Annotated in this window: 99 protein-coding genes, 2 tRNA genes and 2 pseudogenes (1 of these 103 running past the window's edge); 41 read left to right on the top strand and 62 right to left on the bottom strand. The window is 50.6% G+C overall.

Translation table 11 applies throughout. The features are described 5' to 3' along the window. Positions 1-759, bottom strand: partial view of a Glu/Leu/Phe/Val family dehydrogenase gene (locus ACYVB1_RS22375; protein WP_460926041.1) — the 5' portion only. The gene continues 342 nt to the left of window position 1, outside the view; 759 of the gene's 1,101 nt are visible here — the first part of the coding sequence; it begins with the start codon at positions 757-759; its stop codon lies off the left edge, out of view. 153 nt (positions 760-912) lie between these two features. Here ACYVB1_RS22375 and ACYVB1_RS22370 point away from each other — a divergent pair, with 153 nt between their 5' ends. Both ACYVB1_RS22370 and ACYVB1_RS22365 read left to right on the top strand, forming a co-directional pair. Continuing rightward, a complete protein-coding gene (locus ACYVB1_RS22370) occupies positions 913-2,697 on the top strand; it encodes an ABC transporter ATP-binding protein (protein ID WP_460926040.1) in 1,785 nt (594 codons plus the stop codon). 134 nt (positions 2,698-2,831) lie between these two features. Then, positions 2,832-3,245 carry a hypothetical protein gene (locus ACYVB1_RS22365; protein WP_460926039.1) on the top strand — a complete coding sequence of 138 codons (414 nt, stop codon included), beginning with the start codon at positions 2,832-2,834 and terminating at the stop codon, positions 3,243-3,245. Between the two features lie 86 nt (positions 3,246-3,331). Here ACYVB1_RS22365 and ACYVB1_RS22360 read toward each other — a convergent pair whose 3' ends face one another. The 5 genes from ACYVB1_RS22360 to ACYVB1_RS22340 form a co-directional block, all read right to left on the bottom strand. Beyond that, a complete protein-coding gene (locus tag ACYVB1_RS22360; RefSeq protein WP_460926038.1) occupies positions 3,332-3,958 on the bottom strand; it encodes a TetR/AcrR family transcriptional regulator in 627 nt (208 codons plus the stop codon). A 93-nt stretch (positions 3,959-4,051) separates the two neighbouring features. Beyond that, positions 4,052-4,573: a GyrI-like domain-containing protein gene (locus tag ACYVB1_RS22355; protein WP_460926037.1), complete on the bottom strand. Its 522-nt coding sequence runs from the start codon at positions 4,571-4,573 to the stop codon at positions 4,052-4,054. After that, positions 4,570-6,339, bottom strand: a complete 1,770-nt coding sequence (locus ACYVB1_RS22350) for an ABC transporter ATP-binding protein (protein ID WP_460926036.1) — start codon at positions 6,337-6,339, stop codon at positions 4,570-4,572. Before ACYVB1_RS22350 ends, ACYVB1_RS22355 begins: the two co-directional genes overlap by 4 nt. A gap of 340 nt (positions 6,340-6,679) precedes the next feature. After that, complete coding sequence (gene truA / locus ACYVB1_RS22345; RefSeq protein ID WP_460926035.1) at positions 6,680-7,438, bottom strand: tRNA pseudouridine(38-40) synthase TruA; 759 nt, start codon at positions 7,436-7,438, stop codon at positions 6,680-6,682. A gap of 74 nt (positions 7,439-7,512) precedes the next feature. Further along, on the bottom strand, positions 7,513-8,073 hold the full coding sequence (locus ACYVB1_RS22340; protein ID WP_460926034.1) for a GAF domain-containing protein: 561 nt from the start codon (positions 8,071-8,073) through the stop codon (positions 7,513-7,515). 283 nt (positions 8,074-8,356) lie between these two features. Here ACYVB1_RS22340 and ACYVB1_RS22335 point away from each other — a divergent pair, with 283 nt between their 5' ends. Further along, positions 8,357-8,857, top strand: a complete 501-nt coding sequence (locus ACYVB1_RS22335; protein ID WP_460926033.1) for a DUF4293 domain-containing protein — start codon at positions 8,357-8,359, stop codon at positions 8,855-8,857. A 199-nt stretch (positions 8,858-9,056) separates the two neighbouring features. On the opposite strand, the gene ACYVB1_RS22330 is transcribed toward ACYVB1_RS22335, so the two are convergent. The 7 genes from ACYVB1_RS22330 to ACYVB1_RS22300 form a co-directional block, all read right to left on the bottom strand. Further along, the gene (locus ACYVB1_RS22330; protein ID WP_460926032.1) at positions 9,057-9,851 is read right to left on the bottom strand and encodes a DUF4476 domain-containing protein; all 795 of its coding nucleotides are present in this window, start codon (positions 9,849-9,851) and stop codon (positions 9,057-9,059) included. A gap of 57 nt (positions 9,852-9,908) precedes the next feature. Beyond that, positions 9,909-10,607, bottom strand: coding sequence for an outer membrane beta-barrel protein (locus ACYVB1_RS22325; RefSeq protein ID WP_460926031.1), 699 nt, complete (start codon positions 10,605-10,607; stop codon positions 9,909-9,911). Between the two features lie 279 nt (positions 10,608-10,886). Beyond that, complete coding sequence (locus tag ACYVB1_RS22320) at positions 10,887-12,056, bottom strand: AIR synthase related protein (RefSeq protein ID WP_460926030.1); 1,170 nt, start codon at positions 12,054-12,056, stop codon at positions 10,887-10,889. 148 nt (positions 12,057-12,204) lie between these two features. After that, on the bottom strand, positions 12,205-14,154 hold the full coding sequence (locus tag ACYVB1_RS22315) for an OmpA family protein (RefSeq protein WP_460926029.1): 1,950 nt from the start codon (positions 14,152-14,154) through the stop codon (positions 12,205-12,207). 28 nt (positions 14,155-14,182) lie between these two features. Beyond that, positions 14,183-14,665: a hypothetical protein gene (locus tag ACYVB1_RS22310; RefSeq protein WP_460926028.1), complete on the bottom strand. Its 483-nt coding sequence runs from the start codon at positions 14,663-14,665 to the stop codon at positions 14,183-14,185. 109 nt (positions 14,666-14,774) lie between these two features. Further along, positions 14,775-15,560, bottom strand: a complete 786-nt coding sequence (locus ACYVB1_RS22305) for a (Fe-S)-binding protein (RefSeq protein ID WP_460926082.1) — start codon at positions 15,558-15,560, stop codon at positions 14,775-14,777. A gap of 153 nt (positions 15,561-15,713) precedes the next feature. Further along, positions 15,714-17,087 (bottom strand): 4Fe-4S dicluster domain-containing protein, encoded by a 1,374-nt coding sequence (locus tag ACYVB1_RS22300; RefSeq protein WP_460926027.1) that lies wholly within the window; start codon positions 17,085-17,087, stop codon positions 15,714-15,716. 169 nt (positions 17,088-17,256) lie between these two features. Here ACYVB1_RS22300 and ACYVB1_RS22295 point away from each other — a divergent pair. The 5 genes from ACYVB1_RS22295 to ACYVB1_RS22275 all read left to right on the top strand — a co-directional run bounded on the left by ACYVB1_RS22295 (position 17,257) and on the right by ACYVB1_RS22275 (position 26,200). After that, positions 17,257-17,329: transfer RNA gene (locus ACYVB1_RS22295), tRNA-Phe, on the top strand. A 980-nt stretch (positions 17,330-18,309) separates the two neighbouring features. Beyond that, positions 18,310-19,830 (top strand): type I restriction-modification system subunit M, encoded by a 1,521-nt coding sequence (locus tag ACYVB1_RS22290; protein ID WP_460926026.1) that lies wholly within the window; start codon positions 18,310-18,312, stop codon positions 19,828-19,830. Beyond that, entirely contained in the window at positions 19,827-21,008 is a 1,182-nt protein-coding gene (locus ACYVB1_RS22285; RefSeq protein ID WP_460926025.1) for a restriction endonuclease subunit S, read from the top strand. Before ACYVB1_RS22290 ends, ACYVB1_RS22285 begins: the two co-directional genes overlap by 4 nt. After that, positions 21,008-24,340 (top strand): DEAD/DEAH box helicase family protein, encoded by a 3,333-nt coding sequence (locus ACYVB1_RS22280; RefSeq protein WP_460926024.1) that lies wholly within the window; start codon positions 21,008-21,010, stop codon positions 24,338-24,340. The genes ACYVB1_RS22285 and ACYVB1_RS22280 overlap by 1 nt, the downstream gene beginning before the upstream one ends. A gap of 105 nt (positions 24,341-24,445) precedes the next feature. After that, entirely contained in the window at positions 24,446-26,200 is a 1,755-nt protein-coding gene (locus tag ACYVB1_RS22275; protein ID WP_460926023.1) for a hypothetical protein, read from the top strand. Positions 26,201-26,897: 697 nt separating this feature from the next. On the opposite strand, the gene ACYVB1_RS22270 is transcribed toward ACYVB1_RS22275, so the two are convergent. After that, positions 26,898-27,110, bottom strand: coding sequence for a type IX secretion system membrane protein PorP/SprF (locus tag ACYVB1_RS22270; RefSeq protein ID WP_460926081.1), 213 nt, complete (start codon positions 27,108-27,110; stop codon positions 26,898-26,900). Between the two features lie 400 nt (positions 27,111-27,510). On the opposite strand from ACYVB1_RS22270, the gene ACYVB1_RS22265 reads away from it, so the two are divergent. From ACYVB1_RS22265 to ACYVB1_RS22235, 7 genes are all read left to right on the top strand, one after another. Next, a complete protein-coding gene (locus ACYVB1_RS22265) occupies positions 27,511-31,878 on the top strand; it encodes an Ig-like domain-containing protein (protein WP_460926022.1) in 4,368 nt (1,455 codons plus the stop codon). Positions 31,879-32,678: 800 nt separating this feature from the next. Further along, positions 32,679-32,849, top strand: coding sequence for a hypothetical protein (locus ACYVB1_RS22260; protein WP_460926021.1), 171 nt, complete (start codon positions 32,679-32,681; stop codon positions 32,847-32,849). A 758-nt stretch (positions 32,850-33,607) separates the two neighbouring features. After that, a complete protein-coding gene (locus ACYVB1_RS22255) occupies positions 33,608-34,483 on the top strand; it encodes a ParA family protein (RefSeq protein WP_460926020.1) in 876 nt (291 codons plus the stop codon). Positions 34,484-35,123: 640 nt separating this feature from the next. Then, positions 35,124-35,816: an SOS response-associated peptidase gene (locus tag ACYVB1_RS22250; RefSeq protein WP_460926019.1), complete on the top strand. Its 693-nt coding sequence runs from the start codon at positions 35,124-35,126 to the stop codon at positions 35,814-35,816. A gap of 74 nt (positions 35,817-35,890) precedes the next feature. After that, on the top strand, positions 35,891-36,355 hold the full coding sequence (locus ACYVB1_RS22245; protein WP_460926018.1) for a LexA family protein: 465 nt from the start codon (positions 35,891-35,893) through the stop codon (positions 36,353-36,355). Continuing rightward, a complete protein-coding gene (locus ACYVB1_RS22240) occupies positions 36,352-37,620 on the top strand; it encodes a Y-family DNA polymerase (protein ID WP_460926017.1) in 1,269 nt (422 codons plus the stop codon). Before ACYVB1_RS22245 ends, ACYVB1_RS22240 begins: the two co-directional genes overlap by 4 nt. Before the next feature lie 128 nt (positions 37,621-37,748). Further along, positions 37,749-38,243: an SH3 domain-containing protein gene (locus tag ACYVB1_RS22235; RefSeq protein WP_460926016.1), complete on the top strand. Its 495-nt coding sequence runs from the start codon at positions 37,749-37,751 to the stop codon at positions 38,241-38,243. 8 nt (positions 38,244-38,251) lie between these two features. Here ACYVB1_RS22235 and ACYVB1_RS22230 read toward each other — a convergent pair whose 3' ends face one another. Further along, positions 38,252-39,328 carry a tyrosine-type recombinase/integrase gene (locus tag ACYVB1_RS22230; protein WP_460926015.1) on the bottom strand — a complete coding sequence of 359 codons (1,077 nt, stop codon included), beginning with the start codon at positions 39,326-39,328 and terminating at the stop codon, positions 38,252-38,254. A 114-nt stretch (positions 39,329-39,442) separates the two neighbouring features. Between ACYVB1_RS22230 and ACYVB1_RS22225 the strand changes: the two genes are divergently transcribed. The 3 genes from ACYVB1_RS22225 (at position 39,443) to ACYVB1_RS22215 (ending at position 42,839) form a co-directional block, all read left to right on the top strand. Then, a tRNA-Phe gene (locus ACYVB1_RS22225) sits at positions 39,443-39,515 on the top strand. A 401-nt stretch (positions 39,516-39,916) separates the two neighbouring features. Then, positions 39,917-41,527 (top strand): vitamin K epoxide reductase family protein, encoded by a 1,611-nt coding sequence (locus ACYVB1_RS22220; RefSeq protein WP_460926014.1) that lies wholly within the window; start codon positions 39,917-39,919, stop codon positions 41,525-41,527. Beyond that, positions 41,511-42,839 carry an amylo-alpha-1,6-glucosidase gene (locus tag ACYVB1_RS22215; protein ID WP_460926013.1) on the top strand — a complete coding sequence of 443 codons (1,329 nt, stop codon included), beginning with the start codon at positions 41,511-41,513 and terminating at the stop codon, positions 42,837-42,839. Before ACYVB1_RS22220 ends, ACYVB1_RS22215 begins: the two co-directional genes overlap by 17 nt. A 31-nt stretch (positions 42,840-42,870) precedes the next feature. Here ACYVB1_RS22215 and ACYVB1_RS22210 read toward each other — a convergent pair whose 3' ends face one another. Next, a complete protein-coding gene (locus ACYVB1_RS22210) occupies positions 42,871-43,881 on the bottom strand; it encodes a potassium channel family protein (protein WP_460926012.1) in 1,011 nt (336 codons plus the stop codon). 210 nt (positions 43,882-44,091) lie between these two features. Between ACYVB1_RS22210 and ACYVB1_RS22205 the strand changes: the two genes are divergently transcribed. Continuing rightward, a complete protein-coding gene (locus tag ACYVB1_RS22205; RefSeq protein ID WP_460926011.1) occupies positions 44,092-44,412 on the top strand; it encodes a four-helix bundle copper-binding protein in 321 nt (106 codons plus the stop codon). An 86-nt stretch (positions 44,413-44,498) separates the two neighbouring features. Here ACYVB1_RS22205 and ACYVB1_RS22200 read toward each other — a convergent pair whose 3' ends face one another. The 3 genes from ACYVB1_RS22200 to ACYVB1_RS22190 all read right to left on the bottom strand — a co-directional run bounded on the left by ACYVB1_RS22200 (position 44,499) and on the right by ACYVB1_RS22190 (position 48,601). Then, a complete protein-coding gene (locus tag ACYVB1_RS22200; RefSeq protein WP_460926010.1) occupies positions 44,499-45,872 on the bottom strand; it encodes a hypothetical protein in 1,374 nt (457 codons plus the stop codon). Positions 45,873-45,941: 69 nt separating this feature from the next. Beyond that, positions 45,942-46,388, bottom strand: coding sequence for a hypothetical protein (locus ACYVB1_RS22195; RefSeq protein ID WP_460926009.1), 447 nt, complete (start codon positions 46,386-46,388; stop codon positions 45,942-45,944). Positions 46,389-46,459: 71 nt separating this feature from the next. Further along, entirely contained in the window at positions 46,460-48,601 is a 2,142-nt protein-coding gene (locus tag ACYVB1_RS22190) for a copper-translocating P-type ATPase (protein ID WP_460926080.1), read from the bottom strand. Between the two features lie 289 nt (positions 48,602-48,890). Here ACYVB1_RS22190 and ACYVB1_RS22185 point away from each other — a divergent pair, with 289 nt between their 5' ends. After that, positions 48,891-49,520, top strand: coding sequence for a DUF2911 domain-containing protein (locus tag ACYVB1_RS22185; protein ID WP_460926008.1), 630 nt, complete (start codon positions 48,891-48,893; stop codon positions 49,518-49,520). Positions 49,521-49,665: 145 nt separating this feature from the next. On the opposite strand, the gene ACYVB1_RS22180 is transcribed toward ACYVB1_RS22185, so the two are convergent. After that, a complete protein-coding gene (locus ACYVB1_RS22180; RefSeq protein WP_460926007.1) occupies positions 49,666-50,085 on the bottom strand; it encodes a YybH family protein in 420 nt (139 codons plus the stop codon). A 447-nt stretch (positions 50,086-50,532) separates the two neighbouring features. Here ACYVB1_RS22180 and ACYVB1_RS22175 point away from each other — a divergent pair, with 447 nt between their 5' ends. Continuing rightward, positions 50,533-51,039, top strand: coding sequence for a TlpA family protein disulfide reductase (locus ACYVB1_RS22175; protein ID WP_460926006.1), 507 nt, complete (start codon positions 50,533-50,535; stop codon positions 51,037-51,039). On the opposite strand, the gene ACYVB1_RS22170 is transcribed toward ACYVB1_RS22175, so the two are convergent. Continuing rightward, complete coding sequence (locus ACYVB1_RS22170) at positions 51,036-52,142, bottom strand: tetratricopeptide repeat protein (RefSeq protein WP_460926005.1); 1,107 nt, start codon at positions 52,140-52,142, stop codon at positions 51,036-51,038. The genes ACYVB1_RS22175 and ACYVB1_RS22170 overlap by 4 nt on opposite strands. A 183-nt stretch (positions 52,143-52,325) precedes the next feature. Between ACYVB1_RS22170 and ACYVB1_RS22165 the strand changes: the two genes are divergently transcribed. Genes ACYVB1_RS22165 through ACYVB1_RS22155 form a run of 3 tightly spaced genes read left to right on the top strand, consistent with a single transcriptional unit; the run spans position 52,326 to position 54,101 of the window. Then, positions 52,326-52,706, top strand: coding sequence for a phage holin family protein (locus tag ACYVB1_RS22165; RefSeq protein WP_460926004.1), 381 nt, complete (start codon positions 52,326-52,328; stop codon positions 52,704-52,706). Then, the gene (locus tag ACYVB1_RS22160) at positions 52,703-53,347 is read left to right on the top strand and encodes a hypothetical protein (RefSeq protein WP_460926003.1); all 645 of its coding nucleotides are present in this window, start codon (positions 52,703-52,705) and stop codon (positions 53,345-53,347) included. The genes ACYVB1_RS22165 and ACYVB1_RS22160 overlap by 4 nt, the downstream gene beginning before the upstream one ends. Continuing rightward, complete coding sequence (locus tag ACYVB1_RS22155) at positions 53,337-54,101, top strand: phosphoglycerol geranylgeranyltransferase (RefSeq protein WP_460926002.1); 765 nt, start codon at positions 53,337-53,339, stop codon at positions 54,099-54,101. Before ACYVB1_RS22160 ends, ACYVB1_RS22155 begins: the two co-directional genes overlap by 11 nt. On the opposite strand, the gene ACYVB1_RS22150 is transcribed toward ACYVB1_RS22155, so the two are convergent. The 7 genes from ACYVB1_RS22150 to panC form a co-directional block, all read right to left on the bottom strand. Further along, positions 54,084-55,010 carry an AraC family transcriptional regulator gene (locus tag ACYVB1_RS22150; RefSeq protein ID WP_460926001.1) on the bottom strand — a complete coding sequence of 309 codons (927 nt, stop codon included), beginning with the start codon at positions 55,008-55,010 and terminating at the stop codon, positions 54,084-54,086. The two genes, ACYVB1_RS22155 and ACYVB1_RS22150, sit on opposite strands and share 18 nt — an antisense overlap. 159 nt (positions 55,011-55,169) lie before the next feature. Continuing rightward, positions 55,170-56,309, bottom strand: coding sequence for an acyl-CoA dehydrogenase (locus ACYVB1_RS22145; RefSeq protein ID WP_460926000.1), 1,140 nt, complete (start codon positions 56,307-56,309; stop codon positions 55,170-55,172). 219 nt (positions 56,310-56,528) lie between these two features. Next, a complete protein-coding gene (locus ACYVB1_RS22140; protein ID WP_460925999.1) occupies positions 56,529-57,209 on the bottom strand; it encodes a zinc metallopeptidase in 681 nt (226 codons plus the stop codon). Positions 57,210-57,227: 18 nt separating this feature from the next. Beyond that, positions 57,228-57,713 carry a D-glycero-beta-D-manno-heptose 1-phosphate adenylyltransferase gene (rfaE2, locus tag ACYVB1_RS22135; protein ID WP_460925998.1) on the bottom strand — a complete coding sequence of 162 codons (486 nt, stop codon included), beginning with the start codon at positions 57,711-57,713 and terminating at the stop codon, positions 57,228-57,230. Beyond that, complete coding sequence (locus ACYVB1_RS22130) at positions 57,697-58,743, bottom strand: lysylphosphatidylglycerol synthase transmembrane domain-containing protein (RefSeq protein ID WP_460925997.1); 1,047 nt, start codon at positions 58,741-58,743, stop codon at positions 57,697-57,699. Before ACYVB1_RS22130 ends, rfaE2 begins: the two co-directional genes overlap by 17 nt. A 9-nt stretch (positions 58,744-58,752) precedes the next feature. Then, positions 58,753-59,100, bottom strand: coding sequence for an aspartate 1-decarboxylase (gene panD, locus ACYVB1_RS22125; protein WP_377482034.1), 348 nt, complete (start codon positions 59,098-59,100; stop codon positions 58,753-58,755). Positions 59,101-59,196: 96 nt separating this feature from the next. Next, positions 59,197-60,069 (bottom strand): pantoate--beta-alanine ligase, encoded by an 873-nt coding sequence (gene panC, locus ACYVB1_RS22120; RefSeq protein WP_460925996.1) that lies wholly within the window; start codon positions 60,067-60,069, stop codon positions 59,197-59,199. Positions 60,070-60,190: 121 nt separating this feature from the next. Here panC and ACYVB1_RS22115 point away from each other — a divergent pair, with 121 nt between their 5' ends. Both ACYVB1_RS22115 and glmS read left to right on the top strand, forming a co-directional pair. Then, complete coding sequence (locus ACYVB1_RS22115; RefSeq protein WP_460925995.1) at positions 60,191-61,003, top strand: glycogen/starch synthase; 813 nt, start codon at positions 60,191-60,193, stop codon at positions 61,001-61,003. Between the two features lie 136 nt (positions 61,004-61,139). Next, positions 61,140-62,975 (top strand): glutamine--fructose-6-phosphate transaminase (isomerizing), encoded by a 1,836-nt coding sequence (glmS, locus tag ACYVB1_RS22110; RefSeq protein ID WP_460925994.1) that lies wholly within the window; start codon positions 61,140-61,142, stop codon positions 62,973-62,975. Positions 62,976-63,145: 170 nt separating this feature from the next. Here the strand turns inward: glmS and ACYVB1_RS22105 are convergent, their stop codons facing one another. Further along, positions 63,146-63,823, bottom strand: a complete 678-nt coding sequence (locus ACYVB1_RS22105) for a 3-hydroxyacyl-CoA dehydrogenase family protein (RefSeq protein ID WP_460925993.1) — start codon at positions 63,821-63,823, stop codon at positions 63,146-63,148. A gap of 51 nt (positions 63,824-63,874) precedes the next feature. Here ACYVB1_RS22105 and ACYVB1_RS22100 point away from each other — a divergent pair, with 51 nt between their 5' ends. Beyond that, positions 63,875-64,255 carry a RidA family protein gene (locus ACYVB1_RS22100; protein ID WP_460925992.1) on the top strand — a complete coding sequence of 127 codons (381 nt, stop codon included), beginning with the start codon at positions 63,875-63,877 and terminating at the stop codon, positions 64,253-64,255. A 145-nt stretch (positions 64,256-64,400) separates the two neighbouring features. On the opposite strand, the gene ACYVB1_RS22095 is transcribed toward ACYVB1_RS22100, so the two are convergent. Continuing rightward, positions 64,401-65,426 (bottom strand): YihY/virulence factor BrkB family protein, encoded by a 1,026-nt coding sequence (locus tag ACYVB1_RS22095; protein ID WP_460925991.1) that lies wholly within the window; start codon positions 65,424-65,426, stop codon positions 64,401-64,403. Positions 65,427-65,610: 184 nt separating this feature from the next. Between ACYVB1_RS22095 and gltX the strand changes: the two genes are divergently transcribed. From gltX to ACYVB1_RS22080, 3 genes are all read left to right on the top strand, one after another. Then, positions 65,611-67,152: a glutamate--tRNA ligase gene (gene gltX / locus ACYVB1_RS22090; protein ID WP_460925990.1), complete on the top strand. Its 1,542-nt coding sequence runs from the start codon at positions 65,611-65,613 to the stop codon at positions 67,150-67,152. Positions 67,153-67,282: 130 nt separating this feature from the next. Continuing rightward, the gene (locus tag ACYVB1_RS22085) at positions 67,283-67,651 is read left to right on the top strand and encodes a hypothetical protein (protein ID WP_460925989.1); all 369 of its coding nucleotides are present in this window, start codon (positions 67,283-67,285) and stop codon (positions 67,649-67,651) included. Between the two features lie 39 nt (positions 67,652-67,690). Further along, positions 67,691-68,458 (top strand): TIGR00266 family protein, encoded by a 768-nt coding sequence (locus tag ACYVB1_RS22080; protein WP_460925988.1) that lies wholly within the window; start codon positions 67,691-67,693, stop codon positions 68,456-68,458. 241 nt (positions 68,459-68,699) lie between these two features. On the opposite strand, the gene ACYVB1_RS22075 is transcribed toward ACYVB1_RS22080, so the two are convergent. The 3 genes and pseudogenes from ACYVB1_RS22075 to lptB form a co-directional block, all read right to left on the bottom strand. Next, positions 68,700-70,220 carry a GH3 auxin-responsive promoter family protein gene (locus ACYVB1_RS22075; RefSeq protein ID WP_460925987.1) on the bottom strand — a complete coding sequence of 507 codons (1,521 nt, stop codon included), beginning with the start codon at positions 70,218-70,220 and terminating at the stop codon, positions 68,700-68,702. Between the two features lie 37 nt (positions 70,221-70,257). Continuing rightward, positions 70,258-70,533, bottom strand: a pseudogene (locus ACYVB1_RS22070) (four helix bundle protein); the annotation flags it as partial. Positions 70,534-70,680: 147 nt separating this feature from the next. Further along, positions 70,681-71,412, bottom strand: a complete 732-nt coding sequence (gene lptB / locus ACYVB1_RS22065) for an LPS export ABC transporter ATP-binding protein (protein ID WP_460926079.1) — start codon at positions 71,410-71,412, stop codon at positions 70,681-70,683. Between the two features lie 193 nt (positions 71,413-71,605). Between lptB and ACYVB1_RS22060 the strand changes: the two genes are divergently transcribed. After that, positions 71,606-72,427 (top strand): glycoside hydrolase family 25 protein, encoded by an 822-nt coding sequence (locus tag ACYVB1_RS22060; RefSeq protein WP_460925986.1) that lies wholly within the window; start codon positions 71,606-71,608, stop codon positions 72,425-72,427. A gap of 112 nt (positions 72,428-72,539) precedes the next feature. Here ACYVB1_RS22060 and recJ read toward each other — a convergent pair whose 3' ends face one another. The 11 genes from recJ to ACYVB1_RS22005 all read right to left on the bottom strand — a co-directional run bounded on the left by recJ (position 72,540) and on the right by ACYVB1_RS22005 (position 85,737). Next, a complete protein-coding gene (gene recJ / locus ACYVB1_RS22055; protein ID WP_460925985.1) occupies positions 72,540-74,246 on the bottom strand; it encodes a single-stranded-DNA-specific exonuclease RecJ in 1,707 nt (568 codons plus the stop codon). Between the two features lie 263 nt (positions 74,247-74,509). After that, a complete protein-coding gene (locus ACYVB1_RS22050; protein WP_460925984.1) occupies positions 74,510-76,327 on the bottom strand; it encodes a tetratricopeptide repeat protein in 1,818 nt (605 codons plus the stop codon). Positions 76,328-76,607: 280 nt separating this feature from the next. Continuing rightward, positions 76,608-78,719: a peptidylprolyl isomerase gene (locus tag ACYVB1_RS22045; protein ID WP_460925983.1), complete on the bottom strand. Its 2,112-nt coding sequence runs from the start codon at positions 78,717-78,719 to the stop codon at positions 76,608-76,610. A 75-nt stretch (positions 78,720-78,794) separates the two neighbouring features. After that, complete coding sequence (locus ACYVB1_RS22040; RefSeq protein ID WP_460925982.1) at positions 78,795-80,096, bottom strand: hemolysin family protein; 1,302 nt, start codon at positions 80,094-80,096, stop codon at positions 78,795-78,797. A 23-nt stretch (positions 80,097-80,119) separates the two neighbouring features. Continuing rightward, positions 80,120-80,293, bottom strand: coding sequence for a hypothetical protein (locus ACYVB1_RS22035; RefSeq protein ID WP_460925981.1), 174 nt, complete (start codon positions 80,291-80,293; stop codon positions 80,120-80,122). Then, positions 80,293-80,829, bottom strand: coding sequence for an LPS export ABC transporter periplasmic protein LptC (lptC, locus tag ACYVB1_RS22030; protein ID WP_460925980.1), 537 nt, complete (start codon positions 80,827-80,829; stop codon positions 80,293-80,295). Before lptC ends, ACYVB1_RS22035 begins: the two co-directional genes overlap by 1 nt. Positions 80,830-80,971: 142 nt before the next feature. Further along, complete coding sequence (locus ACYVB1_RS22025; RefSeq protein ID WP_460925979.1) at positions 80,972-82,249, bottom strand: hypothetical protein; 1,278 nt, start codon at positions 82,247-82,249, stop codon at positions 80,972-80,974. Beyond that, a complete protein-coding gene (locus tag ACYVB1_RS22020) occupies positions 82,242-82,961 on the bottom strand; it encodes a type III pantothenate kinase (RefSeq protein WP_460925978.1) in 720 nt (239 codons plus the stop codon). Before ACYVB1_RS22020 ends, ACYVB1_RS22025 begins: the two co-directional genes overlap by 8 nt. A 4-nt stretch (positions 82,962-82,965) precedes the next feature. Further along, complete coding sequence (locus tag ACYVB1_RS22015) at positions 82,966-84,660, bottom strand: pseudouridine synthase (RefSeq protein WP_460925977.1); 1,695 nt, start codon at positions 84,658-84,660, stop codon at positions 82,966-82,968. Positions 84,661-84,756: 96 nt separating this feature from the next. Next, positions 84,757-85,323 carry an SMC-Scp complex subunit ScpB gene (scpB, locus tag ACYVB1_RS22010; RefSeq protein WP_460925976.1) on the bottom strand — a complete coding sequence of 189 codons (567 nt, stop codon included), beginning with the start codon at positions 85,321-85,323 and terminating at the stop codon, positions 84,757-84,759. 24 nt (positions 85,324-85,347) lie between these two features. After that, positions 85,348-85,737 carry a TraR/DksA family transcriptional regulator gene (locus ACYVB1_RS22005; RefSeq protein ID WP_460925975.1) on the bottom strand — a complete coding sequence of 130 codons (390 nt, stop codon included), beginning with the start codon at positions 85,735-85,737 and terminating at the stop codon, positions 85,348-85,350. Positions 85,738-86,109: 372 nt separating this feature from the next. Here ACYVB1_RS22005 and ACYVB1_RS22000 point away from each other — a divergent pair, with 372 nt between their 5' ends. Continuing rightward, a complete protein-coding gene (locus ACYVB1_RS22000; protein WP_460925974.1) occupies positions 86,110-86,715 on the top strand; it encodes a DUF3575 domain-containing protein in 606 nt (201 codons plus the stop codon). Positions 86,716-86,880: 165 nt separating this feature from the next. On the opposite strand, the gene ribH is transcribed toward ACYVB1_RS22000, so the two are convergent. From ribH to pdhA, 3 genes are all read right to left on the bottom strand, one after another. Then, a complete protein-coding gene (ribH, locus tag ACYVB1_RS21995; RefSeq protein WP_460925973.1) occupies positions 86,881-87,357 on the bottom strand; it encodes a 6,7-dimethyl-8-ribityllumazine synthase in 477 nt (158 codons plus the stop codon). Between the two features lie 202 nt (positions 87,358-87,559). Next, entirely contained in the window at positions 87,560-88,273 is a 714-nt protein-coding gene (locus ACYVB1_RS21990; protein ID WP_460925972.1) for a tetratricopeptide repeat protein, read from the bottom strand. Between the two features lie 118 nt (positions 88,274-88,391). Continuing rightward, complete coding sequence (gene pdhA / locus ACYVB1_RS21985; RefSeq protein ID WP_460925971.1) at positions 88,392-89,438, bottom strand: pyruvate dehydrogenase (acetyl-transferring) E1 component subunit alpha; 1,047 nt, start codon at positions 89,436-89,438, stop codon at positions 88,392-88,394. 138 nt (positions 89,439-89,576) lie between these two features. Here pdhA and recF point away from each other — a divergent pair, with 138 nt between their 5' ends. The 5 genes from recF (at position 89,577) to ACYVB1_RS21960 (ending at position 94,230) form a co-directional block, all read left to right on the top strand. Next, entirely contained in the window at positions 89,577-90,683 is a 1,107-nt protein-coding gene (gene recF / locus ACYVB1_RS21980; RefSeq protein ID WP_460925970.1) for a DNA replication/repair protein RecF, read from the top strand. 44 nt (positions 90,684-90,727) lie between these two features. Continuing rightward, positions 90,728-91,681 (top strand): COG2958 family protein, encoded by a 954-nt coding sequence (locus tag ACYVB1_RS21975; protein ID WP_460925969.1) that lies wholly within the window; start codon positions 90,728-90,730, stop codon positions 91,679-91,681. 30 nt (positions 91,682-91,711) lie between these two features. Further along, positions 91,712-92,035, top strand: coding sequence for a DciA family protein (locus tag ACYVB1_RS21970; protein ID WP_460925968.1), 324 nt, complete (start codon positions 91,712-91,714; stop codon positions 92,033-92,035). A gap of 66 nt (positions 92,036-92,101) precedes the next feature. Continuing rightward, on the top strand, positions 92,102-92,656 hold the full coding sequence (locus ACYVB1_RS21965) for an acyl-CoA thioesterase (RefSeq protein ID WP_460925967.1): 555 nt from the start codon (positions 92,102-92,104) through the stop codon (positions 92,654-92,656). Between the two features lie 191 nt (positions 92,657-92,847). After that, positions 92,848-94,230 carry a M20/M25/M40 family metallo-hydrolase gene (locus ACYVB1_RS21960; RefSeq protein ID WP_460925966.1) on the top strand — a complete coding sequence of 461 codons (1,383 nt, stop codon included), beginning with the start codon at positions 92,848-92,850 and terminating at the stop codon, positions 94,228-94,230. A gap of 74 nt (positions 94,231-94,304) precedes the next feature. On the opposite strand, the gene ACYVB1_RS21955 is transcribed toward ACYVB1_RS21960, so the two are convergent. From ACYVB1_RS21955 to ACYVB1_RS21940, 4 genes are all read right to left on the bottom strand, one after another. Then, positions 94,305-94,571 (bottom strand): hypothetical protein, encoded by a 267-nt coding sequence (locus tag ACYVB1_RS21955; RefSeq protein ID WP_460925965.1) that lies wholly within the window; start codon positions 94,569-94,571, stop codon positions 94,305-94,307. A gap of 135 nt (positions 94,572-94,706) precedes the next feature. Continuing rightward, positions 94,707-95,429 carry a head GIN domain-containing protein gene (locus ACYVB1_RS21950; protein ID WP_460925964.1) on the bottom strand — a complete coding sequence of 241 codons (723 nt, stop codon included), beginning with the start codon at positions 95,427-95,429 and terminating at the stop codon, positions 94,707-94,709. Positions 95,430-95,643: 214 nt separating this feature from the next. Then, positions 95,644-96,021, bottom strand: coding sequence for a hypothetical protein (locus ACYVB1_RS21945; RefSeq protein WP_460925963.1), 378 nt, complete (start codon positions 96,019-96,021; stop codon positions 95,644-95,646). A gap of 3 nt (positions 96,022-96,024) precedes the next feature. Continuing rightward, positions 96,025-96,207: a zinc-ribbon domain-containing protein gene (locus tag ACYVB1_RS21940; RefSeq protein ID WP_460925962.1), complete on the bottom strand. Its 183-nt coding sequence runs from the start codon at positions 96,205-96,207 to the stop codon at positions 96,025-96,027. A 171-nt stretch (positions 96,208-96,378) separates the two neighbouring features. Between ACYVB1_RS21940 and ACYVB1_RS21935 the strand changes: the two genes are divergently transcribed. Genes ACYVB1_RS21935 through ACYVB1_RS21925 form a run of 3 tightly spaced genes read left to right on the top strand, consistent with a single transcriptional unit; the run spans position 96,379 to position 100,194 of the window. Continuing rightward, positions 96,379-97,197 carry an N-formylglutamate amidohydrolase gene (locus ACYVB1_RS21935; RefSeq protein ID WP_460925961.1) on the top strand — a complete coding sequence of 273 codons (819 nt, stop codon included), beginning with the start codon at positions 96,379-96,381 and terminating at the stop codon, positions 97,195-97,197. 51 nt (positions 97,198-97,248) lie between these two features. Next, a complete protein-coding gene (locus ACYVB1_RS21930; RefSeq protein ID WP_460925960.1) occupies positions 97,249-99,096 on the top strand; it encodes a flavohemoglobin expression-modulating QEGLA motif protein in 1,848 nt (615 codons plus the stop codon). 48 nt (positions 99,097-99,144) lie between these two features. Then, positions 99,145-100,194, top strand: coding sequence for a glutathione synthetase (locus tag ACYVB1_RS21925; RefSeq protein ID WP_460925959.1), 1,050 nt, complete (start codon positions 99,145-99,147; stop codon positions 100,192-100,194). Between the two features lie 830 nt (positions 100,195-101,024). On the opposite strand, the gene ACYVB1_RS21920 is transcribed toward ACYVB1_RS21925, so the two are convergent. Genes ACYVB1_RS21920 through ACYVB1_RS21910 form a run of 3 tightly spaced genes read right to left on the bottom strand, consistent with a single transcriptional unit; the run spans position 101,025 to position 102,878 of the window. After that, the gene (locus tag ACYVB1_RS21920) at positions 101,025-101,483 is read right to left on the bottom strand and encodes a hypothetical protein (protein ID WP_460925958.1); all 459 of its coding nucleotides are present in this window, start codon (positions 101,481-101,483) and stop codon (positions 101,025-101,027) included. Positions 101,484-101,506: 23 nt separating this feature from the next. Next, positions 101,507-102,028 carry a hypothetical protein gene (locus ACYVB1_RS21915; RefSeq protein ID WP_460925957.1) on the bottom strand — a complete coding sequence of 174 codons (522 nt, stop codon included), beginning with the start codon at positions 102,026-102,028 and terminating at the stop codon, positions 101,507-101,509. Positions 102,029-102,047: 19 nt separating this feature from the next. Further along, positions 102,048-102,878 carry an energy transducer TonB gene (locus ACYVB1_RS21910; protein ID WP_460925956.1) on the bottom strand — a complete coding sequence of 277 codons (831 nt, stop codon included), beginning with the start codon at positions 102,876-102,878 and terminating at the stop codon, positions 102,048-102,050. Positions 102,879-103,062: 184 nt separating this feature from the next. On the opposite strand from ACYVB1_RS21910, the pseudogene ACYVB1_RS21905 reads away from it, so the two are divergent. Then, a pseudogene (locus ACYVB1_RS21905) lies at positions 103,063-104,919 on the top strand (ABC transporter ATP-binding protein). A gap of 73 nt (positions 104,920-104,992) precedes the next feature. On the opposite strand, the gene ACYVB1_RS21900 reads toward ACYVB1_RS21905, so the two are convergent. From ACYVB1_RS21900 to ACYVB1_RS21865, 8 genes are all read right to left on the bottom strand, one after another. Then, positions 104,993-105,772 (bottom strand): DUF2490 domain-containing protein, encoded by a 780-nt coding sequence (locus ACYVB1_RS21900; RefSeq protein WP_460925955.1) that lies wholly within the window; start codon positions 105,770-105,772, stop codon positions 104,993-104,995. 208 nt (positions 105,773-105,980) lie between these two features. After that, positions 105,981-107,759 carry an SLC13 family permease gene (locus ACYVB1_RS21895; protein ID WP_460925954.1) on the bottom strand — a complete coding sequence of 593 codons (1,779 nt, stop codon included), beginning with the start codon at positions 107,757-107,759 and terminating at the stop codon, positions 105,981-105,983. A 184-nt stretch (positions 107,760-107,943) separates the two neighbouring features. Further along, positions 107,944-108,213, bottom strand: a complete 270-nt coding sequence (locus ACYVB1_RS21890) for a hypothetical protein (protein WP_460925953.1) — start codon at positions 108,211-108,213, stop codon at positions 107,944-107,946. Positions 108,214-108,554: 341 nt separating this feature from the next. Then, the gene (locus ACYVB1_RS21885) at positions 108,555-108,950 is read right to left on the bottom strand and encodes a fasciclin domain-containing protein (protein ID WP_460925952.1); all 396 of its coding nucleotides are present in this window, start codon (positions 108,948-108,950) and stop codon (positions 108,555-108,557) included. 189 nt (positions 108,951-109,139) lie between these two features. Further along, positions 109,140-109,769 carry a rhomboid family intramembrane serine protease gene (locus tag ACYVB1_RS21880; protein WP_460925951.1) on the bottom strand — a complete coding sequence of 210 codons (630 nt, stop codon included), beginning with the start codon at positions 109,767-109,769 and terminating at the stop codon, positions 109,140-109,142. Between the two features lie 97 nt (positions 109,770-109,866). Further along, on the bottom strand, positions 109,867-110,841 hold the full coding sequence (locus ACYVB1_RS21875) for a polyprenyl synthetase family protein (protein ID WP_460925950.1): 975 nt from the start codon (positions 110,839-110,841) through the stop codon (positions 109,867-109,869). Positions 110,842-110,851: 10 nt separating this feature from the next. Next, positions 110,852-113,122 (bottom strand): ribonuclease R, encoded by a 2,271-nt coding sequence (rnr, locus tag ACYVB1_RS21870; protein ID WP_460925949.1) that lies wholly within the window; start codon positions 113,120-113,122, stop codon positions 110,852-110,854. 227 nt (positions 113,123-113,349) lie between these two features. After that, on the bottom strand, positions 113,350-115,176 hold the full coding sequence (locus ACYVB1_RS21865) for an ABC transporter ATP-binding protein (RefSeq protein WP_460925948.1): 1,827 nt from the start codon (positions 115,174-115,176) through the stop codon (positions 113,350-113,352). Positions 115,177-115,343 lie beyond the last annotated feature (167 nt).

The raw sequence follows: 115,343 nt of genomic DNA, 5'->3' as shown, positions 1-115,343 counted from the left end.
ACCACCTAACGCACAGGGTGAGTAAATGTCTATATCAAGGTCATATACCTCCTCCATGCTCACCACCTTGGTGCCATACTTCTTCGACACCTCCCGCACGCGGTCTTCGTAGATATCCGTAATAACGATATCGGCATTCTCTTTCGACAGCAGCTCTACCAGGTATGCCCCCACATGGCCAACGCCCTGCACCGCTATTTTTTTGCCTTCGAGTGCATCTGAGCCAAAAGCTTTCTTTGCAGCAGCTTTCATACCCATATAAGTGCCGTAAGCTGTTACCGGAGACGGATCGCCACTGCCACCCATTGCCTCAGGCAGGCCAGTCACATGCTCTGTTTCCATCCGGATGTATTCCATATCTTTGGTGGTCATGCCCACATCCTCGGCAGTAATATAAGCGCCGTTCAGGTTTTTAACGAAACGGCCGAACTTGCGAAGCAAAGCTTCGTTTTTGTCTTTTTTAGCGTCACCGATAATCACTGCTTTTCCGCCGCCCAGGTTAAGGCCGGAAATGGCGGCTTTGTAGGTCATCCCCCGCGAAAGTCGCAGCACATCATCCAACGCCTCTGCCTCAGAAGCGTAAGACCACATGCGCGTGCCGCCCAGGGCAGGGCCAAGCACCGTGTTGTGGATTCCAATAATGGCCTTCAAGCCAGTATCTTTGTCGTGACAGAAAACAACTTTCTCGTGGTTGTGTTCTGTAATCAGGTCAAAGACTGACTTGTCTTTCTTCAGCTCAACTTCTTTTAATTCGACCATTTATAGAGTTTGATTATGGGTTGTTCTATCTTTGCGAGTGAGGCACCTGGTACCCCCTCCCCCTTTCGCGCTGCGAAATTAATTCTTTTTTTTTGTATTTCAATTTGTACTTTGTCAGACTACGTAAAAGCCCAAAGGCTTTAAATATATACTGTGAAATCCTTACGTTACCTTAATAAATATTTACTCCGGTATAAGTACAGGCTCCTGCTGGGCATTGTATTTACCATCATTTCAAACTTTTTCCAGATTTTACCTGCCCAGGTGGTGCGCCACGCTTTTAACCTGATCAGGGAGGGCATTAACCTGTACGGCATGTACGAGGGCCTGGGCCAGCAGGAACTGGTATATGATATTTTCGCTAACAGCATTCTCATGTACGGAGTGATTATCCTGGTCATGGCCCTGCTGCGCGGTGTTTTCCTGTTTTTTGTGCGGCAAACCATCATCGTGATGAGCCGCCTGATAGAGAATGACCTGAAGAACGACATCTACGCACACTACCAGAGCCTGCCGCTCAGCTTTTACCGCAAAAACAACACAGGAGACCTGATGTCGCGCATCTCTGAAGACGTAAGCCGTGTGCGAATGTACCTTGGCCCGGCCATTATGTACGGTGTCAACCTAATTATATTATTCGTGATGGTGATTCCGTACATGCTGTCTGTGAACGTGAAACTGACGGTGTATACCCTAATCCCACTGCCTATCCTGGCTATCAGCATTTATTACGTCAACAACATTATCCAGCGCAAGTCAGACGAGATTCAGAAGAGCCTTTCGGGCATTACTACTTTTGTGCAGGAGGCATTCTCCGGCATCCGGGTACTGAAGTCTTTTGTGCGCGAAGAGGACTCGCACAATAACTTCACCACAGCCAGCAACAAATACCGGGACAAATCACTGGAGCTGAACTTCGTGAACTCGCTGTTCTTCCCGCTCGTCCTGTTCCTGGTGGGCCTCAGCACTATTATTACCGTGTATATCGGAGGGCAGGAGGTTATCAACGGCAGCATCACCACCGGTAACATTGCGGAGTTCATCATTTATGTGAACATGCTCACGTGGCCGGTTACCTCCCTCGGCTGGACCGCCAGCCTGGTGCAGCGGGCGGCGGCATCGCAGCAGCGCATCAACGAGTTCCTCAACACCAAAAACGACATTGTTTCCCGTAAAAACATCAGCAAGCCCATTAAAGGAGACATTGTGTTCGAGAATGTGGACTTTATTTACCCTGACACCAACATCCACGCGCTGAAGCGGGTGTCGTTCGGCATCAACCATGGCGAGACGCTGGCCATCATCGGCAACACCGGCTCCGGCAAGAGCACCATTGCCAACCTGCTGCCGCGTATGTATGATGTGACCGGTGGCCGCATCCTGATTGACGGCATCGATGTGCGCGACTATAACATCAGGAGCCTCCGCAGCCAGTTCGGTTACGTGCCGCAGGATGTGTTCCTTTTCTCCGACACCATCAGCAACAACATTGGCTTTGGCCTTCCGGAAATCACGGAAGAGCAGATGGTGCAGTCTGCAAAAGATGCCGACGTGTATGAGAACATCGTGCGCTTCCCGGAAAAGTTTGAAACGAAGCTGGGTGAGCGGGGAATTACCTTATCAGGAGGCCAGAAGCAGCGGGTGTCTATTGCGCGGGCACTGGTACGCGAGCCAAGCATCCTCATCCTCGACGATTCCCTCTCAGCAGTAGACACTAAAACAGAGAACGCGATCCTCAACAGCCTGCGCCGCATCATGCACAACCGCACGAGCATCATTATCTCACACCGGGTTTCGTCGGTAAAGCTGGCCGATAGTATCCTGGTAATGGAAGATGGGGAAATCGTGCAGCACGGCACGCATGAGCAGCTGATAAACGAGGAAGGCCTCTACAAGGTGCTGTATGAGCGCCAGCTGCAATCAGAAGACACGGAATAGGTTAGCCATTTTTTTACAGCCGTTTACCCTTGCACGGGTAGCTTAGGCTATTGAAAACACTTTGAGGGATTTTTTTGGGACAGAATCTGTTATATCCACGTATAGCATTTTAAAAAACTAAAAACCCTTTACTTATGGCTGTTGACTTACAACAAATCGGCAAAAGATTCCGGTTTTACACCAACCTGAAAGAACTGGAGATGGAGCAGTTAAAATCCATGACCGGCAGTGATGAGACAACACTCTCAAACATAATATGCGGCAAGAATTACGCATTAGATGAGTTGGTAGCCATTGTAAAGCATTTCGAAGACCTGAACCCCCAGTGGCTCATCTATGGTGAAGGCAGTATGTTTAAGCCAATGAGCGAAGACGGCACCTGTCAGGATGGCCAGAAAGGCTGCCTGAAGAAAGACAAGGCCGCTTACCTGGGGCAGATGAAAAATATGCTGCTGGAGCTTGATGCCGCAGAAGTAGCCAAAGGGCACCACGCCGATGTCGAGGCGCTGAAAGCAAAACTAGACGAATTCAAGGCGACACAGCCTTAAATTGCTTATTTGTTAATTGTTGATTGTTAAAAATTTGGTTAGAGGAAGTACTTGACGGCTACCAAACATACCCCGGCAATCAACAATTAACACCCGGCAATTTCCTTATCCCTGCTGATGCCGTTGAGGATGAGGGCTACGGTAAACAGAACATCCCGCTCTATTTTCTGAAAGTCAATGGAAGGCAGCTTGTGGTAGTCAGCCCGCTGGAACTCTTCAAACTGGATGAGGTCTTTTACCACCATAATGGAGTACCCCACGCGCTCCGCCTCGCATGGCAGAAACATCCCGTTGCTGATGCCTTCTTTTATCACGGTAGCGTAGTAGTTTGATTCTTTGCCCCTCGACTCCCGGAACAGTTCCTGGAAAGTAACCCGGGTCTCGATCAGCACCCTGATAGATATGGTGTGCTGCGTCACTATCTCCTGGTAGTAGCGTAAGGAGGAGCGCATGTATAGCAGCAGCCGCTCGCGCGGATTAGGCTCATGCTCGGCAATACGCTTGATGCGCGACAGGCTGTCCCGCCACTCCTGCGAAAAAGCCTCTATGAACAACAGCTCCTTACTTTTATAATAGTAATACAGCGAAGGCTTTTTCATGCCGATAGACTCGGCAATATCGTCGAGCGTGGCTTTGCTGTAGCCCAACCTGCCAAACACTGCTTTTGCTGATTGCAGTATCTGTTCTTTTTTAGCCTCTGCTTTCTTGCCCAAAGTACATTTTGCTATTGTTGCCGGAGTAATAGCCGCACGGTTATTCTCTTTCTCTCAAAGATATACCTTTTCCACTACTTGCAAACTTAAATATTAGGGCCTTACCGGCACCTCTACCACGCCTCTGTCTTCTTCCGGAAACCACTCCACGAAGAAATCCTCCAGTTTCAGGTTCTCTTCCCGGGCATAGTCAAAAACAGCCGCATAAAGCTTCTTGGGCGCCACTACTACACTTGCACTCACTTCTGCATGGATTACCTTCCTGCCTCCCGGCACAGTACGCAGCTCATAGCCTGCGGGCAAGGTTATATTAGTTGTGTCTGGCACAAAGATGCCAACAAACGCTCTCAGGCTATCGCCACTTTTATCCGGGTCGTTGTAGTAGATATTACCCAGCATGCCCTCCAGCTCCTTTTTCTCCAGCACTTCGGCTGCTCTCTGGAACGCTTTGCCCAGCGCCTCATCTTCTATAGACCCAACATAAGGTTGACCTGCCACATATTTGGTTTCGGAGGTGATAACAGAAACTTCCGGTGCCGTAAAACCACCGATATACGTGTATAGCACCAGCATGATAATGGCAAAACCGGCCATTATGTAGAAGAATTTTTTCATAGGTCAATCATGTTCTTGTACTGCATCTTGTGGAGCTGCGCATAGTAGCCGTTCAGCTCCAGCAACTCTTCGTGTGTGCCCATCTCTTTTAGTTCCCCTCTATCCAGCACAATTATTTTATCTGCTTTCTGAATAGTAGACAGGCGGTGCGCGATAACAATGGAGGTACGCCCATGCATCAACTGGTCAATCGCGTACTGTATCAGCTCCTCTGTCTCTGAGTCTACGCTGGAGGTGGCTTCGTCCAGGATAATAACCTCCGGGCTGTACACCATGGCCCGCACAAACGAGATCAGCTGGCGCTGCCCTACCGACAAGGTGGCGCCGCGCTCCATGACCTGGTAATCAAGCCCGCCGGGCAGGCGCTCTATGAATTTACGCGCGCCCACCAAATCGGCGGCTTCCCAGATTTGCTCTTCGGTGATAGCTTTGTTCCCCAGGGTGATGTTATCGGCTATGGATCCGGAGAAAAGGAACACATCCTGCAGCACCACACCAATATGGTGGCGCAGCACACTCAGGTCATACTCCTGCAGGTCATGCCCATCTATGATGATGTTTCCTTTGTTGATGTCGTAGAAGCGGTTCAGCAGGTTAATAACCGAGGTTTTGCCGGCACCGGTGGCGCCCACAAAAGCCACTGTCTGTCCGGCTTTCACTTCGAAGGATAAATCGCGCAGCACCCAGTCTTCGTCCTTATAGGCAAACCACACGTTCTGAAATTTCACATTGCCTCGTATTTTCTCCGGTGCATAGCTTCCGTTGTCCGGAATCATCTCTTTGCTGTCCAGCAGGCGCATGAGGCGCTCTGTGCTCACCACGCCCAACTGCAGGGTGTTGAAGCGGTCTGCGATCATCCGGATCGGGCGGAAAAACATCTGGATGTACAGGATAAAAGCCATCAGGGTGCCGAGCGACGTTTCATCCTCTATTACGCCATGGGCACCATACCACACCAGCAGTCCCAGGCCGGCCGCTCCGATAATCTCCGCCACCGGAAAGTAGATAGAGTAGTACAGTACAGAGCGGATGTTGGCGCGGGTATGCTCCTTGTTTATCTCCCTGAATTTCTCCATCTCACGCTCTTCATTGTTGAAGATCTGCACGATGCTCATGCCGGTGATATGCTCCTGCACAAAAGAGTTCAGCTTGGCCACCGCCGTGCGCACCTCCTGGAAGGTGCCTTTTATCTTTTCTTTAAAGATATAGGTGCTGATGATCATGATTGGGAATGTGGAGAGACTCACCAGCGTCAGCTCCCAGTCAATGTAAAACATAAAGCCCACGATAAACACCAGCTGCAGAATGTCGCCGATCATGGCGGCCAGCCCTTCGCTGAACACGTCTGAGAGGGTCTCCACATCCGACACGTTGCGGGTAACAAGCGTGCCGATAGGGGTTCTGTCGAAGAACTTCAGGCGCAGGTCCAGTATGTGGCGGTAGAGCTTGATGCGTATGTCGCGCACCACGTTTTGCCCCAGCCAGCCGGCAAAATAGGTGTGCAGGTACTGCACAATGGCATGCACCACCAACAGCACGCCCAGTATCACGAACATGCGGTTCAGGCCTTCCCAATCGTTGTTCAGGATCTCGTTGTCCACCGTGTACTGAATCAGGAAAGGGCGCAGTGCCGCCAGGATAGCGGAGGCAAAAGTCAGGAAAACAATAAAGTAAAAAGTCCTCAGGTAAGGCGTCACAAACTTGAACAGCCGCTTCAGCACGTCAGCGTCTAATACTACACCACTGTTTTTAGATTTATCTTCCAAGGTAATTTAAAAATCGCTAGAGGTTAGGAATCAGAAGGCGCAGCCGGGGCCGTGCTTTCTTTTAACCATTTGTAAAGTTAATGGTTTTGAATCAGGATTTTCAGGATTTGTATGATGTACGCCTATGCTATACTACCGCCCCCCCGAAGATTTACGTAATCAAAGCAGCAGGCGGATCTCTCTTTCTGAGGCATATTCACCGGGACTCACAGCATCTTCCAGACCTGTGAGGGCCTTGTGTATTACGCAGCAGGAGCTGTTGGCAAAGACACTTGCAGGAGTTGCGCACACTGCGAGGTCCTTGGAGCAGGCTCGCCGGGAGCAGCCCCCTCTCCTGCTTTCAGGTGAGGGCTGGAGTGAGGTTAAATACCTCCGGGTACTCCACTTTTGCCAGGTAAAGGCCTTCTGCCGGTGCTGCTCCGCTTGACTGGCTGCGGTCCTGGCTGGCCACCACCTGCTCAAATTGCGCCACTGTCAGCTTGCCGCGGCCTACATCCACCAGCGTGCCGACAACAAGACGCACCATGCCCCGCAGAAAACGGTTGGCGCGGATGGTGAACACCAGTTCCTCCCCCTGCTGCTGCCATACAGCTTCATACATGTCACAGCGGTAGTGTTTGGTGTCGCCTTTCACTTTGCTGAAGGTGGTAAAGTCTTCGTACCTCAATAGCACAGCAGCCGCCTCGTTCATCTTCTCCACATCCAGCTGACGGCTGTGGTGGTAGGCATAGAAGCGCTTGAAAGGGTTCCTGGTGAGGGTAATGTAATAACGATAGGTGCGGGCAAAGGCGTCGAAGCGGGCATGGGCGTCGTCCGGCACGCGGTACATTTGCTTTGCCACCACATCGTCTGGCAGCAAACGGTTAAAGCGGTACACTGCCTGCTGCGTATCCAGCTCCTGCTCCACATCGAAGTGCACAAACTGCTGGCTGGCATGTACGCCTGTATCGGTGCGGCCGCTCCCGGTAGAGCTAATGGATTGTCGCAGTACTTTGCTCAGGCAATCGTCCAGCACCTCCTGCACTGAAAGCGCATTCGGCTGCACCTGCCATCCGTGGAACCGGGTGCCGTCGTAGGCTATCTCTAAAAAATAACGCATGGAGCAAAGGTATAAAATAAAACCCGCAGGCACATGAGCCAACGGGTTATGCATTATTCCGGGTAAGCCTGGTATTACTGCTTTTCTATGTCTTCGGGACTTGCTTTACGCTTCAGGTAGCGCTGCTCGATTTCTTCCATCACAATGGAGGCCAGATGAACCAGTGTTTTCTGGTCGCTCTCCGAAAACTCCCTTGGTTCTTTATCAACCAGGCAAAAGGTACCAATATTAAAGCCGTCTGCCGTGGTTAGCGGTGCACCGGCGTAAAAGCGCAGACCAAAATTGCCTGATACGAGCGGGTTCGCCAGCAGGCAAGGTTCATTTATAGCATCCTGAAAAACGGTTGGCTCGCTGTTCAGAACTGCTAAGGAGCATAAGCTCTCTCCCCGTGGCACACTCTTCACACCTTCCATGCCTATATTTGCCTTAAACCACACCCGGTCGGCATCCACTAACGAAATAAGCGCGATGGGCACCTTAAACATGTGTGCAGCCATGGCTGCTATATGGTTGAAGGCTCCCTCCTTTGGCGTATCTAATATTTCATACTCTCTTAGCTTTTGTAGTCTTTCTTCTTCATTATCTGGTATGATGTTGATACCGATAAATGTGTTGTTGATCTTTCTGTCCTTCACGCGCTGTTATTTTATATAAAGGTAGCCCCTGCTAACCTAAAACTCAATTGATAATAATTTTCTGCTCAATATGGTTCCTGCGTTTCACGTGAAATGCAGGAACACCTAACCTCCTTTTCCCTCCTCCTGCCCCTATCATGTAGCCCGTACAATTCAGGAAGTGTGCTAAATCGCTTACTTACATGGTGTTGTCTATCTCCTCACTTAGCCGTGTGCATCTAATTTTTGTTTTACGGGTCTTTGTCTAATTTTGCATCTCTTTACAGATTAAAATATCCCCTTTATGATACAAAGAATTCAAACCGTGTTTTTGTTTCTGCTGATTGTAGCAGTCGTGTCAATGTTGTTTCTGCCGCTCTGGTCTAAAACGGATGCCGTAACAGGAGAAACTGTTGTGCTTACTGCCTGGAGCCTTAAATCAGTTATGCTGAATGCAGAAGGCAACCCAACCGGGCCCGGAACGCTGCCGCAGCAAGGCACCCTCGGCATTGGCCTGCTGGCGATTGCGGCAGCCGTGATTGCTGCCTATGAAATATTCCAGTACAGAAGCCGCCTGAACCAGATGAAACTGGGCCTGCTGAACACGCTTGTGCTGGCAGCCTTACTGGGCACTACGTTCTACTACGCCACTTATGTGGGCGCCGAAATGGTAGAGGCCGACAGCAATGGCACCTACCACGCTGGTTTTTACATGCCCGTGGTTGCACTTTTGTTCAATGCCTTGGCAAACCGCTTCATTAAACGCGATGAAGACCTGGTAAGGTCTGTAGACAGACTCAGGTAAATTAGGAAGTTATTCTAAGTTAAAAAGTTAGAGATTTAGAAAGTTGAAAAGAGAGAAGCCGCTTCCGGACATTGCGTCTGGGAGCGGCTTCTCACTTTTCAACTCTTTAGCTCAGTGAGCTATAGCAAGACTATATACAGGCAAAGAAAGCCCCTCTATCAATCCATCTGAACTTTCTAACTTAGAACAACTTTCTAACTTACCTACGGCTGTTGTTGTAGCGCTCCAGCTCCTGCACATTGCTGTCGAAGCGGAAGACATCATAGACGTAATAAAAGTGCTCACGGTCGCAGAGGTAGTCGTAGGCGAACTTGGCGAATTCTACCTGGTTAGACTCATACTCGAACTGCTGTAGCAGGCGCCTCAGGTCTTCTGCCATAATGCTGCCGCTGCGTACTGCCTCCCGGGCAATGGTCATTTTGGTATTGTCGAATTGCCGGCTGTTCATGGCCTGTATCACCCGGTCCAGTTCCTGTGCCGTTAGCAGGTTGCGGCAGCTGTTGTCATAGTCATCATAGCGTGGCGGAGTTGGCTCCCTTCTGTTACGCCCGTAATCGTCGTAACGCGGTGTTTCCTGCTCATACCTGTTATCGCGCCCGTAGTCGTCATAGCGGTCGGGGAAGCGGGGCACGGGCGGAGCCGGGGTAACGACTACGGGCGGTGGCACTACCCTGATTTCCCTGAGCAGGCGCAGGTAAGCCTTCCTGCCTTTTGTACGCACACCGTAGTTGGCCTCTACCCCATTTGGCACCAGCACGCGCTGCCCCGCCTGGTACACGCCCTGCCGGCTCCTGACCCTGACTTCCACATAATGCCTGCCCGGCTGCAGGTGGTTGATGCGCACAAAGTTTGTGGGCGTGTGGTTAATCGTTTTGCCGTTTAGTTTGATATAGAATACCTCCCCTCTTTCGGCGGTGAAGGTAAGAACAGAAGCTTGTGCCAGCACCGGCAATACCAGCAGCACAAGCAGGAACGGAAGTAGAAGCTTTTTCATCAGAAGTATAGGTTTTAGCTCATACTTTTGATAAACCAAGTTTTGTGCCAGAAAAAACTACTTCAGCTTGTAGTTTACGCCAAGCGCTAAGGACTTTATGATTTGGTGAGACAAAGGGGCACCCTGATTCCAGTCATAAAAGGAGTTTTCTCCCGTCATATTCGTTTTAAAGAAGTGGTATTCCAGGTATCCTGCGAAACGCCTGCTTATCTTGTAGTTAAACCCAACACCGGCAGTGGCAAATACATCCATACCAGAGTCTTTCGTCTCTGAAATTATGATACCATGTTCCGTAACAACTGACTTGGTTTTTCCGAAGGCTGGCATTAGAGATGCTGTTCCGTAAACAGGGAAGCGTTTAAAGGCATTAAACAGAACTAATTGCCCTGACACTGGAAATGCCACAGCGTTTGTGCGTGATCGGGCGCTCCAGGGGATCGGATTATCAAATGTTCCTCTATTCCCTTCATTTTCATGCCTGTCGCCTCCATAGCCAATACCTACCTGTACCCTCAACCTCTCAGTTAAATTATAGCCAAGGGCCAGTGAGATTGGCTGAAAGTAGCCTGACCTTATTGCTCCTGTGCCTTTTTTATCTTCATAATAAATGTGGTACTGAATAGTTGTTAGCCCAACCCCCACATAAAGCTTACCTGCGTCTGGATTGGCTTCGCCAGGTTGCTGGGCCACAGCAACTAAGGATGAGAAAAACAAAAGGAGAAATATTATAGACGTTCTCATTTTGAATATTTTCATTACCAGTATGCTACCTAAACGGGGGGGGTAAAATTTTGCTTTTTCACTCGTATATGATTTTAGTTTTTGTCATAGCTTAAGATTGATATAAGAAACACTACATAAAAGGTATTTTCATGTCCCTTTGCAACATAAGGTAATGCCTAATAAGCCTAATGTATAAACTATTACATGCCTTTCATCAGCAAATACAGGAATTCTGTAACATCACCATACAAAAAATAAAGAGCCACAGGCAAAACACCTGTGGCTCTCATGTAGTCTTTATCACCCGAACAACTACCCTTCATAGTAGAACTCGCCGTACTTGCTTTTGATAGTTAGTTCGTTGCTGTCGCTTTTCTTTACGCGGCCAATGATTTTCGCCTCCACGCCAAACGCTTTGGAAATATCTATCAGATCCTTCGCATGGGCCTCCGGCAGGTAAATCTCCAGGCGGTGGCCCATGTTAAAGACCTTGTACATCTCTTTCCAGTCGGTGTGGCTCTGCTCCTGTATTATGCGGAACAGCGGCGGTACCGGGAACAGGTTATCCTTCACAATGTGTACCTTGTCGGTGAAGTGCAGCACCTTGGTTTGCGCCCCGCCACTGCAGTGCACCATGCCGTGTATGTGCTGCCGGTGCTCCTTCAGTATCTCCATCACAATGGGCGCATAGGTGCGTGTGGGCGACAGCACCAGCTTACCCATTTCCAGGCCTGTTTCTTTGTTCACATCCGTCAGCCTATAGTTGCCTGAGTATACCAGGTCTACCGGAAGCTCCGGATCGTAGCTTTCAGGGTAGGAGGCTGAAAGGTATTTATGGAACACGTCGTGCCGGGCAGAGGTGAGGCCGTTGCTGCCCATGCCGCCGTTGTACTCGTCTTCGTAAGTAGCCTGCCCGTAGGAGGCAAAGCCCACGATGACGTCTCCGGCCTGGATGTTGTCGTTTGAGATGACCTCATCGCGGCGCATGCGGGCCGTCACGGTGCTGTCTACGATGATGGTGCGCACCAGGTCGCCTACGTCGGCTGTTTCGCCGCCGGTGCTGTAGATGCCCACGCCATTGTCGCGCAGCATTTGCAGTACCTCTTCTGTACCGTTGATGATGGCTGCAATCACCTCCCCTGGGATCAGGTTCTTGTTTCTCCCGATGGTGGAGGACAGCAGGATGTTATCGGTGGCGCCCACGCAAAGCAGGTCGTCTGTGTTCATGACCACGGCATCCTGGGCAATGCCTTTCCACACGCTCAGGTCGGCGGTTTCTTTCCAGTACATGTAAGCCAGCGAAGACTTGGTGCCCGCGCCGTCGGCATGCATGATGGCGCAATACTCTGGGTCGCCGGTGAGTATATCAGGGATGATTTTGCAGAATGCCTTCGGGAAAAGTCCTTTGTCGATGTTCTTGATGGCGTTGTGCACGTCTTCTTTAGAGGCAGAAACGCCACGGCGTAGGTATCTATTTTCCATAGCTCAGGGTAATTTTTACAAATTTAAGAAAGGCTTTGGTATTAGCGGCAGCGGAAAGTATAAATTCAGAAGATAGCGGCAGCGGCTTAAATAAAACGAGCAGCAGAGGCAAAGTACCCCTGCTGCTCGTTTTGTAGCGCTACACTGATTATTCCTGTATACGTACCACTTTAAATTCTGTACGGCGGTTGCGCTGGTGTTCTTCCTCTGTTGTGGCGTTTCTTACCACAGGACGGCTTTCGCCGTAGCCCCTGGCTGTGATGCGTGAGCGGTCTATCCCCTGTGAAATGATGTACTCCACGGCAGACTCAGCACGCCGCTGCGACAGGTCCTGGTTATAGGCTTCGCTACCGCGCTCATCGGTGTGGGAGCTTAGTTCAATAGAAATACCCGGATTGTCTTTCAGTATCTGCACCAGCTTGTCCAGCTCCCGGGCTGCATCCGGCCGGATGTTCGCCTTGTCAAAATCATAGAAGATGTTCTCCAGCACAATGGCCTTCTCCCGCACGATTTCGTTCAGCACCAGGGTAGCTGTCAGCCGCACCTCGTTGCCTTCCTCTGACAGCTCCTCCTGCGGCGGTGTTTTACCCACTGTCGTTATCTGCTCACGGGCAGTAAAGAAGCCGGGCTTCTCCGCCACCAGGTAATAAGTGGAAGCAGAGTCGAGCGGGAACGTGAACTGTCCGTTCGCATCTGTCGTGGTGGTACTTAGCCTTTGGCCGCCTGCATCCTGCAGCACTACAGTATTATTGGGCACTGCCGTACGCTGATTGGTGCCTTCGCGCCGCTGGTACAGCGTACCATCCACAAAGAAGTTAACCTGCTTTCGGCCACTTTTCACAAAGCGATACAGGTCATCGCCTCCTTTGCCGCCTTCGCGGTTAGAGGAGAAAAAGCCTGTGTTGCCCTTGCCTATGTAAATGCCGAAATCATCGCCTGGTGAGTTGATAGGCTGCCCCATGTTTACCGGTTTTCCGTTTTCGATGCGGAACAGGTCCAGGTTACCTAAACCAGGCAGTCCGTCTGAGGCGATGTATATAGTCCCGTCAGGCCCTACAGACACAAAGCTTTCATTACCTGCCGTGTTTATTTCCGGGCCCAGGTTCTCTGGTTTAGAGAAGCGACCGTTGTCGTCGATAGTGGTTTTATAGATATCGTTTCCGCCAAATCCCCCTCTGCGGCTCGAGGAGAAGTAAAGTGTTCTGCCATCCGGGGAAAAAGCAGGAGAAGAATCCCAGGCTTGTGGATCGTTTATGCTAAGCAGTTGCGGGTCCGTCCAGGCGCCGGAGCGGTAGTTCGAGATAAACAGGTCTACGTTCTGGCGGCCTTTCTTCGTACCCTCATTGCCCCGGGCAAATATCATGGTGCGCCCTTCGTTGGTAAAGGTAGCCAGGGCATCATGAATTCCCTCTGCGTTGATGTTCTCGTAAGGGCGCACAGCACCGCCCATCTCGGCAGCAGAATCCGTTAGCGTGGTAGCATACAAGTTCAGGAAGCCTTCGCCGTTCCCCATATATTCTTTCCCCGGTCCACGTGTGGAGGAGAAAACCAGCTCATTACCCAATAAGTAAGGAGCAAATTCTGAGGCCTCTGTATTCAGCGCCTCCAGGTTGTTTACTTTATAAGGTGTTGCTAGGCGAAGGATGTTGCTCAGAGAGCTCAGGGTTTCAACTTCGCGGGCTGCCAGGGCCTTAAGCTGCGGGCTGGTGCCTACGCGCACATAATCCTGCAGCTGCCGCAGCGCCTCCTCATACTGCCCGTTCGCTTTCAGGGCCAGGCCATAATAGTAATAGGCATCCTCCCGCCGGAAATTAGCATCCAAAGCCGCTTTGTAATAAGGCATGGCCTGCGCAATGCGGTTGGACAGGCGGTAGGCCTCCGCTATTTTATAATTTACCTCTCCAGGGTTGTTGGCATTTGCCAGTGCCTGTTTGTAAAACTCAATAGCACGCTCATACTGCTCCCGCTCAAAACGATTGTCGCCTCTGCTAAGGTACTGGCTAGCGCCGCAGCCGCCTAGCACCAGCAGGAGCAAAACGAGTATACTGGTAAGTTTAAGTTGATGCGCGATGGATTTAAAATTCAGCGTTTGATGCATGAACAAGTATGGTTAGGGTTTAGCCGGATCAGAAATACCGGGAAAGCCAGCTGTTACCGGCCGGCCGTGGCCATGCCTCCTGCAGCTCTCCGTAATTATTTACTAAAGTATCAAAGTACAGTGTATTCTTGCTAATCTCGCCGGCCGACACCTTCTTTTTCAGCTCCTGCATCCCTACCATTTCTACCTCTCCCTCTTTCAGAAACGCCAGTTGCGTTCGGTCGAAAAAAGATACCTGGAATTGCTGCTCCAGATTCCGCACAAAATTTACAGACTTGTCGATGGAGCAACCGCTGGCAGCAGCGGCTGTTTCGTTATTGGCCAGCACTAGAAACTGGTTGTGCAGCAGCTCCGCCGAGGCCTGTAAGCCTGTGCCATGGCTGCTCCACTCTTCTGCAAAACGCTGCAGCATCGGATTTATTTTATCCTGCTCTGCCTCCGTTAAGGGCCTGTTTGCCTGGTAAATCCAGAGGCGCGCATGGGGCGGCAGTTCGTTAAACGGAATGTACATGTTTATTAATGATTGTTGTTTGTTGATTGTTTTGAATGCCTGTGTTGTTTAATTGTCAACAGTAAAAAAGGAACAAAGATTTAACAATTAAACAATCCAGCAATCAACATTATTTACTAAGCCCCTCTGCCTGTGCTATCAGTTCAGCGATGTCGAAAACTTGTACGTTTTCTTCCTGATCCTTGTTCTTTACGCCATCGTTCATCATCACCATACAAAAAGGACAGGCCGTGGCAATCACACTGTTCCCGGCTGTGCCTAAGGTAGCCAGAGCTTCTTCTGTTCTTTCGATGTTCACGTCTTTTCTGCCCGGCTCCGGTTCTTTAAACATCTGGGCACCACCGGCACCGCAGCAAAGCCCATTTGCCCGTACACGCTTCATCTCTACAAGGTCGGCATCGAGCACGGCCAGCACTTCGCGCGGGGCCTCATAAATATCGTTAGCACGGCCAAGGTAGCAGGAGTCGTGGTACGTAATACGGCGGCCTTTAAAGCTTCCGCCCTCTTTTACGCGCACTTTGCCCTCGTTAATCAGTTGCTGCAGAAACGTGGAGTGGTGAATGACCTCATAGTTACCTCCCAAATCCGGATATTCATTCTTCATGGTGTTGAAGCAGTGTGGACAGGCGGTCACGATCTTCTTTACATTATAGGCATTCATCACCTCGATGTTTGTCAGGGCCTGCATCTGGAACAGGAATTCATTGCCGGCACGCTTGGCGGGCTCGCCGGTGCAGCTTTCTTCAGTGCCCAGCACAGCGTATTTTACACCAATATGCTCCAGAATCTGTACAAAGGCACGTGTCACTCTTTTGTAACGGTCATCGAAAGAACCCGCACAGCCTACCCAAAACAGGATTTCCGGCTCTTCGCCATTGGCAGCCATCTCGGCCATGGTAGGCACTTTCACTAATCTTTTATTTTCTTCCATCTGAAGGATAATCTATCTACTGGTTGGCAGCTACAGCTGCTTTGTTTATTATTTGTTGCGGACTGTTTGACTATTCAATGGATGTATGTGCACACCTGACCTCCATTTATCAAGCAATTAATTCTTGCTAGGCACGTAAAGATCTTCAGCCCAGTTAAAGCGGTCGGCTGGAGAGAAAGCCCATGGCGCACCGTTGTTCTCGATATTGGTGAACATGGTGTTAAGCGAAGCCGGCGCGGCAGACTCTTCCAGCACCAGGTAACGGCGCAGATCCATGATAACGGACAACTGGTCGATGTTAACAGGGCAGGACTCCACGCAGGCGTTGCAGGTAGTGCAGGCCCACAGCTCTTCAGGGGTAATATAACCGCGCAACAGCGTCTTCTCCTCTGTTACCTCCACCCGCTCTTCGCCTAGTTCCTTGTAGTGGTTTGGTGCAAAAATAGCCGGGTGCTCTCCTTTTTCCTCCATCCGGTCGCGGGTATCCATGACAATCTTTCGCGGAGACAGCAACTTACCCGTAATGTTGGCAGGGCAAACAGAGGTGCAACGGCCGCACTCGGTACAGGTATAAGAGTCCATCAATTGCTTCCAGGTCAGGTCTTCTACATCCTTGGCACCGAAGCGCTGTATGATTGGGTTGCCTTCTGCATCCATCTCAGGGGCCGGCGGTTGGTAGCTTGGGTCCAGCATGGCTTTGATCTCATGCGTAATAGCAGGGTTTGTGGTAAACTTCCCTTTCGGCTTCAGGTTTGAGTAGTATACATTCGGGAAAGCCATGATGATGTGGAAGTGCTTGGAGCTAGGCAGGTAGTTCATAAAAGCCAGGATACCCACAATATGGAACCACCAGCCTACTTTTGCAATCACATATAACTGATCCGGGTTATCCCCGAAAAGGTTCACGAAAAACTGGCTGATGGGGTAATAGCCCACTACCTCGCCACCCGCCAGCAGCACGCGCTTCATGTCCGCAATATTGAAGACGAACAAGGCCAGCATCAGCACAATCTCAGTAATCAGGATGATGTTAGCGTCTAATTTTGGCCAGGCACGCAACTCTACCCCATTCCACAGCCGTGGCACTTTAGTTACATTACGCCGCCACAGGAACATGACGCAGGCAATGATCACGAGCGCCGCCAGTATCTCGTTCAGGGCCATCAGACCACTGTACAGCGGGCCCACAAAACCCAGCACACGGTGCGTACCGAAGATACCATCAATGAGAATCTCCAGTACCTCCACGTTGATGACAATGAAGCCAACATACACAAACAGGTGCAGCACGGCAGGCAGCACGCGCTTAAACATTTTCTGTTGCCCAAAGGCTACCAGCAGGGTCTTGTTAATTCGCTCTGACGGGTTATCGTCTAGCGTTGTGTCCCGGCCCATCAACACATTTTTCCGGATTTTGCGGATCTGCCATACAAACAGGCCAATGCCTATGGCAGCCACAATCAAGAAGATAATATTTTCTATTCCTATCACGGCAGACTATTCGTTATACATACTAATCTATAGCTAAAGATAGCAGAATACTGAGAATAATGTACGGGGGATACATTTTTTAAAATATTTTTCGCCAGAATATTTGCTACTTAAAAGTTCCTTACTACTTTTGCATACCCTTACGGAACAAGGGGACACAACAAGAGCTGGTGATGTAGCTCAGTTGGTAGAGCAAAGGACTGAAAATCCTTGTGTCGGTGGTTCGATTCCACTCATCACCACAAAAACCTCTGTCAGAAATGGCAGAGGTTTTTTGTTTATGGGTCCTGGGTGAGGGCTTTAACAGCGTCAGAGACGGGTTTTTATAATCACTTCCGCCCTCCATCCGAAAGCGGCCGGCAGACCTTCTGCCAATGCCATAACGCAGCATCTGTTCCGTCCGTTGTCTCATCTGCTGTCTCACTTTGGGTGCATCAACCTTATAGGGATGTGCACGCTGAGATATTTACCCAAGACGGACCTCTAGTGGAAACATTGGACCTCAGCTGGGTGCGTTAGGAGTCGCAATACACACCCGCATCCTTCTCAAATAACAACCTGTCTGCATTTCCATTTGTTGGCTCCTGTGCCTGATCACGGACAATGTAACGCCCACTCCTGACGCGGTGGCAACATCATAGCATCCCCACCTCTAAGGCAGGAATTATGGACGTGGTGACACTCACAAGCGTAGCCCCTCTTCAATCGTTTGACAGCACCACCGAGCCGCCTCGCCCGCATTATGTAGAGTTTGTTTCTATCGACGACAAAACGCCGTAGCGGGAATCCATATGCCCTCACTGGCTTCAAAGGACCAAAATATGGCGACTAACGACGACAGGGTATTTTGATGCCCTCCGGTGTTGTAGATTACCTCTATCGACGAAAGATTGCCAAAATTGTGGAAGCCCAACCGCCCATACACGCTACAAACGCAGATCGCCTCTCAAATTCATCCCAAATTCTGGCGTTTTGTCGTCAATAGATTTGGCGTCAAACCTCTGCATCACCTCTACAAGTGGACACATTTTCATTACCGACACTATATATATTATAAACCTCTACAGAACAGGGTCTACAACCATCGCCATAGCCCTACCTGCAAGCAACACTACTGGAAACGGTGCAGCATTACAGACACTGGGGTAGCACTTTGACCATTGGGTTTTGAACATTGGAAATATTTACGTAATTATATACTCGACAATGTGTAAACATTCAGTTGTCACTTGACTACCTTCGTGGAAACAATTTACCTAACATGATTACCGGAGAACTGAAGAGCAAGATTGACCGGGTCTGGGACGCCTTTGCAACAGGTGGCCTGTCCAACCCCATCACCGTAATAGAGCAAATGACCTACCTGCTGTTTATCCGCAGGCTGGACGAGATACATACTCAGCGCGAGCAGAAGGCCGCGTTCATGAAGCAGGAGATCGAGAACCCGATCTATCGCCCGGAGGAGCAGGAGCTGCGCTGGAGTTACTTTAAGAATGCTGACCCGGAGGTGATGTTCCGCCTCTTCACTAAGGAGCAGGGCGTGTTCGATTTCCTCAAGAACATGGGCGCACAGGACGGCACCTTCTCCAACTATATGAAGGGCGCCACCTTTATGATCCCAACCCCTCGCCTGCTAGCCCAGGTGGTGGACATGCTGAGCGAGATCGACATGGACGACCGCGACACTAAGGGCGATGTGTATGAGTATCTGCTGAGCAAGATCTCCAGCGCGGGCCGTAACGGGCAGTTCCGTACCCCGCGCCATATTATTAAGATGATGGTGCAGCTGGTGAAGCCCACCCCGGAGGACATTATCTGTGATCCGAGTGCCGGCACGTGCGGTTTCTTGGTGGCTGCCGGGGAGTACCTGCGCGAGGAGTACGCCACAGAGCTCCTGAAGCCGGAGGTGCAGCAGCATTTCCAGTCACAGGCGCTGATGGGCACCGAGTTTGATCCGACCATGCTCCGCATCGGGGCCATGAACCTGATGCTGCACGGTATGGAGAACCCAAACCTGGTGCAGGTGGATGCCCTAAGTGAAGCCAACACCGGATTTAAGGACCGCGCCTCGATGGTACTCGCCAACCCTCCCTTCAAGGGATCACTCGACCGGGAATCGGTGGACCCGCTGCTCCTCAACATCGTGGACAGCAAGAAGACGGAGCTTCTATTTTTGGGCCTCATCCTGAAGGGACTGCAACTGGGTGGCCGTGCTGCCGTGATCGTACCGGACGGCGTGGTGACAAACACTAATAATGCATTCCTAACTGTCCGCAAGGCATTAGTTGACCAGCACAAGCTCACAGGTGTGGTATCTATGCCTTCAGGGGTGTTCAGACCCTATGCCGGAGTAAGCACATCCATCCTTCTGTTTACCAAGACCGACAGTGGCGGCACTGACAAAGTGTGGTTCTACGACATGCAGGCTGACGGACTTAGCTTGGATGACAAACGAATCCCTGTGGCTGAGAACGACATCCCGGACATACTTACCCGCTGGAGCAACTCGGAGGCCGAGGCAGCACGTGCCCGTACCGACAAGAGCTTCTATGTACCGGTGGACGAGATCCGCGCGAACAAGTATGATCTGAGTATCAACCGCTACAAAGAGGTGGTACACGAACAGAAGGACTATGATACCCCGGAGATCATCATTGCACAAATCGAAGCGCTTGACGAAGAACGCCGTCAACTATTAGGGGAGCTTAAGGAAATGGTTTCACTTGACATATTTACAGCATGATGTGGGACAAATCACGACTTGGCACTCTAGTTGAACCACCTATTTCGGGTGAGTGGGGAAACGGGGAAGGTACCACGAAAGTCATTCGCACCACCAACTTCACAAATAGTGGCCGTCTTGATCTTTCAAATGTTGTGCAGCGCAACATCGACACCAAAAAGATCCAGCAGAAGCGGCTCCTATATGGGGACATGATAATCGAGAAATCTGGAGGAAGCCCTACGCAACCCGTAGGCCGAGTAGTATTTTTCGATGCGACAGATGACACCTACTTATGCAACAACTTTACAAGTGTGCTACGTGCTAAATCTGCTATGAACCCAAGATACTTGTTCTGGCACCTGTTCTATGCGCACCAATCTGGCCAGACTCTCCGGTTTCAGAATAAGACTACGGGTATCATTAACCTGCAATTGAAGAGATATCTTGAGGAAACCCAAATATCGACTCCCCCAATAGAGATCCAGAATCACATCGCCGACACTCTTGACAAGGCGGATGCTCTCCGTCGCAAGGACCAAGAGTTGCTGCTGAAGTATGACAATCTCACCCAGAGCATCTTCTACGACATGTTCGGTGACCCTGTGCGGAATGAGAAGGAGTGGGATGTACTAACTATAAGAGAATTGGTTCGAGAGGTTAAGTACGGCACCAGCTCTCCTGCTTCGACAGTTGGCGAGTATCCATACCTCCGGATGAACAACATTACTTATAGTGGTGAACTTGACTTGAATGACCTCAAACGTATTGATGCAAATCCTGCTGAATATGTCAAATATGGTGTTCAAAGGGACGACATACTTTTCAACCGAACCAACAGCAAGGAGCTTGTCGGAAAGACTACCGTTGTCGATACGGACCAAAACATGATTGCTGCTGGGTACCTGATTCGGGTACGTTGCAACAACCTTGCAAACCCACACTTTATATCCGCTTTCTTAAACTGCAAAGAGGGCAAGGGTATCCTGCGCAATATGTGCAAGAGCATCGTGGGCATGGCTAATATCAACGCCCAAGAACTTCAAAATATCCGGCTCATCACCCCTCCAAAAGAATTGCAGGATGAATTTGCGCAACGCATTCTCTCCTTGAAGGCGATAAAACAACTGGCGGTTACCAACGTCTCCTATTCGCACTCTTTATTCAACTCGCAATTGCAACGCTACTTCCATAACTGATGACCACAAACTTCTCGTATCTGACCGACTCCTGGGCGCACCTAGCCCCTACCCTCCAGCAGGCGGAACAACAAGTCTACACGGCGGCGCCCTATGCGGCAGTGCTGTGTCGCAAGTCCCTTGAGGAGTGGATGAGATGGCTGTACGAGAACGACCTGGACCTGGAGCTGCCCTACGAAACCACGCTCAACTCCATGCTGCACCAGCCAGCAATGCGGGAGCTGCTGGCTCCAGAATTGTTCCGCCAGGTAAACCTGGTGCGCAAGCTGGGCAATGACGCAGCGCACGGCGCCCTGACGGTAAAGCAAGAGGAAGCCCTGCATGTGCTCCAGATCATGCACGGGTTCACGGGCTGGGTGGTGCGGGGCTACAGTCCTGAGCGGGTGAGCATTCCCGCATTCGACATCAGCCTCGTGCCTACGGAGGCTCCAGCGGCACTCAAGTACAAAGAGCGCATCCAGCAGATAGAGGCCGCCCTGAAGGAGGCCCAGGACCTGACCCGCACCCAGCAGTCGGAGCTGGACCGCATCAAGGCGATCAAAGAGTCACACGTGAAACTCCCGCCACCGTATGACCCGAACGAGGCGGTGACACGGGAGCTATACATTAACCTGCTCCTGCACGAGGCCGGTTGGGACCCCCACGGCCCGAATGTGGCAGAGTACCCGGTAAAGGGAATGCCCACGGGGAACGGGCTCAACAACGGCTCCGGCAAGGTAGACTATGTACTGTGGGGCGACGACGGGAGGCCCCTCGCCGTGGTGGAGGCCAAACGTACCAGCAAGGATGCCAAGGTGGGGCAGAACCAGGCGAAACTATACGCCGACTGCTTGGAGCAAATGCATGGCCAGCGCCCCGTGCTGTTTTATACCAACGGCTTTGAGACCTGGCTATGGGACGACCAGGAGTACCCTCCTCGCAGGGTGCACGGGTTCTACAAGAAAGACGAGCTGGAGCGGCTTATCCAGCGCCGGAGCACACGCTCTCCCCTGCTGGAGGCCCCCGTAGACGCTGACATCGCTGGGAGGTATTACCAGATCGAGGCCATCCGCAGCGTGGGCAAGGTGCTCGAGAACCGAGGCCGTGAGGCCCTGCTGGTGATGGCTACCGGCACCGGCAAGACGCGCACCGCAGCGGCCTTGGTGGACCTGCTGAGCAAGTGCGGCTGGGCGAAGCGCGTGCTGTTCCTGGCAGACCGCAACTCGCTCATCTACCAGGCGCATGGCGCCTTCACCAAGCTCCTGCCCAACCAGCCAGCCGTGGACCTGACCAAGACCAAGGAGCACGCTCAGGCCAGGGTGGTGTTCTGCACCTACCAAACCATGATCAACCTCATCGACCAGAGCTATGAGCAGAAGCAGCGCACCTTCGGGGTGGGCCACTTCGACGTGATTATCTTTGACGAGATACACCGCTCAGTCTACAATAAGTATAAGGCCATCTTCGAGTACTTCGACGGCTACCGCATCGGCCTTACCGCCACCCCTAAGAGCGAAGGTGACCGTGACACCTACCACCTCTTCAAGCTGGAGCCCAACGTGCCCACCTTTGCCTATGAGTTGGAGCAGGCCGTAGAGGATGGGTTCCTGGTGCCGCCGCTGAGCGTGTCGGTGCCGCTGAAGTTCCACCGCGAGGGAATCAAATATGCCGACCTCTCCCCACAGGAGAAACTCCAGTACGAGGAGAAGTTCGCAGACCCGCTGACGGGGGAGTTCCCCGACGAGGTCGGCAGCGGCGCCCTAAACACCTGGCTCTTCAACGAGAACACCGTGGATCGGGTAATTGCCTATCTCATGGAGCACGGCGTGAAAGTGGCCGGAGGAGACCGCATTGGCAAGACCATCGTCTTCGCCCGCAGTCACCGTCATGCCAAGTTCATTGAGGAGCGCTTCAACAACCAATACCCGCAGTACAAGGGTGACTACTGCCAAGTGATCGACAACTACGAGACCTACGCCTATGACCGCCTCAAGAAGTTCAAGGAGAAGGAGGGCGCACCGCACATCGCCGTGTCGGTGGACATGCTCGACACCGGCATTGACGTGCCGGAGGTGGTGAACCTGATCTTCTACAAGCCCGTGCGCTCCAGCGCCAAGTTCTGGCAGATGATCGGCAGGGGCACGCGCCTATGTGAAAACTTGTTTGCACATGAGCAGCACAAGGAGCACTTCCTGATCTTCGACTTCTGCGAGAACTTCGAGTTCTTCGGGCAGAAGCCCGAGGGCCTCGACAGCCGCCAGGGCAAATCGCTGACCCAGCGCCTGTTCAACCAGCGCCTCAAGCTCATCTTCCACCTGCAGAAGTATCCCGAGCACGCGGCCTATGCCGACGAGCTGCGCCAGTACCTGCACAGGCAGGTAACGCAGCTCAACGACGAGAGTTTCCTGGTGCGGCAGCAGTGGCGAGAGGTGGAGAAATACCGCGACCTGCACCAGTTCAACGCCCTCAACGAACTGGAGGTGAAGGAGCTGGCGGACCACATTGGTCCTCTGGTGTTTGAAGTGGAGGAGGACGAGAAGGCCAAGCGCTTTGACCAGCTCTGCTACACCATGGAGCTGGAGCTTCTGCTGAACGGCTCCATCGCCACACACCTGGTGCAGGAGACGCAGGGCCAGGCCGACGCCCTCACCAAGCGAGGCAACGTGCCACAGGTGGCAGTTAAGCTGGAGTTTATCCGTCAGGTGCAGGGTCAGGCCTACTGGGCCGACGTGACACTCTACAAGCTGGAGAGCCTGCGCAAGGACCTCCGCAACCTGATGCGATACATTCAGGGGCAGGCCGCTCCTATTGTCTACACAGACCTGGATGATGAGGTGCTGGTTGTGACCGAACCCAAACCGGTGGTGGTGACCGGCCTTAACCTGGAGGCTTACCGCAAGCGCGTGGCCCAGTACCTGATAGAGCGCAAGCACCACCTGGTAATCCATAAGCTGCGCACGAACCAGCCGGTAACGCCTGAAGAGCTGCAGGAGCTGGAGAATATGCTTTTCGACCAAGGCGAGGTGGGCACCAGGGAACAATTCGAGAAGGCCTACGGCAAACAGCCACTAGGCCGGTTCATCCGCTCTATTGTAGGATTGGATATTACCTCCGCCCGCGAGGTATTCAGCAAGTTCATCAACAACCCCTCCATGAACCCGCAGCAGATCCGCTTCATGGACATGATCATCCAGTACCTGTGCACCAACGGATGCATCGAGATCGGCAAACTGTTTGAGGCCCCCTTCACAGAAGTATCCTCCAAGGGGCTGCTGGGTGTATTCTCGCCGGACGAGGCCAACGAGGTGGTCTCGCTGCTGGAGCAGGTGAACCAGTACGCGGAGGTGGGTTAGCCAGTGTCATCCCATCTATAAGGGAATTTTGCAGCCCCTCTTGCAGATGACACGAATACGTGGTAGCTTTTGCCCGTTTTGCCACAACCGAACATTTGCTAAACAATGGCCAACAAGCCCAGCAGCATTGCCTTGCGTTCTATAAGGGACCGACTCGATAAGTTTCTTGACTCTACGCTTAATAATAATGTGCAGGTCGTTCTACCGAAGAACCTCGCACGATCATTCCTCATCGAGCACACTCCTCCAGGAATCGATGAAGCCCGATGGTTGAGCATGGCGTACTATATTGTCCAAACGATTCTGCTGATGAGCCGCGATAAGCGTTTTAAGAGCCATAATCGTTCATTGCGAGGCTATGTCCCCTTATCTTCCACCATCCTTAAGGGGTTGGGCGGGGCAAAATACAAGGTGGCGGTGGACCATCTTATCGAAATTGGTGTTATCGAGCGGGATGGTGTATTCAGCAAGGTGAGGCACGAAAACATGGGGTACAGACTGTGCCGCCAGTATTGGTCGCAAAGGTTCAAATACAGAACCATTCCTGATGCAGAAGTCCGCAAGACCATTGTTCAGCACCGGAAGCAGCAACTGGAGATTATGAAACCGCGATTGCGCGAGTTGGCTCATGTGGTACGTTGGCTCACTGATGGTAAACTGCGCCTCGACAAGGAGAAGGCTCTGGAGTATATTGAGGATTATAAGGTATTCTGGGACTTCCGGATGAAGAAGCTCCATCTTCAAGGGGAGTCGCTCGAGAATGCTCGCATTGACGCTAAGCATCGGTTCAATTGGGCAGCCTGCTCGATTGAACAATGGGAGTCGGATACCCACTTGTCGGTAGACGATAAGGGAGGACGCTTGTATTCCCCGCTCACTTCTATATTGAGTCCGCTTCGGCACTTTCTTACCTACGACGGCAAATCGCTGGTGAGCTTCGACCTCAAGAACAGTCAACCGCTCCACCTGGTACTCCTGATGAGGCCAGAGTTCTGGTCATCAAACAGTAGAGACAAGTGGACCCTGAAGAAACTCAACGGAGAACTCTGGAAACACCTACAACAGCAGGGACACATGTCTCCGACGTCCTCCCTCTCCCCCATTATCTTGCAGAAGACAACACCACTCACTGATAATGAATCAGTTGTAGAATCCCACTTTGCACGCTTAGTTCTCACCGGTAAACTCTACGAGTTTATTTCCGAGCACTTCCGAGGGAAATACACAAGCGCTGAAGGAGTCGACCGCTTCGACACCCGTACGAAGGCCAAGAAACAGGTGCTTCGTCTCATGTATTTTAACCCACTGAAGTTTCATTCTCCGTCACACGACACCTTCAGGGAGTTCCGGCAGCGGTTCCCTCTGGAGGCGCAGGTCCTTCAGTTGTTAAAGAGCCGTGATTACCGTGATCTACCAGTGCTACTCCAGAAATTGGAGGCACAGATTCTCCTACACGAAGTGTGCAAAGAGATATATGAGCTGGATCGGAACATTCCACTATTCACGGTGCATGACTCCATCATTACTACAACAGATCATGCGGAAACGGTTAAGGGAATCCTGCTTGCCACGTACCAAAATCTGCTTGGTGCCGCTCCACAATTGGAACACAAGGAGCTACAACCTTCGATCGCCTACAATGAACTATGGGACTACTCGCTCGGAAAGCTCCGTGAGGAATTCAGCATGCCTGAGCCACAGGCCGAATTCATTCTCGCTGGCATGAAGTTTCGCATGCCCAATGGCAAACCCACCCAACCATCAGTCCCACAGGAGTTCCCTCTTCTCCAGGATGTATCGGTTGATGTTGGCAGCGTTGACAACCCTTTCGGTGAGCCAAAACGAAAATTACGCAAGTAATTGTTGTACTCAGCAGGAGTTCACAAGTCTGCACTTAAACCCTGTCGCTGTTTACACTTCGAGACTTCGTGGAGGAAACAGCGATGTGCGCGAGAGCGAGACGAGGCTCTCCTACAGCATATATTTTTAACACTTGTTTGGTTGCATGAATCTGCTCCGCCGTCAAATACATTAGATGGCTAACGTCAAAACTTACAAAGGAACGAACGATTTATACGGTGAGTAGTCCCACCCTTTAGAGAGAGCACGGCCGGATGCGACGCCCGTATTCGCACATGCAGAGGGTACCCTAAAACCCTCCCCCGGTTCGGTTGCTTTGCCCTCTACCCCGGGTCTCTACCACAGGAGCAGGGAACGCGCATGCAGGAATTAGGTGTTCTTCACCGTCAGTTACTGTCGCATAAGTTTAAACTTCGCAAGGTTAAACCTCGCAATGTTACACGACAGCAACATCGCATGCCGCTGCTTCACAATACCCTACGCAGCCACCTTGTCTCATCAGTGAGCTGCCACCTGCCACGCCTCGCTTTAGAAGTGTACCATTTACCGGTGCATGCCTCACTGGTGAACCACCTAGCCACAATATGTATGCGTGCAAAGATTGGACAACACGAGAAGGTACATATCAATCCCCTTTTTGCTAGTAGATCAGCCGGAACAGCATCTATCAGAAATCGGAAGGACTGATCACCTTACCTCAGTTGTTGAGCAGGATGCCTAGCACCACCTCATGGCTCCCCTGTGTCGCTCTCCCGAACTCGGACCCCGAGATATCATAGGCGTAGCCCAACTGCCATAGGTTGTTAATGTTCAACCCTCCGAGCAGTATTACGCAGTCGTGCTTCCTGTAGGAGGCGCCGGCCCACATCTTGTCCAAGCAGAGCACCTTGAGGTTAAGATCCGCCGCCAGAGGGGGCCGGCTTAACGCGTTTCACCATTACCATAGGCAGCAGGAGTAGTTTGGTTGAGAGCACGACCTTGTGTCCCCCTTTCAAGATGTGGTGCATCCGGGAGCGGTTCATGTCTTGTCGCGTGCCTTTGGCTCGTCTTAGAAGCCATATTCTATCAAGAATAGTACTGAACAAGAGGCCTGAATCCGGGTTGTGTAAATTGAATATCAGGCGTGTCATATATAATATTTACATTATATTTACCGTGCAAACACCGGACTTCCAAACCCGACATGTGCATAAGGATTTCTACTGGTTCGCAAGTACTTATGCACTAGTTAATCTGTCGGACCCGGAGTCGGCGCACAATTCAACCAAACAACTTACTTCGAGTGTATGATCAAACGCTCTACAAACACAATGAAAACAAACATACTAGGTCGAGGGCTTCTGCTGGTACTATTAGTCGGTCTACTTGTACACCCACTACTGGCGCAAGTGCCGGTTAGAAAGGTGTGGGACAAAACGTTCGGGGGGAGTCACTCTGATGCATTAAGCGCAATAGCTGTCCCATCAAGCGGAGGATATCTTCTTGGAGGTACCTCAAGCTCAGGAGTTAGCGGTGATAAAACAGACGCCACGAGGGGCAGCCATGCCTATTATGACTATTGGGTATTGAGGCTGAGTGCAAATGGCAGGACGGCTTGGGACAAGACCCTTGGCGGAGGAGAGATAGACCAGCTAACATGCATGTTGACTCTGGCAGACGGTGGCTTTCTTTTAGGCGGATGGTCGTGGTCCAACAACGATGGAGACAAGACAGAGGCTTCAGAAGGGCATACAGATTACTGGCTCATTAAGCTTAATCCTGACGGCAGCAAGGCTTGGGACAAGGCTCTCGGGGGAAACAACTATGATTACCTGCGTTCAATCATACAAACATCTGACGGCGGATATCTTCTTGGAGGTGGATCAACCTCAGATATAAGCGGTGATAAAACTGCGGGTAATACTGGGTTCGACAACTATTGGATCGTAAAACTCAACGCTGATGGCAGTAAGGCTTGGGACAAGACCTTTGGAAGAGCAGAATACAACTATTTTGCATCCATGGTAGCAACGCAGGATGGGGGCTATCTGGTAGGTGGATGGACGACATCAGTGCTTGGTAACGAACCTGCTGAAGGGGCTAAGGGAGGAATAGATTACTGGGTGGTGAAGCTGAACCATGATGGTAGCAAAGCGTGGGATAAGGTGATTGGCGGAAACGGAGACGACTACTTGTCTTCCCTGGCCATAACGGCAGACGGAGGATTTCTACTAGCCGGAAGTTCCACCTCTGGCGCTAGCGGAGATAAGACAGAAGATCCTGTAGGTGGTTTTGACTATTGGGTGGTAAAACTCAACGCCAACGGACAGAAGGTATGGGAGAAAACTGTCGGAGGAAGCAGTAACGACTACTTAACTTCTCTTGCCGTAGCTCCTAGCGGTGGAATCATCCTTTCGGGAGGATCTCAATCCGGTATTGGAGGCGATAAAACAGAGGCCTCCAGAGGAGAAAGTGACTACTGGATTGTCATGCTTGATGCTAACGGTAACATAAATTGGGATAAAGCACTTGGCGGAAGTGGTTATGACCAACCGCACGCCTTGGCTGTAATTAGAGATGGCGAGTACATAGTAGGGGGTTCATCCAGTTCTGGCGCTGGGGGTGACAAAACAGAGGCTTCTAGAGGGGAATCTGATTATTGGGTGGTGCGATTAAGTACGAACGCGACGCCACCTCTCATCATGAGACAGCCAGTAGCGCAAACGATTATCGGTGGGCAAAGCACGAACTTCACTGTGGCAGCTGACGGCACAGGCTTAACCTACCAATGGCAGGTAAGTAGGGACGGCGGTATCACCTTCAACAATATTACGAACGGCCTAAGCTACGGTGGAGCTACAACGGCAACCTTAGCCATCACTAAGGCTCCTGTCTCTATGAACGGCTTGCGGTATCGGGTACAAATAAGCAATGGAGGCGTTTCCACCTCCCAAACCGCTATGCTATCCGTTGAAGCGCCCGCTTTCGATAACACACGCGTATGGCAGTCAATTGGCCTTGTGGGCAGAACTGACAGTACTTCTCTGGCTTTGGATGCGGCAGGCACTCCTTACCTTGCCTACGGAAACCCGGACAGAGAGTCTAGAGCCACCCTTATGAAGTACAACGGGCGCAACTGGGTATCTGTTGGAGAGGCCGGCAAAACAGGGTATGTATCGTTGGCCATTGGAGCCAATGGCACGCCTCATGTAGCTTACGAGCATCGTGAGCGGAACTACAGGGCGACAGTGATGAAGTCAAACGGTGCTGATTGGGAAGCAGTTGGCACGGAAGGTTTCTCTGGCCCATCAGGTCAAGTTTCTGTAGCACTTGATGCGAACAACCTGCCTTATGTTGCACATACCGGAGACAAGGTCACGGTAATGCGGTACAGCGGCACCCTTTGGGAATTAGTAGGTACAGCAGGCTTGTCCTCTGAAGGGGCGGATTATACGCGCATAGCGCTGGATGCCGAGGGTACCCCCTACGTGGCCTTCAGGGACTTTGCGAATAGCTTCAAGGCGACCGTGATGCGATTCACCGGAGAAAGATGGGTGCCTGTAGGTCCGCCCGGCTTCTCAGCCGGTGAGGCCACTGACCTTTCCCTAGCCGTTGATGCGAACGGCACGCCTTATTTAGCTTATTCCGACCGAGGCAATGGTGCCAAAGCCACGGTTATGCGCTTCAATGGTGACCGTTGGGAGCCAGTGGGCACAGAGGCTTTCACAGCAGAGCAGGTCAGATCCATGTCCTTGGCGCTGGATGCAAGTGGAACCCCGTATCTGTCCTTCATGGACTGGACTCACGGCACCAGAATCACAGTGGTCCGGTTTAACGGTATAGCCTGGACGCCCGTTGGAGTCGAAGGCTTTTCAACATGGCCGGCAAACTCCACTTCAGTGGCCTTGGATCCCACTGGTGTTCCTTATGTAGCTTACCGCGAGGGCGGCCAAGCCGTGGTAATGAAATTTGCGTCCAATGCGGTTCCAAGCTCCATCAGTTTGTCCAGTTCTGTTTTGAATGAGAACGTCCCGGCAAATACTGTGGTGGGCATTTTGACCACTGCAGACTCTGATGCAACAGATACGCACACCTACACGCTGGTCGACGGGGAAGGAGCTGCTGATAACGCCACTTTCACCATTGACGGCGACCAGCTAAGGATAAAAGTTTCGCCAAACTACGAGGACAAGAGTTCCTACAGCGTTCGCGTCAGAACGAGCGACGGAAAGGCCAATGGACACCTAGAGAAAGCCTTTGTCATTCATGTCGTCGACCTAGATGAGGTGAAACCTGCTATCACCCTGTCCACTCCGGCTTCCCCTCACGTGAACGCACCCTTTATAGTGACCTTCGCATTTAGTGAGGCAGTGACAGACTTTATCATGGGCGATATTACGGTGGTGAACGGCGCGGCCTCCGAATTCACGGCCGTGAGCGCCACCTCCTACAGGGCCAAGATCACGCCAGCCGCCCAGGGGCAGGTGCGCGTGAGCGTATCGACGAACGTGGCGCAGGACGCAGCCGGCAACGGCAACACCGCCTCCTCCGAGCTCATTAGAACCTACGACAGCGCTGCTCCTGTGGGCTACGGGGTGGCCTTCGTTCAGACGGTGGTCAACTACGGCAACGAACGTGATGTGTCTGCAAGGGTGACAGGCGCCGAGGTGGGCGCCTCCTACAGCTACACCGTCACTAGCTCAGGGGGCGGCACGGCGGTGACGGGAAGCGGAACCGTAGCTGCCTCTTCCTTTGACATCACCGGCCTCAATCTCTCCGGCCTGGGCAACGGGCAGCTGACCCTGACACTGAGGCTGACGGATCCTGCGGCCAACGCAGGCGCCGCAGCCACGGCCCAGGTGATGAAGCACAGCCGTAACATCAACTCCTATACCAGACCGGTAAGCGTGAGGGTGCCCTTCCGCACGGCCTTCAGCCAGCTGGTGCTCCCCTCCACCGTGGAGGTAGCCTACTCGGACGACACCAGGGGCACAGTGCAGGTAACCTGGCAGCAAGGAGCCTACAACAGCGCGGTGGCCGGAAGCTACGAGCTCAGCGGAACCCTAACCCCTGCCGAGGGCACCACCAACCTCCAGAACATCACGGCCACTGCCACGGTGGTAGTGGAGGCCAGCAGGGCGGCCACGGCCATCTCCCTGAGCCGAAGTGAGGTGGACGAGAACAATGCGGTGGGCGCCGTAATCGGCACGCTCTCCAGCACAGATCCGGACCAGGGCGACACCCACACCTACACGTTGGTTCCCGGTGAGGGCGCTACTGACAACGCCTCCTTCTCGATCGAGGGAGACCAGCTAAAGGCGGCAAGGGCGTTTGACTTTGAGGCGCAGCAGAGCCTGAGCGTCCGCATCCGCACCACCGACAGCGGCGGGGCTTCCTTTGAGGCGACCAAGGTCATCACGGTAAACGACCTGCAGGACTCTGTGACCGGCATCGCAGAGGAGGAGAACCAGATGCTCCAGATCTTCCCGAACCCGACCAGCCGCTACCTGATGGTCAGCTTTAACAAGGTGATAGATGCCGTAAGGCTGGTGGATAGCCGCGGAGCCACCGTACTGATGAAGGAGGGGCGCTTGATACAGGTGCAGCTAGACATTGCTCCGCTTGCGCCGGGCGTGTACGTGGCCGTGATCTACTCACAAGGCAAGGTATATACTAAACGTATCGTGGTGATAAGGTAACAAACCGGCCACGGCTCTTGCCTAAGCGCTTGTATTAAATATTCCAAGAGGTGAGATCATATGGTCTCACCTCTTTTGTTTCTACCGTATTGCCTGCACAGCTATTCCATGTAGAAGTAGCTCTTAGGACTTGCCACTCAATTTAAGGGTTGGCATCATCTCAGCCTCCACCTGCACCGATGTTACGTAGATATAGCATACTTGTATTCACGCTTGAGTGCCCTAGCAACTGGATTTCACTCCAAAGAGCCCATCTTCTGAGCCGTAGGAAGACCGCAGAGAGAATCCGGCGCTTGTTCATGTACAGAGGTGCACATCATCTATGGGAGGAACTCTAGAAACACAGGTACCAATCAATCAACCTAACTTCTATGTTATGTCTTACAACAACGGCGATCGCGGTGTTCAATAATTTGCACCTTGTAAAATGCATACGTTCGCGCACGCGGAGGATACCCTACAAACCCTCCCCCGGTTCAGTTTGCTTTACCCTCCCCCCGGGCCCCTACCATAGGAGCAGAGAACGCGCCTGCAGGAATCGAATGATCTTCACCGGCAGTTACCGTCGTACAAGTTTAAACTTCGCAAGGTTAAATCTCACAGTGTTACACGACAGCAACATCGCATACCGCTGTTTCACAATGCCCTACGCAGTCATCTTATCACATCAGTGAGACGCCACCTGCCACGCCTGTGCCTTAGCAATGTACCACTTACCGGTGCATGTCTCACTGGTGAGACACTCCATCCATCAGCACATACGTTGAAATCATATATTCGTAGCTCACAGAAAAGATATCATGTGCGGACGCTATACGATCATTACTAAGCAGAAGGAGTGTAAGGGCTCCGTACGGGCTGCCAGGATGCTAGAGCAGGCGCAGGCCGACAATCACTTCAACGCGGCTCCCATCCAACTACTGCAGGTGATCACGAATGAAGATCCGGAGCATCAGCAATTCTTCTCCTAGAGCTGACACAGCACTGTGCAAAAGAGAGAAGAGCATGTTCACGAGAGACGAGTGTTTCTACCAAGGCTAATTCTAAGCAATCCCCGCCCAGAGCCAATTGAACCAGCTGTTTAATATAGATGGCTATCACCAACCGGAATCAAGATTCTGGCCCAGCAGCTCATGTCTATTCACCCTTATGGGTGTGCTCCTCTGACACGCCCCCTAACCAATCGACCTAGCAAACACCCGCCTGAACAGCTCGTCAGCAGCAACTCGAACATCCAACATGCTATCAAATGTACCCGTTACGCATTGCTCATGCCAGCGATGGCCCCACCCTCCTACAGGAAAGTATCCTGCCCGGTGTACATACCGAACTTACTCCTCACTCGCCGACTCAGGATCCAGTGTATGCATTCCTCTGCAGGGGACCTTAAGTACCTTCCCCGGGCTAGCCGGTTTTCCCCTCTCTTCTCCAGATTAACCTGGACAGTTACCACAATCTCCCTTGATAAAATCGCTCCAACACCCGTCCAACGACGAATCAGGGGCGCCTTCGGCATACGCTGCGTGCTTCGATGGTGGTCCATAATCTGAGCCTAGAACGTTCAATCCTTGCATTAAAAACGATTACATATTATATTCAAACGATTGATTACCAACATTTTGTAGAGCAAAAAAACACGTGTAGAACTCTGAGCCAGCCATACCGGCCAGCATCGAATTGTTGTAGAAATCACTTGATCATTTTGTAGAACATTAACCAATCCACATATATGAGTATTATCATTAGCAGCACAAGCGGCAAAGGGGGCGTGGGGAGAACCACCACTACCGTCAACCTTGGGGCCGCATTAGTTGAGCTAGACTACAAAGTCCTGCTCATCGATTCAGACCACCTTGCAAACATGTCATGGCACTTCGGCATCGGGCCTAATTCGCACCTCAGCGATCTGCTCACGGGTAAGATCAGGGTCCGTGATGCCGTTATTCCCCTGGTGGAGGGGCTGGACTTGATTCCTTCAGGGGGCAAGGATCTTCTCTCACTCAGAGAGACTCTGGCCTCTAGCCGGGATCCAAAACGAGCGCTCGGTGATGCCCTCTGCGTAGAGCCGCTAGCGTATGATTACATCCTCATTAATACCTGCTCGTCATATGATATCCTGATAGAGAACGCCTTGTTCGCATCAGCCTATTATATCATAAGTATGCAACCGGATGTCTACACATTGTACTCTACAAGCACCTTATTCTGTATTGCTGATAACATTGGTAAGGAAACAGGGCTGAGATGCCTTGGCACGCTATTCACCCAGTACAACGTGAATCAGATTGGCAACATTTATAAAGAAGTTTACAACCACTGCCAAAATCTTGATGCCTTCAATACCTTCGATGTTGATATCCGCTCGTGTGTCGCCATTGCCGAAGCTGTGCAGTACAGAAAAACCGTGTTAGACCATGCCCCCAACTCCTACGGGGCCAAGGATTATAGGAAATTGGCCAAAGAGATCATGGCGCGTCTCGCAGAACGTGACACAACTGACATGACCATTAGCCTCCCTACGGTTCTTGCAGACAAGATCAGACAACGTGGTGAGGAACACATGCTGGGGGATATTCTTTCAGCCTACTACAGAAAAATCGGCTGACTGCCTTAGACGCGCTCCCCATGGCACATCACGAGAATTGTATCTCTCTAACAAGCGGTGTGTCATAGGCTTCCTTGTTTGTTGGCAACAGTAACAGAGTGTCTCTCATTGGTGATATACTCTGTTACTAGCCATGCACCCGCAGCCATAAGTCTTAGATCAACCTACAACCACATTTATGTGCGGGCGCCAGGCACCACTCTCCATCAGTTACTCCTCGCCAAATACATGTGCTGTATAATACAGGCGTACATTCTCGCGTAGGGGGTACCCTGCAAGACCTCCCCCCTGGTCAGCTCTACTCCGTCCTACCCCCGGTACTTTGGCATCAGGGTTCGTGAATGCTCCTGCAGGAAAAGGAACGTAACCGTCGTAAACGACACCGATGTCACAGGAATGTGAAAAGTTTAAACCGCTCAGAGTTAAACCTAACGAGGTTGCTCAACACAATCCATCACATTCTACTGATTCATAAACTGTTAAAACAGCACCCTGTATCGCTGGTGATACAGGGTGCTGTTGAGCATACATTCCACGAAGTGTACCCCCAAGCGGTGCATGTATCACTGGTGATACACCCTCTCATTTGGGCGTGCATCCACTCAAAGCGCACGCTCGTATTGTAACTAAAACGACAATTATGTGCGGACGCTACTCCATTGTCACGAAAAACAAAGAATCGAAGGGTTCAGTGCGTGCCACCCGGCTCCTGAAACAGGCAGAGGCGGAGGACCGTTTCAACGTCGCTCCCTCGCAGCAGCTGCCAGTCATAACGAATGAGGACCCGGAGCGGCTGCAGTTTTTTTCCTGGGGCCTATTGCCGCACTGGGCGAAAGAGAAGAACTTCAAGCACAAGACAATCAATGCGCGGGCAGAGACTCTGACGGAGAAGCCCATGTTCAAGCAGCTGGTCAACCGGAGGCGCTGTCTGGTGCCCGCCGATAGCTTCTATGAATGGCGCACCTCCTCCGCAGGCAAGATGCCGTACCGCTTCCTGCTGAAGGACGAGGGGCTCTTCTGCTTTGCCGGGCTCTGGGACGAGTGGGCAGACCGGGAGACGGGGGAGGTGAATCTCTCCTACACCCTTATTACCACCGAGCCGAACGAGCTGATGCGCCCCATCCACGACCGTATGCCAGTGCTGCTGCACCCGGAGGAAGAGGAACTGTGGCTGTCGGACGCACGCGCAGACGAGCACCTACTCTCCCTGCTGAACCCTTACCCAAGCGAGGAAATGAAGTCTTACCCAGTGTCCAAACTGGTGAACTCCCCAGCCAATGACACACCTAAGGTACTGGAGCCGGCACCTGAGCAGGGGGATTTGTTCAACTAACACCAATAGTATTACTAATTATTTTAGCATATAATATAGCCGTTTCTTAATTTGGTGCCGTAAAAGAAGGCACTATGAAAGAGACGAGCATCATCCCCCTGCACCCTATGCCCTGGCCCCGCGCGTTTCGCCTGGAGCTGGAGAGCATTATTTCCATCCCACTGTTTGTGTCTAGTGTCAGAGCAGGCTTTCCCAGTCCCGCTGACGACTATGTGGCCGGGCGCATCGACCTGAACGCCTACATCACTTCCAACCCCACCTCCACGTTCCTGGTGAAGGTGGAGGGAGACAGCATGATTGGCGCCCATATCGCTCCGGGAGATATGGCCGTGATAGACAAATCCCGCAAGGCAAAGAGCGGTGACATTGTGCTGGCCTATGTCAACGGGGAGTTCACCATCAAGCGGCTGGAGCTAAAAGCGGACGGAGCTTACCTGAAGGCGGAGAATCCTAACTACACGTCCATCCATATCACAGAGGCCGACGCTGGGCGCGTGTGGGGCGTTGTGGTGGGAACGGTAAGGTCTTTCGGTACATGACCTCGCTCTTCGCCATCGTTGACTGCAACAACTTCTACGCCTCCTGCGAGCGCGTATTCAACCCTTCCCTTGAGGGAAAGCCCGTGGTGGTGCTCTCCAACAATGACGGCTGCATCATAGCCAGAAGCAATGAGGCGAAGGCGCTGGGTCTGCAGATGGGCCAGCCGGTGTTTGAGGTGAAGGAGCTTGTGGAGCGGCACCAGGTACAGGTTTTCTCATCCAACTACGAACTCTATGGTGACATGTCAGCCCGGGTGGTGGAGACACTTTCCCAGTTCACACCGCACCTTGAGGTCTACTCCATCGACGAGAGCTTCCTGGATCTGGGCGATTTCTACAACATAGACCTGAACAACTATGCCCGCCAGATAAAGGACACGGTGAGGCAGTGGCTGGGAATGCCTGTGGCCGTCGGTGTCGCCCCTACCAAAACGCTGGCCAAGGTGGCCAACAGAATCTCGAAGAAATCAACGAAAGCCGACGGCGTGCTGGTGCTCACCGACGAGCGGCACATAGAGGAGGCGCTCCGGCGGACGGAGGCAGGAGACGTGTGGGGCATCGGCCACCGCTATTCCAGAAAGCTCGCCGGCTTCGGCGTGCACACGGCCTGGGACCTGCGGAACTGCACGGACTCCTTTGCCAAGAAGCACCTGACGGTGGTAGGGCTACGTACGGTGCGGGAACTGCGTGGGGAGGCGTGTGTAGAACTGGAGCTCATGCCACCTGCAAAAAAGAACATCTGCACCTCCCGCTCTTTCGGAATTGCCATTACAGAACTGGATGAGATCTCCGAGGCACTCACCACCCACGTCGTCCGTTGCGCTACAAAACTGCGGAAGCAGCGGAGCAAGGCGGGAGCTATGACGGTGTTTGCCATGACCAGCCGCTTCGGCGCGGAGGGAGAGACCTACTCCAACTGCCGCACCGTCTGCTTTGACACGCCCACCGACTCTGAACCAGAGCTCATCCGTCACGCCCTGAAGGCGCTGCGGCAGATTTACCGCCCTGGCTTCCGCTACCGCAAAACAGGTCTATTGCTCCTGGACATCGTGCCCAACTCGAGTGTGCAACTGAGCCTACTGGACACAGTGGACCGGGAGAAGCACGCACACCTTATGCAGACGCTCGACTCCTTAAGGGAGCGCTATGGCCATAGTTCCATCAAGTATGCTGCGCAAGGTACAGAGCAGCGGTGGAAGCTGCGGCAGGAGAACATCTCCCCCTGCTACACGACACGGCTGGAGGATGTGATTAAGGCACGGTGACTGTCGATGTCTTAAGGCTCTACCCTAATACCACCACTCCCAACACCATTTAAAGCCGGCAATTGATTATTTATATTGTAAATATATATATAATGCTATATTTGTTGAATACTAATTCACTGGGATTAATGAAGAAAACCATAGTATTCATCGCTCTTTCTGTAGCATCCTGCAGTTTCGGATATGCTCAAACCACAAACAATGGAATTATAATCCAGAACAACATCATCGTTAATCCATCACCAAGCACCCTGCCTGTATACACGCCTGAATACGACCATCTCAAGGATCCCAAAACACAGCAAATGCTTTGGAATATAGAGCTGGACCGACCAAAGTACTACCCTCCCAGCGGATTAGATGACCTTTTAAGCAGATCTGCTGATTATGATGCATTTGATAACTACATGAAATACGCTACCGCCCCCACATACTACTGCAAGAGCAATCTAAACCTGCGTGGAGGAGGCGGAACAGACTTCCCGATCGTGGCCCAACTACAGAAGAGCGAGAAGGTACTAGTCATTTCATCAGACGGTGACTGGTGGCAAGTGTATTACCCCCATCTGAACAAGAAGGGTTACATCAAGAGAACACTACTATCAGCACTGTGGGTCCCGTAAGAGACATATCATAACTCAGGCATTACATTGCTTTCCACCTGCACGGTGCCAATGCTGCGGAGGTATGTCAAACTCGTGTTCAAGCTGGAGTGTCCTAACAACTGCTGCAAAAGCTTGAGATTCTGTGTCCGCTCGAATACATTCACTGAGGCAGCGTGGCGGAAGCTGTAAAGGGTTTGGTTCTGCTGGATAAGGGCGAGCTCCAGCATCTTCTTTCTCGCCCTGGACCACATGGTGTTGAAGTAGCACTCGTTGTAAGGCTGACGGTAACCTGTGAAAATATTCCGCTCCCCCTCCAGTGCCCCAATCCCCCTCCTCAGGAGCTCCTCCCGCACGTACTCCGGCACCGGTAGACTTCTCAACCGGCCACTTTTGTTCTCGTACCCGTCGAGGGTGTATCGCGTAAAGTCTTCATTGAAGTGTTGCCGCTTAAGAAGCCGTATCTCCTGGTGAGGCCGCATCATCGTCCCGTACATGAGCAGGGCGCAGAGGTACAGGTTGGGGTAGTGTTCTTGCAGGAAGCTGAGCACCTCCGTCAGTTGCCCTCCTGTGTAAGCCTTGTGCAGGACCGCCTTACTCTTCCGACGGGATGTCTTTGCAACCGGGTTACGTTCCAAGAAACCTGTGTTCTGAAGTCGTAGGAAGGCCGCAGAGAGCGTTCGTCGCTTATTCATGTAGTAAGTGCCCGAGCTGCTGAAACGCTGTAGGAAAGTCTCAATATGACTCGATTCGACCTGTTTGGCAGTAAGTGTCATTAGCCCCTGCTCCTGAAGGAAGGCGGAGAACTCCTCACACACTTTTTTGATGTCCCTGCGGTAGGTGTTGCTGAAGGACGAGGGGATGGTAGCTGCCACCTCCCCCAGCAGTTGAAGGACTCCCAGCTCAACAGGCTTGTCAGGCTTCGCCTCCTCCTGATCCGGCGTCCATCCCCGCTTCAGTGCGGCATAGAGTTCACGCGCTAGTCTCCTCAGTTCCCTCTCCCTTGCAGGAAGTGACTTGCAGCGGTTGGGATTGCAGTTGATGCCTAGCATAGCCCCGTTGTAGAAACGGAGTCGTTTTCCCTCCAGGTACACGGACACGAACACTCTTGCGTCGAGTCGGTCCGGATTGTAAATTTGTGGTTCAGTAAACATGTGAAACAGCGTGTTGCTGTCTCATCTGCTGTCTCACTTACGGAACAAGGGGACACAACAAGAGCTGGTGATGTAGCTCAGTTGGTAGAGCAAAGGACTGAAAATCCTTGTGTCGGTGGTTCGATTCCACTCATCACCACGAAAACCTCTCCTTCAACGGAGAGGTTTTTTTGTTTCCGGCCTGCTGAAATTAGGTTTTGGCAGTACCAGCCAGCAAAGGAACAGATGCAAGGCTACTGTGAACAATGAGAGCGCAACCGCCCCGGCAGACCTCTTGCCACTCCCCTTACATCCACCATTGTCTCACCTGTTGTCTCACTGTTCAACTACTTAGCACTGCCCCCCTCAAGGAAAGCGAAGCCCCTTAGAATTATGCAGGGTAGGGCTTGGCGCTTCATCCTTTTTACTCTATAGCCCGCTTTGCACAGCTGCTCCCTTCAGGAAATGCCCTTCAAGCCAGCGAACACTGCTGCTGCTGTACCTTGTGCCTTACTACCTCGTATAGCTGATTTAGAGTTCATACATTGAAATTCGATGGCAATGGAAAAGAATGAGCATCAGCATACAAGCGAGAATGGCAAACACGGCGGCTCTATGGGCATGCGCGGTGTGACCCGGCCCATGGCCGAGAAGCAGATAAGGGAGCATAACAAGAAGATGCACGAAGACGGGCAGGAACAGCATAAAAGAGGTGATTACCAGCACGAAGAGCCTCAGCATGGAAAGCACGGCGGCCATGACATGGGCATGTCGGAGGACATGCGACAGAAGATGCTGCACATGCACCACATGCAGACGCTGTGGGTGTACTGGATGATTATTATCTTGGGTGCCTGGGTGCTGCTCTCGCCGCTCACTTTCGACTACGGCATTGGTGTAGTGGAACCATCGGGCGGCAGAAGCGTGTGGCTTTCGCTGGATCAGCGCATTGCTTTCATGAAGTGGAGCGACATCATCAGCGGAGCTCTGCTTATCTTCTTCGGGTGGCGCGGCCTTACGCCTAACCGCCCCGTCAGCCTGTGGATTTGCTGCTTTATTGGTATCTGGCTCACCATGGCCCCCATCCTCTTCTGGTCTCCTACGGCAGTAGCCTACCTCAACGACACCATGGTGGGGGCGCTCCTTATCGGCCTCACCATCCTGATACCGGGCATGCCCAACATGATCATGTACATGAAGATGGGACCGGACACGCCGCCGGGCTGGAGCTACAACCCCTCCAGCTGGTCCCAGCGCTGGATTATGATGGTGCTGGGTTTCATAGGGTGGCTCGTGTCGCGTTACCTGACTGCTTTCCAGCTAGGGTACATCGACTCTGTCTGGGACCCTTTCTTTGGGCAGCAGAGCGAGCAGGTGCTTAACTCGGCCATGTCGCACTCCATGCCCATTTCGGATGCGGGGCTGGGTGCCATTGCCTACACCTTTGAATTTTTGATGGGCTGGATGGGCGCCCCTACCCGCTGGCGCACGATGCCCTGGATGGTAGCGGTATTTGGCATCCTGGTCATCCCGCTGGGGCTGGTGCACATCTTCCTGGTCATCAGCCAGCCGGTGATAGTAGGCGCCTGGTGCACCTTCTGTTTGCTGGCCGCTATTATCATGCTGCCCATGATTCCGCTGGAGGTGGATGAGGTGATTGCGATGGGGCAGTTTATGAAAAAGAAAATGAACCAGGGCAAGAGCTTCTGGAAAATATTCTGGAAAGGCGGCAACGTTGAGAGTGATGAAAAAGACGAAGCCCCTGACATGATGAAGTTCCCGCAGAAGCCGGGGCCGGTGTACAGAGCCTCCATCTGGGGAATGAGCTTCCCGTGGACCTTAACTGTGGCGACACTGCTGGGCGTGGCCCTGGTGGCAGCGCCTAGCGTATTCGGTGTGGGCATGCAGGAAACAGTAGCCGATATTTTCCACCTGAGCGGTTCGCTTATCGTGGTGGTGGCTGTGATAAGCATGGGAGAGCCGCTGCGTATCTGCCGTTACCTGAACATACTGCTGGGGCTGGCAGTGGCGGTGGCACCCTGGTTTCTCGGTAACAGCCCGATTGGTTTGAGTATAACGGGTGTGGTGCTGGGCCTGGCAGTGGCAGGGCTGGCTTTACCACGGGGCCCTAAAACGCAGCGTTATGCAGGATGGGATGAGTACATCAAGTAAAGAAGTGCGGCGCGATGAGGAGGTAGTGCTCTCTGATGGGGAGATAAAAGCGCAGGCGCGGGATGTGCTCTACAGGAACATGGTTAGCGGCCGTAAGGCAGGATTTGACTACCATTTCACGAAGCCTTCCCCAGGTACTTACCCCTTCCAGTACTTCTGGGACACCTGCTTCCACATCTTCACCCTCACCGCCATGGGAGAGGTAGAAATGGCGAAGAAGCACATGTGCAGCCTCTTCGAGATGCAGCGCCCTGACGGCTTCGTGGGCCACATGAACTACTGGAAACGCCTGTGGCCAGCCCGTGTCACCGACCTGCTGCAGCTCAGGCCCCGCGACGTGCTGCGGCTCGACAAGCCTCACATGTCTGCCCTGGTGCAGCCTCCGATTGCGGCGCAGGCCGTGCTTCGGATTTACCAGCACGGCCAGGACCTTTCCTTTGTGGGGGAGCTGCTTCCAAAGCTCAAGAAGTACTACCGGTGGCTGGCCGAGAACAGAGACTTTGAGGGGGAGGGCCTCCTTTCCATCATCACCCCCTTCGAGTCCGGCATGGACTGGAAGGCCAGCTACGACCCTTTGCTCAGATACGACCGTGGCAAGGCCGGTCCGCTGCTGTTCTGGAAAGTGCTGCAGGTAGACGCGCATAATTTCCTGAAGAATTATAACCTGCCCCGCATCTACAAAAGCAACAAGTTTGTGGTGAAGGATGCTGCCTTCAATACCATTTATGCGCAGAACCTGGAGGCAATGGCAGACTTGTGCCAACTGGCAGGAGATGCAGACGAGCAGTATTTCCAGGACCAGGCAAGGCAGACGGCGGACAGCATATTCCGTTATATGTATGATGAACAGGATGCTGCTTTCTATGACCTGTACGGGCACCACTTCAACAAGCTGAAGGTCCGCACAGGCACCATCTTCTTTCCTGTGGTACTCAGGAGTGTGCCAAACGAGGTGTGCAGGCAAGTGCTGGAAAGGCACCTGTTGCACAAGGACGGCTTCCACGTGCCTTATCCTGTTCCCTCCCTCGCCGTGGACGAACCAGCCTTCAACCCGGACGAGTCGCTTTATATCTGGCGCGGTCCTACCTGGGTCGTGTTTAACTGGTTTATGCAGGGGTACCTGCTGGAAAAAGGTTACCAACAGGAAGCACAGGAACTGCTGCTCAGTGTGAAGCGGCTGATTACCAAGAGCGGCTTCAGGGAGTACTATAACCCCTTCACAGGCGAGGGCCACGGAGCCAGGGAGTTTACCTGGTCCGGATTGGTCGTGGACATGATCAACAGGCAGCGGGAGGCAGAAGATGGTTCCTGACAGAGATGATTCCTGCGGGTAGGTGCGCTGCTTATGAACTGTAAACCTCCTGCCATGACCAGCCATCCATTTCGAGCAAAGCCGTTAGTAGCTTCCGCCGCTCTTGCAATTTCTGGTCAAACACGTGTGCTGCCTTGTGCTCCTGCAGTGGTATTCCTTGTTGGTGCAGTTCCAGGAGTTCAGGCTCTGGCGCGCTTCCTTCGGGTGAAGCGGTTTTCAAATAGCTACCCTTTACCATTTCCAGAAAAGCATCTAACGTGGTCTGGAGCATATTCACCTTGAGTGCATCTACACCTGCGCCCTCCGACATGGCTTGCTTGAAAAGCTGATGTGTCTCATCCAGCATCACGATGGCCGGGGCAATGGAGAGCATAGAATTGTTGTTATGAAAAAAGTGGATTACAGGGTAGGAATGGTGGTTGAGAGTATGCTGCATCAGCATCTGACATAAATCAGAGGCATTGTCGAAAAAGGAGGGAAATCCTTTCCCGTTCCAGCTATGCGCCAGGATCTGCTGCGGGGTTCTGCCCATGCTGCTGATGTAGAGGGCAAGCTTGCTTTGCAGGTTAACGGCTGACAGCACCGGTACAAAATACGTGATGGAGGCGGTAATGAAGACCAAGCCCGAGAATGCAGCCACACTCGTGACAATGCGCCAGATTGTGTTCGAGGCAATGTAGTCACCCACGCCTAAGGTGGAAAGCGTAAACCCGGCATAGTAGAGTTTCTCCAAAGCACTTGCACTGCGCATGGTTTTACTGTTCACAACAGAGTCAGCGTCACTTAACAGCATCAGGAACAGGCCTGACCAAAGCCCAACAATCCAAACAAGGAGGATAGAGACAAGGATAGATGGCCCGGCATACTCCAGCAGCCTGGACCTCCCGTTTTTCCCTGAAGCTGAGAAGAAGGCACCCCATACAAACCTGGATACCGCATTCGTTATTTTCCCGCCACCATTAGAGGAGAATGTGGTTTTGATAATATCCAGAGCGATAACCGCAAAAAGAAAAATACCCAAGCATAAATAAAATACTTTCATAAGATTGATGTATGGACATAGGATCTGTCTGCTAAACGAATTCGCGACTGATGGGTTAAGCGGGCTAATTACGACTCTAACAAAGCAGCGGCTGATACTGCTTGGCCGAACGTATTCAGTAAATTATGTAACGATTACCAAGGATTATATAAAACACCGGCGTGCTGTTCAGGTATAACAGTAACATGTAAAATTCTAAATCCAAAAACTATGAACAAGGACTTGATAAGAACACTGGCGGAATGTGCAGCTGCCTGTAACCACTGCGCCATTTCCTGCTTAAAGGAAGACAACATCAAGATGATGGTAGATTGTATCCGGTTGGACCTGGACTGCGCCGCCATTTGCAAAACCGCACTGGATTATGTTTCCCGTGACTCCCGTTATGCAGGGGAAATTCTGCAGCAATGCGCCAAGATCTGCAGAGACTGCGGACAAGAGTGTGACAAGCACGAAACAGAACATTGCAAAATGTGCGCGGAGGCTTGCTTTAAATGCGCAGAGGCTTGTGAGCAGCAGATGAACGCGTAACTTTATTATGTATTCTGTAGAACAAGAGAGGGCTTTGAAAGTCACAGGCCTCTCTTGTTTAAGCTCCTCCGTGCTTTTTTTCGGTTCTACGGCACCATGATAGTAGGGAACACACGCAGGTAAACCTGCGCACTAACAGGCAACTCACCATAATAAGGATGTAGTTCGCTGCCGCCCCTGAACACGCTTGCCTGCGCACCCAGGTGCAGGTTTACAGTGCCCAGTTGCGCCAACTGCCTGTTTGCCCCAACCGTCAGTGCCTGTATGCCAAAGAGAGCATCGTGCCCGAACATGTCTTCCTCGAAACCCAGTTCCGCTGCTGACTTTTGCAGCCACTCATAGCGCCCGTAAATGGCAAACTTATCTTGCTGCAGGTTCGACTCCAGCAACACCGAATGCTCTTTATGGTGTGCATCAACATAATTGTAGCCCCAGTTCAGGGTTGTGGTCAGGAAGCGGTTACTCCCTCCTAACTGCTTTCCGTAGAGGACAGAGGCAGTGGAACGGTACACATCCTCCTCCGGCTCGCCCACCTCCGGGCTCTTAACGTAGGCAGTTGACGCCTGCAAACTCCAGCTTGGACCTGGGTTATACGTCAGGCGTACTGCGCGAGAGTCGAAGCGGGGCTTATCGAAGTCATAGCGCTCCTCGTCCGGCTCACGACCTGTAAAGGAAGAACCTTCCAGCTTAAAATTGCGGTAACGGACTCCCAGCGTGGCCACCCCAAAGGTAATATGCGTAGCATCCTGCCAATGGTGGCCCAGCGGTGAATCAGGATTGTTGAGCGCTGAGGGGCGGTGCATGAACGCCACGTTGCTTAAGGCTGGCTCGCCGGGATAGCCTAGGTAAACAAACACATCCGCCTCTTCGGAAATCATGTGCGTGTACCCTATGGATAATTCGCTGAAGAGGTCGTGCGGGTGCTGGCGGTCTATCAACGGAGACCCCTCGAAGGTTTCGCCGGTCTGAAAGAGCAACGGGTAGCCGTTGCCGCCTACCGTCAGCGGGTCCAGAGATATCATACCACTGACGCGGAAAAGCCCCCTATCGCCGACAAACCGCTGCCCCATCAGCATGAGCCAATTGGGAGCATCGAACTGGCTGTCGCCCCGGTTGCCGGCCTCAAACACGTCCTGGTTGTTGTAGCGCAGAAACAGGTTGTAGTGCAGCATAAACATCCAGTCGCCACGGTGGTACATGTTGCCGTACATCGGTGACTCATCCGGAAGCCAACCTGTGCCGGAGGCATTACGGTTCATGGGCAGGTTACGGGAGAAGGCATGGGACATTGGCATCTGCATGTCTCCGTGCTGCATGCCCATATGCTGCATGTGCTCCTGATGCCCCATTTGATGCGTTGTATCCTGGGCCTGTTGCTGGTGGCCCTGGTGCTGTGCTGTGGCTGGCAGAGCCAAAGCGGTGATGACCAGGCAGTATAGTAGACCTTTTAATTTTTTCATAGCGTATTTAAAACGGTGGCTGTACGTGTGAGGATGTCTGTTCTATAGTTTAGGAGGGTAAGCAGGAAACTACCTCCTGTTTGTGTTCATGTTGCGCATCATCTGCTGCATACAAGCTTCGTCCATCATGCCATTCTCATGCATCCGCTGCATCATGTTCTGCATCATGCCGCTGTTGCGCATCATCATGCGCGACATCATGTTGCAGGCAGCCGTATCTGTTTCGCACCGGGCCATCATCTGCTGCATCATGCCCTCCGGGTTCTGGTTCATCATCATGCCGTCAGAGCCCATCATTCCTTCCATGTGTTGCCCGTTTCCCATCATGCCGCCAGCCGGAGCATCACGCATCATGGCCGTCATTTCCGTACGGTATGACTCGTTGTTCAGGATGGTGGAGTACAGCTCCCTGCGTTGCGACTCGTCTTCCAGCACCTCCTCTACATTTGCAGAGGACTGGCAGCCTGTGAGCCAGATACCGGCTGCCAAAAGCATTGTTAACATCGTTCCTTTCATAGTTTCTGCTCTTAAATAAAGGTTTGCCATCAGTTACGGTACTGTACGTAGGTACGGGTTCAACGGCTGGCTTACTTCAGCTGCCCTCTTAGCAGCTGCGCATTGACGGCCACAATCACAGTGCTCAGGCTCATAAGGGCGGCACCAACGGCAGGAGATATCATGATACCCTGCTGGTAGAGCACCCCGGCAGCAAGCGGCAGGGCAATGATGTTGTAGCCTGTGGCCCAAATCAGGTTCTGAATCATCTTCCGGTAAGTTGCTTTACCGAAGAGAATGAGAGAGGCAATATCCTGCGGATTGCTGTTCACCAGAATGATATCGGCAGTCTCGGCGGCCACGTCTGTTCCGGAGCCAACGGCAATGCCTACATCTGCCTGCGCCAGGGCCGGAGCATCGTTCACGCCGTCGCCCGTCATGGCCACAAACTCTCCCTGTGCCTGCAGTTCCTTTACCTTTTCCTGCTTCTGGTGCGGCAGCACGTTAGCCAGGTAGCCGTCCATGCCCAGTTTGTCGCTCACGCTTTTAGCCACCCGCTCGTTGTCTCCGGTCAGCAGCAGGTTCTTGATGCCGTTCTCCTTCAGCACCCGGATTGCTGCTTCAGACTCAGGGCGAATCTGGTCCCGGAGCGAAATGTAACCTGCTACCTGTCCGTTTACCAGTACATACACCACTGTCTCCACACCTTCCTCCGCCTGGCTCCGGGGCACCTGCACGTTAAACTCCCTGATATAATTCGGCCCGACCACCTTTACGCCTTGCCCCTCCACGGTGCCTTCCAGCCCTTTGCCGGGCAGGTAGTTGAAGCTTTCGGAGGCAGGTACTGTAATGCCTTCTGCCTTTGCCTTCTTCAGGATGCCCTGCGAAATGTAATGCTCCGAGTGCTGCTCCACGCCTGCCGCTAACCGGAGCAGTTCCCGCTCGCTGTAAGCCTGCTGGAAAGTTTCTACCCGGGCCACCTCATGAGCCCCCTGCGTCAGGGTACCGGTCTTGTCGAAGATAATGGTGGTGATGTTGCGGGAGTTCTCAAAAGCCGTGCGGTTGCGGATGAGCAGGCCATTGTTGGCGGACACGGCCGTGGAGATTGCCACCACCAGCGGAATAGCCAGACCCAGAGCATGCGGGCAGGAGATAACCATCACTGTTACCATCCGCTCCAGAGCAAAGTCCAGTTCCGCACCGGCAATCAACCAGGCAGCCAAGGTTACGAAGCCGGCTGTCAGGGCCAGGTAGGTCAGCCATTTAGCGGCTTTGTCAGCCAGTCGCTGCGTTTCAGATTTTGTTTTCTGCGCCTCCTGCACCAGGTTGATCACCTTATTCAAGTAGCTGTCTTTACCGGTACTCTCCACCCGCACTTGCAGCGAGCCATTGCCGTTGATGGAGCCGCCTATCACCTTGTCCTCCTTCCCTTTCTGCACCGGCTTGCTTTCGCCGGTCAGCATGCTCTCATTCAGGTAGCTCTCTCCCTGCACCACCACTCCGTCTGCAGGTACTTTCTCCCCTGGTTTTACTAGGATGATGTCTCCCGGCTGGAGCGCATCCACCTTCACCGTGAGCGTCTGACCATCCTTTATTACCTGTGCTTCGGCTGGCATCATACTCACCAGCAGTTCCAGCGCTTTAGAGGCTCCCAGCACCGAGCGCATCTCTATCCAATGCCCCAGCAGCATCACCACTATCAGCGTAGCCAGTTCCCAGAAAAAATCCATGCCCTCCAACCCAAAGGTGACGGCTGTACTGTAGCCGTAAGCTACGGTGATGGCCACACCAATGAGTGTCATCATACCCGGAGCCCCTTTCTTCATTTCCTCCGCCAGCCCTGTCAGGAATGGCCAGCCGCCATAGAAGAAAATGATGCTGGAAAGCACGAAGGCGATGTACATGCTGTACGGCACATCCAGTGTATAGCCCAGGATGTGCTGCACCATCGGGCTTAGCACAATAACCGGCACCGAAAGCACCAGTGACACCCAGAAGCGCTTTTTGAAATCCTCAATCATCATGCGGTGGTGGTCGTGCCCTCCGCTACCATGGCCTCCGTGGCCGCCATGGTCATCCTGCGGCGGATGATGGTGCGTGTCATTATGCATGGCAGCGGTATGCCCGTGGAGCGTCTTCTCCTCCAGCCGCTCTTCTACCTTGCCTGCTTTATTTTCAGCTTGTGCCTTTGCATGCTGATGATGCTGGTGATCGTGATGGTGGTCGTGCTTCATGGCTTCAGCATTTTTGTTCTTGCTTTTGTACTGGTAAAAGTAATTGTCGCGCACCTTGCCTGTGTTACATTTTTACGGTAATTCGTTACATATTTACTCCATTGCATAAGGTCAATAGGTGGAGACATAGGAGCAAAGGTCAGATATGTCTGCCCGAAGTTATAACACTGAAGCAGTGTTCCTTTTGGTTTCGGAAATCTTGCCTGAAATGCTTTCAATACTGATGGTTTGGATGCTATTTTTGCTACCTCTAAAAACACAGGATAGCCCTGATACATCACCCTATATCATGACAAAAATGAATAACTGCCTCTTCATTCTAACCCTTTGTGCTTTTTTGTCTGGCTGTAGCCAGGAACCGGCGGAGCAGGAAACGCCAGAACAGGAAAACCATCATCCTGCTGCACACGCAGCAAAGGAATCGGAGGGCGTGCTGGCGATCAGGGCCCAGTCGGAGCCTGACACACTGAAAGGCAGCCTGAAAGCAGAAGCGCACGGTAAAATTGACCCCGCGCATATAACCATTGCTTATCATTCTCCTGCCGCACGTGGCAGAGTTATATGGGGTGGGTTGGTAGCCTACAATCAGGTGTGGGTTACGGGAGCGCACTCGGCAACAAGCCTGGAGACAGATCACCCCATCACCATCGGTGGAAAAGAACTCCCTGCCGGGAAGTATGCCTTGTTTACCATTCCCGGAGAACAGGAATGGACTGTTATCATCAACAGGAACTGGAACCAACACCTGGCCGACGACTACTCGGAAGCGGAGGACGTAGCGCGATTTACCGTGAAGCCGGAAATTACAGAGCAGCACCAGGAAAGGCTACGTTATGAGATAGTGCCTGCCAACGGCAGCACGGGTGATGTTGTTATAACTTGGGATAAGCTGAAGCTAACGCTCCCGGTGAGCGCTTAGATTTTGATTCTTGCAGAACTGTAAAAAAGGCAACACAGGCACCTTCTTCAGCAGAAGCCCCACTGCAGCGGAGTCACAATGACTACGCTGTAGTGGGGCCTGCTACAATATGCCTCAGTCAAGGCGCATAAAAATAATTTTCCGGCTACCCCTGCTGCGGCTGCAGATTACTGTTAAAGATATCCCGGTGCAGTTTCCAATCCCCGTTTTCGCGCTTCCAGATAACGATGTATTTCGACTGGTCAACTTCCTGATCTCCCTCTACGAAAAGGGTGGCCTGGCTCACCTCAATAGCGGTGTCTCCATGCTGCTCCACCTCCCCTGTCCGAAGCTTTACCGATTTAATTCCCATGTTCATCACGGTTTGCCAGAAATCCTTTACCTGCTCCTGGCCCTCCACAGTCTCGTGGTTGGGAGGCATCACCGTTCCGTTTTCTGTATAGAGCGCTGCCAAACCCGCAGCATCCTGCCGGCGGAAGGCTTCCATAAACTTCTGATTTGCCCGCTCTATCTCGCTGCGGATTTCGGTTGCATTGGCTGTACCCATTGTGTTGTTAGCTTCCATACTATTAACTTTTAAGTGTTTATGATCTAATCGAACCTGCCGGCAGCTACTGCTACTTTTAACCTGATGCCTTGTTTTAACTGGCAAAGGATTTTAACTTTAACTGGCTTCATGCCTCGGAAGCAACAACCCTGTGGCTTCTACTGGTTGATAACTGATTACCAGCTATCTATAAAGACTTACGATTACGAATGATTATAGTATAAATAATTATATAAAAAGTAATAAATAAATTTACAAAGCCTCCTATCTCCTTTGATAAGACAGCGGAATTTAATTAACCAGGTAAAACGTTATAGCAAAACACAACTAAATGATATGAATAAACTCAGATGGAGCGCCTTGTTCGCTGGCATGGCTGCGGGCATCGGTACCGTACTCCTCCTTACGCTGTTTTATTTTTTCTTTTTTATGAAAATCCAGCTTTGACTTTAAACTAACCACAGCATGAGCAGAAGAAGAATATTTTGGATGGCCTATGGAACAGGCTTTGCGGTGGCAGGCATTATCGCTGTTTTTTCGCTCACCATGCTGCATAAGCTGGTGCCCCAAAGTGTAAACTGGGAAGCTTTGCAACTAACGGATTTGCAAGGGAACACTGTTTCGCTGGAAGACTACCAGGACAAGGTGCTGCTGGTGAATGTGTGGGCTACGTGGTGCACACCCTGCCTGCAGGAGATGCCCTCCATGGATAAACTGCAGCAGCAGTACGCAGATAAGCTGGCCATATTGACTGTTTCAGATGAAGCCGTAGAGAAGCTAAAGAAGTTCAGGAGCCGCCACAATTACAGCTTCGGCTTTTTGAGAGCCAATACGCCACTGGCTGATCAATCGCTGACGGTTTATCCTATGACCTACCTGGTTTCCTCCAATGGCGAAGTAGAAGCTGTTTTTCTGGGAGCTTTAGACTGGGCAAGCCCTAAACTACAGGAAAAGCTACAGCAGCAGGACTAGTAGATGTAATTCTGGCAGTTGGCCCGCAGCTCCAGCAGCGCTCCCGTATACCCTAACTGATAGGCCTGGTACAGGTGCATGCAAGCTGAATCAGACTGTTGCTCCAGCTCTGTGCGCCCCAGCAGGTAATATGCCCGGCCATTCCCCTTGTCCAGGGCCAGTGCTGCCCTGTAATCCTGCTCCGACAATTTATAATTGCCTAGTTTGTAATACCCAAAGCCCCGATAAGTCAGCGCCGACACAACATCTGCCCCCTCGCTGCTATTGTTTAGGTAAAGAGAAAAATCGGCTACGGCAGGCTCATACTCTTTCAGGTAGAAAAGCCTTACTTCTCCCCGTGCCAGGTATGCCCCCCAAAGCTTATCGTTCAGCTCCAGTGCCATCGTTAAGTCCTTTTCTGCCTGCTCATACTGCTTCAGTTGCTGATGACTCCGTCCGCGCATATAATACACCTGCGCCGAAGGCTTCTCCCGCAGTGCAATCGCCCTGTTTAAGTCGTGCAGCGCGGAGGAGTAGTTGTCGAACACGTTCAGCTCTATTTTAGCCCTGGCCTCATAGGCAGCCGCGTTCTCAGGCATAAACCGAATAGCATCCGACAGCAGGCGGTGCGCACTGCTGTATTTGCCGTCTTCCATGTAAGTCAAGGCTGTCTTGTACTTGTCTTCGCCTGTGATATGGTCCATCGTTACCTTCAGCAGCAGGCTAAAGAACAGCAAGCCGGCCACAAAGCCGAAGGTAATGTACCAGTCTTTGCGCGAGAAGCGTTTGTCATCGCGCCTGATGTTACGGTAGTGGCGTTCAGACACACCTGCCGGTTGCCGCGTCTGGGTATAGCGCGGGTCGTAGTACTGCTGCTGGTGCTGCACTACCGTACGCTGCTGCTGACGCTGGAACTGCAGGCGCATATCATAACGGGCACGCTTGCTGGGGTTAGAGAGCGTCTGGTAGGCACTGTTCACCAGTTTAAACAGCTCTTCAGCCCGCGCGTTCCCCGGATTCTTATCCGGGTGATACTTGAGCGCCAGCCGCTTATAAGCCCCTTTCACCTCTTTGGCAGAGGCTCCCGGGCTTATACCTAATACGTTATATAAATTGTATTCCAAGCAGATGCTAAGCTAAGAAAGTCGATGTTAAATTTAACTCAATGCGGACAAGAAATCGCAAAATTCGTACTACACTTCTAACTTCTTATCTACATTACGTATTTTAACTTAATTATACTTTACGTAAATTTTTATTTATACCCTCGTATACAGGTAAAGCGTAAAAAAAGCTAAAAGAAAACTATGGCAATACAAGACAACGGAACAAGGGACCGAAATCCCAACCTCATGGAGAACCTGATGGGGTACATTGATACCCGGATTGATATCATTAAGCTGGAGATACAGGAAAAGCTAAAAGCCACTTTTGTGAGCACACTGCATTTTGCACTGCTTGGATTTGTCGCTTTTATGTGCTTCATCTTCGTTAATATTTTTCTGGGCCTGCTACTGAACTCCCTGCTAAACAGCAGATTCTGGGGATTTGGCATTGTTGCCCTTCTTTACATCATCATTCTGGTGATACTATTGATAGGCCTGGATAAGAAAGCTTTCCAGAGCGTAGCAGATAAATCCTTTGACAACACATTATATAAACCGGACAAAAGAGAACCACACGTATGAGCGAGTTATCCAATCCTTTATTTGACAATGAGCGGGAGTTTTTAGAGCGGCAGAAAGAAGAGTACAAAAACGCCCTGATGGGTGACGTGGATCAAATAAAATCTCAGGGGCAGGAATATGGCAAGAAAGCAGCCATGGCAGGCGGGGCCTTGCTGGCAGCCTACCTGCTGAAACGCATGATCAGCGGCGGCACAAAAAAAGTAAAGTCGATCAAAGCTGAGAAAAAGAAGAAAAAGGCAGAAAAGAAGAGAGCCAACAGAATTGTTGTCCCAAGAGAAAGACATGTTATTGATGTGCCATCCTCTACCCCTGTTATAGATTATGATTCTATTATGCATGAGCGTGAGGATGATTACACCCTCTCCTCAGAGCGTATGCACCACGCCGACCACGGCCATAACACGTACACAGAGGAAAAAGAAAAGACTAAACGGAAAAAGGGCCTGACAAAGTCTGGTGTTGGCAAAGTGCTGACACAACAGGCAGTGGCATTCCTGCTGATTTATGCCGGCAAGAAACTGGAAGAATACTTACATAGTGTCTCTGAAGATAAAAATAACGATATTGCAGCAGCGCCTGTAGTAGAGGTTACTGAGATAGAGACAACCGAGTATATCGTTCCAAAAGAGGATGCCATTTAACGACCTTCAACAAAAAAAACAAATCAACTCAGGCAGGAAGCATTTTGCGGTTCTGCTCGACCCCGACAACCTGACGGAGGCTTCCTGCCTGAATCTTATTGACCTGAGCGCGGCTCATCCTATTGATTTCTTTTTTGTTGGCGGCAGCCTGATCACGACGGACAACCAGGCGGGCATCGTCCGGCTCCTGAAAAAGAACACAGCCATTCCCGTTATACTTTTCCCGAGCAATAGCCAGCATATTGACAAACAAGCAGATGGCATTCTGCTGCTCTCTCTCATTTCCGGTCGCAACCCCGACTTCCTCATTGGCCAACATGTGCTTTCAGCCCCTACATTGAAGGCAAGCAGGCTGCAGGTATACCCTACGGGTTATATTTTAGTGGACTCCGGCCAGCAGACCACCGCTTCTTACATGAGCGGCACTACCCCTATCCCCTATAACAAACCGGCTATTGCTGCCTGCACTGCCATGGCCGGTGAACTACTGGGCTTGCGCTACATTTACCTGGACGGCGGCAGCGGGGCCCAAAGGCCTGTCTCCCCTGATATGATAACAGCGGTGCGTGAGGCCGTAGACATTCCGGTGATAGTGGGCGGCGGCATCAATACAGCAGATAAAGCGAAAGCTGCGCTGGATGCAGGCGCCGACGTGATTGTGATAGGAAACCACATAGAAAAAAACCCCGGCTTTATGGCCGAGGTTTCTAATCTTGTCTCTTCGTACAACGTTGCCTTAAATGTTCACCGCTGATTCACGGCGACGCATCTTACCGGCAGGTATACCAAACATCATCTTAAAGCGACGGCAGAAGTAAGCGGTGTCTTTGTAGCCCACTTCTTTACCGATCTCACGGATGCTCTTCTTGGTGGTGCGCAGTAAGAATACGGCACGCTCCATACGCTGGTACTCAATGTAGTCCTGTGGGTTGATTCCTGTAAGCATTTTGAAGTACTGGCCTACATAATCTTCTGATACATTGGCTACATTAGAAAGCACTTTGTTTGACAGGTCGCCACCAATGTTCTCCTTGATGTAGTTGAACAGGTCGATGAGGCGCGGATCCTTGAAGTAGGTGCTGTTTGTTGCCAGTTGCTCCACGAACATTCTGTTGCGCAGGATATGACGTACAATCTCCACCACAATCTGCTCTGTGTACAGGTTGATCAGGCGCTCTTTACCTGGCAGATCCTGCATGTTCTCCTCCACCACTTTGATAACCAGGTTGGCCAGCTTGCTGTTGTTAGAGATGAGGAACGCAGGCAGGTCCAGCGAAGCAAAGAAGTTCACGGAGTCGAATACTTTCGCTTCGAAGCTCACGTAGCTATGGCTCTCTTCCGCGTCACCGATCAGATCCAGATCGTTGTTGCTTTTAAAGAACTTCTCCCTGTTTGTGATCAGGTCATCGTTTGTGATGGACTTTCCTTCTCCCGATGGCCCATAGGTAACTTTTGTGCTTCGGCCACCCGGAATGAATAGAAGTTCCCCCTCTTCTACTAATTGCTCCTCGTTGCCAAAAAAGATGCTGCCCTTATGGAGCAGAATCAGATTGTTACCAACATCGTAGTAGTTGCGCACCGTAAAAGGCTGCTGCAACACCAGATTTTTAGCTTTAATGAATCGCACCCCAAGCGACTCAATAATCTTATTATAATCTTCCATGTATGTTTACCAACTAACTTTTATACTGTTTACCCTTTATTTTGGCCTAAAGCTAAGATTAATCTTTATAAAATTCAAAAATTTTTAAAAATTAAATTTTAATTAGAAAAAACATATCTAGAGCCTAAATCGCAGATAAACAGCTTTTTAAGACTTTATTTATCTAAGCAATTCTCTTGAAATTACTATTTTTTGTATCTCTGAAGTACCCTCATAGATTTGTGTGATTTTGGCGTCGCGCATTAAACGCTCCACATGGTACTCTTTCACGAAACCATAACCTCCATGCACCTGTACTGCCTCTACGGTAGTCTCCATGGCTACTTTTGATGCAAACAGCTTCGCCATAGCACCAGACTTGGTGTAGTCCTGATGTGTGTCTTTATCGTATGCTGCCTGCAGGCATAGCAGGCGGGCAGCTTCTATATTCGTCGCCATCTCGGCCAGTTTAAACTGAATTGCCTGGTGCTTTGCAATCTCCACTCCAAAAGCTTTGCGCTCCTGGGCGTACTTCACAGCCAACTCGTAGGCTCCTGAGGCAATACCAAGCGCCTGTGCGGCTATACCAATACGACCACCAGCCAGTGTGGCCATCGCAAATTTGAAACCGAAGCCGTCTTCGCCGATGCGGTTTTCTTTCGGCACCTTCACATCCGTGAACATCAACGAGTGTGTATCAGAACCCCGAATACCTAATTTGTTCTCTTTCGGGCCAACCACGAAGCCTTCCATATCGCGCTCTACAATCAGGGCGTTAATACCACGGTGTTTTTTTTCCGGGTTTGTCTGGGCCATTACCAGGTAAACAGAAGCGGTACTGCCGTTTGTAATCCAGTTCTTGGTGCCGTTCAGCAGGTAATAGTTCCCTTTATCTTCGGCAGTGGTACGCTGCGAGGTGGCATCAGAACCGGCTTCCGGCTCTGACAAGCAGAAAGCTCCGATGATTTCACCTGTGGCAAGCCTTGTCAGGTATTTCTGCTTTTGCTCTTCTGTACCAAATGTTTCAAGGCCCCAGCAAACGAGCGAATTGTTCACCGACATCACAACAGAGGCAGAGGCATCCACTTTAGAGATTTCTTCCATGGCCAGTACATAAGACACGGCATCCATGCCGCCTCCACCGTACTTTGGGTCAACCATCATACCTAAAAAGCCTAATTCGCCCATTTTCTTTACCTGCTCCGCAGGAAACTTCTGGTGCTCATCGCGTTCAATCACGCCAGGCAACAGTTCTGTCTGGGCGAACTCCCGGGCGGCAGCCTGTACTGCCAATTGTTCTTCCGTAAATTGAAAATCCATTCCTTGATCTATCTATAGAAATATTCTAATAAAACTTATCTGGTACAAAACTAAGAATTCAGTGGCATTAAGTAAACTCCGATTTCCGCTTATTATTATGTAATGCTCCGTGTCTGTTACTTATTTGCGTTAATCTGGTTCTGTTTTTCTTAAAAAAAGAAGCGCCACCTATACAAAAAGTACAAGTAGCGCTTCACAATCAGGCAGATTGAAAATTATTTAGTCGCGGCGGCCCATCAGCAACGACACGTAGTACAGCAAGGTAGCCAAAGAACCCAAAGCTGCTACCACATAAGTAAGGGCAGCCCACTTTAAAGCGTCTTTTGCCATACCATGCTCCTGCGTGGTTACAATGCCTCTCCTGTCAATCCAGGCAAGGGCGCGCTTACTGGCGTCAAACTCTACCGGCAATGTTATGAAACTGAACAGAGTTGTTAAGCCGAACAGAGCCACACCAATAGCCAGCGGCACAGGCGTTGTCTGCAGCATCAGGATACCGATAAGGATAATCCACTGCATGTAACGGGAGGCGATGCTAAGCGCTGGCACCATAGCCGAACGGAACTTCAGGAAGCTGTATGCCCTTGCATGCTGCACAGCGTGACCACACTCGTGCGCCGCTACCGCTGCCGCCGCGGCACTTCGCGCTTCGTACACATACTCGCTCAGGTTTACCGTCTTGTCTGCCGGGTTGTAATGGTCTGTCAGGCGACCCGCTACAGACATAACACGCACATCCGTGATGCCATTATCCGCCAGCATCATTTCTGCCACCTCGCGGCCACTCAGGCCGGAGCTAAGGGGTGTCTGGGAATATTCCTTGAACTTACTTTTTAATCTGTGGCTCACCCACATGCTAACCAGCATGAAGACGATACCTATAAAATATATACCTAACATAGTTTATTTTAACCTTTATTAATTTAACTGCTTCTCTATTTTCTTTACAATGTTGGTGGTAGAGTAGCCTTTTACGAGGGGCACTGTTTTCACTTCGCCCCCCCTTGCCAGCACTACCTCATGGCCTACAATGCTTTCTACGGTATAATCATCTCCTTTCACTAATATGTCCGGCTGAACCGCCTCTATTAGCTGTAAAGGCGTATTTTCGTCGAACAGCACTACTGCATCTATAAACAAAAGGGATGCCATAATTCTGGCGCGTGACATTTCGTCCTGCAAGGGCCGGCTTGGGCCCTTTATACGGCTGATGGAGGCGTCTGTGTTCAAACCCAGCACCAACTTGTCGCCAAGTTGTCTGGCTTTCTCAAGGTAGTCCACATGCCCGAGGTGGAGCAGGTCAAAGCAGCCGTTCGTAAATACGATTTTCTGGCCCTGGTTGCGCCAGGTATTTACCTGCTCCTGCAGTTGCGGAAGGGTATAGATTTTATCTTTTGAGTTCATGGGTTTCTGCTTTTGTTTCGGTAAGGTGCACGCGTGCGCTTCTGCGCTGACGCAACATGCTCCCCATAAAACTAAGCACTCCCATTAAAACCACCAAAAGTGTTTGAGAGGTATGCGCCAGCAGGGCGTAGGCCATACCCGCTTCTTTTGGCACTCCGTACAGCAGCAGTGTTGCCTGCACCAGCAGGTGGTACACCCCAATGCCTCCCTGCACCGGTGCCGCCATGCCCAAGCTGCCTACCACCAGCACCGACAAGCCAGCACCCCAGGAAAGATTGGAGGTAGCGGGCAAAGCGTAAAAAACAACCAGGCTCATACCGTAATACAGCACCCACACAAAAACCGTATGCCCCCAGAAGGCCACCTGGTTGTCCAGCTTCGTAATGCTGAAAACGCCTTTCAGCATCCCCTTTACGAAATCAACAGCTTTGCGGAAGTAGGTGTTTTTGCGCAGGCGGCTCAGGTAACGCAACCCTATAACGAGCAGCATCACGGTTAAGCCCAGCAGCACCCAGAACAGCCAGTACAGCGAACTCATGCTTTGCTCCAGGTTGCTATACTTATCAGAAACGAGGCTAAGGAAAAAAGCCTGGATGCGGCCAAACTCAATCAGAAAAGTTAGCCCCACAGCCACCAACAGCATCACCAGGTCTATAATACGCTCTGCGATAACAGTGCCGAACCCTGCATTTACAGGCACTCCGTCCGTCCGCTTAAGCACACTGCAGCGCACCACCTCGCCCATACGAGGCAGCACAAGGTTGGCCACATAGCCAATCATCATGGCACTGTAGGTATTACGAAGCAAGGGCTGATAGCCGGTAGGTTTTATCTGCATCTGCCACCGGATAGCGCGGCTCATATAAGCCAGCACCCCCATCACCAGCGACACCAGCACCCAGCCATAGTCCGCATTCAGAAACTCTGCCCACATTTTCTCAAAGTCCAGCTCTTTAAGTGCATACCACATCAAAAAGGCAGATACACTCAGCAACAGCACTGGCTTCAGAATGGAGAGCAGCTTTTTCATAAAGGCAGGTTATACCAGGCGGTTGTGCTGGTCGGGGAATACAAGGGTTGGCGTATGGCTTTTCGCATCTTCAAACTTGATGCTGCAGTAAGAGATGATGATCACGATGTCACCTACCTGCACTTTACGTGCCGCAGGTCCGTTAAGGCAAACAGTGCCGGTACCACGCTCGCCCTTGATCACATAAGTCTCAAAACGCTCACCGTTGTTGATGTTTACAATCTGTACTTTCTCATTCTCCACCACATTAGCTGCATCCATCAGGTCCTCATCAATGGTGATGCTCCCCACATAATGCAGTTCGGCCTGTGTTACCTTGCAGCGGTGAATCTTGGATTTTAAAACCTCAATATACATGGTATGTTTCTGTAATGAGGCGCAAAGTTAGATAATTGGCCTCATATTAACTACCAAAGCCTTAAGCGCCAGTTTGCCCCTCAGTGGCTAAACAACCTATACTTCGTTTAAATTCACCAGAATGTTATCGATGAGGCGCACAGGACCCACTACAGCTGCAATACAGAGCGCAACTTCCTGCACCTGTGTTATATCTTCCACAGGCTGCAGCGTATTCGGGTCAGCGATTTCAAAATACTCCAGTGTCACGCCACCCACGCCTTTCAGGTAAGCACTTACCTCCGCTTTTATAGCAGCCACCGGCTGCTGGCGCAGTTGCGTTTCGGCCATTTTAAGGGCTCTGTATAAGCTGGGGGCAATTTGCCGCTGTTCTGCATTCAGGCGTGTATTTCTGGACGACATGGCCAGGCCGTCCTCCTCGCGCACGGTAGGGTAGCACACTAATTCAAGGTCGAAACTAAGTGTATGCACCAACTGCCGCACAATAGCCACCTGCTGCAGGTCCTTCTGGCCGAAGTAAGCGCGATGCGGCTGCACCAGGTGAAACAACTTGCTCACGATGGTGGCCACTCCGTTAAAATGCCCCGGCCGGTGCTCGCCCTCCATCACATCCTGGAGCGGTCCGAAACTAAACTGAAGCAGCAGCTGTTGTGGTGGATATACCTCCTCCGGGCTTGGTGCAAACAAAATATCGCAGCCAGCTGATTTCAGCAGCTCGGTGTCTTTATCTAAGGTGCGGGGGTATAGTTTATAGTCGTCCGGATTATTGAACTGCGTGGGATTTACAAAAATGCTACAAATTGTTACATCGTTTTCTTTGGCGGAGGCATGAAGCAGCTGCAAGTGCCCTTCGTGCAGGGCACCCATGGTAGGTACAAAGCCAATGCTTTTGCCGCTACAGCGTAATGCCTGCACCCGCTTTCGGATGCTATTAACCTGCTTTATAACTTCCATGTCGGTCCTATTCATGTTTGGGATTGGTAAAAGCCGGCAAAAGTAAGTTATAGCGCTTAAAATTGAAAATTAGAATAAAAATTACTAATTTTGCACGTCCCATTACTGTTGCTTTTTAAATTTTAACCACATATCCATGTCTAAATTGCGAATCTTATACGCCGCCACCGAGATGAATCCCTTCTTACAGACCACCAAAGTAGCTGAGTTTCTTCAGACGCTACCGCAGGGGATGCAAGAACGGGGAATGGAGATCCGCATTTTTGTGCCACGGTTTGGCCTAATCAATGAGCGCAAGAATCGGTTGCATGAAGTGGTACGCCTTTCTGGCATCAACATCGCTGTCGGCGATGACGAGAAACCATTGGTAATTAAGGTAGCCTCCATCCCGAATGCAAAGCTACAGGTTTATTTTATCGACAACGAAGATTATTTCCACAGAAAGTCCGTGTTTGTTGATAAAAACAACAAGTTTCATGCTGACAACGATGAACGCGCTATCTTCTTCTGCAAAGGTGTATTAGAAACCGTAAAGAAACTGGGTTGGGCACCAGACATTGTACATTGCAACGACTGGATGACAGGCTTAATTCCAATGTACCTGAAGACGACTTACAAGAAAGATCCTATCTTCAAAGATGCCAAGTCGATGTTTACAGTGTACAAGCACAACTACACACAGAAGTTTGGCGAAGGCCTGCTGGACAAGGTGAAGATGATGGACATTGACGACAGCATGCTTACCGAGCTGCAGTCTGCTGACTGCGATGGCTTTGTGAAGTGCGGCATGAAGTACGCAGACGCTGTTATCAAAACCAACGAAGATTTTGGAGACAGCATAAATGCAATATTCAATGAGTTTAAGAAAACAAAGAGCATCAGCACCGTTAGCGCCGATGATACGCTTCTGGACTCATATTATGAACTTTACAACCAGCTTGGCCAGTAGTATTCTCCAAACCTGCTTTAAGTTTAACAAAAGCATTTAGCTAAATATTTATATATAGATTTTTAAAGCTCATAAATATTCTGAATAAATAGGTACCTTTGTGGTACCTATTATATTTTTATACCGAAAACAAATTATGTGTGGAATTGTAGCATACGTTGGGCATAGAGAAGCTTGCCCTATCATTATAAAGGGTCTGAAGCGACTGGAGTACAGGGGCTATGACAGCGCAGGTATCGCGTTGATGGATGGCGCTCTGAACATATACAAGAAAAAAGGAAAGGTAGCAGACCTGGAGGCTGCTATCTCAGAGGAAGACACACACGGGAACATTGGCATGGGCCATACCCGCTGGGCTACGCACGGGGAGCCAAATGATGAAAATGCTCACCCTCACTATTCCACATCCAAGGGTATTGCCATTATCCACAATGGTATTATCGAGAATTATGCCTCTTTGAAGCAACTGCTTATCCAGAAAGGCCATACTTTCCACTCCGAAACAGACTCAGAGGTATTTATTAACCTGATTGAGGATATTTTCCAGAACAACAATTGCTCCCTACCGGAGGCAGTCCGACTGGCCATGCACGAAGTAGTGGGCGCTTATGCCATTGTAGTTCTTTCCAAAGAAAGCCCCAACCAACTAATAGCTGCCCGCAAGGGTAGCCCGCTGGTAGTAGGTGTTGGCAAGGGAGAATATTTCCTTGCTTCTGATGCCACGCCTATCATTGAGTACACCAATGAGGTGGTTTACCTGAACGATTACGAACTGGCTGTGATAAAAGACGGCGAGTTGGAAATCCGCACAAAGGAGGACGTGCAGCAAACGCCTTACGTACAGACGCTTGAGATGGCTTTGGAGTCTATCGAGAAAGGCGGCTATGAGCACTTCATGCTGAAGGAGATTTTTGAGCAGCCGCGCTCTATCCTGGACAGCATGCGTGGCCGTATGATTGCCGAGAGTGATCACCTCATGATGAGTGGCATACGGGAGTACGAAAACAAGTTTGTTAAAGCGAAACGCATCATCATTGTAGCCTGCGGTACATCCTGGCACGCCGGCCTGGTAGCTGAATACCTGATTGAAGACTTTGCCCGCATTCCTGTGGAGGTAGAGTATGCATCAGAATTCCGTTACAGGAACCCGATTATTACAGAGAAGGATATTGTTATCGCCATTTCGCAATCAGGAGAGACAGCAGATACGCTGGCTGCACTGGAATTAGCGAAATCGAAGGGTGCCACTATCTTCGGTATCTGTAACGTGGTAGGCTCATCGATTGCCCGCGCCACAGATGCCGGCGCTTACACACACGCCGGCCCTGAAATTGGTGTTGCCAGTACAAAGGCCTTCACTGCTCAGGTAACGGTGCTGACACTAATTGCGATGATTATCGGCAGCAGACGCGGAACACTGGAAGAAACCAAGCTTCGCCAGCTGATGGCAGAGTTAGAGACCATTCCGGCTAAAGTAGAGCAATGCCTGCAGCTGGATGACCAAATCAAAGCAATATCGGCGAAGTACAAAGATGCCACTAACTTCATTTACCTGGGCCGCGGGTACAACTACCCGGTAGCCTTAGAAGGTGCCCTGAAGCTGAAGGAAATCTCTTACATTCATGCAGAAGGTTATCCGGCGGCAGAGATGAAGCACGGCCCAATCGCCCTCATAGACGAGCACATGCCAGTGGTGGTAATTGCCACAAAGGACAGCTCATACGAGAAAGTGGTTTCAAACGTGCAGGAAGTCCGTGCCCGTAAAGGCAGGGTAATCGCTGTTGTAACAGAAGGAGACACGACTATTCCGTCTATGGCAGATTACGTGATTGAAATTCCGGAGACAAGCGAGCACCTGATGCCTTTGTTATCTGTTATTCCATTGCAGCTGCTCTCTTACCACATTGCGGTAATGCGCGGATGCAACGTAGACCAGCCAAGAAACCTGGCGAAGTCCGTAACAGTAGAATAAGCCATACACCCATAAACAAAAAAGGGAGCCACTGCTGGCTCCCTTTTTTGTTTTCCCTCACTATTCCTGAAACTCATTTTGAATAGGTATAGCTGCCAAAATCAGTAGTGCATTTGTTCCTTCCCAAAACTACGGGTAACTGAGGAGAGGCAACGCAGAAGCTACTACACTTAAAACTGCTCCCCTTTCAGGTATTTTGTCTTGAGCAAGGGGCAAATTTTATAGCGCTCATCTTTCGTGTCGTCATATACAGTTTTCAGCACCTCGTACACGTTTTCTACTCCCATGCGGTTTGCCCATTCAAAGGGGCCCATTGGGTAATTTGTACCCAGCTTCATGCCCTGGTCAATATCCACGATGCTGGCCGTTTGCTCCTGCAGTGTAAAGCAGGCTTCATTGATGATCATGCAAATCATACGGGGTGTCACCATGCCCACTCTGTCATCCACTAGCAGGTACTCCGTACCTAATGCAGCACACACCTCTTTCAACCTCTCTTCATGCTCCGGATTGAGCAGGCTGACCTCCAGCACAGGTCGGTTGAATAAAGTCGGAAGGCCGTTAAAACCAATCAGCGTACAGGGCTCCTCCAGCTCCACCTCACTTACCAGTGCCGCCAGCTGCACCGTAGCCGCATTGCAGAACACCACCTGCTCCGGCGCATAAAAGCTCAGGCGCTCCGGCCGTTTGTGCAGCGAAAAGTCAAATATGATGTCTGTTGGCCGCAGCTGCTCTCCCTGCAGGTTGAGGTGGTGCAAAAAGGAAAAGCTTATTCCTTCATTCCCTTCCGGGAACTTCTGCTTAAACTCCTCCGCCATTTCCGGCTCTGATAAAACAACTATGTGCATAAAAATTCAGTACTTTTGATAGTAAAGATACAATATAAAACGAATCCGTCTATGGCACACAGCATCATCACCTCTTCTCAGGCTCCTGCTCCTATTGGCCCTTACAGCCAGGCAACCATGGCAAATGGCACCCTCTACGTGTCGGGCCAGATTGCGCTTGACCAGGCAAGCGGAAACCTGGTGAACGACAGTATTGAAAGCGAAACGCACCAGGTTATGAAAAACCTGAGCGCCATTTTACAGCAAGCAGGCATGAGCTTCGGAAATGTATTAAAATGCACCATCTTTGTGAAAGACCTGAATAACTTTGGCCGCATCAATGAAGTCTATGGCAGCTACTTTACCAGCAACCCTCCCGCCCGTGAGACCGTGGAAGTAAGCCGCCTGCCAAAAGACGTTAACGTAGAGATTTCCTGCATCGCAGCCAAATAAGGTAAGTGTTCGCTGGTTAAGTAAGACTTAACGCTTCGATAAGCACTCATAGAATGCTTTGAAAAGGATAAAAGATAAAGGAAAACCAGGACCTAGCTTTCCTTTGTCTTTTATCCTTCTTCTTTTGTCATGTGTCCTTTCCCTCTCAGATGTTGGCTCCCTGTGCAGCTGTTCCTTCATCTGTATCTTCGGCAGATTTCCCCACCGGCTCTTCTCCGTAAACTTCCTCCTCATGCACATCCAGGTTTGCGTTAACGGCTGAGTTTCCAACCTCCACCTGCTTCCGGATAACACGCACCGCGTACTCTGCCGGATAGATATTAAAGCCATACTTGCGGGAATACACAAACGTGAACACGGCTCCAAAAAAGATGATCTGAGAGTTAAAGAACACCCAGGTAAGTATGACCACCACAGAGCCTGCCGCTCCGTACACAGAGCCCACATCGTTCTTGCCCAGGTAAAAGCCTATCAGCCCCCGAAAAGCTACGAACAGCAAAGCTGTTACCAGTGCCCCTACCCACACGTCGCGCCATTTTATTTTCGCATCAGGCAGAAACTTATAAATGCAGGCAAACAGGAAAGACATAAGCAACAGCACAGAGGCGAAGTTTCCAAAATGCAGCACATATATCACCCAACTGGAGAAACGCGCCGTCAGGAAGTCTCCAATGGCTACCAGCACTGCATTTGCCAGCAGCGAAAGCAGCAGAATAACAGCAATAATCAGGATCATGCCAAAAGAAAGAAACCTGTCAAGGATCAGCTTCACATAGCCTCGCTTTGGCTTCGGTTTCACGTACCATATTTCGTTGAGCGAATCCTGGAGCGAGATGAAAACACCTGTAGCCGCAATAAAGAGCGCAATAACACCGGTTACCGCAGCCAGCGTAATGTTTGAGAACTCATTTACATTTTCCACCATCTTCTGCACCGAGTAGGCACCCTCTGTACCAATGACCTCCTTTATCTGGTAGTATATTTCACCTGATACTGCCTGCTCTCCAAAGAAGTACCCCCCGGCACTGATGATGATAATGAGCATGGGCGGCAAGGCGAATATGGTATAATAAGCCAGGGCAGCCCCTTTTTGCCAGGAGTTGTTATCTATAAACTCTGACGAAGTCTCCTTTAACAGGCACCATACTATTTTAAGCCGCCTTCGCACCATTGCACTATCTTGAATTCTTTATTAAGCAAATACGGAAATATCTGATTATGTTTATAAAGAATTAATTCTCAGCGCTCTGGCTTGTTTCCGGTTCCGCTGCCTTTGCTGGTGCAGCACTTACCTAAACAAACTTTATTTTGTACCTTTGTGCCGAATTAGAACGATCTGAACCAGACACAAATACATGGAAAGAGAAGTTAGAGTACGCTTTGCCCCAAGCCCGACCGGGCCTCTCCATATTGGTGGTGTGCGCACTGCCCTATACAATTACCTGCTGGCCCGCAAAACAGGCGGCAAGATGATCCTGCGCATCGAAGACACCGACCAGACCCGCTTTGTGCCGGGCGCGGAGGATTATATTCGTGAGTCGCTGGAGTGGTGTGGCATAGAGTTGGACGAAAGCCCCTGGAACGGCGGCCCTTATGCGCCGTACCGCCAGTCGGAGCGGAAGCCGATGTACATGCAGTATGCATTGCAGTTAATCGAGAGCGGCCATGCCTACTATGCCTTCGACACAGCGGAGGAGCTGGAGGAAATGCGTGAGCGACTGAAGGCGGCGAAAGTGGCCACGCCACAGTACAACGCCATCACCCGCGCCACCATGAAAAACTCCCTCACATTGCCAGAAGATGAGGTGAAGCGCCGCCTGGAGTCCGGTGACCCTTACGTAATCCGCCTGAAAGTGCCCCGCAAAGAGGAAGTGCGCCTGAAGGACCTGATTCGTGGCTGGGTGATGGTACACTCTTCTGCCATTGATGATAAAGTACTGATGAAGTCGGATGGTATGCCAACGTACCACCTGGCCAACATCGTAGACGACCACCTCATGAAGATTACGCACGTAATCCGCGGGGAGGAATGGCTGCCGTCTGCCCCGCTGCATGTGCTGCTGTACCGCTACCTGGGTTGGGAAGACACCATGCCGGAGTTTGCGCACCTGCCGTTGCTCCTGAAGCCGGACGGAAACGGAAAGCTAAGCAAGCGCGACGGCGATAAGCTGGGCTTCCCGGTGTTCCCGCTACGCTGGCAGGACCCAAATACAGGAGAAGTATCTTCAGGTTATCGTGAGAGCGGTTATCTGCCTGATGCCTTTGTTAACTTCCTGGCTTTCCTGGGCTGGAACCCTGGCACGCAGCAGGAACTGTTTTCCATGCAGGAGCTTATAGAGGAATTCTCTGTAGAGCGCATCGGTAAATCAGGCACCCGCTTCGATATCCAGAAGGCACGGTGGTTTAACGAGCAGTATCTGCGTGCCAAACCAGACAGCGAACTGGCAGATTACCTGCTGAAAGCGCTGGAGGAGAATGGTACTACTACGTCGCATGAGAAGGCAGAAAAAATTGCCGGCCTGATGAAGGAGCGAGTAAGCTTTCCGCAGGATTTCTGGGAGGAGGCAAAGTATTTCTTTATTGCCCCCACAGAATACAGCGAAAAGGTAGCCTCTAAAAAATGGAACAGCCAGTCTGTTGCCGTTTTCGAAGACTTCAAAAATGAGCTGTCTTCGCTGGAAAACTTCAATGCTGATACCGTGAAGGAGCTTCTGACAAGCATTCTGGAGCGCCACGGCATGAAGATTGGACAGGTAATGCAGGCCCTGCGCTTAGCAGTAACAGGCGCAGAAGCTGGCCCTGACCTGATGCAGATCATTGAAGTGATAGGCCGCGAGGAGACTGCTTCCCGCATTGAAGCCGCCATTGAGAAACTCAGCCCTTACACTGCAGCATAAGCAGCACGCTATAGATAGAGAAAAAAGGCTAGCCTGTATGGCTAGCCTTTTTTATTGACTCCGTTAGGCTCCCTTTGCAACAAATTACGGCTGCTTAGCTTATACAACAAGAGTACAAACCTGTATAACCATGGCTAAGAATAAAAAAGACGATAAGAGCAGCAAGAAAAAGTCGAAAGTGCATAAAGACCTGGAGGGCTTTGAAATAAAGGTGAACGAGCACGGCGAGATTATCTCGAACTATAGCATCGACAAAATAAATGAGTTCCTGAACCGCAATGTGGAAGATAAGAAGCTGGTGAAGCGTGATGCCGCCGAAAAGGCCAAACGGGAGGAAGAGGAAGCCTACCACATAGAAGAAGGCGAAGAAGTAGAGGAAACAGACGAGGATTTTGTGCGCAATACCAACACCGCTTCTGATGAAGATGAAGAGACAGACCTGCCCAAAGCCCGGCGCAGAAAAGGCAGGGATGACGAGGATGAGGACGATGAAGACTGATTTCGTTATATTGCTGTCGCAACAAACCATCCTAAAACTATGATAAATTCACACGAAATCGACTACAGGATTTTCGGAAACGACATCCAGGTGCTGGAAGTGGAGCTGGATTCCAATGAAACTGTGATTGCCGAGGCAGGCGCCATGGTATACATGGAAGAAGGCATCGATTTCCAGGCAAAGATGGGCGACGGCTCCAACCCAAGTCAGGGTTTCTTCGGAAAACTGCTTTCAGCCGGCTCCCGCATGATTACGGGCGAATCCTTATTCATGACCCACTTTACGCACCGGGGCTATGGCAAAAGCCGCGTAGCTTTCTCAGCGCCCTACCCGGGCACTATCTTACCCATTGACCTGCGCCAGATGCGCAACAACAGCCTGATTACGCAGAAAGATGCCTTTCTAGCTGCCGCTTTAGGCACTAAGCTCAGCATTCATTTTAATCAGCGCCTGGGCTCCGGCTTTTTCGGTGGCGAGGGTTTTATACTGCAGCGGATGCAGGGAGACGGCATGGCCTTTATACATGCCGGCGGCACAGTGGTGGAAAAGCAGCTGAATAACCAGACCTTGCGTGTAGACACCGGTTGTGTGGTCGCCTTTGAAGAGGGTATTGATTTTAGCGTACAGCAGGCAGGCGGACTGAAATCGATGATTTTTGGCGGTGAAGGCATCTTTCTGGCCACCTTGCGTGGCACTGGCCGCGTGTGGCTGCAGTCTATGCCAGTGAAGAAGCTGATAGAGGCACTGGTACCACACGGGGAAAACGCAAATAAAGAAGGTGGCATGTTCAGCAGCTTTATGGAATAGGTTGCGCTTCGCTTCTACTTATAAAGCATGAAGGGATAATACCTGTAAATACCAAAAGCAACAGTCCCGGCAAGCGTAAGTTGCCGGGACTGTTGCTTTTTATGAGGATATATTCGTACTCCTTCTTATCTAACTTTGGCTCGAGAGGGAGCCCTTCTCACTGCTTTTAAAGCTTCTACCGTTGCAGCTAAAGTTATACATGCAGCAGCCACACAAACAGAAACAGGTTCTCACTCTACATCTACAACATCCCGTTTACCTGCATAATCTCCTCCAGGTGCTCACGGGAGTTGCTGAGGCGGGGCACCTTGTTCTGGCCTCCCAGCTTGCCTTTGTGGCGCAGCCAGTTCATAAAAGTGCCTTGTGGGGCGGCGTGCACAATAGGCTCCTGTAGCGCAATGTCGTTCTGCCGCTTGGCATCATAGTCGGAGTTTACGTCCCGCAGCGTTTCGTCCAGCACCTGGGTGAAACGCGCCAGGCTATCAGGCTCCTTCTCAAACTCAATCAGCCACTCATGCCCGCCACGCTTGCCGCTCTCCATGTAAACCGGTGCTGCTGTGAAGTTTGAGATAATGGCACCCGTTGCTTGCGCGGCTTTTGTAATAGCAACCTCCGCGTTCTCCACAATTACCTCCTCGCCGAAAGCATTGATGAAGTGCTTGGTGCGGCCGGAAATTTTAATGCGGTATGGGTCAAGGCTGGTAAAACGGATGGTGTCGCCAATCTTATACCGCCACAACCCTGCATTCGTCGAAATTACAATAGCGTAATTCTTATCCAGTTCCACCTGGTCCAGTGTCAGGGTTTTAGGCTGCTCTTCCTCGAACTGGTCCATCGGGATAAACTCATAGTACACGCCATAGTCCAGCATCAGCAGCATTTCGTCTTCCGTACCAGCCTGATCCTGTATCCCAAAGAAGCCTTCAGAGGCATTGTACACCTCCAGGTAATGCATCTTATCTGATGGGATGATGTCGCGGAACAACTGGCGGTAAGGTCCAAAAGCCACCGCACCGTGTGTGAACAGCTCCAGGTTAGGCCACACCTCCAGGATGTTGCTTTTACCGGTCACTTCAAGGATGCGCTTCAGCAGCACGTATGTCCAGGTAGGTACACCGCTCATGCTGGTGACGTTCTCCTCTACCGTCAGTTCCACCATCTTCTCTATCTTCTCCTCCCATTTGTCCATCAACGCTACTTTGAGCGGCGGTGTGCGCATGGCCTCGGCCCAGATAGGCAGGTTCTGCATGATAACGGCTGATACATCGCCGCATGAAATCTTGGAATTGAACTCGCTGGGCCGGTGGCTACCGCCAATGGAAAGGCCCTTGCCTGAGAAAAGCTTTGTCTCCGGGTACAGGTTCACGTAGATAGAAAGCATGTCTTTGCCTCCTTTGTAGTGGCAATCCTCCAGCGACTCAGGGCTAACAGGTATATACTTGCTGCGGGCATTGGTCGTGCCGGATGACTTTGCGAACCACTCAATTTTGCTTGGCCACAACAGGTTCTGCTCCCCCTTCATCACCCGTTCAATGTAAGGGTAAAGATTCTCATAATCCGTAACCGGCACCCGCTCCTGAAACTCCCGGACAGACAAGTTGTCTTTGTAACCGTATTTCTTCCCCCACTCCGTATTCTTAGCCGTGCTAATCAGGTTCTGGAACAGCTCTGCCTGCACCTCATGCGGATACTTCCGAAACAGATCAATGTCATGAATCCGCTTCTTCATTACCCACGTCACGATTGAGTTTATTATTTCCAATTTTTTTGCTGATTGTTAGTTGTTGATTGTTGGAAAGCTACATCTGCAGGTTAGTGTTTGTCACTTTTATTAAAGTATTTATCAGCTTTGGCAACTTCTGCAGTACAGAGAAAATATATTCATACTCTTCCTGCGGAAGCAGCTTTCTAATTTTACACTTTTCATTCCAATCCAGGCATTCATAAACTGAACCTCTGGCATACCTAAAGAATTGTATCTTCTCCTTTTTTCCATAACGGCCAAAACCTTCCGCAATGTTTGCAGAAATGCTGTCTACGGCTTTAGTGAACTGAATACCAATGTTGAGTTTCGCAAAATGCTCCCACCCTTCTGCTCTTGATCATATATAGTTGCTCAGGTTAAAGGCTACTTTATAAGCATCAATGTCATTTAGCTGTATGTGCTTCCGCTCCTCCATACAAAAGCAGTACGAAAACAATCAACAACTAACAATCAGCAATTAGATCTTCCGCTTCAGCTCAAAGTGCTTGCCTAAGTATACGCGACGCACCTGCTCATCGGCGGCCAGTTCTTCTGCAGTTCCTGATTTCAGGATCTTCCCTTCAAAGAGCAGATAGGCACGATCTGTAATGGACAGGGTTTCGTTTACGTTGTGGTCCGTGATGAGGATACCGATGTTCTTGCTTTTCAGCTTGGCCACGATGCTTTGTATTTCCTCTACGGCAATAGGGTCTACGCCGGCAAAGGGCTCATCCAGCAACACGAATTTGGGGTCTACGGCGAGGGCGCGGGCAATCTCGGTGCGGCGGCGCTCTCCTCCCGATAGCACAATGCCTTTGTTGTTCCGCACGTGTGTCAGAGAGAATTCTTCCAGCAGATCCTCTACCTTTTCATGCTGCTCTTTTTTGGACAGTTTTGTCATTTCCAGTACGGCCTTGATGTTCTCCTCTACCGTTAACTGCCGGAAAACAGATGCCTCCTGCGCCAGATACCCCACGCCGCGCTTTGCGCGCTTGTACATTGGCAGGTCTGTAATGTCTTCCTTGTCCAGGTATATCTTCCCGGTATTGGGCTTCACCAACCCTACAATCATATAAAAGGAGGTGGTTTTACCGGCACCATTCGGGCCCAGCAATCCTACAATCTCCCCTTGGTTTACCTCCACGCTCACATCGTTTACAACCGTGCGTGATTTGTACTTTTTTATCAGGTTTTCTGCTCTCAGTATCATCGTGGCTAAATTACGCATTAAGGCTGCATCCTGCAACGTGTTGGTGTGCCGTTACCAGCCACTACCTTAACGCTTTATATCTAGAATATTCTATTAATATGGAACTAATATTCTTTATAATACTTTTTACTAAATATTGTATAAGCCTGTATTAATATATAACTTATAACTCGCTTATCTCAGAACATTAATTATGTCGCTGTTTTCAATCTTACCGGTATGCCGGCATCTGGCTCTTTCAGGCCTGCTACTTTTAGCAGGATATACCGGTATGGCGTCTGCTCCTACTGAAATCACGAACAACGACCCTACCAAGCCTGGCACCACCAGCAGTAGCCCGGCTAATGCCACACTAAAGGGCATTGATGTGTCGAGGTGGCAAAGAGACATAAACTGGGAACTGGTAAAAGAGGAGGAGATCGCCTTTTCCTTTATCAAGGCAACAGAGGGTGACTTCAGGCAAGATCCTTTTTTCTCGCGCAACTGGAGTGAGTCGAAACGCAACGGCGTCCGGCGGGGAGCTTATCATTTTTTTAAGCCACTGGCTCCCGTACAGTGCCAGATCGAGCTCTTTACGAACTCCGTAGTGCTGGAACCCGGCGACCTGCCACCCGTGCTGGACGTAGAGGTATCAGACCCGGAAGTAAGCCCTGCGCGGCTGCGCGAGAGCATTCATACCTGGTTAGAGGCCGTAACAGCACATTACGGCGTAAAGCCTATCATTTACACCAGTCAGAATTACTACCGCCGTTATTTGCAGGGGCACTTTCAAGGCTATCACTTCTGGATTGCCCGCTATAGCCCTGTGCAACCGGAGGTACACCACACCGATAGCTGGATGTTCTGGCAACACACGGACAAGGGCAGGATAACAGGCATCAAAACAGCCGTGGACATGAACTTCTTTCTCGGAGACATTGAAACTTTAAGCCGGCTGTGCATCCCTGACCTGATGGCCTCAGAAAACCAGGTAAGCCCCCTGAAGCAGCTGAAGCATATACAACCGCTGCCGTAGGCCTGGGATTGCTATTCGTTATGGGTGGTTAATTATTCGTTTCCGGAATGTGCGTGCTCCGTGCCGGATCAGCCAGCAGCAGAAACTAAAGGCAAGGAACGCTGTAATCTCTCTACCTTATCCGAATATCTTTTATGCGGAGTTGCAGTGAAATAACGCCACGGTATACGTTTTCCTCAACTGTATAACACACATCGAACGGGATACCCTTGGAGATGGCTTTATAGTGGTCGCTGAGGCCAAAGCCAATGGCATCAATGGTATTGAAACCATCCTGTGTCAGGCGCAGCTTCAGGTGTGTATCGCCCACTACGCGCACGCTGCCTGTATCATACACGCATTCAGACTCGAACACTGGCCCCATGTTACCGGGCCCGAAAGGCTCCATCTGCCGGATGATATTGTAGAAGTTCCGGGTTATCTGCTTCAGCTCTATTTTACCGTCTATCTGTATCTGCGGGATTTTCTGCTCTGCGGTAATGGTGCTGGCCACTACCTCCTCAAAACGCTCCCGGAAGGCCTGCACATTCTCTACAGGCAGCGTAAGGCCTGCCGCATACATGTGCCCTCCAAACTGCTCCAGCAAATCAGCACAGCTCTCTATGGCATTGTGCACATTGAACCCGTGCACCGAACGCGCAGAGCCTGATGCCATGCCGTTGGATTGGGTAAGAATAATGGTAGGGCGGTAATATTTTTCGATACAGCGGGAGGCAACAATACCAATCACACCTTTATGCCACGTCTCCTTAAACAGCACAGTAGAGTTGGCTGAACGCAGAAAATCATCCTCTTCAATCATCTGCAGCGCCTCTTTGGTGATGTCGGTGTCTTTGGTGCGGCGCTCTTTGTTTGACTCATTGATAATGGATGCCATCCGGAAAGCCTCATCCTTTGTCTGAGCCAGCAGCATGCGCACAGAGTTCTTGGCATCTCCCATACGCCCCGCGGCATTGATGCGCGGCGCAAAGCCAAACACAATGCTGGTGATGTCCATCTCGTAATTGATAGCAGCCAATTCCTTCAGCGCCTCCAGCCCCGGGCGCATCGGCTGCGGCCCGTTCAGGTGGCGCAGCCCGAAATGCGCCAAAATACGGTTCTCGCCCGTAATCGGCACAATGTCTGCCGCAATGCTTACTACCAGCAGATCCAGCATCTTAAATGCCTCTTCCTGGTCAATGTCGTTCTGCATGCAGAAAGCCTGCGCCAATTTAAAGCCTACGCCACAACCCGATAGTTCTTTGTATGGGTAAGGGCAGTCCACCTGCTTCGGGTCGAGCACAGCCACTGCCTGCGGCACGTCATCGTCTGGCAAGTGATGGTCGCAGATAATAAAGTCAATGCCTTTCTCTTTTGCATCAGCCACTTTATCAGCAGATTTGATACCGCAGTCGAGGCTGATGATAAGCTTGACGCCGTTTTCTGCTGCCCAGTCTATTCCCTGCTGCGATACGCCATAGCCTTCTTTATACCTGTCCGGAATGTAGAAATCTATCTGATGGGTATAATTGCGCAGGAAGCTGTACATCAGCGCCACAGAGGTCGTGCCATCCACGTCATAGTCGCCGTACACCAGTATCTTCTCGCTCTTGTGCAGGGCCTCGTTCAGTCTGTCTACTGCCTTGTCCATGCCCTTCATCAGGAAGGGGTCGTGCAGGGCGGAGAGGGAGGGGCGAAAATAGGCCTTTGCTTCTTCAAAGGTGCAGATGCCACGCTGGCAGAGTATGCTGGCTAAGGTAGGGCTGATTTTAAGACTTTCTGACAAACCCTCTACTACCTCCGCCGGCGGCGCCTCGCTATATACCCACCTTTTCTCCATATGCTGCTGCTACACTACTTTCGTTTGGTTGCAAAGGTAGCTTTTTTTCGAGGATTATGAGCGAAGCCACAGGCATGCAACGCTCACCTTCGCCTTAAAATTCTTATTTTTGCTGTGGTACTACAGGATAAGACGTGAAACGAATTAAGGAGCTTTTTGAAAAGTATAAGAACTACTCGCTTGACCTGATTATGTATGGGTTCTTCATCCTTTTCATCCTGATTCTTATCATCTTTTTTGGCTAGTCCCTCGGGCTCAGCCCTTTAATTTACGGCATCACCGCGCAATTTACGGAAACGCTTACGGGCTTCTGCCGCATAAATACTACCTTGGTGCTTTACCAGCAGGTCATTATACAGCTGCTGTGCCTTCTCTTTCTCCTGCAGGTTCTCCTCGTAAATAAAAGCCAGTTTAAACAAAGCATCATCGCTTAGGATGTCCACTTTGGAGTCGTTCACAATCTTCTGAAGATTTTCTACGGCTTTCCCAAAGTCCCCGGTGCGCTCATAGATGCTGGCCTTCTGGAAGTATATCTCATCCGTCAGGCTGTGCCCCGGGAACTGCTGCAGCATGGCATCCAACGCCGCCTGTGCCTCTTCCAGTTTGTTCTGGAACACCAGCAACTCAATGGCAGCGTAGGCCTCCATGGCCACCGTAGAGGTGTCGAGGCCGGTATTATCTGTAATCAGCAGGCTCAGGTCCATGGCATCGTTGGCAATCTCACGGCTGGTGGCCAGCTTTAGGATATCAAGGTGGGCCTGTGCCAGTTCAAAGTCGCCTTTGTAATAGTTCAGGCGGGCGTTGCGCAGCTTCGCTTCGTGCCCGATTGGTGTCTCCTTGTGTGACTTCTCCACCTGCGAGTAAAGAAGGGTACTTTCCCAGGGCTCCCCCTTAAGCAGGTAGATATCCCCTAAAGTCAGCTTGCTGTCTGCCACCAGGCTGGTGTTCGCACGGGGCATGCTGATGGCCTCCTGCAGCAGGGCAATGGCTTTCTCCTTGTCATCCAGGTGGAAAGCATACAAAGCAGCCATATGCTGCAGTACCTCTACTGTTTCAGGCTTGCGGCCTACTTCATTCAGGAGCGCCTCGTAATCTGCCAGCAAGGCCTGAATTTTCTCTTCGCTTACCGGAAAAGTATTCTGCACCTGCTCTTCGCGGGCATTTATCAGGCGCTGCCGTGCTACCAGGTAGTACGGCCCCTCCGGGTACTCCTGCACAATATACTCATAGGCCTCTATAGCACCCTGATAGTCTTTGTTCTTCAGGCTGATAGCGCCCAGCTCCATTACACGGGTACCACCGCTGCGGGTACGTTTGTCAACAGCCCGCGCCTGTAACAGCGCACCGTAAAAATCGCGACGCTGCACATACAGCCAGATAAGCAGCTCATTAAAAGCCAGCTTATCAGGGTGCTGCTGCACCTTCAGGATTAGTTCTTTCTCCAGCGCATCAAAGTTTTCCTCCTCCCGCATACTGTTCTGAAGCATGTTCTGCACATAACCCAGCTCTTTTTCATCCGCCTGCACCAGGCTTAAAGCTTCGGAAATCAAAGGCTCCGTTTTCTGGCGGTACATGTACAGCGAAATCAGCGACCGGTTATAGGCCATAGGGTCGTTGTTTAACTGGCGGCCACGCAGGTAAGCCTTCTCAGCATAGTCGTAAAGCTCATTCTGTATAAAAGCACTGGCCAGGGCTATTACCCCCTCTGGCTTCAGGTTTTGCAGTAAGTTATTGTACTGTTTACCAGCAGCAGCTTTGTCTCCGGCAGCCTGGTGCACCATACCTAAGTCCACCTCATAGCCGGGGTTCCCGGGGAAGCGCTTGATTGTTTTCTTTACCAACTTCTCCGCTTCTTTATAGTTGCGCTGCGCCAGCAGCACTTTCAGATAATCCGGATATACCACATTAAACAGCCGCTGTTCGTCTATCAGCTTGCTGTACAGGGATTCGGCTTTATCATAATCGCCCTGGCTTAAGTACTGGCGTGCCAGCTCCAGGTCCTGGTGCTGTGCCTGTGCCACTGGAACCGCTACCAACATTAGCAGCGAGAGCAGGAAGGTATGGTATAGTTTTGTTAGCATAGTTCTCTTGAAACGATGAGGTAGCGCTTGTTAATATGTGCCTGAAGTAAGACTTTGATGATTGACTCACCAGGAGTGAACCAGGTGGTACCGGTTAACTTGCTCTGATACTTCTTCTTAACTATGAATATACTAAATCAGTTTAAACTTTTTCTGATATAGTGCTTGTGCAAGCCGTTATCTGTTCTGTTCTCTCAAAGCAGATAGCAGAACAAGGCAGCTGTAAAAAGGAAAAGCCACTCTGTGGGGAGTGGCTTTTCCTTTCTATGTTCTTTTGAGGTTAGAAGAACCTAACGCGGTTGTCTTTTATATCAGCTTTTTCTCTGATAGCTTCGAAAGCGTTGTTCTGCACACTGTTGGTACGGGTGTTGCGCAGCTGCTCTTTCACGTTAGAGAGGTCGTTGATCTCTGGTGCAGGATTCATTTGCGTCAGCTCTACCATCAGCACGCCACTCTGGCCTTCAAACGGGGCTGTGCGGGCACCTGGCTGCAAGCCAAAAGCTTTTCCAACAGCCACTGGCTCCACACCTAAACCAGGTATAGCAGCAGAGGCGAACGTCACGTTATCGGCAGTTCTGACCGTTGCATCCGGGCCATAGCTGGCGGCAATCTGGTCTAAAGTGCCTTGCTGGCCCTGCAGTTTTGCAATGATTTGCTTTGCCTTTAGTTCGTTACGTACAGCGGCAGTCAATTCCTCACGTACATCTGCCACTTTTGCATAGCCTTTCTCACGCTTGTTAGTTAAAGTGGCTACCACAAACTGGTCTTCAATTTCGAATACCGGAGACACATCACCTACGTCAGTGTCTTTGGCATACGCCCAACGCACCAGTTCACGCGCGTTGTTCAGGTTGTTCACAACGACGTTGTTTTTACCAATGGCAGTTGCTTCTTCTTTCACGAGCGCCGGGTTTTTTGCAGCGTTTTCTCTGAACTCTTCTGCGTTATCACTTGTACCGGATAACTCATCGGCAACCGCATAAGCTGCATCACGTGTAGACTCACTTGGCTCAATAGCGCGGAACACACCAGCAACCTGATACTTCTGGTTTGTTTTAGGAGCAGTTACTTTCACAATGTGGTAACCGTACTCTGTCTCTACCAGGTTTGGTAACAAGCCTGTGCCTGAGTAGTTGAACACTGCCTGGTCGAACGCTGATACCATTCGGCCCTGCTCAAACCAACCTAAATCACCACCTGTAGAGGCTGTACCGTCTGAACCATGCTGTGCAGCCATCTGTGCAAAGTCAGCACCGTTCCTGATCTGTGTCAGCACGTCCTGTGCTTTCGCCTGAGCAGCAGCCTTAGCCTCTGGCGTATCGTTTTCCGGCTTAATCAGAATGTGGCTTGCTCTTACAGCACTTGCATCTGATTCTCTGGCATCCGTTACTTTGAAAAGCGCGATGGTACCGTTCTGAGTGTATGGTCCATAAACTTTACCTTCTTCTAACGGCAACTGGTTGCGTAGCTGATCAGGCAGTTCACCCGGGTTGCGGTAAGTACCATCAAAAGGAGCATCCGAGTTTGCGTTAACAAAAGCTGAGTCGTTCGTTGCCGCAGCAAACTGCTGCTTGATGGTGCTGATTTCCTGATTCAGGTAAGTCGTATCTTCAGGAGAGGCATTCACCGGAACGGTTACAAACTCAATGGAGCGTCCTTCGTCAACTTTATATAATTCTTTGTTGCGGTCGTAGTAATCCTGCAGCTGCGCGTCTGTTACCTGCACTGCTGAGTCAGAAACGCTAAAGTAAGGCACGAACAAAGCTTTGATACTGGCAGCAGCATTTTGTGCCTGATAGTAATTCTTAGCCTCGGCGTCTGTGATGTATACTGTTTTAGTCAGCAGGTTCATGTACTTCGACTGCAGGCGATCAGCGTAGATGCTCTGCTCGAAGTTAACCCACATCGGACGGGCGTTCGGGCCCATCTGATCCAGGTTCTGCAGGTACTGCACTACCTGGTTGCGATCGAACTCACCTGTCTGCGGGTTTGTGAACGCCTGGCGCACAGCCGGGTGTATGTTGTTACCCTGCACCATATCCGCCAGCTCCTCTTCTGTTACCTCTAAACCAAGGCGGTCATATTCTTTCTGAAGCGCAATTTTAAAGATTAGCTGGTTCCAGGCCTGCTCACGCAGCATTGCTAACTCACCTTCGTTTGCAGCCCTGCCAGTCCGACCCTCATAATCAGCCTTAACCTGCTGCAGCACCTGGTCGAATTCCTGATAATCGATTTCTTCACCGGCTATTTCGCCAACTGTGGTTGTATCGTTACCCAGAAGCCTTGAGTTAGGACCGAGCAGGTCGCCGCCTACTACAAAAACGCCAAGCCCTATTGCAATGGCGCCTACAGCCCAACCAGACTTCTCTCTAATCTTGTTAATTAATGCCATTCTTTATTTAAAATATAAAAGGATTGTGCAAAATAAGGTTAATCGTGCTAAAATTCAAAATTTTTATCTTCCAGTTTAGTTTGCAGCATCTGCCTGAGAATCTGTGTTTTTAACAAGCTTCACGGCATCGATGCGGTTCTCATCCATTGTGAGGACCCTGATGGTGAAGGGTGGCACAACCACCTCGTCACCCGGAAGAGGTATCTCTCCGAATACAGACAAAATTAATCCGCCTAACGTTTCATAATCACCCTCTGGCAAAGCCAGATTATACTTCCCGTTCAGATAGTCGATCTCGTGGCGACCACTCAGGAAGTAGATGCCTTTCTCCGGCAGCACCTGCTCCAGTAAACGCTGGCTCACATCGTACTCGTCTTCTATCTCCCCGAATATTTCCTCTATCACATCCTCTACCGTTACGATACCGGATGTGCCTCCAAATTCGTCTACTACCACAGCCACACTGCGGTGCTCGGAAACAAACTTCACGAACAGCTCGCTGGCCAGCATACTTTCCGGCACCATGCTCACCGGCCCCAGTATTTCAGAAATAGTGCGGGGTTGCTTAAACATCGCCAGTTGATGGCAATAGCCGATGATGTTATCAATAGAGTCTTCGTAAATGAGGATTTTAGAGTGCCCTGTTTTCACAAAGGCCTGCCCCAGTTCCTCTACAGTACTCTCCACATCTACCGCCTTTATCTCGGTGCGCGGCACCATACACTCCCGCACCTTTACCGTTTTAAAATCAAGCACATTATGGAAGATGAGCGGATCTACCTCGGGAGCATCTTCCTGTTCCGGGTGGTAAAGGTGGTTCTTGATAAACGCATTTAAATCTGTGAAGCCAAATACCGGCTTCTCTTCTGAGAACTCAATCCTGAAAAATTTTTCTGCCACCCATTTGCTCAGGCCCACAACCAGGAACACCACCGGGTAGAGCAGGTAATACACCAACAGGATGGGCACAGCCAGCACCTGCAGCATGCGGTTAGGGTTAACGGCAAAAAGACTGCGGGGTAAGAATTCTGCAGTCAGCAACACCACCACCGAAGCCACGACTATCTGCAGCAAGAGCACCAGAAAGCTGAACTGCATGGTATCGGGCAGGTACATTGAGAACAGCTGATTCAGCACACTGGCAATGGCCAGGCCATACAGCACCAATGCCAGGGTATTGCCGATGAGTGTGGTGCCCATCAGGCGGGCAGGGCGCCTTAGCAGAAAGCTCAGGATACGCCCCGATAGCACCCCGTTTTTCTCGTTCAGCTCAATCTGGATTTTGTTGGCAGCCATAAAGGCCATCTCAATACCAGAGAAAAAGGCTGAGAACAGGAGTGCGATAATTAATATAATAATCTGACTGGGGTCTATCATTATAAGTGTTCAAACCAAAATAATCAGGCGCCGTTCCTTTTTTTGCGGTAATAATACAGCATATACAGCACCAGACCAATCATAAAGAGCCAATAGTTACCGATAACATCATCTTCCACCATACTGCGGTGTGCACCGATAACCATCACCACGAATGACAACGATAATAGAATAATATTTATAAGTCTTTGGTTCATTATTCTTTCAGATTGAATTGGCCGGTTACTTTCCGGATTCTGTAATTCGAGAAATCCTGATTTGCCTCGAGCCCCTGCCCTATCACCACTTCTTCCGGTGATGTTATCTTCACCATCTTGTCTGTATAGATGCGGGCCTTTCGCCTGTCCCAGTACAGTTCTTCTGTCTCCAGTTTCTCCTGCTTCTTCAGGTTGTTCACCACCACATTGCCACGCGCCTCGAAAAGGTTCTGGTTACGGTCCTGTTTCCCATAGTTCGCCTTCAGGGTAGAGGTAACATGCTCCCCCTGCTCGTAAAACTCAACAAAAAGGCCTTCCGGAAAAACACCGTCGCCGCTCTCGAACTCCTGCTGCACGGGTGCCTGTAGTTTTACCAACAGCTTGGCAGAGTCGCTATAGAGGGTAATGACATCATGGTTCTCCATAGTTGGCCCTGTATACTTTTGCTCCTTATCGGGGTCTTTTAAGTCATCTTTACAGCCAAACCCTAGAGTGGTCATTAAAACCACTAATCCGGCTATCCATGCTTTTCGCATTGTTTAAATCAATCTGGTGATATGTGGTAAGTTAGCAAAATCTGTGCTGAAACAGATAATCATCCGGAACTGGCAGGTGTATCATGCAAAAAAGGCCGCTGTATAGACGGCCTTTTTTGCATGATAAGCTGTAAGCATGCTTTTACTCAATTCTACGTTTGATAAACCACCTGCTGTTTACGGTGAATTCTAAACCAAACTGCAGGTAATCCTCCTTCACCAGGCCATGATCGGTGGTGCCGCGCTGGCCGTAGCCCATGGAAACGTTTAGCTGGTAAAGGTCGTACAAGGTAGATCGGCCAATAGGCAGGGTCGCTCCTACCGTCACACCTTTATCAGTGATGCGCTGCCCATTCAGGACATAAGGCGTTTCGCCGTAGTACAGGCCGCCACGGTACATGATACGTTTGAAGTAGCTATCTATAGCGGTGGCATCGGGCGTAAACTCCGCACCTACTGCCACACGGTAGCTGTCTTCCAGACCGCCATTGTTGCCTTCAAAATTTTTGAAATCAGACCACTTGTAACTCGCAAAATCAGCTGCCACAGTCAGGTTCGAGCCATTGTCGATGCTGATACCTGCTCTCAGGCTTGCCGGTACTGTCACACTGCCTTGTGCGCTGTCCACCGGAGATACCGGCTGCGTCACGCGCTCGTACGTTAACTTGCGCTCGGCGTCCAGTACAGATTCAAAGCTGTAAACGGCACCGGCACCCAAAAACAGTTTATCTGTTACTTTCTGGCGATAATTGGCACCGGCTCTGAAAATAAAGTCGTTATAGCTGGTGCGGTCCACTATTGTTACACGCTCCTGGCCTACGTTTGCCTGCTCCGGGTCAGATATTGTGCTGGAAGACTCATTCGCGATGTTACCGAAGATGTAGGAGGCACTGGCTCCCACTGTAAGCCCACCAACAACTCTAAAGCCATGGGCAAAATAAGCTTCTGATAAGCCACCATTGCCCACATACTCCCTGAAAATAGTTGCCTGCGGGTTGCCCTCCACCCCATCCGTAACATTTACCTGGTAGTTAACAGTAGAAAAGGGACGCAAGCCCACAGCTGAACTCCAACGCTTGGTAACCGGAACTGACAGCGACAGGTTATTCAGGTTGCCATTGCCATTTATTTGGGAACTGGTCTCGCTGCTCACCCTCTTTGCCTGCCCCGCAATACCCATTGTGAAGTTGGTAATGCTGTTATAATAAAGCAGCGCCGGGTTAGCAGTGTTTGGCTGATAACTATTGGCTGCGCTGATACCGGCACCCGCCATACCGGCGTTCCGGACAGTGCCATAGTTTTCATTTATCTCTCCCAATCCGTAACGGGAGTAGGGGGTATTGCTGATAAGCTGTGCCTGGGTGGTGTGCGCCAAACATAGCGCCGCAAAGCCTATCAATACTCGGAATGTCTTATACATTATGTGTCAATATTCTGTGAAGTCCGATTAAGACCAATTCAGGAATCACAAAGATGCGTCCTTTTAACTTACTTTCAAAAAATCCTGCATCGCCTCCGCAAAGTATAACCACCAGATCGGCAGCTTTTTCTGTGTAAGCCTGGATAAAGCCGTTCAGTTCTGCGACAGTACCCGTCAGTACCCCGCTCAGGATAGACTCCTCGGTGCTTTGCCCTGTTAGCGGAAAGCCACTTTCGACCCGCTGTACTAACGGCAGCCGCTCTGTAAAAGTATGCAGGGCTTTGAATTTCATAGTCAGGCCTGACGCAATGCCGCCGCCGTGGTAGTTGCCATCGCTGTCAACAAAATCATGCGTAATGCAGGTGCCGGCATCAAACACCAGGCAATTGCGGCCCGGAAAAAAGTAGTGGGCACCGGCAGCTCCTGCTATTCTGTCAGCACCCAGTGTCTGGGGCGTTTTGTACAGATTAGAAACAGGCAAGGCTGTCTGCGCCGTAAGCTCCAGGAACTTACCGGTTACAGACAGCCTTTGCTGTATAATTTGTGCGTTGGCGGCCACCGAGGCAACTATGGCATGGTCAAAAGTCTGATTTTGCAGCACTTCCGGCAGCTGTTCCAGCCCCTGGAAATACCCTTGCTCCACCAGGGCATCTCCTTCAAAGATGCCATACTTTGTACCCGTGTTTCCTATATCGATGGCAGCGCTGCGCATACAATTACATGAAGTACTTCAGGCGAACCACTTCTTTTTCTGTCAGGTAGCGCCAGTTGCTGCGCGGCAGGTCTTTCTTTGTGAGACCGGCATACTGCACACGGTCCAGCGTTACCACCTCATAACCCAAGTGCTCGAAAATACGGCGCACGATGCGGTTGCGGCCAATGTGTATTTCTATCCCCACAAATTTGTTCGACTCTCCCAGGATGGCAACATCATCCACTTCTGCTTTGCCGTCTTCCAACTCCACACCTTCTGCTATTTTCTTGAAGTCTTCCTTGGTCAGGGGCTTATCAAGCTCTACCTGGTAAATCTTCTTGATGCCGTTAGAAGGGTGCGTCAGCTTTTGTGCCAGTTCTCCATCGTTTGTGAAAAGCAGCAGGCCTGTTGTGTTGCGGTCCAATCTGCCTACCGGGAAGATACGCTCATTAGAGGCACCTGCAACCAGGTCCATCACGGTCTTTCTTCCTTCCGGATCATCGGTGGTTGTCAAGAAATCCTTTGGCTTGTTCAGCAGCACATACACCAGTTTCTCCCGGTTCAGGATTTTTTTGCCGTACTGCACATTGTCAGTCGGTTGTACCTTATAGCCCATCTCCGTTACCACTTCCCCGTTCACTTTTATCTCACCAGCCTCAATCAGCAGGTCAGCCTCACGGCGGGAGCAAATACCGGCGTTCGCAATAAAGCGGTTCAGACGGATTGTTCCATCGTCTTCGCCTTCTTCCTTGCGGTTGGTCTTTTTGATGCGTGGGTTGTCTTTGTAGCGGCTCAGGTTATAATTAGGTGTCTGCGGAGCCTCGCTCTTGCTTTCACCAAAGCGGCTGTTGCTGCGGTCACGGTCGCCAAAGCTCTTGCCTTTAGCGCCTCTGTCGCCTCCAAAGCTGCGCTTTTCGCCGAATGATGGTTTGCCTTCGCGGCTGAATCCACGGTCACTGTCTTCTCTGCGGCCTGCACCAAACGGCTTTCTGTCGCCGCCTTCACGCTTCGGTCCGAAAGAGCGACGCTCACCACCTTCATTGCTTCCGGCGCCAAAGCTTCTTCTTTCTCCTTCATCACGACGTGGTCTGTCGCTTCCAAAAGAACGTTTCTCGCCGCCCTCTCTTCTGTCAGCGCCAAAGGAACGTTTTTCGCCACCTTCTCTTCTATCGCCGAAAAATCGTCCTTCGCCGCCTTCGCGCCTGTCAGAGCCAAAAGAGCGACGGTCGCTTCTTTCACCGCCACGGCGGTCATCTCTCCTGTCGGAGTTAAAGCCGCCTCTGTCGTTGCTGCGTCTCTCAGGTCGGTCCGAATTGAACGAACGTTTCTCGCCGCCTTCTCTTCTGTCAGGTCTGTCGCCGTTGAACGGTCTGCGCTCCCCGCCTTCCCTTCTGTCGCCGAAAGATCTTCTTTCACCGCCTTCGCGTCTGTCTGGGCGGTCTGAATTGAAAGACCTGCGGTCGCTACCTGCCCTGTTCGGGCGGTCTGAGTTAAAGGAACGGCGTTCGCCGGAGTCTCTTCTATCGTTATCTCTCCTGTCAGAACCGAAGGAGCGGCGCTCACCCCTGTCTTCTGAACGGTCGGATTTGTCTCGTCTGTTGAATATCTTTTTGCCTTCGCGGTCGTTGTTTACCGGTCTGCCAGAATAATTTCTGTCAGCGCCTCTTCTGCCTGCTCCTGCATTGTCGCGGTCAGGTCTTTCGTTATCTCTTGCCATTATAATATAATTATGGATGCAGTATCGCTACTGTACCTTTCTTGTGTGCAGTATTAAGGAATAAGGGTGCGTTATAGTTCAAAAAAGGATGCTGAACTATTGGTCGGCTGTTTCGCCTATCACGTTCTCTTCGGTGGCGAAATCTTTTAGTTGCGGAAGATCTTTGATGTGGTTGATGCCGAAGTAATCCATGAACTTCTGAGACGTGCCGTACAAAACGGGTCTGCCAATGGTGTCGGCCTTGCCTTTTATTTCTATCAGCTCTTTCTCTAAGAGTTTATGAATGGCGTAGTCGCAACCCACGCCACGTATTTGCTCTACAGCCGATCTGGTGACCGGCTGCTTATAGGCAATAATTGCCAGCGTCTCCAGCGAAGACGCTGACAGCTTTTTCTTTGACTTATGCTTTAAATAAGTGCTTACCGTCTCCTGGTACTCGGGCTTGGTGAGGAACTGATAGCCCCCGCCGATGGCGTATATCTGAAAGGCGAAGCCCGCTTCCATGAGCTGCTCGTTTATACCTTCCACAGCCTCCAGCACATCGCTCACTAATATCTCTTCCATTCCCAGCGACTCCTGTAAGCAGCGCTGGATTTCTTCAATGCTTATGGGCGATTGGGCACAGAAAACAAGTGCCTGAATATGGTTTTGCAGAATATTCAAGTGGTAAAAGTAAAGGTACTGGTATTAGTCGTTACGCTGAAGCTTGGCCTCAATAGAGTGCTGTGTGTGCGGTACAGCACGCAGTCTTTCTTTCGGAATCAGCTTACCTGTTACAATGCAAACACCGTAAGTGCCGTTCTTTATGCGAATCAGGGCATTCTCCAACTGCTGGATGAACTTCATCTGGCGGGAGGCCAGCTGGTTCAGGCTTTCCTTCTCAGCTGTATCAGCACCATCTTCCAGCACCTTGGTAGGCGAAGCGGTGTTATCAGTACCGGAGTCGTTGCGGCGGCTAAGGGTTTCTTTGATGAACGCAACCTCTTTACGGGCGTTTACCAGCTTCTCCTGAATAATAGTCTCAAACTCTGCTAACTCCTCTCTGGAATAACGCTGTTTTTCTTCGTTTGTATTCATTCTACTTTTTTAGAACTGGTTATAGTTTTAACCTATTTTTATGTATTGGTAAACTAAAATTCGATTCTTTTTCTAGTGTAACGGCATAACAGCCACAAAGGAATTTAAGTTTAATCCGCTATATATATTGCTTCAAATTCTTTGCCACCGCCGATCCGCTGAGTAGTACTAAACCTAAATTTCGTGCAAAAATAAGAGTAATATCCATACTTTGCTACCAGTCGTGACAAATAAAGGAATTTTATATTCTTTATAAGCACCTCACATTCTGCTGTATAATAACCGTGCCGGTTTTGCTGTTATTGGATCGAATGTTGCTGTTGGGCTTATTGCCGTTTCAGGCTTATATCCCGTTTTACAAAATTTACCTACATGAAAAAATTTACTCTTTTATCTGTTTTGTCGCTTCTGCTCGCTTTTGTGGCAGTGGCTCCTGCAAATGCCCAGCGCAGAACAACAGCACCAGCCAATAACCGCAGCACTGTGCTAAAAGTGAATGTGCTCAGCCCTTTTGTGCTCACGGCCTCAGGCTTTGTGGAGCATGCTTTTAGCCCCAGAATCAGTGCACAGCTAGGTGCTTATGCGACAGGCGCCAGCGTAAAGGATGTTGATTTTAAAGGCTATGGTTTTACGCCGGAAATACGTTACTACTTTGCAGAACAGGCTCCGGATGGGTTCTACCTTGCGGGCTATGGCCGCGTGCTGAACTACGAACTGACAGTGGAGGACAAAGAAAAAGGAGAAACCTATGAGGCAACCTACAAACCCATAGGGGCCGGTGTAGCCGCCGGTAATCAGTTTATCTTTAACAACGGCATTTCCTTGGACCTGTTCTTTGGAATAGGTGTTAACGGCGGCAGCCTTAATGTGAAGAAAGGCACGAACGAAGACTTTGACCGCGGCCTCATAGACAAATTAGGCATCTTAGGAAGCGGTGTCAGGTTCAGACCTGGAATAACCGTTGGCTATGCCTTCTAAGTTACCGGAAGCGCTTCAATAGAAGAGCCCCACTTCAAACCAGAGGTGGGGCTCTTCTATTTTAATGTTTCCTGTCCTGCACATTCACAGGTTCACCTGACTTAGCTTCCGCTGGTATTAGCTTGTAGTTCGCGCCAGCATTATGTCTTTACTGAGTAGTGCCTGCTAAAAGCTCAGCATCCGGATAGCCGCCGCTGCTGCCTCCACACCTTTGTTGCCGTGCTTGCCTCCAGCCCTGTCCAGCGCCTGCTCCAGCGTGTTAGTGGTAACCAGCCCGAAGGAAACGGGTTTGTTGTACTTCATGGATACATGCGTGATGCCCTGCGCTACAGCATTATTGATATAGTCGTCGTGCTTGGTGTCGCCTTTGATGACTACCCCGATGCAAATCACGGCATCCATCTCCTCCTGCTGCGCCAGGAATTGTGCTCCCAGCGTCAGTTCGAAACTACCGGGTACTGTGTTTACGAAGATGTTCTCTTTTTTGGCACCATGCTCCAGCAGTGTATCTATAGCGCCCTGGCAAAGGGTACCGGTAATATCGTCGTGCCACTCTGAAACCACAATTCCAAATGTCTTGTCAGAGATATCCTTCAGGTTTTCTTTGTTGTATTCACTCAGATTTTTTAGTGATGTCGCCATGCTGGTTATGTTTTTCGTTACTCGTTTTTCTTTACTCAATTCTTAACCGGAGCATCCGTTCGCTGCTTTCTACAAGTAATCAACGGAGCCTTGAAATGTATACGGAAAGCAGCAGCTATGCCGCCGTACAATAAAAAAGCGCTTCTGTCTGGCTAACCAGCTCAAAAGCGCTTTTTAATGATAGGCCTAAAGCCTGTATATACTATTTGTTGCCTCCTGCCAGCATTTCGGCACGGGCTTTATACTTCTTGGCGTCTGTTACTTCGGCAGATGCGGCAAAATCTTTGATGATTCTGTCGTACACCTCTGTTGCAGAGGCAAAGTTATTGTCTGCTTCGTAAGCAATACCGGCTTTCATCAGGTACTGTGGCGAAAAGTATTGGTTCTCGTTGTAGTTTGCTGCTTTCACATACATGCCAGCTGCATCGCTATTCTGACCCTGCTCCAGCAAAGCATCACCGGTTAAGCTATAGGCACGTGCCTGCATCAGGTAATCATCTGATTCAAACTCACGCAAACGCTCTGCAGCCTCTGCATACTGGCCTTGCTTCAGCAGTGCAACACCAGCATAAAAGTTAGCTAAGTTACCTGCATCTGTGCCACTGTACTCGTCTGCAATCTGCAGCAAGCCCTCATACTGGCCGTCGCCGTTCAGAGCCTTGTTCAGTGAGTCAGCCTCGAAATAATAGACTGCCTGGAACATGGCCTGCTGTGCCTCCTGGTTCTGTGTGCTTCGGTAGTTATAGTACAGGAAGCCACCAACAACAATAGCAGCAATAAGGGCGAAGACACCGAGTAGTTTTGACTTGTTTTTCTTTACGAAATCCTCTGAATGCGATAAACGATCTGCCAATGCATCCGGACTCTCAACCAGCTCCTCAAACTCGTTGTGCTTCTTAACTGTTTCTTTTGCCATTAGTAATGATGAAATAATAAATTCAAAATTAGGAATTAAAAATTGTTTTAGACAACATTCCTAATGCCTGAACATCAAAATAATAATTTTTAATTCCTGATTTCGAAATATTTATGCCTTAGTCCATGATATAAGGATAGTCTTTCTCTACATAGATGTCGGTGTAGAGTTCAGAAGGATCCGGATAAGGAGAGTCCTCGGCAAATTGTACTGCATCCGCCACACGCTCTTTGATTTTATCATCAATCGCGTCCAGCTCTTCTTCTGTTGCCCACTCATTCAGCAGGATAGTGGCTCTTACAGCCTCAATCGGGTCTTTGCCTTTGTAGTCTTCCAGCTCTTCTTTTGTTCTGTACTTAGCAGGGTCAGACATAGAGTGGCCTTTGTAGCGGTAAGTTCTGAACTCCAGCAGCGTTGGGCCTTCACCGGCACGCGCACGCTCAGCGGCTCGCGCTACAGCCTCGTGCACATCCTCCACGCTCATGGCGTTTACCGGCTCAGAAGGCATATCGTAGGCCTCGCCTAAGGTGTAAAGCTCTGTTACGTTAGACGTACGCTGCACGGAAGTACCCATGGCATACCCGTTGTTCTCAATCACGAAAATCACCGGCAGCTTCCAGGTCATGGCCATGTTCAGGGCCTCGTGGAAAGCTCCCTGGCGCACAGCACCGTCACCCATATAGGTAATGCACAGGTTGCCTGTTTTGTTGTATTTCTCAGCGAAAGCGATACCTGCACCAAGGGGAACCTGCGCTCCTACAATACCGTGGCCACCTATAAAGTTTACTTCTTTATCGAATATGTGCATGGAGCCACCTTTGCCTTTAGAACAGCCTGTTGCCTTTGCAAAAAGCTCCGCCATCACAGCGCCCGGGTCTGTACCCAAGCCCAGTGGGTGCGCGTGGTCACGGTAAGCTGTAATCCACTTGTCGTCTTTTGTCAGCGCACTGATAGCGCCGGCAGCACAGGCCTCCTGTCCGATATACAAGTGACAGAAGCCTTTGATCTTCTGCTGACCGTATAACTGACCTGCTTTTTCCTCGAAACGGCGCATGAGCTTCATTTGCTCAAACCACGTCATGTATGTTTCCTTTGAAAACTTTGGCTCAGCCTGTACCTTTGCTTTCGGTGCTTTTCCTTTTGCCTTTTCTTTCGTATCAGCCATAAGTGTTAGTCTATGCGTTATCTTGAATATCCGTTAGCTCCTCTTGAGCAGGTTTAACTATTTAAACTACGACAAATATAAGCCGCTAACGGAATTTAGCTTGCGAAATTAAGGAAAAAGATATCAAAGTAGAAACGAATGCTCCTCGAAAATCTAAGTTTGCTGTATTTCAAGAACTATGAGGAAGCTGCACTCAGCTTTTCGGAGCATATTAACTGCTTTATAGGCGATAACGGCAGCGGCAAAACCAACCTGCTGGACGCTATCCACTACCTCTCCATCACCAAAAGCGCCTTCCCGGGCACTGAGTTGCAGAGCATTAAACAGGGCGAAGACTTTTTTATGGTGAAGGGCCGCTTTGAGGTAGAAGGCGAAAAACACACCGTGCAGGTAAGCCTGAAGCAGGGGCAGAAAAAGACGGTGACGCACAACAAGGCCCTTTACGAGAAAATGAGCGACCACATCGGGCGCTTCCCGGTAGTACTCATCTCCCCCTACGATACCGACCTGATACGCGAGGGCAGCGAAGAACGGCGCAAGTACTTCGACAGCCTCATTTCACAACTGCACCACCCTTACCTGGAGCAGCTGATACAGTACAACTATATCCTGAAACAGCGCAACTCGCTACTCAAGCAGTTTGCTGAGCGCCACTACTTCGACCGCGACTACCTGCAGATTTTGAACGAGCAACTGGTGGCTCCGGGAGAGTTGCTGGCACAGGAGCGGCAGAAGTTCCTGGAGGAATTTGTTCCGGTTTTCCGGAAACACTACCGCCATATTTCCGACAGCAGCGAAGAAGTGGGCCTGACGTACAAAAGCCAGCTGCCTCACGCTGTATTCGGGCAACTACTGCAGCAGGCAGAGCGCAAGGACCTGGCGCTGCAGCGCACTACGGTAGGCCCACACAAAGATGATTTCGTTTTCCTGATGGACGGCAACCCGGTGAAAAGCTTCGGGTCGCAGGGACAGCAGAAAAGTTTTGTGATAGCTCTGAAGCTGGCACACTTTGAGGTAGTTGCCGAGCGGCAGCACCACAAGCCCCTCCTGCTGCTGGACGACATTTTTGACCGCCTCGACGAAAAGCGTATGACGCAGCTCATGCAGATGGTGGCCGCCCACACCTTCGGCCAGATTTTCCTGACAGACACACACCTCGATCGCACTGACAAAATTCTCTCCGGCCTCTCAGAAAGTATCCGTAGATTTGAGGTGAAGGAGGGGACGGTGAAGTTGATTGTTTAATTGCTGGATTGTTAAATTGTTGTTTTCGAGTATAAATTATCTCAATGACATTCTGGGACTTAATTGACAGAACTTTTGAACAGGTTAAAGCACCACTATCCCCTAAAGAAATTTGGGAAAGAGCAAATGATTTGGGAATATCTAAAGATTTCCAAACAACAGGAAAGACTCCTTGGGCTACAATTGGAGCCTATTTATATACAGATATCACACGAGCTGGAAACAATTCTAAATATGTTCAAATATCTGAGAGGCCAGCACAGTTCTTATTAAGAAGTTTAGCTGACAAAGTTGATGTTGAGAAAGCCGGAGAAAGAAAGGAAAAGGAGAAAGTCGAAGTTGAGCAAAAGGAAAGAAAGAAATACACTGAACGGGATTTACATCCTATTTTAGTTTCTTATGCGCAGGCTGACACACATTTTCGCGCGCACCTGAAGACCATCTTTCATGAGAACTCAAAGAAAGGAGTAAAAGGGCTAAATGAATGGTTGCACCCAGACTTAGTAGGTGTCTATTTCCCTTTTAACGAGTACCTAAAGGAAACAATAGATGTTCAAAAGCAACTCTCCTTGACGTCTGTTAAGATCTTTTCATTTGAACTGAAGGTCAATCTTAACTTTAGCAACCTTAGAGAATATTATTTCCAAGCTGTTTCAAATTCAAGCTGGGCTAACGAGGGGTATTTGGTTGCATTAAAGATCGATGATGATGCAACGTTATATGATGAAATCAGGAGATTGAATAATGCATTTGGCATAGGACTAATTCAATTAAACATTAAGAATGTTTATGAATCAGAAATCCTATTTCCTGCACGTGTAAACCCTGAGATTGATTGGGATACAGTAAACCGGCTTGCTAAGGAGAACTCAATGTTTAAAGACTTCTTAAGAGATCTTTCTGAAGATGTTAATATTGGAAAAGTAAAGAGTAAGTATGATGCCATCCTTGAACCAGAAGAGGTTGAAAAATATATAAAGTCTAAGCAGATAAGCTAGCCCTATTCACACATTCATTATTCCCAAAACGTGCGCTACTTTAAGAAGAAAGAGGAGATTGACAAGCGGAAGGCTGATATACAGCCTATTGGAGACAGCATTAAGTCGCTGATGCAGGCGTACCGGCTGCAGGGCAAACTCGACGAGGTGCATATTGTACAGAGCTGGGAGAAAATCATGGGTAAGCCCATTGCCATGAAAACACAGCAGCTGTTCTTCAAAGACCAGAAACTGTTTGTGCGCCTTACCTCTGCCCCGCTCAAACACGAGCTAAACATGTCGAAGAGCAAGGTAATCGAATTACTGAACCGCGAAGTGGGCGGCGACGCCGTAAAAGACGTGGTGTTCCTGTAAGCGCAACAGCTGCGGGCATAACAGAGTATAGCTTTTGTATATCCGATTACAGCTATACTACAACCTATGACCGCACCTGCTTTTCGCCCCGTATCCTATTCCCAAACCGTTCTGACGGAACTGATGATTCCGAGCTATGCCAACTTCGGCGGCAAAATCCACGGGGGCATCCTGCTCTCGCTCATGGACAAGGTAGCTTATGCCTGTGCCGCCAAGCATGCCGGCAACTACTGCGTTACCGTGTCCGTGGATGGCGTGAACTTCCTGCAGCCTGTGGAGGTAGGTGAGCTGGTGTCGCTGCTGGCTTCTGTGAACTATGTAGGCAACACCTCCTTAATGGTGGGTATAAAAGTGATTTCGGAGAACGTGAAATCTGGATTCGTGAAGCACACCAACACCTCTTACTTTACCATGGTGGCCAAAGGCGACGATGACAAACCGGCCCAGGTACCCGGGCTAAAGCTGGAAACGCGGGAAGATGCCCGCCGCTTCCTGGAAGCCATCAAACGCCGCGAACTCTCCCGCCGCTACCAGACAGAACTCGCCAATACCAAGACCATTATGATGGTAGAGGATGAACTGCACCTGCTGCAGGATGAGCGCTGCCAGATAGCTTTCTAGCCACGACCTCACTTTGCGAATAGTCCCTGCAAGCACCTGAAACGTAGAGATGCTGCATTTTGTGTTGTTGCCTGCGCAGTCACCAGGACGCACACAGGCCTAGGAGACAGTGTGAGGCCTGACGTTAAAACTCCCATTTCTCCTGATTCCTTTGTATCTTTAGGGTCTATCATTCTTACAATCAAACAAACATGACCTTTAAACCTAATCTAAAACGAGCGCTGGCGCCTGTATTGATGGCAGGCTTTTTCCTTAGCTCCCCCACCCTTAGCATAGCCCAGGAACCCGTACGCCAGGACGACGAAATAAAGCAAATGGTGAACCAGCTATCGGCCCAGAACCTGGAGCAGCTGGTACAAAAAATGGTAAGCTTCGGCACCCGCCACTCGCTTAGCACGACCACCAGCAAGAAAGAGGGCATTGGTGCTGCCCGCGAGTGGGTAAAATCTGAATTCGAGAAATACGCCCAGGCCTCTAACGGCCGCATGACGGTTGAAATGGACCGCTACATCGTGAAAGCCGACGGCCGCCGTATTCCGCAGGATGTGGAGATGGCCAACGTGATGGCTATTCTGAAAGGCACTGACCCGAACGACGACCGCGTGATTATTGTAGGCGGCCACCTCGACTCACGTGCCACGGATGTGATGGACGCTAAAAGCAAAGCGCCCGGCGCCAACGACGATGCTTCTGGTGTAGCCATTGTCATGGAAATGGCCCGGGTTATGGCGTCCAAGCAGTTCCCGGCAACACTGGTGTTCGTAGCCTTCCAGGGCGAGGAGCAGGGCTTGTACGGCTCCACTCACCTGGCAGAGCGTGCCAAAAAGGAAAACTGGAACCTGGTGGCCATGCTGAACAACGACATCGTAGGTAACTCCTTTTCAGCCGAAACAGGCTTGCATGACAACACCAGCGTGCGCGTATTCAGCGAAGGCGTACCTGCCAACGAAACAGAAGAGCAGGCGCGTTTGCGCAGAACACTGGGTGCTGAAAACGACAGCCCAAGCCGCAACCTGGCCCGCTACATGGAAAAAACGGGAGAGAAATATGTAGATCAGATTGATGTGGTACTCGTGAACCGCACTGACCGCTTCCTGCGTGGTGGTGACCACACCCCGTTTAACCGCAGTGGCTTTGCTGCTGTGCGCATGAGCGAAACCAATGAAGACTTCGACCATCAGCACCAGAATGTACGCAAAGAGAACGGAAAGCAGTACGGTGACCTGATAGAGTATATGGATTTTGAGTACCTGCGCAAGAACACAGGCGTGAACCTGGCTACCATGGCCAGCCTGGGTTGGGCACCTGCCGCTCCCGAGAAAGTGGGCGTACTTACCTCTGACCTCACAAACAAAACAGACCTGCAGTGGGAAGCCCCAAGCAAAGGCAAAAAGCCGGCAGGCTATTACGTGCTGATGCGTGAGACCAACAGCCCCACCTGGGAGAAGAAGTTCTTTGTGAAAGATACGAAAGCCACGTTGAACTACTCAAAAGACAACTACTTCTTTGCCGTGCAGTCAGTAGATAACGAAGGCCACGCCAGCCTTCCGGTGCTGCCAGTGCCGGTGCGCTAATTTTTTAGCTGCCTATAATAAAAAAGCGAAGCCGGTGCTAAACAGCACCGGCTTCGCTTTTTTATTGTTAAATGTTAGTCTCTGCTCACCAGCTTATTGAAGTTGCCGTTTGGGTCGTGCAGCAAAGCGAGGTTGCTGTTCTCGAACTCTTTGAAGAACTCCTCCCAACTCACTTCTTCAAAGCTGTCGTTGCTGTCGCTTTTGCCGGGGAAGTGGATACGGAGCAAACCTTCTCCGCTGCCATCGTTCTCAGTGCCTTTTATGATAGAGGGCTTGCCGCCATGCTGTTCCGCCCACTTCTTTATCTCGTTATGGTTTGTTGTTTTCTTAGCTTCGCTCATAGTTTTATAAGTTTATTCTGTTTACTGCTTTAGCTATACGGGCAGCCATTACCAAAGGATAAGCACACTTCAGGGCAAAAAAAAAGCAGCCTTATGTTAAGGCTGCTTTTTCGTAGGTTAGATTAGTACGGTATCTTATATTTTCGAAATCCTGGCTGCCGCAGATGTTTCGGAGGTAATGCTTGGGCTACCTTTATAAGCAACTGATGTGGCACCTGAGGCATTAATATCCAGCGACTCTGTCGCATGTACTCTTACTTTGCTGGCGCCACTGGCTTCCACTTTCACACGCTTGGCCTGTAAGTCAGCGGCCTCTACTTTGGAGGCTCCCGACATGTCCATGCTCAGCCTGTCGGCTCTTCCTACTAACTCTACTTTGCTGGCACCACTCATATCAGCATCCAGTTCGTTTGTGTTGATGTCCAGTATTACTTTAGAGGCCCCGCTCATGTCCAGCTTCAGCGCATCTGTTTTGATAGGAGATTTGCCTTCTACTTTTACCCCCCCGCTGATGTCGATACTGCTCAATTCTCTCAAGGTGATATAAGCTTTCATCCCCTTCTTAGTCGTTACACCATCTTCGTTGTAGATGTGCAGCACACCGTTGCGGACTTCTGTTTTAATGTTGTCCAGCAGGTTTTCATCCGCCTCCAGCCTCAGGCTCTTCTGGTTTCCCTGCGTTATCTCTACAGCAAAACCGCCGCTCACATTAATGCCCCTGAAGTTAGACACATTCCTGTCCTGGGTCTGAATGTTGCCGTTGCCACGCAATTGCTGCGCCATCAGCGGAGCATCTGTCAACATAAGTGCCATTACAAACACGATGAAAGAGGTGGCGTAAAATCTGATGAGGTTCATAGTTTTATGTGTATGGTGAATAATCTTTTCCGGTGCAAAAGGTGGCCTGTACAGCCCCTGAAGCAACTCTCTGACTAAAAGATGCATAATTCCGGAGAAGGTTGCTTTGGAGTGCGAAAAAATTTAAGAATTGACTCTGGCAGCTAATAAACTACCTGCAGCACCAGGAGGAACTGTTTAACACTCTGATACCAAAACTTTATAGATGGGAAATTTACCGCTCCACAGCGGCAGGAGCCTGAAGCGGCTTGTTCATCAACAGATGAAATGCAGTGGCTCCTACAACATAGGCTGCTATATCCAACACGTCGGCAGTATAGAGGGGCTTGTAAAGCGGCAGGAGCAGCTCAAAGCAAATACTAAAAGCCGCCACCGCAAAAGCAATATGCCTCACAGGAATTACCAAACGCTGATCCTGGAAATACCCCCGCTGCACAGCCAGTATCAGGCCGAGGGTCAGCGGCATGCACAGCAGGTCGTCGAGGTAAGCGTACAGCGGCCACACGTAAACCTGTGCCAGTTCCAATGCCCGGTTCAGGCAGAAAAGGAAAAAGCAGGTCAGGAACAAGGGGTGCAGCAGGGACCTCACCATGGGTTATAAAGCCACCAGGAATACCCCCAGCATGATGCTGCCCAGAATAATCAGGAAGATTTCGGTAGGGGTAAGTTCTTTTATCCACTTTTGCTTATACCTCCTGCCCCCCAATATCTGGCCACAGTTAGGGCAGGTTTTGGTTTTGATGGGTACTATCTCACCACAGTTGGGGCAAGTTTTCATTTTCTTCTCTTTAGGAGCATCCATGGCAGCAGGGTATGTTGTAAAAGTAAACTAGCTTTCTATGTTTACTATACTGGCTTACGTATTTCAGGTTTGATCGCAATTGCAACCTGGCCACCCTACATAACCTTCAGCTGCCTTAGAGGGTACATTCTTAGCAAACAAAAGGCTATGACTGAATCAACAGAAAACAACGCATACTACACGATAAAGCGAGGCAGCAGCCCTTTAGTAGCTACTGCCATCCACAGCGGAAGCAACGTACGCCAGAACATCAGCAACCTCTTTGCACTGGCGGCGGCAGAACGGCACCGGGAAGAGGACCCCTTCACCGACGAGTGGGTTGTAGTGGCGGATAACCAGATAATCGGCCATAACTCCCGCTTTGAACTGGACCTGAACCGCCCGCCTGAAAAAGCCATATACCGTGAGCCCGAAGATGCCTGGGGCCTGCACGTCTGGAAAGACGGGCTCCCGGATGAGCTGGCCAGTGAGTCGATGGACCGCTACGACCAGTTTTATGCAGACGTAAAGCAGGTGCTGACCCGGATTCAGGAACAGCACGACTGCTTTGTGGTATATGATTTACATACCTACAACCACAAGCGCGAGGGAGCCCATGGCCCGGAGGCTGACCCCGAAAAAAACCCGGAAGTGAACATTGGCACCGGTAACATGGACCGCAAGAAGTGGGCTCCGGTGGTAGATGCCTTTATGCATACCCTGAGCAACTACAACTACAGAGGGCGCCACCTGGATGTGCGCGAGAACGTGAAGTTTGAAGGGGGCCACTTTATGCGCTGGATTCACGATACCTTCGGCGACAAGGCCTGTGTGATGAGCATCGAGTTCAAAAAGTTCTTTATGGACGAATGGACAGGAGAGCCTGACAGAGAACAGGTGCAGGAGATCCGCAAGGCGCTGGAGCAAACAACTAGGCCCGTGCTGGAGGCGCTCGCGAAAGTATGCCCGCCTGAAGCAGGCAAATAAGAGGCTATACCCCACGGGCCGCACCCGGCCTTTTCACAGAAAACCAACAGCATGATTGAAGAAATAACCGACGACTTTATAAAGAAAATAAGCCGTAGCCTGAAGCGCGGCAAACAGGTGCGCCGGAGGCTGCCACAGGGCGGACTGGTGTACATCGACAGGCCACTGCCCTTCCTGGTGCTGTTCCGCCACCCGGCCGGAAAGCCCGACCATGCCACCGCCGACTTTGTGAAAGCAACCGCCGCGTACATTATTTCGCATGAGGAGCAGACACCCCGGCTGCAGGAACTGATCCGGGCCATAGCCAGCGCCATGGCCGACGAGTTTGGCGCTTTCATGATACTGGAACTGATGGCAGCCCCTTCAGATGATTCGGCAGCCCCTATGTTCCGGGTGCTGGGGCCGGAGAAACAGCTGCCTGCCACCATCAGCACCCTTAAGAAAGAACTGCAAAACATTAAAATCAGCGACCTCCGCACAAACGTGGAGACGGCCTCTAACAAGCCACTGCTGGAAGGCCCCCTGCGCCTGATACCGGAGGAGGAGCTGAAAAAGCAAAGTTACCTGATGCTCGGGCTACAGCTGAAGCCCGTTTACTGCGACAGCGCAACAGGAAAGGCATACCCCCTGCTGTTGCGCACCATCCGTGAGAAGCTCTCCAACGCCATCAAGAAAACGGTGTATGACTTTGTATCGGTGCAAACAAAACACAAGCCTGTCCATTTCCAGGAACTGGGGCGGCAGAGTGTAAACCCGGTGGTGTGGCGCATTGATAAGCAGCTTACCAGCATCAGCGACCAGTTCCCGTTTCTGCTGCTCGTAACGCCCGTCAACCATATCGAGGCCTGGGAGGATTTTAAAAAAACCAAATTTAAAAAAGCACCACAGCTCCATTACCGCCTGATGCCTGTGGACGTGGATCGGCTGAAGCGCAAGCTCTACAACATCTCCATCGAGAAAGTAGACGATCCCACCCTGGCCTACCTGTTCCGGGACAAGCGCCATGAACTGGACAAGATGCTGACCATGCTGGCCGACCGCAACACCCCGGATTTTATGTACAGCAGCATGCAGGTGTTTGGCGGCGTAGACGAGCAGCTGCTGAAAATTGCCGAAGGCATTCTGGCCGCCGTACCGGAACCAACCCGCGAGACAAATACCGATATCATGCCTGTTGCTGAATTCGCCGCGCTGGCGGAGCAGGAGATAGCCTTCCTGAAAAAGCAGCATCCGGGAGTAAACTCCGGTGTTTTGATACGGGATGACGTGGCAGGGCTGCTGGTCTCTAAAGGAAAGCTGAACATCGGCTCCGACTATATCATACCGCGCCACCGGGCCGAGGCACTGATACAGCATGAGGTGGGCACGCACGTGCTGACGTACTATAACGGAAAGGCGCAGCCGCTGAAGCAGCTGTACGTGGGCAGCCCGGGTTACGAAGAGTTGCAGGAAGGGCTGGCCGTGCTGAGCGAGTACCTGGTAGGTGGCCTCGACCAGGACCGGATGCGCATCCTGGCGGCCCGTGTGGTGGCCGTTTACCACCTCACCAAAGGCTCCACTTTTTCTGAAAGCTTCTGGCGCCTGAAAGACGACTATCATTTTGACGACGACACGGCTTTTGACATCACCCTGCGGGTACACCGTGGGGGCGGCCTCACCAAAGATGCCGTATACCTGCGCGGCCTCGTGCACCTGCTCGACTACCTGAAGCAGGGGCACGAGCTGGAGCCGCTCCTCATCGGTAAAATCCGGCAGGACTACATCCCGATTGTGCAGGAGCTGATTTACCGCCAGGTGCTGCGGCCGGTGCCTATCAAACCCCGCTACCTCCTCGACCCTGCCATCAAACCAAAGCTGGAACAACTAAAAGCGGGCATTTCAGTATTTAACCTACTGTGAAATCAGTTTCCAGTAGGTTAAACCCGTTATAATTCGCACCCGAATAAGATGAATATAGGATTCGTAGTAAACGACGTAAGTACTGAAAAAGCCAACTACAGCACCATTTTCCTGGCGCAGCGCATGCACAACAAAGGGCACAACGTGTACCTGATGGGCGTGGGTGACCTGGCTTATTACCCCGACGGCTATATGGGCGCCACGGCCACGCAAGCCGACCCTAAGCACAAGTACAAATCCTGTACTACTTACCTGGAGGCTGTACAAAGCGAAAAAGCAAATAAAGTACGCGTGACAGCCCCGGACCTGGACGTGCTCATGCTCCGCAACGACCCATCAGCAGAGCCGGAAGGCCGCACCTGGGCCCAGAACGCAGGCATCATTTTCGGTCAGCTGGCCATGCGCCATGGCGTTATTGTGCTCAACGACCCGACTTCTCTCTCTGATGCAGTGAACAAGATGTACTTCCAGCATTTCCCGGAAGCCGTAAGGCCGCGCACGCTTATTACGCGCGACAAAAGCGAGATAAAGGAGTTTTTCAACGAACAGCAAAACAACATCATCCTCAAGCCACTACAGGGCTCCGGTGGTTCCGGCGTGTTTATGGTAAAGAAAGAAGACGCCACAAACCTGAACCAGATTGTAGAGGCCATTAGCCGCGACGGCTACGTAATTGCGCAGGAATACCTGCCTGAGGCCACAGAAGGCGACGTACGCCTGCTGGTAATGAATGGTGAAGCACTGCAGCACAAAGGAAAGTATTGCGCCATACGCCGGGTAGGCAGCAAAGACGACATCCGCAGTAACCTGCATGCCGGCGGCTCTACCCAGGCAGCAAAGGTAACGCAAACCATGCTGGACCTGGTGGAACTCGTAAGGCCCAAACTCATACAGGACGGCATGTTCCTGGTAGGGCTCGATATTGTGGGCAATAAGCTGATGGAGATAAATGTATTCAGCCCGGGAGGCCTGTTCGATGCCTCTGAAATGGAGGGCGTGGATTTTTCAGAACCTATGATTGCTGCGCTGGAACGAAAGGTGCATTATAAAAACACCTATGGTGTGCAGATAAACAACAAAACCGTAGCGATGATTTAGAATTACATAATCGCAGAATTTCAGGCAGAAGGCTAAGCTGAACAGGAGAAAATCTTTTGGGGCTTAGCCTTTTTTATGAAGCAGCAACACTGGCATTCGTGAACACCACTTAGGGAAAATCAGCTATGGGAGTAGGAAGTGTAGCACCACTTACCTGGCAGGCAGCACAAAACTAAAGTACTCCAAAAAATAACCTGAAGCACTAATCCGCTAATAGTAAAATAGTTAGATTAAATACTGGCATGCAGCACAAAATATTTTAGGTTTTACTTTCTAATGCGAAAACAAAAACCTAATTTTGCACCCGATTTAAGAGGAAGGCGTAATTCCGGAAGGCTAATATAAACAGGAATTAAGGAACGTACAAACGTAGCCTGTGTTATTTTTATTTTTTTCAATGATACTGTAAAACATTACATAATTGAAAATCATGGAAATCCCTCTTCTGCTCCAGAAATGAAGTTTATAGACAAAAAATAAGGTTAGTTAAAGTTTAGATTAGTTTGTTTTAAGGTGAGAGAAAGCCCCGGTTATATAGCTGGGGCTTTTCTCGTTTATATCTCTTTCCCACACATCGCCTCCTCCTGAGTTCTAATAAAACAGCTGATATAGCTAACTGCCTTCTCCCCAGCTTGAGACTGATGCTGAATTTCACTTTTCAGAGACGGTAACGACTACGATATCTGAACCGAATTTATCCTGTGTTTAAACTCTCGACCTCAGGAGGGTTAACCTGCCATAGTATTCTGAAACTGAAAAACTCCTCAGCTTAATGTTACGGCTGTGCCTTTTCGCACTGCCAACCCTTGACTGGCCTAAGCAGAAGTTAGTTACAGCTTCGGCTCCACTACAAGCCAGGTGATAAGCACAGCTAATGGCAGGAGAGTAAACAGGATCTTCAGAAAGAGGCCCGGGCTTCTGGTGCCCGCCTGCCAGGAACCGCTGCCAAAGGTATAGCGCAAGCTAATGATGAGGCTAATCAGCACGAATCCGGAGATTACCGCATGCACTATTGTTACAATTTGCGTGATACTGGTTTCCAGGTCAGCTATCCTCATCCAGGCGTTCACTACCCAGGGCAGCATGGCGAGCAGGCCCAGCAGCGCCAGCAAAGCGCCTGCTCTTTCCTTGAAAAAGGTTATCCAGGAAGCCAGGCCGAACAAAGCCATGGCCGCTACCAACGCAGCATTAGAGTAAGTGGAATGAGGCACGGATGCATAGCCCCTAAAGAAAAGAATGACCGTGGCAACGGCAAAACCAGTCAGGAAGTACAGCAGGTATCTCGTCATAAAGATACCATACTGTAAAAAGGCTATTTCAGATATTTTTTAGGAATGGGAGTCTTCTGAGTTTCAGGTGTAAAGAGCAGGCTGGCAATCCACCAGCGCCCCTGGTCGTACACCAGCTGATACGTATTCACACCCCGGTCCTGCACCTTTCCCATTGGGCTGCCAGTGCGGGTTTCGTACGTTTGAAATGCAGTGGCCAGGTTTCCGAATCGCTCCACGCGCAGTGCCAGCTGGCTCTCGTAAAAACCCAGCTCCACATAGGCCGGTCCGTTGCGTTCTGCAAACTTTTCTGCCGTGGTAAGGCGCACAAAGCTGCTGTCGCCTTTATAGAACACGCCCCCCATCTGCGCACCCGGCAGGAACAATGCTTTGAATGCCTCCATGTCCCGCTGCTGCCCTTTTGGGCCGGAGATGATTTTCAGCCCTGCCGCTGTAATGGCTTCTACACTTACCACGTCTTCTTTAGCAGGAACACTTTTTTGCTGCGCCTGAACACTGAAGGAAGTGCTGCAAGTAAGTATCAGCGCGAAAAAAAGCTTTTTCATATTAGTAAGTTAATTGCCTTTACATGAATGAGTACCTTATTGGCAGGTAGTAGCGCACATCAACAGGCTTTCCCTCCTGCAGGCCCGGCTTCCAGGCAGGCATGCTGTTGAGGACACGCAGTGCCTCTGCATCCCCCTCCGGATGAAGCGCTTTAACAACTTCTGCCTCACCAAAGCTTCCGTCTTTTTTAACTACAAAAGAAATAATAACCAGCCCTTTTACCTTTTCCTTGCGCATGCTCTTAGGGTACTTAATGTTTCTTGCAAGCCAGTTTAACATCTTGTACTCACCACCAGGAAACTCAGGCATCTGCTCCATTGGGAAAAAACCAATCTCTCCGCCTGCTTCATCATACAGCTTCCCGGAAACCATTTTCCCGCCGTCGTACACTTCCACTCTGCGAATATCTCCTGTTTCATAATAGGCGATAAGCGTATCCTGCGGTAAGCCGTTCCTGTACTTTCTCCTGTAAGCGAGCTTTCCACTCTCGTACCAGGCTACGTATTCTCCTGAAAGCTCCTGGTTACTGTAAGCTGCCTGCAACTTTAAGCTTCCGTTTTTATGCCACTCGTAGTAAGGGCCATCTAAGATACCCTGCCCATACTCCCCTCCGTCTATGTCGCTGTAAGTAAACAGCCGCACTTTAGAACTATCCTCCATAAGGAAACGTGTCTGTGTGCCCCCTCCTGACGCATTCTCTTCCTGAACTTCAAAGTAGTGCGCTTCCGGAGCCGGCACTTGTTTCACCCCGCTTTTGCTAAAGTATTTCACCACGTGCTGTTGTGCCTCTGCAGAAGCCCCTGCTAAAAACAGGAATACCAAAAGCGCAGCCACTTTAAGATTTCTCATCCTTCACTTAGTATGTAAGTAGTATTTGTGCTGCTAAATATAGTATGATTTGTGCTACCAGAAGCTGAAATTGCTTAAGTAAATCATAACGGATTTTATGATCCATAGACTCTGGCTACCAAACATAAACGGCTGACGCCTGTATAGGAATAACAGAGGTTATGAAGGCATCAAGAGAGAATATATGAGCAAGGCGACAAAAGGGACAAGAGCTGCTGCCGGCAAAACCGATACCGAAAAGAAAAGCTTCCGGGAGCAACTGGGGGCGCTGAAGAACTTACCTAAATTTTTCCGGCTGATCTGGGACACCAGCAAGCGCATGACCATTGCCAACCTGGTACTGCGACTCATCAAGTCGGCACTGCCTGTTACAATGCTGTATGTGGGCAAGCTGATTATTGATGAAGTGATCCGGCTGATAGATGTAGCAGGCGAACGCGACCTGAGTTACCTGTGGCTGCTGGTGGCGCTGGAGCTGGGCCTTGCCGTAGTATCTGATTTGATAAACCGGGGCATTACGCTAATGGATAGTCTCCTGGGCGACCTGTTCTCCAACCGCACCTCTGTGGCCCTGATAGAGCATGCCGCCACCCTGGACCTGGCGCAGTTCGAAGATGCCACCTTTTACGATAAGCTGGAACGGGCCCGGCGGCAAACAGTATCGCGGGTGGTGCTAATGTCGCAGGTGCTCTCACAATTGCAGGACATTGTCACCATTGCTTTTCTGGCGGCTGGTCTGATCGCCTTTAACCCCTGGCTCCTCCTGATTTTGCTGATTGCCGTGGTGCCTTCCTTTTTAGGAGAAAGCCACTTCAACGAACGCACCTACTCCCTTTCCCGCTCCTAGACCCCTGAGCGCCGCGAACTGGACTACCTGCGCTATATAGGGGCCTCTGACGAAACAGCCAAGGAAATCAAGACATTCAACCTCTCCGGCTTCCTGGCGGGGCGCTTCAGAGAACTTTCAGACAGGTATTACAACCTGAACAAAAGCATTACCGTGAAGCGGGCGGTCTGGGGAAGTGCCCTTTCCGCTATCGGCACCCTTGCTTATTATGGTGCCTATGTCTTCATCTTGTTCGAAACAGTGATGGGCGTGATTACAGTAGGTAGCCTTACATTCCTGGCGGGTTCTTTCAGCAGCATGCGCAGCCTTCTGCAAGGCATCATGACGCGCTTCTCCCAGATTGCGGAGAGTGCCTTGTACCTGCAGGACCTCTTCGACTTTCTGGAGCTGAAACCGCAGATAAAGCCTCCCGCCAATCCGCTGCCTTTGCCGCGCCCCATTCAGCATGGTTTTACGTTCGAGAACGTGGGCTTCAAGTATCACAACAGCGAGCGCTGGGCAGTGCGCCACCTTTCTTTTCACCTGCATGCGGGCGAAAAGCTGGCATTAGTTGGTGAAAACGGGGCAGGCAAAACAACGCTTGTCAAGCTGCTGGCAAGGCTGTATGAGCCTTCTGAGGGTCGTATCCTTTTGGATGGAATAGACCTCCGCGACTATGACCTGGCTGATTTGCGCCACCAGGTGGGCATCATTTTCCAGGATTATGTGCGCTTTCAGATGACAGCCTCCGACAACATTGCCATCGGCCTAATCAGCAACATCGCCGACAAAGAGCGGATACAGGGATCTGCCCAGAAAAGCCTGGCTGACCTTGTGATTCAGCGGCTGCCGGACAAGTATGAGCAGGTACTGGGTAAGCGCTTTAACACGGGAGTAGAGCTGTCGGGGGGCGAGTGGCAGAAAGTAGCCCTGGCCCGTGCCTATATGCGAGATGCGCAGCTGCTGATACTGGATGAACCTACCTCAGCCCTGGATGCCCGCGCCGAGCACGAGGTGTTCCTGCGCTTTTCAGAACTGATAGAAGGACGGACTGCCGTGCTTATCTCCCACCGCTTCTCCACGGTCCGCATGGCCGACCGTATTTTGTTCCTGAAGCAGGGCCAGCTAAAAGAGCTGGGCTCGCATGAAGAACTGCTGGCTCAGAACGGAAAGTACGCCGAACTGTTCCTGTTGCAGGCCAAAGGATATTTGTAAGTTAAAAAGCTGGGGAGTTAGAGGATTAAAAAGTATGGAAAGTGACAGATGGTACTGAATGAGGAGAGGCTTATTACTGTTTTATATCCTCCGGATTCGCATGCACCTTCTTCTTGAGGTCTATCTTGTGGTGAACACTAAAGCTGATGATGTCCCGGCTGAAGTACTGGTTTCCTGATGCCCGCTGCTGATACCATTTCAGATAGCCCGCCTCAACGGCTACATTTTTAACAACCGTATAATTAAGCCCTGCATAGAGCCTGTTCTGGTCAAACCGGTTGTAAGTGATTCTCTCACCGGCGTTTATATGCACTTCGTTGTTTACCTTTACTTTTAACGGCATCTGATGAATGCTGGCCACCTGGTACTCTAAGCCAAGCCGATACCTGAAACGATAATTTGAGGTGTATCCATCCGCCAGTTCTCCGTCTGCTGTATTCCTGAAAAACCGCTTTTCAATCCTGTAACGGTGCCCGACAGTAAGTTTATCAAGCGTTTGCTTGTAATCGACCTGGATGTGTGGCCGAAGTTCGGGCACTGCAAGCTTGTTTGCTGCATCTGGTAGCTGCGGGCTTTGCAGGAAGTATGTGAAGCCTCCCGAAGCACTCCAGCCTTTGCCCAGTGAATAGTGCAGGTGGCTACGAGCCACGAACTGGTGCTGCGCATCAGGGTTTCTGAACCGCCTTTCATGGACCTCTGTAACTAAGGACCATTTTGGGCTAAACTCCAGCGTGTTGTTGTAAGCGTACCAAACCAACTGCTGCTGTATTACCTGCTTGCCCGCGCTTTGGGCATACAGAGATGTGGCAGAAAACAACCCTACAATTGCAAGAAATATACTACGTGTATTCATATAGTGTCTCCACTTTACATGGAGATATAATAAATTATCTTGTGTCGCTGCACTTCACCTGCAGACAAAAGAACAAAAGTATATGTTCCTGCTACATAATGTTGAAAGAGCTGGCTTTATATTTTTCAGATAAACTTTGATTTCCTGTTGTAGCCCAGGCAGCAACGTTCTCTCCACGTGGAACACCCACTGTTCAGGTAAACCCCGTCTAAAACGGAAAGAAGTACGGCAGAATGAGGGAGGCAACCAGCCAGAGGAGTAGGTTAAGGGGAGTACCTACTTTCAGATAGTCGGAAAAGCGGTAATTGCCGGGGCCATATATCATGGTGTTGGTCTGGTAGCCAACCGGAGTCATAAAGCTGAGCGATGCACCATAAGCGACAGCCATAAGAAAGGGCCGCACGCTTACGCCCAGTTCCTGAGCAGTTACAATGGCAATAGGAGCCAGCAGCGCGGCCGTCGCGTTATTCGACATGAAGTTGGTCGTCATAAAGGTGATAAAGAAGAACACTGATAAAAGGGCATGAGGCCCATAATCTCCTAATCCGTAAATAAGGTAATCGGCTAAGAGTTTGGCAGCTCCTGTTTTTTCAAGGGCAGCTCCCATCGAAAGCACCCCTGCCAGCATAAAAATGACTTTCCAGTCAATTGCTTTATAAACTTCATCCATCCGGATGCAACGGAAGAGGATGAGCAGCACCACCCCCACTAAAGCACTCAGCACAATCGGAACCAGGCCTGTGGCAGCAGCCATTACCACCCCCACACTGATTATCATGACCGGAATGATTTTGCTGTAGTTAAAGGGGCTTCGTTCCGTCTGGGAAATAATCAGTACATCCTCATTTTGCCGCAGCTTCTGTGCCTGGTGGGCATTCGCAGAAATCAGGAGCACATCACCGGCTGAAAGCTTTACGTGGGTGGGCTTCTCATTTACAATCTCATCGCGGTGCCGGATGGCCAGTACGGCAGCACCGTGGTTATACGACCTGAAGTTGAGCTCTTTCAGCGACTTCCCTTCCATGTAGGAGTTCGGGGTAACAATGGCCTCATATAACTTGCTGTCGCCGGTGCGCAGGTCGTCGTCCAGGAACTTACGCTCCGACTTCAGTTTGATGCCTTTCTCTTCTTTCAACATTTTAAGCTTCTCTACCCCGCAGCGCACCTTCAGCACATCGTTTGCCCGCAAAATCAACGAAGGAGTAGCATGTAGCCGTGTTTTGTCACGCGTCACCTGCATTACTTTCATGTCCAGGTTCTGCACCAGGCCCAGCTTTTTGAGCGGCTCCCCAACCGAAGGTGAATCCGGCAGCAACACGACCTCCGTCATATACTCACCCAGGTTAAACTCCTCCGACAGGTCTTTAGGCTGCTTGCGGGTGGGCAACAGGTGCCTGCCAATAAAAAACATGTAAATAATACCTGTCAGCAGAAACAGAACCCCGCCAGGCGTAAACTCAAACATCTGCAGCGGCTCCTGGCCCTGTGCCTGCGCAATGCCGCTCACCAATATGTTGGTGGATGTGCCAATGAGTGTGCAGACCCCACCCATCAAGGCACCAAAAGACAGGGGAATAAGCAGTTTGGAAGGGCTGACGTCAATATCACGGCTTACCTGTATCACGACAGGCATCAGCAGGGCCACCACTGCTGTATCATTTATGAAAGCAGAAAGGCTGCCCGAGATAAGCATCAGCGAGAGCAGGCAGAGGAGGTAATTTTTACGCCCGATACGGGTCAGGCCCAGCCCAATGCTGTTCAATGCACCAGATTTGAAAATGGAGGAGCTGATAACAAACATAGATGCTACTGTGATAGTAGCAGGGTTACTGAAACCCGCCAAACCCTCTGCCGGCGTTAATATACCGGTCACCATAAACAAAGCCATTATCAGAATGGCAACGGTATCCATAGAAAGCCGCTCAGAAATGAACAGAACGACTGCCAGCGCAATTATCCCTAAAACTAAGCCAATCTCAAAGGTCATAGGCGCGGTAGCAAAGCTTTAGCCGCCTGCTTGGTTTTGCATTTTTAACGCGTCCACGAAGTTTTCTGGCAAGGTTAGCAGCAGGCAGAGCCAATTGTATGAATATCTTTTAAGCCTGCATACGATTTAAGCCTAAAAAGGCTATATATTTTACTGATAATATGATAGTTAAGCGTACAAAAGGCTATAATTCACTGCTAAGCCACGCTTCGGCCTCTTGATAGGATGTAAAGCGCCTTGATGGCATCTGGCTTTTGGTTGTGATTTCTTTTACCTGTAAAGTGGCAATCCGGTCTTTAGGTTCTACACTGGCGGCTTTTTCCAGCCCAGCTTCAACCAGAAGGGTTTGCGCCTCCACATGTAAACTGCTCAGCCTTTGCGGGTGCGTTATCATGGTCTGCAGGTCAGAAAGCAAGCTAAAACCTGGCCTTGCCAGTTTTACAGCCTTCTGCATATCACTTAAATAATCAGGAACGGCTTCTCTATTTTTCCAGAACCCTTTAATTATTAGGTATATTCTATTCTTTATGCTATCGTAAAACAACTCATAGCATTGGTTCTGAGCCACTACAATTTTGGACTCATTTGAGGCGGTATGTTGGTTGGTGCTGAACATAATGTCTAATACATTCTACGTGCTTCCACCTTTGCTGCATTAAACAATGTACAGTTTGTGTTAAATTTTAGCAAGGAATTAACAGGAGGGGCAGCCTTAACAGGGCACTGGGAGCAGTAAGAAGTTATGCTGCTTCCGCATCTAAAATATTGCACTGAAATTAGCAGGAAATTGATCTGCTATGGGGTAAGCCTGCCCGAAAGACCGTGCAAAACCCCATTTCCTACCTTGTTGTTTGCACTTTCAATGCGCACTCCATCTACCAGGGTGTAATTCTTTTTGCGGAAAACATTAAGCTTTGTATCAGCAAGGGTCTCTACAGAGGAACCGTCTTTTAAATCCTTCTCAAGGTAAGTGCCTTTCAGGATATGTCCGGAAATAACAGCTCTTAACCGTGCAGGAGCCAACTGCTGCAACTCCATCAGTTCTGATTCAGGCGGAGCCAGCAAAGTATAGGGCTTCTCATCCGATAGAATGGGGGTTAAGCCTGCTTTTGTTATCAGGTCTGCTAATACCGGCCTTTCCTGCATTACGTACTGCATCAGGGTCATCCGCTCCTTCGGAACCAGTGCCATGCTTTGTGCCTGCGCAGTCTGGAGGCAAACCAGCAACAGTACAATTATAACGATATAAATATATACCTTTTGATACAAAAGCTTCATTGTGTTAAACATGTCTCTTTGCTATTATACGTAGTCGGCACTACGATAGCTAAGAAAGATGCTTATAAGCCCACACAATAAAAGTACAATTTAGAGCCTTCTTTAGAACAGGCTCCAGTTACTTATCTCGGAGAAAAAATTAGGCAATGCCTGTGGCACCAGTGCAATGCTCAGCACAAAACCATACACAGCGCCATAAAGGTGTGCGTCGTGGTTAATGTTGCCTTCCATTCGCCTGCCGGAATAGTACGAATACATCACGTACAGTATACCAAGAATAAACCCTGGTATACATAGCAACCCGTAAAGGCAGATATCATTTGTTGGGTAAAACAGGATACTGGAGAAAACCACAGCTGCCACCCCACCCGAAGCACCGAGCGCCCGGTAAGGCGGATCGTTGCGGTGTTTGAGATAAGTGGGTATGTCAGAAACAATGATTCCTCCAATGTATATAAGCAGGTACAGCAGAATGCCGGTTATTGGCCCGAAAATAATACTGAGTGTTTGCTCCACTGCTCCTCCAAAGAAGAAGAAGGTAAACATGTTGAAGAACAGGTGTGTGAGATCAGCATGTATAAAACCAGAGGTAAGGAATCGGTACCAGGAGTTATCGCGCTGCACCGCATAGGGCTGGAAAATCCAGGAGTGCATTACGTTTTCGTTTTGCCAGGCATAAAACGAGGTGCCAACAGTGATGATGATGAGTATGAGGGTGACGCTTAATTCCATGGTATGGATGATTTTATGGCTAAATGGTTAAATTGTTAAATGGCTGGACTACTTACACCTGCCAAACAACAATTTAACCATTCAACAATTTAACAATTTACGAATCCCGCTCCATCAGTTGCAGGGCCAGGCCACGGATGGTAGATTTCCGCTCTTCGGGCAACTGGATGGCATCTAAATGATGCAGCGCTTTCTGGAAATAGCGGTCTATCTGCTGCTCTGTCTGGTGCCGTATATTCAGGGCATCGTACACAGCGGTTACAGCACTTACTTTTTCTTCGGCTATACTTTCATCGGTTTTATCACGCCAGCCTACGATCGTCTGCCGCTGCTGTTCGTTCGCCTGCTCCAGCGCCGTCAGCATCAGGAAAGTCTTTTTGTCTGACAGGATGTCGCCGCCTACCTGCTTGCCGAACTTGGCTTTGTCGCCGTACACGTCCAGCAAATCGTCGCGCAGCTGAAAGGCAATGCCCACATTATGGCCGAAATCCTTCAGGTGCTCCGCGTCAGAAAGGGGTGCATTCTGCAGAATAGCGCCCAGTTCCAGGCTAAACCCTAAGAGCACAGCAGTTTTAAGCGTAATCATGTGGATGTACTCCTGGATGCTTACCTGCTCGCGGCGTTCAAAGTTCATGTCCAGCTGCTGGCCTTCACAGACCTGCGCCGCTGTTTCGCTGAACAGCTCCAGCACCTGTGCCAGCTTATCCTGCTCCACGCCCAACAGCAGCTGGTACGCCCGCACCAGCATCACGTCGCCGCTGAGGATGGCCGTGTTGGCATTCCACTTTTCATGCACGGTTTGCTCGCCACGGCGCAAAGGCGCTTTGTCCATGATGTCGTCGTGCATGAGCGTGAAGTTGTGGAAAACCTCTACCGCCGCGGCAGGCAAAAGTGCCTTATCCACGTCGTCATCGTACATTTTTGCTGCTAACAGCACCAGCAGCGGCCGTATGCGCTTTCCGCCTAGGGCCATAATATAGCGGATAGGCTCATACAGCTCAACCGGGTGCTCGCCGTAGCGGAGCGAAGACAAAGTATGATGTATCTTTTCAGAAAGGGTGCTGATATCCACAGGATATATACTATTTTTTCAGAGTTTCTATTAGTGTCAGGTCGATTGTACGGTCAGCAAGGTTGGCACTCTTTACCTCTACCATCACCTCATCCCCAAACGATATAATGCGTTTGTTCTGGCGGCCGATAATGCGGTAGTTGTTCGCGTCCAGTTCGTAGTAGTCGTCGTTCAGGTCAGACAAACGAACCATACCTTCGCACTTGTTTTCCTCGATCTCCACAAATATACCCCATTCTGTGACACCAGACACAATTCCTTTGTATTGGTTGCCAATGGTGTCTTTCATGAACTCTACCTGCTTGTACTTAATAGAGGCACGCTCAGCATCTGCGGCACGCTTCTCCATTTCGGAAGAGTGGCGGCAGCGCTCTTCGTACTCCTCTTTATCTTCAGACTTGCCTCCATCCAGGTAGTGCTGCAGCAGGCGGTGCGCCATCATGTCCGGGTAGCGGCGAATAGGCGATGTGAAGTGCGAGTAGTGGTCAAAGGCCAGACCGAAGTGCCCTTCCGGTTCGGTGCTGTACTTTGCCTTTGCCATGGTGCGGATGGCCAGGTTCTGCAGTACGCTCTGCTCCGGCTTGCCTTCTATCTCTTCTGTCAGGTTGTTCAGCTCTTCTGATATGTCGCCATCCGGGTCTACTTTGTAGCCGAACTTGCGGGCGAAGAGCGAGAAGGTGCTTAGTTTGTCCGGGTCAGGCTGCCCGTGGGTACGGTATACCATGGTAGGGCGGCGCTTGCCTTTGCCCAAATTGTAGACATACTCGGCCACTTTCTTATTGGCCAGCAGCATGAATTCCTCGATCAGTTTGTGGGCGTCTTTGCGCTCTTTCACATACACATAAAGCGGTTTGCCGTTCTCGTCCAGCTTAAATTTAACTTCGGTCGTCTCAAAGCTGATGGCGCCGTTTTTAAAGCGTTTGTCTTTGAGCTTTTTGGCGATGCCGTTCAGGATGTTGATTTCTTCTGCAAAATCGCCCTCTCCTGTTTCAATGCGCTCCTGCGCCTCCTCATAGGCAAAGCGGCGGTCGGAGTAGATAACGGTGCGGCCAAACCAGGAGTCGTATAGCTTGCCGTTCTCGTCCAGCTCAAATACTGCTGAGAAGGTTAGCTTCTCCTCGTTAGGCCTTAGTGAGCAGAGGCCGTTGGAAAGGCGCTCCGGCAGCATCGGTATCGTTCTGTCTACGAGGTACACCGAGGTAGCCCTGTGAAAGGCTTCTTTCTCCAATGTCGTTTTTGGCAGCACATAGTGCGTTACGTCCGCGATATGCACGCCTATCTCGTAGTTTCCGTTCTCCAGCTTCTGAATCGACAGCGCATCATCAAAGTCTTTGGCATCGGCCGGGTCAATAGTGAAGGTGGTCACGTCGCGGAAATCGCGGCGCTTGGCTATTTCAGCGTCTGTTATTTTATCTGAGATACTATCTGCCTCTTCTTCCACTGTCTCCGGAAACTCGAACGGCAAGCCGAATTCTGCCATGATGGAGTGTATCTCCGCCTCGTGCTCACCTGCCGGACCAAATACGCGGACTACCTCCCCTGTCGGGTTCTTACCCGGGTCTTTCGGCCACTCTACAATTTTTACCAGCACTTTGTCGCCGGATTGCGCACCGTTCAGGCCACGCTCCCCTACAAATACATCAAAGTACAGCTTCTTAAAGTCAGGCACTACAAAGCCGAAATTCTTCGACAGCTCCATGATTCCCACCAGTTCGGTGCGGGAGCGCTCCAGCACTTCAATCACCACGCCTTCCTGGCGACCGCCGTGCACGGTAGGCGATACCTCCACTTTTACCGTGTCGCCGTCCATGGCATACTTCAGGTGCTCCCGGAACACGCGCACATCCTCTTCACGCCCCTCCGACACGATATAGGCATACTTGCTGTTAGCCAAGTCCACGCGGCCTGTTATGATGTCCACTTTCAGGTTCATCATAAACTTGTCATCGTCAATCGGCAGCAGCTTATTGTCCTGTACCAGCGTCTGCACAATGCTGTTTACCTGCTCCCGGCCTTTCTTATCCGTTATTCCCAGGCGGCGGCAAAGCTGGCGCTGTGTGAATACCGTGTCGGGGCTATTGGAGAAAACCTCCAGCACCATGGCTTTAGCTGATTTTGGCGTGCCTTTGCGGCCTGAGGAGCCGCCACCGCGGCCGGAGGAGGAACCTCCTCTTTTAGATGATTTGCCTCTTGATGATGAATCGCCCCGTCCTCTGGAGCTGTTGCGTTCGTTGCGGCTGTCGTTGTCTTTGCCGCCTCTGTTACTGTTCTTACTTCTCATGTATCTCTTTATGCATCTGGCAGCCGCTCATGCAGCAACTGCACCTTATTACAATCTTTTTCTTAAATAGTTTATTTACTATACGCCGGATGTGGGTGGATGGATAGATTGGCGGGAAATTTTATGGTGAATATATATACAATAATCCATATATAACCTATGGAGATGAGTTACGCATACCAGAAGTCTGATTAATGCGAGGGTAAAGTGGAGCAGTTCTGATAGTTTTATACCAGTCCTGCTTTCATAGCCTCCCGCTTCTGCTGTGCTCTCAGCACGTCTTCCAGTTCGCCTTTCGGGATGGCGCTAAGGAGGGAGCGAGTGTATTCCTGCTGCGGGTTATGGAACAATTCATCGGGTGTGCCGCTCTCAATAATCCGGCCGTTGCTCATGACCAGGATACGGTCCGCCATGTATTTTGCAATAGAGAGGTCGTGGGTAATGAATAGGTAAGTAATCCCAAACTCTTTTTTCAACTGGTTGAGCAGGTTAAGCACCTGTGCCTGTACCGACACATCCAGGGCAGACACCGGTTCATCGCAGATAATGAATTTAGGCTGCAGGGCCAGCCCCCGCGCTATGCTGATGCGCTGCCGCTGCCCACCGGAAAATTCATGTGGATAACGATGGAAGTGCTCCGGCACAAGCCCCACCTTCTCAAGCAGTTCCATTGCTTTTCCACACCGCTCTTTCTCATTGGCATAAAGCTTATGCACACGCATTGGCTCTACAATGGCTTCCCCTACAGTATGCATCGGGTTGAGCGAGGCATAAGGATCCTGGAAAATTATCTGAAAATTCCGACGGCTCCTTCTTAGTTCTTCTTTTCCGAGTTTGACTAAATCTCGGCCATCAAACAGGATGCTGCCATCTGTTGGCTCCACCAGACGAAGCATAGCACGGCCAATGGTGGTTTTGCCACAACCTGATTCGCCCACCAGCGCAATTGTTTCACCGGTCTGCATTTCGAAACTCACCCCATCCACGGCTTTCACATAACCAGTGGTGCGCCCAAAGAAGTTTTTCTTTATCGGGAAGTAAACCTTCAGGTCCTTTACCTGCAGCAGCGGTAGCCTGTGCTGATTTACCTGCTGCTGCTTCAGCCCTGTTACGGAATGCACATAGCCGTTCACCACATCCTCCAGCGACGGCTCGTGTACCTGCCTTTCCTTTTCGATAATATTCCCGAAGGCATCCTCCTCCATAAAATCAGATACGGTAGGCAGAACAGTCTGTGGTTTATCAGACAGTTTCGGGCGGCAGGCCAGCAGGCCTTTTGTATAGGGGTGCTGCGGATTGGTGAAGATATCGGTTGCCTTACCCTGCTCCACCAGCCTTCCTTTATACATCACCAGGATGTGGTCGGCTATTTCGGCTACCACACCTAGATCATGTGTGATAAAGAGTACGGCCATATTCTCCTTCACGCGCAGCTCATCAATCAACTCCAGCACCCTGGCCTGCACCGTTACATCTAAGGCTGTGGTGGGTTCATCGGCAATAAGGATGGCTGGCTCGCAGGCCATGGCCATCGCAATCATCACACGCTGCTTCTGCCCCCCCGATATCTCATGTGGATAAGCATCATAAATCCGTTCCGGTTCAGGCAACCTCACTCTCTCAAAAAGCGCAATAGAACGCTCTCTTGCCTCTTTTTTGGTTAAATCAGTATGAAGCAGCAGCACCTCCGCTACCTGTTTTCCACAGGTATACACTGGGTTCAAAGACGACATCGGCTCCTGAAAAATCATGCTGATCTCGTTGCCGCGCAGCTCCTGCATTTGCTTTTCAGGTAACTGGATCAGGTCTACCTTGCCATACTTATTTGATTGAAATACAGCTTCTCCCCTTGTTATACTGCCAGGCGCATCTATCAACCGCATCAATGAAAGTGCTGTAACTGACTTTCCGGAGCCAGACTCTCCTACTATAGCCACTGTCTCTCCCGGGTATACCTGGAACGATACCCTGTCCACGGCCCTGATGGTGCCACTTTGCATGGAGAAAACAGTTGCTAAATCTTTGACCTGAAGTATGGGAGTGGGTGTAGGCAAGGGTAAGGCTGCTTTGTGCTGTTGGTAAAAATAAAGCTTTTAAGCGATTGTTGTTTGTTTATTGCTGATTGTTATGCCGGGCTATATGTTAATCAGCAGCATATAAGTAGCAGGACAAAATCGCATGAACCTATATAGCAGGCTTTCTTCTTGCTTAACAAATTGAT

This window comes from Pontibacter brevis, from assembly GCF_054779655.1.
Note: the sequence above shows the minus strand (reverse complement) of the source record. Positions and strands in the feature narration are given on the sequence as shown.

Bases quoted from the DNA above. Each gene is read 5' to 3' on its own strand.
- ACYVB1_RS22365 (WP_460926039.1), top strand. From the start codon at position 2,832: ATGGCTGTTGACTTACAACAAATCGGCAAAAGATTCCGGTTTTACACC.
- ACYVB1_RS22355 (WP_460926037.1), bottom strand. From the start codon at position 4,573: ATGAAAAAATTCTTCTACATAATGGCCGGTTTTGCCATTATCATGCTG.
- truA (WP_460926035.1), bottom strand. From the start codon at position 7,438: ATGCGTTATTTTTTAGAGATAGCCTACGACGGCACCCGGTTCCACGGA.
- ACYVB1_RS22335 (WP_460926033.1), top strand. From the start codon at position 8,357: ATGATACAAAGAATTCAAACCGTGTTTTTGTTTCTGCTGATTGTAGCA.
- ACYVB1_RS22330 (WP_460926032.1), bottom strand. From the start codon at position 9,851: ATGAAAAAGCTTCTACTTCCGTTCCTGCTTGTGCTGCTGGTATTGCCG.
- ACYVB1_RS22325 (WP_460926031.1), bottom strand. From the start codon at position 10,607: ATGAAAATATTCAAAATGAGAACGTCTATAATATTTCTCCTTTTGTTT.
- ACYVB1_RS22320 (WP_460926030.1), bottom strand. From the start codon at position 12,056: ATGGAAAATAGATACCTACGCCGTGGCGTTTCTGCCTCTAAAGAAGAC.
- ACYVB1_RS22315 (WP_460926029.1), bottom strand. From the start codon at position 14,154: ATGCATCAAACGCTGAATTTTAAATCCATCGCGCATCAACTTAAACTT.
- ACYVB1_RS22310 (WP_460926028.1), bottom strand. From the start codon at position 14,665: ATGTACATTCCGTTTAACGAACTGCCGCCCCATGCGCGCCTCTGGATT.
- ACYVB1_RS22305 (WP_460926082.1), bottom strand. From the start codon at position 15,560: ATGGCCGAGATGGCTGCCAATGGCGAAGAGCCGGAAATCCTGTTTTGG.
- ACYVB1_RS22285 (WP_460926025.1), top strand. From the start codon at position 19,827: ATGATGTGGGACAAATCACGACTTGGCACTCTAGTTGAACCACCTATT.
- ACYVB1_RS22280 (WP_460926024.1), top strand. From the start codon at position 21,008: ATGACCACAAACTTCTCGTATCTGACCGACTCCTGGGCGCACCTAGCC.
- ACYVB1_RS22275 (WP_460926023.1), top strand. From the start codon at position 24,446: ATGGCCAACAAGCCCAGCAGCATTGCCTTGCGTTCTATAAGGGACCGA.
- ACYVB1_RS22265 (WP_460926022.1), top strand. From the start codon at position 27,511: ATGAAAACAAACATACTAGGTCGAGGGCTTCTGCTGGTACTATTAGTC.
- ACYVB1_RS22260 (WP_460926021.1), top strand. From the start codon at position 32,679: ATGTGCGGACGCTATACGATCATTACTAAGCAGAAGGAGTGTAAGGGC.
- ACYVB1_RS22255 (WP_460926020.1), top strand. From the start codon at position 33,608: ATGAGTATTATCATTAGCAGCACAAGCGGCAAAGGGGGCGTGGGGAGA.
- ACYVB1_RS22250 (WP_460926019.1), top strand. From the start codon at position 35,124: ATGTGCGGACGCTACTCCATTGTCACGAAAAACAAAGAATCGAAGGGT.
- ACYVB1_RS22245 (WP_460926018.1), top strand. From the start codon at position 35,891: ATGAAAGAGACGAGCATCATCCCCCTGCACCCTATGCCCTGGCCCCGC.
- ACYVB1_RS22240 (WP_460926017.1), top strand. From the start codon at position 36,352: ATGACCTCGCTCTTCGCCATCGTTGACTGCAACAACTTCTACGCCTCC.
- ACYVB1_RS22235 (WP_460926016.1), top strand. From the start codon at position 37,749: ATGAAGAAAACCATAGTATTCATCGCTCTTTCTGTAGCATCCTGCAGT.
- ACYVB1_RS22220 (WP_460926014.1), top strand. From the start codon at position 39,917: ATGGAAAAGAATGAGCATCAGCATACAAGCGAGAATGGCAAACACGGC.
- ACYVB1_RS22215 (WP_460926013.1), top strand. From the start codon at position 41,511: ATGAGTACATCAAGTAAAGAAGTGCGGCGCGATGAGGAGGTAGTGCTC.
- ACYVB1_RS22210 (WP_460926012.1), bottom strand. From the start codon at position 43,881: ATGAAAGTATTTTATTTATGCTTGGGTATTTTTCTTTTTGCGGTTATC.
- ACYVB1_RS22205 (WP_460926011.1), top strand. From the start codon at position 44,092: ATGAACAAGGACTTGATAAGAACACTGGCGGAATGTGCAGCTGCCTGT.
- ACYVB1_RS22200 (WP_460926010.1), bottom strand. From the start codon at position 45,872: ATGAAAAAATTAAAAGGTCTACTATACTGCCTGGTCATCACCGCTTTG.
- ACYVB1_RS22195 (WP_460926009.1), bottom strand. From the start codon at position 46,388: ATGAAAGGAACGATGTTAACAATGCTTTTGGCAGCCGGTATCTGGCTC.
- ACYVB1_RS22190 (WP_460926080.1), bottom strand. From the start codon at position 48,601: ATGAAGCACGACCACCATCACGATCACCAGCATCATCAGCATGCAAAG.
- ACYVB1_RS22185 (WP_460926008.1), top strand. From the start codon at position 48,891: ATGACAAAAATGAATAACTGCCTCTTCATTCTAACCCTTTGTGCTTTT.
- ACYVB1_RS22180 (WP_460926007.1), bottom strand. From the start codon at position 50,085: ATGGAAGCTAACAACACAATGGGTACAGCCAATGCAACCGAAATCCGC.
- ACYVB1_RS22175 (WP_460926006.1), top strand. From the start codon at position 50,533: ATGAGCAGAAGAAGAATATTTTGGATGGCCTATGGAACAGGCTTTGCG.
- ACYVB1_RS22165 (WP_460926004.1), top strand. From the start codon at position 52,326: ATGGCAATACAAGACAACGGAACAAGGGACCGAAATCCCAACCTCATG.
- ACYVB1_RS22160 (WP_460926003.1), top strand. From the start codon at position 52,703: ATGAGCGAGTTATCCAATCCTTTATTTGACAATGAGCGGGAGTTTTTA.
- ACYVB1_RS22155 (WP_460926002.1), top strand. From the start codon at position 53,337: ATGCCATTTAACGACCTTCAACAAAAAAAACAAATCAACTCAGGCAGG.
- ACYVB1_RS22150 (WP_460926001.1), bottom strand. From the start codon at position 55,010: ATGGAAGATTATAATAAGATTATTGAGTCGCTTGGGGTGCGATTCATT.
- ACYVB1_RS22145 (WP_460926000.1), bottom strand. From the start codon at position 56,309: ATGGATTTTCAATTTACGGAAGAACAATTGGCAGTACAGGCTGCCGCC.
- ACYVB1_RS22140 (WP_460925999.1), bottom strand. From the start codon at position 57,209: ATGTTAGGTATATATTTTATAGGTATCGTCTTCATGCTGGTTAGCATG.
- rfaE2 (WP_460925998.1), bottom strand. From the start codon at position 57,713: ATGAACTCAAAAGATAAAATCTATACCCTTCCGCAACTGCAGGAGCAG.
- ACYVB1_RS22130 (WP_460925997.1), bottom strand. From the start codon at position 58,743: ATGAAAAAGCTGCTCTCCATTCTGAAGCCAGTGCTGTTGCTGAGTGTA.
- panD (WP_377482034.1), bottom strand. From the start codon at position 59,100: ATGTATATTGAGGTTTTAAAATCCAAGATTCACCGCTGCAAGGTAACA.
- panC (WP_460925996.1), bottom strand. From the start codon at position 60,069: ATGAATAGGACCGACATGGAAGTTATAAAGCAGGTTAATAGCATCCGA.
- ACYVB1_RS22115 (WP_460925995.1), top strand. From the start codon at position 60,191: ATGTCTAAATTGCGAATCTTATACGCCGCCACCGAGATGAATCCCTTC.
- glmS (WP_460925994.1), top strand. From the start codon at position 61,140: ATGTGTGGAATTGTAGCATACGTTGGGCATAGAGAAGCTTGCCCTATC.
- ACYVB1_RS22105 (WP_460925993.1), bottom strand. From the start codon at position 63,823: ATGCACATAGTTGTTTTATCAGAGCCGGAAATGGCGGAGGAGTTTAAG.
- ACYVB1_RS22100 (WP_460925992.1), top strand. From the start codon at position 63,875: ATGGCACACAGCATCATCACCTCTTCTCAGGCTCCTGCTCCTATTGGC.
- ACYVB1_RS22095 (WP_460925991.1), bottom strand. From the start codon at position 65,426: ATGGTGCGAAGGCGGCTTAAAATAGTATGGTGCCTGTTAAAGGAGACT.
- gltX (WP_460925990.1), top strand. From the start codon at position 65,611: ATGGAAAGAGAAGTTAGAGTACGCTTTGCCCCAAGCCCGACCGGGCCT.
- ACYVB1_RS22085 (WP_460925989.1), top strand. From the start codon at position 67,283: ATGGCTAAGAATAAAAAAGACGATAAGAGCAGCAAGAAAAAGTCGAAA.
- ACYVB1_RS22080 (WP_460925988.1), top strand. From the start codon at position 67,691: ATGATAAATTCACACGAAATCGACTACAGGATTTTCGGAAACGACATC.
- lptB (WP_460926079.1), bottom strand. From the start codon at position 71,412: ATGATACTGAGAGCAGAAAACCTGATAAAAAAGTACAAATCACGCACG.
- ACYVB1_RS22060 (WP_460925986.1), top strand. From the start codon at position 71,606: ATGTCGCTGTTTTCAATCTTACCGGTATGCCGGCATCTGGCTCTTTCA.
- recJ (WP_460925985.1), bottom strand. From the start codon at position 74,246: ATGGAGAAAAGGTGGGTATATAGCGAGGCGCCGCCGGCGGAGGTAGTA.
- ACYVB1_RS22050 (WP_460925984.1), bottom strand. From the start codon at position 76,327: ATGCTAACAAAACTATACCATACCTTCCTGCTCTCGCTGCTAATGTTG.
- ACYVB1_RS22045 (WP_460925983.1), bottom strand. From the start codon at position 78,719: ATGGCATTAATTAACAAGATTAGAGAGAAGTCTGGTTGGGCTGTAGGC.
- ACYVB1_RS22040 (WP_460925982.1), bottom strand. From the start codon at position 80,096: ATGATAGACCCCAGTCAGATTATTATATTAATTATCGCACTCCTGTTC.
- ACYVB1_RS22035 (WP_460925981.1), bottom strand. From the start codon at position 80,293: ATGAACCAAAGACTTATAAATATTATTCTATTATCGTTGTCATTCGTG.
- lptC (WP_460925980.1), bottom strand. From the start codon at position 80,829: ATGCGAAAAGCATGGATAGCCGGATTAGTGGTTTTAATGACCACTCTA.
- ACYVB1_RS22025 (WP_460925979.1), bottom strand. From the start codon at position 82,249: ATGTATAAGACATTCCGAGTATTGATAGGCTTTGCGGCGCTATGTTTG.
- ACYVB1_RS22020 (WP_460925978.1), bottom strand. From the start codon at position 82,961: ATGCGCAGCGCTGCCATCGATATAGGAAACACGGGTACAAAGTATGGC.
- ACYVB1_RS22015 (WP_460925977.1), bottom strand. From the start codon at position 84,660: ATGGCAAGAGATAACGAAAGACCTGACCGCGACAATGCAGGAGCAGGC.
- ACYVB1_RS22005 (WP_460925975.1), bottom strand. From the start codon at position 85,737: ATGAATACAAACGAAGAAAAACAGCGTTATTCCAGAGAGGAGTTAGCA.
- ACYVB1_RS22000 (WP_460925974.1), top strand. From the start codon at position 86,110: ATGAAAAAATTTACTCTTTTATCTGTTTTGTCGCTTCTGCTCGCTTTT.
- ribH (WP_460925973.1), bottom strand. From the start codon at position 87,357: ATGGCGACATCACTAAAAAATCTGAGTGAATACAACAAAGAAAACCTG.
- ACYVB1_RS21990 (WP_460925972.1), bottom strand. From the start codon at position 88,273: ATGGCAAAAGAAACAGTTAAGAAGCACAACGAGTTTGAGGAGCTGGTT.
- pdhA (WP_460925971.1), bottom strand. From the start codon at position 89,438: ATGGCTGATACGAAAGAAAAGGCAAAAGGAAAAGCACCGAAAGCAAAG.
- recF (WP_460925970.1), top strand. From the start codon at position 89,577: ATGCTCCTCGAAAATCTAAGTTTGCTGTATTTCAAGAACTATGAGGAA.
- ACYVB1_RS21975 (WP_460925969.1), top strand. From the start codon at position 90,728: ATGACATTCTGGGACTTAATTGACAGAACTTTTGAACAGGTTAAAGCA.
- ACYVB1_RS21965 (WP_460925967.1), top strand. From the start codon at position 92,102: ATGACCGCACCTGCTTTTCGCCCCGTATCCTATTCCCAAACCGTTCTG.
- ACYVB1_RS21960 (WP_460925966.1), top strand. From the start codon at position 92,848: ATGACCTTTAAACCTAATCTAAAACGAGCGCTGGCGCCTGTATTGATG.
- ACYVB1_RS21955 (WP_460925965.1), bottom strand. From the start codon at position 94,571: ATGAGCGAAGCTAAGAAAACAACAAACCATAACGAGATAAAGAAGTGG.
- ACYVB1_RS21950 (WP_460925964.1), bottom strand. From the start codon at position 95,429: ATGAACCTCATCAGATTTTACGCCACCTCTTTCATCGTGTTTGTAATG.
- ACYVB1_RS21945 (WP_460925963.1), bottom strand. From the start codon at position 96,021: ATGGTGAGGTCCCTGCTGCACCCCTTGTTCCTGACCTGCTTTTTCCTT.
- ACYVB1_RS21940 (WP_460925962.1), bottom strand. From the start codon at position 96,207: ATGAAAACTTGCCCCAACTGTGGTGAGATAGTACCCATCAAAACCAAA.
- ACYVB1_RS21935 (WP_460925961.1), top strand. From the start codon at position 96,379: ATGACTGAATCAACAGAAAACAACGCATACTACACGATAAAGCGAGGC.
- ACYVB1_RS21930 (WP_460925960.1), top strand. From the start codon at position 97,249: ATGATTGAAGAAATAACCGACGACTTTATAAAGAAAATAAGCCGTAGC.
- ACYVB1_RS21925 (WP_460925959.1), top strand. From the start codon at position 99,145: ATGAATATAGGATTCGTAGTAAACGACGTAAGTACTGAAAAAGCCAAC.
- ACYVB1_RS21920 (WP_460925958.1), bottom strand. From the start codon at position 101,483: ATGACGAGATACCTGCTGTACTTCCTGACTGGTTTTGCCGTTGCCACG.
- ACYVB1_RS21915 (WP_460925957.1), bottom strand. From the start codon at position 102,028: ATGAAAAAGCTTTTTTTCGCGCTGATACTTACTTGCAGCACTTCCTTC.
- ACYVB1_RS21910 (WP_460925956.1), bottom strand. From the start codon at position 102,878: ATGAGAAATCTTAAAGTGGCTGCGCTTTTGGTATTCCTGTTTTTAGCA.
- ACYVB1_RS21900 (WP_460925955.1), bottom strand. From the start codon at position 105,772: ATGAATACACGTAGTATATTTCTTGCAATTGTAGGGTTGTTTTCTGCC.
- ACYVB1_RS21895 (WP_460925954.1), bottom strand. From the start codon at position 107,759: ATGACCTTTGAGATTGGCTTAGTTTTAGGGATAATTGCGCTGGCAGTC.
- ACYVB1_RS21890 (WP_460925953.1), bottom strand. From the start codon at position 108,213: ATGCAGAAGGCTGTAAAACTGGCAAGGCCAGGTTTTAGCTTGCTTTCT.
- ACYVB1_RS21885 (WP_460925952.1), bottom strand. From the start codon at position 108,950: ATGGCACTGGTTCCGAAGGAGCGGATGACCCTGATGCAGTACGTAATG.
- ACYVB1_RS21880 (WP_460925951.1), bottom strand. From the start codon at position 109,769: ATGGAATTAAGCGTCACCCTCATACTCATCATCATCACTGTTGGCACC.
- rnr (WP_460925949.1), bottom strand. From the start codon at position 113,122: ATGAGAAGTAAGAACAGTAACAGAGGCGGCAAAGACAACGACAGCCGC.